The 97074-nt window shown below is 65.4% G+C and carries 100 protein-coding genes (1 of these 100 only partly in view); 17 read left to right on the top strand and 83 right to left on the bottom strand.

Translation table 11 applies throughout. From position 1 onward, the window contains the following. Nucleotides 1-519: 519 nt before the first annotated feature. Together E3T25_RS07255 and E3T25_RS07250 are read right to left on the bottom strand one after the other, a co-directional pair. Nucleotides 520-2250: a glycerol-3-phosphate dehydrogenase/oxidase gene (locus E3T25_RS07255; protein WP_104100917.1), complete on the bottom strand. Its 1731-nt coding sequence runs from the start codon at nucleotides 2248-2250 to the stop codon at nucleotides 520-522. A gap of 87 nt (nucleotides 2251-2337) precedes the next feature. Beyond that, nucleotides 2338-3456, bottom strand: a complete 1119-nt coding sequence (locus tag E3T25_RS07250) for a GuaB3 family IMP dehydrogenase-related protein (RefSeq protein ID WP_134373353.1) — start codon at nucleotides 3454-3456, stop codon at nucleotides 2338-2340. A 63-nt stretch (nucleotides 3457-3519) separates the two neighbouring features. On the opposite strand from E3T25_RS07250, the gene E3T25_RS07245 reads away from it, so the two are divergent. Then, nucleotides 3520-4662, top strand: coding sequence for a MalY/PatB family protein (locus E3T25_RS07245; RefSeq protein ID WP_134342992.1), 1143 nt, complete (start codon nucleotides 3520-3522; stop codon nucleotides 4660-4662). 16 nt (nucleotides 4663-4678) lie between these two features. On the opposite strand, the gene guaB is transcribed toward E3T25_RS07245, so the two are convergent. Beyond that, the gene (gene guaB / locus E3T25_RS07240) at nucleotides 4679-6181 is read right to left on the bottom strand and encodes an IMP dehydrogenase (RefSeq protein ID WP_134373351.1); all 1503 of its coding nucleotides are present in this window, start codon (nucleotides 6179-6181) and stop codon (nucleotides 4679-4681) included. A 277-nt stretch (nucleotides 6182-6458) separates the two neighbouring features. Here guaB and E3T25_RS07235 point away from each other — a divergent pair, with 277 nt between their 5' ends. Genes E3T25_RS07235 through E3T25_RS07220 form a run of 4 tightly spaced genes read left to right on the top strand, consistent with a single transcriptional unit; the run spans nucleotide 6459 to nucleotide 10402 of the window. Then, entirely contained in the window at nucleotides 6459-7736 is a 1278-nt protein-coding gene (locus tag E3T25_RS07235; protein WP_134373349.1) for a branched-chain amino acid ABC transporter permease, read from the top strand. Nucleotides 7737-7750: 14 nt separating this feature from the next. Next, nucleotides 7751-8731: a branched-chain amino acid ABC transporter permease gene (locus E3T25_RS07230; RefSeq protein ID WP_104101024.1), complete on the top strand. Its 981-nt coding sequence runs from the start codon at nucleotides 7751-7753 to the stop codon at nucleotides 8729-8731. Continuing rightward, complete coding sequence (locus tag E3T25_RS07225; RefSeq protein ID WP_104100922.1) at nucleotides 8721-9635, top strand: ABC transporter ATP-binding protein; 915 nt, start codon at nucleotides 8721-8723, stop codon at nucleotides 9633-9635. The genes E3T25_RS07230 and E3T25_RS07225 overlap by 11 nt, the downstream gene beginning before the upstream one ends. Next, nucleotides 9632-10402 (top strand): ABC transporter ATP-binding protein, encoded by a 771-nt coding sequence (locus tag E3T25_RS07220; protein WP_104171787.1) that lies wholly within the window; start codon nucleotides 9632-9634, stop codon nucleotides 10400-10402. Before E3T25_RS07225 ends, E3T25_RS07220 begins: the two co-directional genes overlap by 4 nt. A gap of 219 nt (nucleotides 10403-10621) precedes the next feature. On the opposite strand, the gene E3T25_RS07215 is transcribed toward E3T25_RS07220, so the two are convergent. The 4 genes from E3T25_RS07215 to groES form a co-directional block, all read right to left on the bottom strand. Next, nucleotides 10622-11917, bottom strand: a complete 1296-nt coding sequence (locus tag E3T25_RS07215; RefSeq protein WP_104100924.1) for an ABC transporter substrate-binding protein — start codon at nucleotides 11915-11917, stop codon at nucleotides 10622-10624. Nucleotides 11918-12042: 125 nt separating this feature from the next. Then, a complete protein-coding gene (locus tag E3T25_RS07210; protein WP_134373347.1) occupies nucleotides 12043-12774 on the bottom strand; it encodes an ABC transporter substrate-binding protein in 732 nt (243 codons plus the stop codon). 46 nt (nucleotides 12775-12820) lie between these two features. Next, the gene (gene rarD / locus E3T25_RS07205) at nucleotides 12821-13750 is read right to left on the bottom strand and encodes an EamA family transporter RarD (protein ID WP_104101025.1); all 930 of its coding nucleotides are present in this window, start codon (nucleotides 13748-13750) and stop codon (nucleotides 12821-12823) included. 101 nt (nucleotides 13751-13851) lie between these two features. Further along, nucleotides 13852-14148, bottom strand: coding sequence for a co-chaperone GroES (gene groES, locus E3T25_RS07200; protein ID WP_066597535.1), 297 nt, complete (start codon nucleotides 14146-14148; stop codon nucleotides 13852-13854). Nucleotides 14149-14275: 127 nt separating this feature from the next. Here groES and E3T25_RS07195 point away from each other — a divergent pair, with 127 nt between their 5' ends. Continuing rightward, the gene (locus E3T25_RS07195; RefSeq protein WP_104100926.1) at nucleotides 14276-15475 is read left to right on the top strand and encodes a class I SAM-dependent methyltransferase; all 1200 of its coding nucleotides are present in this window, start codon (nucleotides 14276-14278) and stop codon (nucleotides 15473-15475) included. Nucleotides 15476-15500: 25 nt separating this feature from the next. Here E3T25_RS07195 and E3T25_RS07190 read toward each other — a convergent pair whose 3' ends face one another. From E3T25_RS07190 to glmS, 10 genes are all read right to left on the bottom strand, one after another. Then, entirely contained in the window at nucleotides 15501-15911 is a 411-nt protein-coding gene (locus E3T25_RS07190) for a DUF4190 domain-containing protein (protein WP_134342976.1), read from the bottom strand. Nucleotides 15912-15930: 19 nt separating this feature from the next. Continuing rightward, nucleotides 15931-16494 (bottom strand): DUF4190 domain-containing protein, encoded by a 564-nt coding sequence (locus E3T25_RS07185; RefSeq protein ID WP_134373345.1) that lies wholly within the window; start codon nucleotides 16492-16494, stop codon nucleotides 15931-15933. Nucleotides 16495-16591: 97 nt separating this feature from the next. Beyond that, on the bottom strand, nucleotides 16592-16960 hold the full coding sequence (locus E3T25_RS16720; RefSeq protein ID WP_166785071.1) for a DUF4190 domain-containing protein: 369 nt from the start codon (nucleotides 16958-16960) through the stop codon (nucleotides 16592-16594). Between the two features lie 139 nt (nucleotides 16961-17099). Continuing rightward, entirely contained in the window at nucleotides 17100-18212 is a 1113-nt protein-coding gene (tsaD, locus tag E3T25_RS07175) for a tRNA (adenosine(37)-N6)-threonylcarbamoyltransferase complex transferase subunit TsaD (RefSeq protein ID WP_104100930.1), read from the bottom strand. Then, nucleotides 18209-18721 carry a ribosomal protein S18-alanine N-acetyltransferase gene (rimI, locus tag E3T25_RS07170; RefSeq protein ID WP_104100931.1) on the bottom strand — a complete coding sequence of 171 codons (513 nt, stop codon included), beginning with the start codon at nucleotides 18719-18721 and terminating at the stop codon, nucleotides 18209-18211. The genes tsaD and rimI overlap by 4 nt, the downstream gene beginning before the upstream one ends. Then, complete coding sequence (gene tsaB / locus E3T25_RS07165; protein ID WP_134373341.1) at nucleotides 18721-19353, bottom strand: tRNA (adenosine(37)-N6)-threonylcarbamoyltransferase complex dimerization subunit type 1 TsaB; 633 nt, start codon at nucleotides 19351-19353, stop codon at nucleotides 18721-18723. The genes rimI and tsaB overlap by 1 nt, the downstream gene beginning before the upstream one ends. A 139-nt stretch (nucleotides 19354-19492) precedes the next feature. After that, nucleotides 19493-20014 carry a tRNA (adenosine(37)-N6)-threonylcarbamoyltransferase complex ATPase subunit type 1 TsaE gene (gene tsaE / locus E3T25_RS07160; protein WP_104100933.1) on the bottom strand — a complete coding sequence of 174 codons (522 nt, stop codon included), beginning with the start codon at nucleotides 20012-20014 and terminating at the stop codon, nucleotides 19493-19495. After that, a complete protein-coding gene (gene alr, locus E3T25_RS07155) occupies nucleotides 20014-21192 on the bottom strand; it encodes an alanine racemase (RefSeq protein WP_134373339.1) in 1179 nt (392 codons plus the stop codon). Before alr ends, tsaE begins: the two co-directional genes overlap by 1 nt. Continuing rightward, complete coding sequence (locus E3T25_RS07150; RefSeq protein WP_104100935.1) at nucleotides 21189-21545, bottom strand: holo-ACP synthase; 357 nt, start codon at nucleotides 21543-21545, stop codon at nucleotides 21189-21191. Before E3T25_RS07150 ends, alr begins: the two co-directional genes overlap by 4 nt. A 59-nt stretch (nucleotides 21546-21604) precedes the next feature. Continuing rightward, nucleotides 21605-23455: a glutamine--fructose-6-phosphate transaminase (isomerizing) gene (gene glmS / locus E3T25_RS07145; RefSeq protein ID WP_104100936.1), complete on the bottom strand. Its 1851-nt coding sequence runs from the start codon at nucleotides 23453-23455 to the stop codon at nucleotides 21605-21607. Nucleotides 23456-23488: 33 nt separating this feature from the next. On the opposite strand from glmS, the gene coaA reads away from it, so the two are divergent. Then, nucleotides 23489-24445, top strand: a complete 957-nt coding sequence (gene coaA / locus E3T25_RS07140; RefSeq protein ID WP_104100937.1) for a type I pantothenate kinase — start codon at nucleotides 23489-23491, stop codon at nucleotides 24443-24445. Between the two features lie 313 nt (nucleotides 24446-24758). Here the strand turns inward: coaA and glmM are convergent, their stop codons facing one another. The 4 genes from glmM to E3T25_RS07115 form a co-directional block, all read right to left on the bottom strand. Then, a complete protein-coding gene (gene glmM, locus E3T25_RS07130) occupies nucleotides 24759-26120 on the bottom strand; it encodes a phosphoglucosamine mutase (protein ID WP_104100938.1) in 1362 nt (453 codons plus the stop codon). A 21-nt stretch (nucleotides 26121-26141) separates the two neighbouring features. Then, nucleotides 26142-26627 (bottom strand): 30S ribosomal protein S9, encoded by a 486-nt coding sequence (gene rpsI, locus E3T25_RS07125; protein WP_104100939.1) that lies wholly within the window; start codon nucleotides 26625-26627, stop codon nucleotides 26142-26144. 49 nt (nucleotides 26628-26676) lie between these two features. Then, nucleotides 26677-27123 carry a 50S ribosomal protein L13 gene (gene rplM, locus E3T25_RS07120; RefSeq protein WP_104100940.1) on the bottom strand — a complete coding sequence of 149 codons (447 nt, stop codon included), beginning with the start codon at nucleotides 27121-27123 and terminating at the stop codon, nucleotides 26677-26679. Nucleotides 27124-27292: 169 nt separating this feature from the next. Then, complete coding sequence (locus tag E3T25_RS07115; RefSeq protein WP_134373367.1) at nucleotides 27293-28126, bottom strand: tRNA pseudouridine synthase A; 834 nt, start codon at nucleotides 28124-28126, stop codon at nucleotides 27293-27295. Between the two features lie 196 nt (nucleotides 28127-28322). Between E3T25_RS07115 and E3T25_RS07110 the strand changes: the two genes are divergently transcribed. Then, the gene (locus tag E3T25_RS07110) at nucleotides 28323-30233 is read left to right on the top strand and encodes an acyltransferase family protein (protein ID WP_241980698.1); all 1911 of its coding nucleotides are present in this window, start codon (nucleotides 28323-28325) and stop codon (nucleotides 30231-30233) included. A gap of 46 nt (nucleotides 30234-30279) precedes the next feature. On the opposite strand, the gene E3T25_RS07105 is transcribed toward E3T25_RS07110, so the two are convergent. From E3T25_RS07105 to E3T25_RS07060, 10 genes are all read right to left on the bottom strand, one after another. Then, nucleotides 30280-31332 (bottom strand): GNAT family N-acetyltransferase, encoded by a 1053-nt coding sequence (locus tag E3T25_RS07105; protein WP_134373335.1) that lies wholly within the window; start codon nucleotides 31330-31332, stop codon nucleotides 30280-30282. Between the two features lie 132 nt (nucleotides 31333-31464). Then, nucleotides 31465-31980 carry a 50S ribosomal protein L17 gene (rplQ, locus tag E3T25_RS07100; protein WP_134373333.1) on the bottom strand — a complete coding sequence of 172 codons (516 nt, stop codon included), beginning with the start codon at nucleotides 31978-31980 and terminating at the stop codon, nucleotides 31465-31467. 46 nt (nucleotides 31981-32026) lie between these two features. Further along, the gene (locus tag E3T25_RS07095) at nucleotides 32027-33016 is read right to left on the bottom strand and encodes a DNA-directed RNA polymerase subunit alpha (RefSeq protein ID WP_104100945.1); all 990 of its coding nucleotides are present in this window, start codon (nucleotides 33014-33016) and stop codon (nucleotides 32027-32029) included. 184 nt (nucleotides 33017-33200) lie between these two features. After that, nucleotides 33201-33599, bottom strand: coding sequence for a 30S ribosomal protein S11 (gene rpsK / locus E3T25_RS07090; RefSeq protein ID WP_022883249.1), 399 nt, complete (start codon nucleotides 33597-33599; stop codon nucleotides 33201-33203). Between the two features lie 44 nt (nucleotides 33600-33643). Then, entirely contained in the window at nucleotides 33644-34018 is a 375-nt protein-coding gene (rpsM, locus tag E3T25_RS07085; RefSeq protein ID WP_104100946.1) for a 30S ribosomal protein S13, read from the bottom strand. Nucleotides 34019-34169: 151 nt separating this feature from the next. Continuing rightward, nucleotides 34170-34283 carry a 50S ribosomal protein L36 gene (gene rpmJ, locus E3T25_RS07080; RefSeq protein ID WP_035834639.1) on the bottom strand — a complete coding sequence of 38 codons (114 nt, stop codon included), beginning with the start codon at nucleotides 34281-34283 and terminating at the stop codon, nucleotides 34170-34172. Between the two features lie 66 nt (nucleotides 34284-34349). After that, nucleotides 34350-34571 (bottom strand): translation initiation factor IF-1, encoded by a 222-nt coding sequence (infA, locus tag E3T25_RS07075; RefSeq protein WP_055965022.1) that lies wholly within the window; start codon nucleotides 34569-34571, stop codon nucleotides 34350-34352. 155 nt (nucleotides 34572-34726) lie between these two features. Continuing rightward, nucleotides 34727-35878, bottom strand: a complete 1152-nt coding sequence (locus tag E3T25_RS07070; RefSeq protein WP_134373332.1) for a mannitol-1-phosphate 5-dehydrogenase — start codon at nucleotides 35876-35878, stop codon at nucleotides 34727-34729. Further along, nucleotides 35875-36315 carry a PTS mannitol transporter subunit IIA gene (locus E3T25_RS07065; RefSeq protein WP_134373330.1) on the bottom strand — a complete coding sequence of 147 codons (441 nt, stop codon included), beginning with the start codon at nucleotides 36313-36315 and terminating at the stop codon, nucleotides 35875-35877. Before E3T25_RS07065 ends, E3T25_RS07070 begins: the two co-directional genes overlap by 4 nt. Next, nucleotides 36312-37787: a PTS mannitol transporter subunit IIBC gene (locus tag E3T25_RS07060; protein ID WP_134342150.1), complete on the bottom strand. Its 1476-nt coding sequence runs from the start codon at nucleotides 37785-37787 to the stop codon at nucleotides 36312-36314. The genes E3T25_RS07065 and E3T25_RS07060 overlap by 4 nt, the downstream gene beginning before the upstream one ends. Nucleotides 37788-37968: 181 nt before the next feature. Here E3T25_RS07060 and E3T25_RS07055 point away from each other — a divergent pair, with 181 nt between their 5' ends. Further along, entirely contained in the window at nucleotides 37969-39891 is a 1923-nt protein-coding gene (locus E3T25_RS07055) for a BglG family transcription antiterminator (RefSeq protein ID WP_134373328.1), read from the top strand. A 13-nt stretch (nucleotides 39892-39904) separates the two neighbouring features. Here the strand turns inward: E3T25_RS07055 and E3T25_RS07050 are convergent, their stop codons facing one another. The 44 genes from E3T25_RS07050 to E3T25_RS16715 form a co-directional block, all read right to left on the bottom strand. After that, nucleotides 39905-40234, bottom strand: coding sequence for a PTS sugar transporter subunit IIB (locus tag E3T25_RS07050; protein ID WP_104171764.1), 330 nt, complete (start codon nucleotides 40232-40234; stop codon nucleotides 39905-39907). A 468-nt stretch (nucleotides 40235-40702) separates the two neighbouring features. Further along, nucleotides 40703-41533, bottom strand: coding sequence for a type I methionyl aminopeptidase (gene map, locus E3T25_RS07045; RefSeq protein ID WP_134342146.1), 831 nt, complete (start codon nucleotides 41531-41533; stop codon nucleotides 40703-40705). Between the two features lie 55 nt (nucleotides 41534-41588). Then, complete coding sequence (locus E3T25_RS07040) at nucleotides 41589-42248, bottom strand: adenylate kinase (RefSeq protein ID WP_134373326.1); 660 nt, start codon at nucleotides 42246-42248, stop codon at nucleotides 41589-41591. After that, entirely contained in the window at nucleotides 42245-43567 is a 1323-nt protein-coding gene (gene secY / locus E3T25_RS07035) for a preprotein translocase subunit SecY (RefSeq protein ID WP_104171762.1), read from the bottom strand. The genes E3T25_RS07040 and secY overlap by 4 nt, the downstream gene beginning before the upstream one ends. Nucleotides 43568-43665: 98 nt before the next feature. Further along, nucleotides 43666-44223: a 50S ribosomal protein L15 gene (rplO, locus tag E3T25_RS07030; RefSeq protein ID WP_134373324.1), complete on the bottom strand. Its 558-nt coding sequence runs from the start codon at nucleotides 44221-44223 to the stop codon at nucleotides 43666-43668. Beyond that, nucleotides 44223-44405, bottom strand: coding sequence for a 50S ribosomal protein L30 (rpmD, locus tag E3T25_RS07025; RefSeq protein ID WP_174235710.1), 183 nt, complete (start codon nucleotides 44403-44405; stop codon nucleotides 44223-44225). Before rpmD ends, rplO begins: the two co-directional genes overlap by 1 nt. Next, complete coding sequence (gene rpsE / locus E3T25_RS07020) at nucleotides 44405-45115, bottom strand: 30S ribosomal protein S5 (protein ID WP_369827970.1); 711 nt, start codon at nucleotides 45113-45115, stop codon at nucleotides 44405-44407. Before rpsE ends, rpmD begins: the two co-directional genes overlap by 1 nt. After that, nucleotides 45112-45483: a 50S ribosomal protein L18 gene (gene rplR / locus E3T25_RS07015; protein ID WP_134342143.1), complete on the bottom strand. Its 372-nt coding sequence runs from the start codon at nucleotides 45481-45483 to the stop codon at nucleotides 45112-45114. The genes rpsE and rplR overlap by 4 nt, the downstream gene beginning before the upstream one ends. Nucleotides 45484-45485: 2 nt before the next feature. After that, a complete protein-coding gene (gene rplF, locus E3T25_RS07010; RefSeq protein WP_104100956.1) occupies nucleotides 45486-46022 on the bottom strand; it encodes a 50S ribosomal protein L6 in 537 nt (178 codons plus the stop codon). Between the two features lie 6 nt (nucleotides 46023-46028). Beyond that, a complete protein-coding gene (gene rpsH, locus E3T25_RS07005; RefSeq protein WP_104100957.1) occupies nucleotides 46029-46427 on the bottom strand; it encodes a 30S ribosomal protein S8 in 399 nt (132 codons plus the stop codon). 118 nt (nucleotides 46428-46545) lie between these two features. Further along, entirely contained in the window at nucleotides 46546-47148 is a 603-nt protein-coding gene (gene rplE, locus E3T25_RS07000) for a 50S ribosomal protein L5 (RefSeq protein ID WP_104100958.1), read from the bottom strand. Then, the gene (gene rplX, locus E3T25_RS06995) at nucleotides 47148-47507 is read right to left on the bottom strand and encodes a 50S ribosomal protein L24 (RefSeq protein WP_104171759.1); all 360 of its coding nucleotides are present in this window, start codon (nucleotides 47505-47507) and stop codon (nucleotides 47148-47150) included. Before rplX ends, rplE begins: the two co-directional genes overlap by 1 nt. Nucleotides 47508-47510: 3 nt before the next feature. Next, nucleotides 47511-47879, bottom strand: a complete 369-nt coding sequence (gene rplN / locus E3T25_RS06990) for a 50S ribosomal protein L14 (RefSeq protein ID WP_104100960.1) — start codon at nucleotides 47877-47879, stop codon at nucleotides 47511-47513. A gap of 33 nt (nucleotides 47880-47912) precedes the next feature. Continuing rightward, the gene (gene rpsQ / locus E3T25_RS06985) at nucleotides 47913-48212 is read right to left on the bottom strand and encodes a 30S ribosomal protein S17 (protein ID WP_104100961.1); all 300 of its coding nucleotides are present in this window, start codon (nucleotides 48210-48212) and stop codon (nucleotides 47913-47915) included. 2 nt (nucleotides 48213-48214) lie between these two features. After that, a complete protein-coding gene (gene rpmC, locus E3T25_RS17745) occupies nucleotides 48215-48553 on the bottom strand; it encodes a 50S ribosomal protein L29 (protein WP_134342141.1) in 339 nt (112 codons plus the stop codon). After that, complete coding sequence (gene rplP, locus E3T25_RS06975; protein ID WP_104100963.1) at nucleotides 48553-48972, bottom strand: 50S ribosomal protein L16; 420 nt, start codon at nucleotides 48970-48972, stop codon at nucleotides 48553-48555. Before rplP ends, rpmC begins: the two co-directional genes overlap by 1 nt. A 2-nt stretch (nucleotides 48973-48974) precedes the next feature. Next, nucleotides 48975-49736 carry a 30S ribosomal protein S3 gene (gene rpsC, locus E3T25_RS06970; RefSeq protein ID WP_104100964.1) on the bottom strand — a complete coding sequence of 254 codons (762 nt, stop codon included), beginning with the start codon at nucleotides 49734-49736 and terminating at the stop codon, nucleotides 48975-48977. Next, entirely contained in the window at nucleotides 49736-50101 is a 366-nt protein-coding gene (gene rplV, locus E3T25_RS06965) for a 50S ribosomal protein L22 (RefSeq protein WP_104100965.1), read from the bottom strand. The genes rpsC and rplV overlap by 1 nt, the downstream gene beginning before the upstream one ends. Nucleotides 50102-50127: 26 nt before the next feature. Then, nucleotides 50128-50409 carry a 30S ribosomal protein S19 gene (gene rpsS / locus E3T25_RS06960; RefSeq protein ID WP_104100966.1) on the bottom strand — a complete coding sequence of 94 codons (282 nt, stop codon included), beginning with the start codon at nucleotides 50407-50409 and terminating at the stop codon, nucleotides 50128-50130. A 9-nt stretch (nucleotides 50410-50418) separates the two neighbouring features. Continuing rightward, complete coding sequence (rplB, locus tag E3T25_RS06955; protein ID WP_134373322.1) at nucleotides 50419-51258, bottom strand: 50S ribosomal protein L2; 840 nt, start codon at nucleotides 51256-51258, stop codon at nucleotides 50419-50421. Nucleotides 51259-51283: 25 nt separating this feature from the next. Further along, on the bottom strand, nucleotides 51284-51586 hold the full coding sequence (gene rplW, locus E3T25_RS06950; protein ID WP_104100968.1) for a 50S ribosomal protein L23: 303 nt from the start codon (nucleotides 51584-51586) through the stop codon (nucleotides 51284-51286). Beyond that, nucleotides 51586-52236, bottom strand: a complete 651-nt coding sequence (gene rplD / locus E3T25_RS06945) for a 50S ribosomal protein L4 (protein WP_134373320.1) — start codon at nucleotides 52234-52236, stop codon at nucleotides 51586-51588. The genes rplW and rplD overlap by 1 nt, the downstream gene beginning before the upstream one ends. 4 nt (nucleotides 52237-52240) lie before the next feature. Further along, nucleotides 52241-52900 carry a 50S ribosomal protein L3 gene (gene rplC, locus E3T25_RS06940; protein WP_134373318.1) on the bottom strand — a complete coding sequence of 220 codons (660 nt, stop codon included), beginning with the start codon at nucleotides 52898-52900 and terminating at the stop codon, nucleotides 52241-52243. A gap of 8 nt (nucleotides 52901-52908) precedes the next feature. Then, nucleotides 52909-53217, bottom strand: a complete 309-nt coding sequence (gene rpsJ / locus E3T25_RS06935; protein WP_035834607.1) for a 30S ribosomal protein S10 — start codon at nucleotides 53215-53217, stop codon at nucleotides 52909-52911. 531 nt (nucleotides 53218-53748) lie between these two features. After that, nucleotides 53749-54549, bottom strand: a complete 801-nt coding sequence (locus E3T25_RS06930; protein WP_134373316.1) for a hypothetical protein — start codon at nucleotides 54547-54549, stop codon at nucleotides 53749-53751. 21 nt (nucleotides 54550-54570) lie between these two features. Next, entirely contained in the window at nucleotides 54571-54801 is a 231-nt protein-coding gene (locus E3T25_RS06925) for an Rv0909 family putative TA system antitoxin (protein WP_134511889.1), read from the bottom strand. Nucleotides 54802-54935: 134 nt separating this feature from the next. Further along, nucleotides 54936-56129 (bottom strand): elongation factor Tu, encoded by a 1194-nt coding sequence (gene tuf, locus E3T25_RS06920; RefSeq protein WP_104100973.1) that lies wholly within the window; start codon nucleotides 56127-56129, stop codon nucleotides 54936-54938. 143 nt (nucleotides 56130-56272) lie between these two features. Then, nucleotides 56273-58387 (bottom strand): elongation factor G, encoded by a 2115-nt coding sequence (gene fusA, locus E3T25_RS06915; protein ID WP_104100974.1) that lies wholly within the window; start codon nucleotides 58385-58387, stop codon nucleotides 56273-56275. A gap of 105 nt (nucleotides 58388-58492) precedes the next feature. Beyond that, a complete protein-coding gene (gene rpsG / locus E3T25_RS06910; RefSeq protein ID WP_066597688.1) occupies nucleotides 58493-58963 on the bottom strand; it encodes a 30S ribosomal protein S7 in 471 nt (156 codons plus the stop codon). Continuing rightward, nucleotides 58963-59337, bottom strand: coding sequence for a 30S ribosomal protein S12 (gene rpsL, locus E3T25_RS06905; protein WP_055811472.1), 375 nt, complete (start codon nucleotides 59335-59337; stop codon nucleotides 58963-58965). Before rpsL ends, rpsG begins: the two co-directional genes overlap by 1 nt. Nucleotides 59338-59660: 323 nt before the next feature. Continuing rightward, nucleotides 59661-60317: a spermidine/putrescine ABC transporter substrate-binding protein gene (locus E3T25_RS06900; protein WP_134373314.1), complete on the bottom strand. Its 657-nt coding sequence runs from the start codon at nucleotides 60315-60317 to the stop codon at nucleotides 59661-59663. Nucleotides 60318-60378: 61 nt separating this feature from the next. Beyond that, entirely contained in the window at nucleotides 60379-60888 is a 510-nt protein-coding gene (locus tag E3T25_RS06895; protein WP_104194972.1) for a DUF6121 family protein, read from the bottom strand. 61 nt (nucleotides 60889-60949) lie between these two features. Next, nucleotides 60950-61906 carry a hypothetical protein gene (locus tag E3T25_RS06890; RefSeq protein WP_134373312.1) on the bottom strand — a complete coding sequence of 319 codons (957 nt, stop codon included), beginning with the start codon at nucleotides 61904-61906 and terminating at the stop codon, nucleotides 60950-60952. A gap of 109 nt (nucleotides 61907-62015) precedes the next feature. Continuing rightward, nucleotides 62016-62687, bottom strand: coding sequence for a hypothetical protein (locus E3T25_RS06885; RefSeq protein ID WP_134373310.1), 672 nt, complete (start codon nucleotides 62685-62687; stop codon nucleotides 62016-62018). A 44-nt stretch (nucleotides 62688-62731) separates the two neighbouring features. Further along, the gene (locus tag E3T25_RS06880) at nucleotides 62732-63400 is read right to left on the bottom strand and encodes a hypothetical protein (RefSeq protein WP_134373308.1); all 669 of its coding nucleotides are present in this window, start codon (nucleotides 63398-63400) and stop codon (nucleotides 62732-62734) included. After that, nucleotides 63397-64443, bottom strand: coding sequence for a type IV pilus assembly protein PilM (pilM, locus tag E3T25_RS06875; protein WP_134373306.1), 1047 nt, complete (start codon nucleotides 64441-64443; stop codon nucleotides 63397-63399). The genes E3T25_RS06880 and pilM overlap by 4 nt, the downstream gene beginning before the upstream one ends. A 22-nt stretch (nucleotides 64444-64465) precedes the next feature. Beyond that, nucleotides 64466-65359, bottom strand: a complete 894-nt coding sequence (locus E3T25_RS06870; RefSeq protein ID WP_134373304.1) for a prepilin peptidase — start codon at nucleotides 65357-65359, stop codon at nucleotides 64466-64468. Beyond that, nucleotides 65292-66677: a hypothetical protein gene (locus E3T25_RS06865; protein ID WP_134373302.1), complete on the bottom strand. Its 1386-nt coding sequence runs from the start codon at nucleotides 66675-66677 to the stop codon at nucleotides 65292-65294. The genes E3T25_RS06870 and E3T25_RS06865 overlap by 68 nt, the downstream gene beginning before the upstream one ends. Nucleotides 66678-67530: 853 nt before the next feature. Next, complete coding sequence (locus E3T25_RS06860) at nucleotides 67531-67962, bottom strand: type IV pilus modification PilV family protein (protein ID WP_241980709.1); 432 nt, start codon at nucleotides 67960-67962, stop codon at nucleotides 67531-67533. Nucleotides 67963-68081: 119 nt separating this feature from the next. Then, nucleotides 68082-68504, bottom strand: a complete 423-nt coding sequence (locus E3T25_RS06855) for a type II secretion system protein (RefSeq protein WP_134373298.1) — start codon at nucleotides 68502-68504, stop codon at nucleotides 68082-68084. Between the two features lie 138 nt (nucleotides 68505-68642). Then, nucleotides 68643-69872 (bottom strand): type II secretion system F family protein, encoded by a 1230-nt coding sequence (locus E3T25_RS06850; RefSeq protein WP_134373296.1) that lies wholly within the window; start codon nucleotides 69870-69872, stop codon nucleotides 68643-68645. Beyond that, the gene (locus E3T25_RS06845; RefSeq protein WP_134373294.1) at nucleotides 69873-71273 is read right to left on the bottom strand and encodes a type IV pilus twitching motility protein PilT; all 1401 of its coding nucleotides are present in this window, start codon (nucleotides 71271-71273) and stop codon (nucleotides 69873-69875) included. It lies immediately after the preceding gene. A 19-nt stretch (nucleotides 71274-71292) separates the two neighbouring features. Then, nucleotides 71293-72963 (bottom strand): GspE/PulE family protein, encoded by a 1671-nt coding sequence (locus E3T25_RS06840; protein WP_104100986.1) that lies wholly within the window; start codon nucleotides 72961-72963, stop codon nucleotides 71293-71295. Further along, nucleotides 72939-73637 (bottom strand): hypothetical protein, encoded by a 699-nt coding sequence (locus tag E3T25_RS16715; protein ID WP_166785364.1) that lies wholly within the window; start codon nucleotides 73635-73637, stop codon nucleotides 72939-72941. The genes E3T25_RS06840 and E3T25_RS16715 overlap by 25 nt, the downstream gene beginning before the upstream one ends. 359 nt (nucleotides 73638-73996) lie before the next feature. Here E3T25_RS16715 and E3T25_RS06830 point away from each other — a divergent pair, with 359 nt between their 5' ends. Beyond that, nucleotides 73997-75451: a DUF222 domain-containing protein gene (locus E3T25_RS06830; protein ID WP_134373288.1), complete on the top strand. Its 1455-nt coding sequence runs from the start codon at nucleotides 73997-73999 to the stop codon at nucleotides 75449-75451. A 304-nt stretch (nucleotides 75452-75755) separates the two neighbouring features. Beyond that, nucleotides 75756-78155, top strand: a complete 2400-nt coding sequence (locus E3T25_RS06825; protein ID WP_134373285.1) for a glycosyltransferase family 2 protein — start codon at nucleotides 75756-75758, stop codon at nucleotides 78153-78155. A gap of 72 nt (nucleotides 78156-78227) precedes the next feature. Here the strand turns inward: E3T25_RS06825 and E3T25_RS06820 are convergent, their stop codons facing one another. From E3T25_RS06820 to rpoB, 4 genes are all read right to left on the bottom strand, one after another. After that, nucleotides 78228-81122 (bottom strand): putative bifunctional diguanylate cyclase/phosphodiesterase, encoded by a 2895-nt coding sequence (locus tag E3T25_RS06820; RefSeq protein WP_134373282.1) that lies wholly within the window; start codon nucleotides 81120-81122, stop codon nucleotides 78228-78230. Nucleotides 81123-81206: 84 nt separating this feature from the next. After that, nucleotides 81207-81863, bottom strand: coding sequence for a hypothetical protein (locus E3T25_RS06815; RefSeq protein WP_134373279.1), 657 nt, complete (start codon nucleotides 81861-81863; stop codon nucleotides 81207-81209). Nucleotides 81864-82043: 180 nt separating this feature from the next. Further along, complete coding sequence (locus tag E3T25_RS06810) at nucleotides 82044-85955, bottom strand: DNA-directed RNA polymerase subunit beta' (protein WP_104100992.1); 3912 nt, start codon at nucleotides 85953-85955, stop codon at nucleotides 82044-82046. Nucleotides 85956-86000: 45 nt separating this feature from the next. Next, a complete protein-coding gene (gene rpoB, locus E3T25_RS06805) occupies nucleotides 86001-89495 on the bottom strand; it encodes a DNA-directed RNA polymerase subunit beta (RefSeq protein ID WP_134373276.1) in 3495 nt (1164 codons plus the stop codon). A 310-nt stretch (nucleotides 89496-89805) separates the two neighbouring features. Between rpoB and E3T25_RS06800 the strand changes: the two genes are divergently transcribed. The 4 genes from E3T25_RS06800 to E3T25_RS06785 all read left to right on the top strand — a co-directional run bounded on the left by E3T25_RS06800 (nucleotide 89806) and on the right by E3T25_RS06785 (nucleotide 93334). Beyond that, entirely contained in the window at nucleotides 89806-90675 is an 870-nt protein-coding gene (locus E3T25_RS06800) for a spermidine synthase (RefSeq protein ID WP_134373273.1), read from the top strand. A 264-nt stretch (nucleotides 90676-90939) separates the two neighbouring features. Then, entirely contained in the window at nucleotides 90940-91503 is a 564-nt protein-coding gene (locus tag E3T25_RS06795; protein WP_241980696.1) for a tetratricopeptide repeat protein, read from the top strand. A 167-nt stretch (nucleotides 91504-91670) separates the two neighbouring features. Continuing rightward, nucleotides 91671-92840: a PQQ-dependent sugar dehydrogenase gene (locus E3T25_RS06790; protein WP_241980694.1), complete on the top strand. Its 1170-nt coding sequence runs from the start codon at nucleotides 91671-91673 to the stop codon at nucleotides 92838-92840. Next, the gene (locus E3T25_RS06785; RefSeq protein ID WP_104100996.1) at nucleotides 92840-93334 is read left to right on the top strand and encodes a SprT-like domain-containing protein; all 495 of its coding nucleotides are present in this window, start codon (nucleotides 92840-92842) and stop codon (nucleotides 93332-93334) included. The genes E3T25_RS06790 and E3T25_RS06785 overlap by 1 nt, the downstream gene beginning before the upstream one ends. Before the next feature lie 67 nt (nucleotides 93335-93401). Here the strand turns inward: E3T25_RS06785 and E3T25_RS06780 are convergent, their stop codons facing one another. The 4 genes from E3T25_RS06780 to E3T25_RS06765 all read right to left on the bottom strand — a co-directional run bounded on the left by E3T25_RS06780 (nucleotide 93402) and on the right by E3T25_RS06765 (nucleotide 96194). Beyond that, entirely contained in the window at nucleotides 93402-93704 is a 303-nt protein-coding gene (locus tag E3T25_RS06780; RefSeq protein ID WP_104100997.1) for a DUF427 domain-containing protein, read from the bottom strand. Nucleotides 93705-93783: 79 nt separating this feature from the next. After that, complete coding sequence (locus tag E3T25_RS06775) at nucleotides 93784-94338, bottom strand: 2-phosphosulfolactate phosphatase (protein WP_134373270.1); 555 nt, start codon at nucleotides 94336-94338, stop codon at nucleotides 93784-93786. Nucleotides 94339-94359: 21 nt separating this feature from the next. Continuing rightward, on the bottom strand, nucleotides 94360-95625 hold the full coding sequence (locus E3T25_RS06770) for a hypothetical protein (protein WP_134373267.1): 1266 nt from the start codon (nucleotides 95623-95625) through the stop codon (nucleotides 94360-94362). Nucleotides 95626-95765: 140 nt separating this feature from the next. After that, nucleotides 95766-96194, bottom strand: a complete 429-nt coding sequence (locus E3T25_RS06765) for an EVE domain-containing protein (protein WP_241980692.1) — start codon at nucleotides 96192-96194, stop codon at nucleotides 95766-95768. A gap of 43 nt (nucleotides 96195-96237) precedes the next feature. Here E3T25_RS06765 and E3T25_RS06760 point away from each other — a divergent pair, with 43 nt between their 5' ends. After that, nucleotides 96238-96750: a hypothetical protein gene (locus E3T25_RS06760; protein ID WP_104101001.1), complete on the top strand. Its 513-nt coding sequence runs from the start codon at nucleotides 96238-96240 to the stop codon at nucleotides 96748-96750. Continuing rightward, a protein-coding gene (locus E3T25_RS06755) for a DUF1684 domain-containing protein (RefSeq protein ID WP_198412905.1) crosses the window boundary here: on the top strand, nucleotides 96747-97074 show its start. It continues 353 nt past the right edge of the window; 328 of the gene's 681 nt are visible here — the first part of the coding sequence; its start codon is at nucleotides 96747-96749; its stop codon lies off the right edge, out of view. Before E3T25_RS06760 ends, E3T25_RS06755 begins: the two co-directional genes overlap by 4 nt.

Genomic DNA, 97074 nt, shown 5'->3' with positions numbered 1-97074 from the left:
CGCCAGCCCCGCGGCCCCGCAGCCCCGCAGCCCGCCGCCCGCCGCCGCGCCGCCGCGCCGCCCACTGCTCTCACCAATTCGACGGAGATTTGGCTCTGAACGGCGCTGTCGGGCGCTTTCTGCACCGCACGGGCCAAAATCTCCGTCGAATTGGTACGGGCTGGGGCTGAGTGTCTGGCGGATGCCCGAACCACAAAGGCGCTGCGGCACATCCGCTCGGTGTTGCGGCTAACGCAGGAGATCCGTCCGGCCGGGCCCGGGCACCCGCACGAGTTCTGCTCTGGTCCGTGTCGGGCGGGCAGCCCAGGCGACGGATGTCCTGAGTTGGCCACACGCGTGCGCTCGGCCGGCCTAACCAATTCGACGGAGATTTGGCCCTGAACGGCGCTGTCGGGCATTTTTCAGGCCCCACAGGGCAGAATCTCCGTCGAATTCGTTCACGCACCGGCGGGGTGCGAGCGGACAAGCGGAGGCAGGGAGTGGACGCCGGGCGAGGGTGGCGGCAGGAGAGGCTCGCTCCTATTTCGTGGCGGCGATGTCCGGAGCCTCGAGCCGCACGCGGTCGGCGGACTCATCGTCGGGCTGCTGCTGCGACGCGCGTTCCGCCGCCACCCGCTTGAGGTAGGTGCCCACTTCGCGCGTCTCCCGGGCTTCGTCCCAGCCAAGCACCCCGGCCATCAGCCGCGCGGCCACGGGCGCCGCCGAGACGCCGCGGTCCCAGGCCTCGATCGAGATGCGAGTGCGGCGAGCCAGCACGTCCTCGAGGTGCAGGGCGCCCAGATGCGTGGCCGCGTACACGACCTCCGCCTCGATGTAGTCGTCGGCCCCCGGCAGCGGGTCCGCCAGTGACGGGGTCTTGCGGATCAGGTCGAGAAGCTCGTCGGTCAGGGTGCCGTAGCGGTTCAGCAGGTGCTCGACGCGGACGGTGTGCAGGCCGAACGCCCGCGCGATCCGGCCGCGCTTGTTCCAGGCGGCCTGGTAGCCCTCGGCGCCGAGCAGCGGGATCTCCGCCGTGGTGGAGGCCGGGACCCGTTCGTCGAAGGCGTCGACGGCCGCATCGATCGCATCCTTCGCCATCACCCGGTACGTGGTCCACTTTCCGCCCGCGATCACCACCAGGCCGGGCACGGAGTGTCCGACGAGGTGTTCGCGGGACAGCTTCGAGGTGCTCTCCGACTCCCCGGCCAGGAGCGGCCGCAGGCCGGCGTAGACTCCCTCGACGTCCTCCCGGGTCAGCGGCACCCGGAGCACGGCGTTCACGTGTTCGAGCAGGTAGTCGATGTCGGCGGCGGTGGCGGCCGGGTGCGCCTTGTCCAGATGCCAGTCCGTGTCGGTCGTGCCGATCAGCCAGTGTCGTCCCCAGGGGATCACGAACAGGACGCTCTTCTCGGTGCGCAGCAGCAGCCCCATGGCCGACTGGAACCGGTCCCGGGGCACGACCAGGTGGATGCCTTTCGACGCGCGCACCTTGAACGTGCCGCGTTCGCCGACCATGCGCTGCGTGTCGTCGGTCCAGACCCCGGTGGCGTTCACGACCTGCCGGGCCCGCACCTCGAACCGTTCATCGGTCTGCAGGTCGTGGGCGTGCACGCCGACCACCCGCTCACCCACCTTGATGAATCCTTCGACCCGCACCCGGCTGGCCGCGTGCGCCCCGTAGAACGACGCGGTGCGCACGAGCGAGGCCACGTAGAGCGCGTCGTCGACCTGCCCGTCGTAGTAGGTGATGCCGCCGACGATCGTGTCGGTGTTCAGGCTGGGCAGAAGCCCCTTCACCTGCCGCTTGGACAGGTGGCGGTGGTGCGGCACACCGGGGGCGCGCCCGCCGGTATATGAAAACAGGTCGTAGAGGAGCATGCCGGCGCCCACGTAGAAGCGCTCGGTGACGCGCTTCCTGAGCGGGTACAGGAACCGCACCGGCTTCACCAGGTGCGGGGCGATGCGCTGCAGGAGCAGGCCACGCTCCGTCAGAGCCTCGCGCACCAACCGGAAGTCGGCCTGTTCCAGGTAGCGGATGCCGCCGTGCACCAGCTTGGACGACCGGCTCGACGTTCCCGACGCCCAGTCCCTGGCCTCGAGGATTCCCACGCTCAGGCCGCGGGTGACCGCGTCCAGGGCGGCTCCGGTGCCGACGATGCCGCCGCCGACCACGAGGATGTCGAGCTCTTTGCCCTTCAGCCGTTCGAGGGCCGCAGCTCGTTCCTCCGGACCCAGTTTCGTGGATCGCGACGCCGAATTACCTGGTGCCATGTGCTCACTCCCATTCCGGATGGTGTGGTGCTTACCTGACGCTAATTCATACCGACGCTAGTTCACTCGGTGCGGCGCGACAACCGTCTAATTCCCCCGGTACGGGGCGACGACCACCTCGACGCGCTGGAATTCCTTCAGGTCGGAGTAACCGGTGGTCGCCATCGACCGGCGCAGCGCGCCGACGAGGTTCGCGGTGCCGTCGGCGATCGGCGTCGGGCCATACAGGATGGTCTCGAGCGGCGCCAGGGCGCCCACCTCGACCCGCTTGCCGCGGGGCAGCTTCGAGTGGTGCACCTCGGCACCCCAGTGGAAGCCGCCGCCGGGGGCATCCGTCGCCCGGGCCAGCGCGGTGCCGAGCATGACGGCGTCGGCGCCGCAGGCGATGGCCTTGACGATGTCGCCGGAGGTGTTGAGGCCGCCGTCAGCGATGACGTGCACGTAGCGTCCACCGGACTCGTCCATGTAGTCCCGACGGGCACCGGCGACATCGGCCACGGCCGTGGCCATGGGCGCGTGGATGCCGAGGGAGGCGCGCGTGGTCGAGGCCGCGCCGCCGCCGAAGCCGACGAGCACGCCGGCCGCACCCGTGCGCATGAGGTGCAGGGCCGCGGTGTAGGTCGCCGCCCCGCCCACGATCACGGGTACGTCGAGTTCGTAGATGAACTTCTTGAGGTTGAGGGGTTCCTGGTTCTGCGAGACGTGCTCGGCAGAAACGGTGGTTCCGCGGATGACGAACAGGTCGACGCCGGCGGCGACGACGGTCTCGTACAATTCCTGCGTGCGCTGCGGCGACAGGGCGCCGGCCACAGTCACGCCGGCCGCGCGGATCTCCGCGAGGCGGGCGGTGACGAGCTCAGGCTTGATCGGCTCGGAGTACATCTCCTGCATGCGCGCGGTGGCCCGGTCGGCGGGCAGCTCGCGGATCTCGGCGAGGAGCGGCTCGGGTTTGTCATAGCGGGTCCAGAGGCCCTCGAGGTCGAGCACGCCGACGCCGCCGAGCTGACCCATCATGATGGCCGTCTGCGGGGAGACCACGGAGTCCATCGGCGCCGCGAGGAACGGGATCGAGAATTGATACGCGTCGATGGTCCAGTCGACCGACACATCCTCCGGGTCGCGGGTGCGCCGGCTGGGCACAATCGCGATGTCGTCGAAGGCGTACACGCGGCGGGCGCGCTTGGAGCGGCCGATCTCGATTTCCATGATTTCAGTTTAGGTGCCGCGGCGCTCCTCGACGACGGATGCCGCGGGGTGCATCCTGAGGTGATGGACGTCACCGCCGACCCTCTGTCCTTCCTGCGCGAGCGCACCAGCATGAAATGGCGCAGTTTTCCCGCCGATGTGCTGCCGCTCTTCGTCGCCGAGTCCGACTTTCCGCTCGCCGAACCTATCCGGGACGCGTTGACAGCGGCGGTGCGGCGCAGCGACACCGGGTATGTCGCACCGGTCAACGGGCTTGGCGCGGCCTTCGCGGGGTTCGCCGGTCGCCGCTGGGGCTGGCAGGTCGACCCGGAGCAGGTGACCACGACGACAGATGTCAGCGTGGCCATCGTGGAGACCCTGCGAATGCTGATCAGGCCCGGCGACCGGGTTGTGATCACTCCCCCGGTCTACCCGCCGTTCTTCGACCTCGTGCCCGAGGCCGGCGGGGTGCCGCACGCCGTGCCACTCCTCGCCGGTCAGACCGGCTGGACCCTCGACCTGGACGGCCTCGAGCGCGCCTTCCGATCGGGCGTGCGCTGCGTGCTGCTCTGCAACCCGCACAACCCGATCGGGCATCCGCACACCGTCCAGGACCTTACGGCGCTGTCCGAGCTCGCCGCCCATTACGGCGTCACGGTCGTCAGCGACGAGGTCCACGCCCCGCTGACCTACACCGACGCCGCTTTCACGCCCTACCTCACGGTCTCCACCGAGGCCGCCGACCACGGCGTCTGCGTGACGAGCGCGAGCAAGGCCTGGAACCTGGCCGGCCTCAAATGCGCGCTTCTCGTCACCGCCGGCGAACGGATGCGCGCCGAGCTCGCCGCCCTGCCCCAGGAGGTGTCCTGGCGCACAAGCCAGTTCGGGCTGATCGCCGGCATCGCGGCGTTCCGCGACGGGGAGCCGTGGCTGGACGGGGTGATCGCGGCCCTCGACGACAATCGGCACGAGCTCGCCGCGCTGCTCGACGCGCAACTGCCCGGGGTCGGCTACCGGCAGCCAGGGGCCGGCTACCTGGCCTGGCTTGACCTGCGGAGCCTCGGCTGGGGTGACGACCCGGCGCTGGTCGCACTCGAGCAGGCCCGGGTCGCGCTCAGCCCCGGCCCGATGTTCGGCGAACCGGGCCGGGGCTTCGCGCGTCTCAACTTCGGGTGTTCACCTGAGGTGCTCGCGGAAGCGGTCTCCCGGCTGGCCGCGGCCGCCTAGTCGCCCTCGAGTACTGTCAGCGGCGGTAGTTGGGCGCCTCGACCACGATCTGCACGTCGTGCGGGTGCGACTCCTTGAGCCCGGCGGACGTGATCCGAACGAACTTACCTTTCTGTTTGAGCTCGTCGATCGTGCGCGCGCCCACGTAGAACATGGACTGGCGCAGGCCGCCGATCAGCTGGTAGGCCACGGCGGATACCGGTCCGCGATACGGGACCTGGCCCTCGATGCCTTCCGGGATGAGTTTGTCGTCGGAGGGGACATCCGACTGGAAGTAGCGGTCCTTGGAGTAGGAGGTCTTCGTGCCACGGCTCTGCAGCGCGCCGAGCGAGCCCATGCCGCGGTAGGTCTTGAACTGCTTGCCGTTGACGAAGACGAGCTCGCCGGGGCTCTCGTCACAGCCGGCGAGCAGGGAGCCGAGCATGACGGTGTCCGCGCCGGCGACCAGTGCCTTGGCGATGTCGCCGGAATACTGCAGCCCGCCGTCGGCGATGACCGGGATGCCGGTCTCCCGGGCCGCGAGCGACGCCTGGTAGACGGCGGTGATCTGCGGCACGCCGACGCCGGCGACGATGCGGGTGGTGCAGATCGAGCCGGGGCCGACCCCGACCTTGATCGCGTCGGCGCCGGCGTCGATGAGGGCCTGGGCGCCGGAGCGGGTGGCCACGTTGCCGCCAATCACGTCGACCTCCTCGAAGGCAGGGTCGGACTTCAGGCGACGGATGATCTCGAGCACCCCGGCGCTGTCGCCGTTGGCGGTGTCGACCACGAGCACGTCGACGCCTGCCTCGAGAAGTGCGGTGGCGCGCTGCCAGGCGTCGCCGAAGAAGCCGATAGCCGCGCCGACGCGCAGTCGTCCGGCATCGTCCTTGGTGGCGAAGGGGTATTCCTCGCTCTTGTCGAAGTCCTTGACCGTGATCAGGCCCGTCAGGCGGCCGTGGTCGTCCACGAGGGGAAGCTTCTCGATCTTGTGGGTGGCGAAGATGGCGACGGCGTCCATCGGGGCCATGCCGACCTTGCCCGTGATCAGCGGTGCCGTCGTCATCACCTCGCGCACCCGGGTCGTGTGCTTTTTGGTGGTGGAGACGAACCGCATGTCCCGGTTTGTGATGATGCCCACGAGCACGCCGTCGGCGTCGACGACGGGAAGACCGCTGATCCGGTACTGCCCGCAGAGGGCGTCGACCTCCGCAACGGTGGCGTCGGGCGAAGTTGTTACCGGATTGGTAATCATGCCGGATTCGCTGCGTTTGACGAGGTCGACCTGCTCGGCCTGGTCCGCGATCGAGAGGTTGCGGTGCAGCACGCCGAGGCCACCCTCACGGGCCATCGCGATGGCCATCCGGGTCTCGGTGACGGTGTCCATCGCGCTGGACAGCAGCGGCGTGGCCACGCTGATCCGGCGCGTCAACCGAGACATTGTCCCGGCTTCACTGGGAATGACGTCGGTGTGCCCCGGAAGAAGAAGGACGTCGTCGTACGTAAGCCCGGTGAAACCGAACGGATCTGGCTGATCCATGAAACCCCTTTTAACAATGCAGGAAAGTGGAGAAAACGCGGCCATCCAACTCGATTACCGGCTTCTCAATGTTAAGCGACGTTGCGCTCTGCGCATTCCTCAGCAGAGAATCTAGGGAGTGTCGGCCGTCGTCGGAACATATGCGACATAATCTTCACTTACTGTCAACAAAGATGTTGGTAGGTGAGACCCGGGGCACGCTCGGTCACAGACCCAACGGTGCCGCCATGGAGGTGCAGTGAATTCCCCTGAAGCTGTTCGCAGATTCTCACCCAGAATGCTGGTGATCTTTTTCGGCCTGCTCTTCGCAGCCCTGACTATGTCCACATTCGCCACCGTCTCGGCCAGTCCGGCTCATGCCGATGAGGTCGGAACCGATCAGTACGAGTTCGTACTCACCGGCAATGTGCAGTTCGACCAGAAACCGCTCGACAATGTGCTGATCACCGTCGAGGGGGCCGGCTATGAAGCATCCGTGGAAACGGGTGCCGACGGCAAGTGGAAGGTCGGCGTGCCCGAGAAGGCCGCCTACACCGTCACCCTCGATGAGGAGACCCTCCCCGAGGGCGTCGTCGTCGCCAAGGGCGGCAGCGTGATCGAGGCGGAATTCGCGCTCACGAAGGTGAAGTCGGTCAACTTCTTCCTCGGTGAGGGCACGCGCACGACGGTGAGCTTCTTTGACCAGTTCATCAATCGGTTCGTCAACGGGCTGAACTTCGGTCTGCTCCTGGCCCTCGCCGCGATCGGGCTGTCCCTGATCTTCGGCACCACCGGGCTGAGCAACTTCGCGCATGCGGAGATGATCACCTTCGGCGCGCTGATGTCCCTCCTCTTCTCGGTCACGCTCGGCCTGCCGATCTGGCTGGCGATCATCATCGCCGTCGCGCTGAGCGCGGGCTTCGGCTGGAGCCTGGACGCGGTGATCTGGAAGCCGCTGCGCCGCAAGGGCGTCGGTCTGATCCCACTGATGATCGTGAGCATCGGCCTCTCGCTCGCCCTGCGCTACCTGTTCCAGATCTTCGTCGGCGGCGGAACGAGCCAGCTTCCGGGATCCGGCCTCGCCGACATGCAGCTGGGTCCGATCCGGCTCTCGATGATCGACGTGGCCAGCATGGGCATCAGCATCGTGGTGCTGTTGGCCGTTTCCTACTTCCTGTTGCGCACCCGCATCGGCAAGGCCACCCGCGCGGTCTCCGACAATCCCAGCCTGGCCTCGGCCAGCGGGATCGACGTCGACGGCGTCATCCGGATCGTCTGGGTGCTCGGTGGGGCCCTCGCCGGCCTCAGCGGAATTCTGTGGGCCTACTTCCGACCGGGCGTCAGCTGGGATATGGGTTTCCAGATCCTGCTGCTCGTCTTCGCGGCCGTGACCCTCGGCGGTCTTGGCACCGCTTTCGGCGCCCTGATCGGTTCGATCATCGTCGGCCTGTTCGTCGAACTGTCGACGCTGTTGCTTCCCTCCGACCTTAAATACGTCGGTGCACTTGTCGTGTTGATCCTGGTGCTGCTGCTTCGGCCGCAAGGCATCCTGGGTCGCAAAGAGAGAATTGGCTAGAAGGGCATCCGATGATCGACTGGGGAGCAATCTTTAGCAACGCAGCCGTCGAGCTGATCAGCCCGACCACCGCCGCCTACGCCCTCGCGGCTCTCGGGCTGGCGATCCACTTCGGATACACCGGCCTCCTGAACTTCGGCCAGGCCGGCTTCATGGCCCTCGGAGCCTACGGGTTCGCCATCTCCACCCTCAGCTTCGGTTTCCCCGTCTGGGGTGCCGTGCTGGTGGGGGTCGGCGCATCCGTCGTTTTCGCCCTGGTCCTGGGCATCCCGACGCTCCGCCTGCGCGCGGACTACCTCGCGATCGTGACGATCGCGGCGGCCGAGATCGTGCGCCTCCTGTTCACGACGAACACGTTCCAGTCCATCACGGGTTCCGCGAACGGCCTGAGCGGCTACAAGGGCGGTTTCGCCGGCCTCAACCCGATCCCGGAGGGGCGCTACGGCTTCGGCCCCTTCGAGTACAACGAGTACGACTGGTGGCTGCGCATCGTGGCCTGGTCGATCGTGGCCCTCGCCTGCCTGTTCACCTGGCAGATCATGCGCAGCCCGTGGGGTCGCGTGATCAAGGGAATCCGTGAAGACGAGGATGCTGTGCGCGCGCTCGGCAAGAACGTCTACTCCTACAAGATGCAGTCTCTGATTCTCGGTGGCGTGTTCGGCACGATCGCCGGAATGATCTTTGTGCTTCCCCGTGCGGTGGTGCCCTCGAATTATCAGACGTCCCTGACGTTCTTCATCTACGCGATCCTCCTGCTCGGCGGCGCGTCGACGATTCTCGGGCCGGTCATCGGCTCGATGGTCTTCTGGGTTCTGCTCTCCTTCTTCTCCGGGTTCATCGCCCGAGCGGTGGAGGCAGGCTGGATCCCTTTCATCACCAGCATTCAGGCCGGCCAGCTGCGCTTCATCCTGGTCGGAGTGGCGATCATGCTTATAGTCATCTTCAGACCGCAAGGCATCTTCGGAAACAAGAAGGAGTTGGCCTTTGTCAAATAACACCGTTCCCAGCAACAAGCCGGTCAAGTCGACCGACCTGCACATCGGCGAGGCCGAACCGGGCTGCAAGAAGCGCGACCCGATCCTGGTTGCCGACGGCGTGAGTCGAACCTTCGGCGGTCTCAAGGCCGTCGACGTCGACCACGTCGAGATCCCGCGCGGCGCCATCACGGCGCTGATCGGGCCCAACGGAGCCGGCAAGACCACCCTGTTCAACCTGCTGACGGGCTTTGACAAGCCTGACACCGGGTCGTGGACCTTCGAAGGTCGCCCCCTGTCGGGGATGCCCGCGTTCAAGGTGGCCCGGATGGGCCAGGTGCGCACTTTCCAGCTCACCAAGGCGCTCGGCCTGCTGACCGTCATGGACAACATGCTGCTCGGCGCCAAGGGCCAGGCCGGCGAGAACCTGTTCCGGGCGATCTTCCCCTTCTTCTGGGCCAAACAGGAGGAGGCGAACAGGGTGCAGGCCCTCGATATCCTCGAACGGTTCAAGCTCGACACCAAGAAGGACGACTACGCCGCAAGCCTCTCCGGCGGGCAGCGCAAGCTGCTCGAGATGGCACGGGCGCTGATGAGCGAGCCGAGCCTGGTGATGCTCGACGAGCCGATGGCCGGGGTGAACCCGGCACTGACGCAGTCGCTACTGGACCACATCCTCAACCTGAAGGCGGAGGGCATGACGGTTCTGTTCGTCGAACACGACATGCATATGGTGCGCCACATCGCCGACTGGGTCATCGTGATGGCCGAAGGCCGCGTGGTCGCCGAGGGCGACCCGCACGAGGTGATGCGTAACCCCGCCGTGATCGACGCCTACCTGGGTCAGCACCACGACGAGGACCTCGGCGAGGATCCGGCCGCCGAAACAGAACGTGTGGAAGCCATTAAGGAGTTGCTCGATTGACGAACACCAGCCCTGCCGCCGCGCCGGCTTACACGCCCACCGGGCAGCCCGTCGTCGAGGTCAAGACGGTGACGGCCGGCTACCTGCCGGGCGTCAACATCCTCAACGCCTGCTCCCTGACCGCCTACGACGGCGAGCTGATCGGGATCATCGGCCCGAACGGCGCCGGCAAGTCCACGCTGCTCAAGTCGATCTTCGGCCAGGTCAAGGTCCGGGAGGGTGAGATCCTGCTTCGCGGCGAGAACATCACCAACCTCAAGGCGAACAAGCTCGTGGCCAAGGGCGTCGGTTTCGTGCCCCAGACGAACAACGTCTTCCCCACGCTCACGATCCAGGAAAACCTGGAGATGGGCATGTTCCTGAAGCCGAAAGGCCTGACCGAACGCCTCGAGTTCGTCACGGAGATCTTCCCGGAGCTCGGGAAGCGTCTGCAGCAGCGCGCCGGATCGCTGTCCGGCGGGGAACGCCAGATGGTGGCCATGTCGCGGGCGCTGATGATGGGCCCGCACGTACTGCTGCTCGACGAGCCGAGCGCAGGCCTCTCCCCCGTGCGCCAGGACGAGGCGTTCCTGCGTGTCAAGGAGATCAACAAGGCCGGCGTGACCACGATCATGGTGGAGCAGAATGCGCGCCGGTGCCTGCAGATCTGCGACCGCGGTTACGTGCTCGACCAGGGCCGTGACGCCTACACGGGCACCGGCCGCGAGCTGCTGAACGATCCCAAGGTGATCGGCCTCTACCTCGGCACCCTCGGCCAGGACGACTAGCCGGAGCCGCCAGCACCGACTGCACGCCCCGCACGACGAAGCGGCGCCCGAGATCTTCGGGCGCCGCTTCCGTGTGTCCGGTGCTCCGTGTCCGGTGACGCCGATCGTGTCCGGGAGAGGGGCGTCACCGGGTGACGGCCGTCACCGGGCGCACGAAGAAGGACCCCGACCGAAGTCGGGGCCCTTCCAGATCGAACGCCGGTCAGCGACGAATCGTGACTAGTTGATGCGCTTGTACGTGTTGTCTTCGAGGTACTCGTAGACGCCGATGGTTGCCTCGGTCGGGTCGCCGTTCTCATCGAACGTGACCGGGCCGGAGAAGCCCTCGTAGTCGACCTGGTCGCCGGCCGCGAGGGCTTTAGCCGCCGCGGTGAAGTCGGAGACCGTGGTGCCGTCGCCGGTTCCCCCAGAGACCTGGCGGAGGTGCTTGGAGATGGCCTCACCCGAGACGTCGTTGGCCGCGTAGGCGGCCAGCGCGACGAGCATGACGGCGTCGTAAGATTCTGCCGCGTAGCTGAAGTCGGTCAGGGTGGGGTCGATCTCCTTGAGACGATCGGTGAAGTCGCCGAGGGTTCCTACGTCGAGGCCGGGCAGCGTGCCCTTGGCACCGGTGATGATGCCGGCGTCGAAGTCCTTGCTGTAGTCGGACAGGTTGCCGTCCACGAAGTACAGGTTGCCACCGGGGAAGCCGGAGCCGACCAGTGCGGGGGTGATGACCTTGGCCTGGTCGAACGTGATCAGGGCGATCGCGTCGGGGTTGGCGGCGGTCACTTCGGAGATCTGAGCGGCGAAGTTGGAGTCACCCTCGTTGAACAGGGACGTGGCGACGACCTCGCCGCCCGCAGCCTCGAAGGCGGTCGTCGTGGACTCGGCCAGGCCGGTGCCGTAAGAGTCGTTGAGCACGATCAGGCCGAGGGTGCTGTTGCCGTCGTCGGCGATCTGGGTGCCCAGGACTTCACCCTGCAGCAGGTCGGACGGGGCGGTGCGCCAGTAGAGGTCCTTGTCGGCGTACTTCGTGAAGTCCGCCGAGGTGTTGGCCGGGGAGAACTGCACGACGCCCGCGCCGGTGATCTGGTCGATCACGGTCTTGGAGACGCCGGAGGATGCCGCGCCGATGATGGCGGAAACCTTCTGCGAGAGAAGGTCGGTCACCGAACCGGTCGCGGTGTCCGTCGTGGTGTCGCCGGAGTCACGGAAGATGGCCTCAACGGTCAATCCGAGGTTCGCGTCGTTGATGTCCTTGACGGCCAGGGCGACGCCGGCTTCTTCGGGCGGGCCGAGGAAGGCCAGGGCGCCACTCTGGGGAAGGATGGTGCCGACCTTCAGGGTCAGGTCACGGTCGCCGGCCGTGATGGCCTGGGCGTCTCCGCTCGCGGCGGGGGCTTCCGATGCAGCCGGCTCAGTGGTGTTGCTGCTGCAGCCGGTGAGCAGAAGTGCACTGACGCCGACCAAGGCGACTCCAGTGACGACTGCCCGAACTGAGCGGGAGGCCGAGGCCTTCGCGAATACGCTCATGTTGCTCCTTGGGACTAGGAATGAGAAATGACAGCGGTCGATTGACTGCCGTTCTGTCACATTATTGACAGGAATCGCGCGAAACAAGGCAACCGGGTTACATCCGTGTAACGCAGACCAAATCGTTACGATCGGCGGCCGGTGACGCCCTGATAAGCGATCTGTTGCGCATCGGCCAGCGCGGCCGCACATTCTCCCCAGGATGCGCAGGCGAACGCCCCGGTACTGACCTGGTCGAGAGCGGGCCTGATCGACGCCGCACCGTCGTCTCCGGCCCGTGCTGCGGCCAGGGCGCTCAAGACGACTCCGTCATAGGCTTCACCGCCGCCGGCAGTGTCGACCAGCCCTGGATCGAGGGTGCGCAGGCGCGCTGCGAAGCCGTCACTGGCGGCCAGCGGCGTGCCTCCGTTCGCGAAGTCGCCGAGCCACAGCAGTACCACCGGCGCCGCCGCGACGGCGGCCGCCAGATCGCCCGGCATCGGAACGGTGGCGTCCCACAGCACGACGTCGACGCCACGAGCCAACAAGTCGGTCAGCGACGTCGCCGGGTCGACGGCGGAGTCGCGGTGGATGATCTCGATCGGAGTCCCGAGAATTCGGCCCTGCTCGGTGATCTCCCGGGCGGCCAGTTCGGAGCCGGCCACCTGTGCCGCACCACTGGCCGCCGCCGGGCCCGTCATGGGGAACAGAGTTCCGAGGCGCACGGTCCCGTCACCGGACGGAGCCACCACGACGGACGCGGCGGCAGCGGGCTCGACTGAGGGCGGCGCGACCTCAGCCCTACATCCGGACAGCAGGAGCACGCAGGCCAGCGCCCCGACGAGGATGACGGGCAGGGAAGTCGACGCAGTGCGCATCCGGTGTCCTTTCACATACGAGGTGCGTCCCCGAGCGTAGCGGGGCTCAGACCGGTTCAAGGGACGCACGCCGGGGCGCGCGTCCGGTGAGGACCATGTCGGTCGTGAGAACGACCAGCGCCACCCAGACCAGTGCGAAACCGACCCAGCGCTCGGGCGGCATGGGCTCGAGCAGCACGAAGACGCCGACCAGGAACTGCAGGATCGGAGCGAAGTACTGGATCAGACCCATGTATGTCAGAGGCAGGCGCCGGGCCGCGGCGGCGAAGAACAACAGCGGCACAGCGGTCACAACACCTGCTGCCAGCAGCCCCACGGTATGCCAGATGGACACGCTTCCGAAGGTAAGACCGGAGACAGAGGCCACCACGATCAGCTGCACCACGGCGATGGGTGCGAGCCAGACCGTTTCGAGGGTGAGTCCGGCGACGGCATCGACGTCGCGGCCGACCCTTTTCTTGATCAATCCGTAGAATCCGAACGAGAACGCGAGGATGAGCGACACCCACGGCAGCGAGCCGTAGCCGACGGTGAGCACGACGACGGCCCCGAGGCTGATTCCCACGGCCACCCACTGCAGCAGGCGCAGCCTCTCGCGCAGCAGAATGACGCCGAGGAACACGGTCACGATCGGGTTGATGAAGTAGCCGAGGGCTGCCTCGACCACGTGGCCGCTGAGGGCGGCGAAGACGTAGGTCTGCCAGTTGACGAAGATCAGCAGGCCGGCCAGACCCATGGTGAACACGATGCGAGGCCTCCGCAGCAGCGCGAGGAAGGACTTCCACTTGCGCGTGACCGTGATCAGCAGTGCGCAGAACACCAGGGAGAAGAGAACCCGCCAGGCCACGATCTCGAAGGCACCACTGGGCGCGAGGAGCAGAAAGTAGAGCGGCAGCGTGCCCCAGAGGGCGTAGGCGAGGACCGCGTAGATCAGTCCCTTGCTCTGCTCCGACCGCGCCGGGCGGGCCGCGCGGATTTTCCCGGGTGGAAGAGCGTCTTGCGCCACAGCGGACCTTTCTTAACGACGAATCCCGGATGGCCAGGGCCATCCGGGATTCTACCGTTGCGTGGGTGTGGCTAGCGAACGACGACTGCGAGCACGTCGCGGGCCGACAGGACGAGGAGGTCCTCACCACCGAACTTGACTTCGGTTCCACCGTACTTGGAGTAGATCACCTTGTCGCCGACGGCGACGTCGAGTGGAATGCGGTTGCCGTTGTCGTCAATGCGGCCGGGGCCGACTGCGACAACTTCGCCCTCCTGGGGCTTTTCCTTGGCGGTGTCAGGAATGACCAGACCTGATGCGGTGGTCTGCTCTGCGTCGACCTGCTTGATGACGATGCGATCCTCGAGCGGCTTGATGGAGACCGACACGGTTGACCTCTTTCTTAGCTAAGACATAGTTAGCAGACTCACAGCGAGAGTGCCAAGACGAGTTTAGGGCGCATCTGGCACTCACGCAACGTGAGTGCCAGATGCGTCGTGTTGATAGGTTTACACGATGGAACGCTCAGAGCTCGTCGAGCTGTTATCGCCGGGCGGTTTGCGCCTGCTGGACTCGTTGCCGCCGTACGACGCGGCCGCCGACGTCGTGCGGGTGGTGAGCGAACTGCGCAAGGCCGGACACAGCCCCGAGCTGGTCACCGCGGTGCTCAGCCAGTCCCGGCTCCGAGCCAGGGCCGTGCCCAAGTTCGGCGAGTTCGCCGGCCGCATGCTGTTTACGGAGGCCGGCCTCGAGCAGGCCACCCGGCTGCGGGTGGCGGCGCTGCACGCCGGCCGCTTCGCGGGCGCGTCCCTGAACCGGGTCGTCGACCTCGGCTGCGGCATCGGAGGCGACGCCATGGCCCTGGCCGCCATGGACCTCACGGTGACGGGGGTGGACGCCGACGAGGTGACCGCGACCGTCGCCAGCTACAACCTGGCTCCGTTCGAGAACGCGAGCGTTCTGCACTCGTCCGCGGAAGACGTCGACCTGGCCGGCTTCGACGCCGCCTGGCTCGACCCGGCCCGGCGCACCGCCGGGCACTCCAACACCTCGCGCCTGACCCGGCCGGAGGACTACTCCCCGCACCTCGATTTTGTCTTCGGTCTCAGTGAGCGGATGCCCGTCGGCGTCAAGCTCGGGCCGGGCCACGACCGCGAGCTGATCCCCGCGGAAGCCGAGTCGCAGTGGGTCTCCGTGGACGGCAAGCTCGTGGAGATGGGGCTGTGGTTCGGAGCACTGGCGCGCGCCGGCATCCGTCGCTCCGCCCTGCTGCTCGGCCGGACCGGGATCCACGAACTGACCGCGCCCCACGACAGCACGGATGCCCCGGTGGGAGTGCTGGGCGACTACCTGTACGAGCCGGACGGCGCGATCATCCGTGCCCGTCTGATCGGGGACCTGGCCCGGTCGCTCGACGCGTCGATGCTGAGCGAGGGGATCGCGTATTTCACCTCCGAGACCCTGCAACGCACGCCCTTCGCCACCGCATTCCGGGTGCTCGAGGTGCTGCCGGTCGACGAGAAGAAGCTGCGGCTGGGCCTACAAGAACGCCGCATCGGCACTCTCGAGATCAAGAAACGCGGCGTGGACGTCGACCCGGCCACCCTGCGCACCCGACTGAAGCTCAAAGGCCCCGAGTCGGCGACGCTCGTGCTCACCCGGGCCGCCGGCCACCGGGTGGCTCTGCTGGTGGAGCGGATTCCGCCACTCGACTGAGGCCAGCGGCGAAGGACAGCATGGCTCAGCCGGGCACGACCGTCAGCACCTGTGTGACGATCAACACCCACCCGACCGCGAGGACCAGCCCGGCCAGCCCGGTCCACAGCCCGTAGGCCCACGCGGTGCCGGCACGGCGCTCGGTCACGCGGGCCATCACGGCCAGCACGACCGCGGCCAGGGAGAGCGCCGCACCCCAGACGCCGAAGACCGCGATCAGCAGCCCCAGCAGCCCGAAGACGAGCGATGCGATGGACAGCCCGCCCTGGCCTGCCTGCGCGGTCAGCTCGCTGTCGGTGTAGACGTACGGCACCCATTCGGTAGGGGCTGTGATGGTCGACGCGTAGTCCAGCTCCCCCGGAGCGGGCGCCGGAGGCCGGGTGAGGTCGACCCGGAAGTCATCGTTGCGGGACCAGTCCCGTTCCTCCCCAACCATCCCCGCTGCTATCTTCCGCTCAGTACGACGAGTTGGGGATGGTGGCGAAGAAGACAGACCAGATCACGATACTGACCAGTGCCAGACCGACGCCGATGAACCCCGTGATCAGCCCGGTCAGCCAGAAGCCCCTCGCCTGCGGCTCCTTCGACTTACCGAGGAAGCCCAGGACGACCGCGGCGGCGGGGATGAACAGTCCGAGGATGCCACCCACAATCGGGAGGAACACGATCGGCGAGCCGAGCACGCCGATAACGCCGGCGACCAGCGCCAAGATGCTGAAAATCGGCTGCTTCGCGGCGACCGCACCGAAGGGCGACGAATACGCGTCGCCATGGGCAGGCGCCTGGGTCACCGCCGGGGTGCCGTAGCCGGGCGGCGGGGTCGCGGCGCCGTAGGCGGGCGGGACGGAGGCCGGCGGGGTCGGGCCGTTGTACGCCGGCGGGGCGGCGGACGCCCCCTGCTCGTCGCGCGGGATATCGGGGACCTGCGGCACGTCAGGCACCTCCGGCACGCCGGGCACCTGGGGCACGTCAGGCACGCGGGGCACGTCAGAGTTGCTGGGGTTGTTGGAATCGCTCATGCGAATTCATTCCTTTCCGGACAACGGGGTGGCGTCGCTAATTGCATATCGGGTCACGGGTCATCGACGCGCGGAATTTCTGCCCGTGGCCACCGGGTCAGTAGGTATTGAGCAGGGTCGGGTCGTTCGCGATCGCGATCATCAACGGGATCAGCAGGACGACGGCCAGGAGCTGAGCCGCCAGGCCGGCGTAGCCGACAATGAGGCCGGCAATCGCGAGTCCCCGTCCCTTTTCTCCAGTCTTCCCGATCTGGCTCAGACTGATGTGGCCGGTGATGATGCCGACCAGGGAGATCCCGAGCACCGAGGTCACGAGCGACACAATGGACAGCACGTTGTACTTCTCGGACGGGCCCTGCGGCGCGTAGGACTGAGGGTAGCCCGGCTGGGCGTAGGCCGGAGCGGCCTGCGCCGCCGGCGGCTGGAACTTGGGCGGGTTAACCGGCGGCTCGTTGGGGTCGGTCATGTCGATTGCTCCTTCGGGAATGGTGCATCTGAGCTGCCAATCTGGCTCCCAGTCGGACAAGGTGTTGATCGCACGAACAAACGTCGCCTGCCGAAGCCAGAATACCCGTCCGGTGGCGAAATACCGGTGGGAGGGGGTTTCAGACCTGGATCTCGGAGACCGGAAGGGTGGAGTCCGCCCCGAACTCCAGTGACGAAGGCGCATGTCCGGCCATGATCAGCTGCGCCCCGAGGGCCGCGATCATGGCACCGTTGTCGGTGCAGAGCGACAGAGGCGGGATGCGCAGGGCGATGCCGGCGGCATCCGTGCGCTCCTGGGCCACCTGACGCAGCCGGGCGTTGGCGATCACGCCGCCCCCGAGCAGGAGCCTCGGCACACCGAGGTCGACGCAGGCCGCGACTGACTTGGTCAGGAGGATGTCGACGACCGCCTCTCGGAAACTGGCGGCCACGTCGGCCAGCGGCACCGACTCATCCGCGTCGCGTCTCTGCTCGACCCAGCGCGCGACCGAGGTCTTGAGCCCGGAGAACGAGAAGTCGTACCGGTGTTTCGCCATGTCCTTGGTCTGGCTGAGACCGCGGGGGAAACGGATGGCCGCGGGATTGCCTTCCCGCGCGGCCCGGTCGATCTGGGGTCCGCCCGGGTAGGGCAGGCCGAGCAGGCGGGCCACCTTGTCGAAGGCCTCGCCGGCCGCGTCGTCGATGGTCTCGCCGAGCAGTTCGACGTCGGAGACCAGATCGCGCACCAGCAGCAGTGAGGTGTGACCGCCGCTGACGAGGAGCGCAACGGTGGGGTATTCCAGCGGCTTCGTGGAGTCGTCTGCGCCGAGTCGAAGCACATCGGCCCCGACGTGACCGACGAGGTGGTTGACCGCGTAGATCGGTTTGCCGAGCGAGATGGCTAGTGCCTTGGCCGCGCCGACCCCGACCATGAGCGCGCCGGCCAGACCGGGGCCGCAGGTCACGGCCACCGCATCGATGTCCTTCAAACGGATGCCGGCCTCCAGCGCGGCCGCCCGGATCGCCGGAACGAGCTCCTCAAGGTGTGCGCGCGCGGCCACCTCCGGCACGACTCCGCCGTAGCGGGCGTGTTCGTCCATCGACGACGCGATCGTGTTGGAGAGCAGGGTGGTTCCGCGCACGATTCCGATTCCGGTCTCGTCGCAGGAGGTCTCGATGCCGAGCACGAGCGGGTTGGCGCGGTTCTGCGCGGTCATCGCGTTCAGGGTGGTCTGCGCGTTCAGGGCGGTCATTCGGTGGCCTCCAGTGCGGCCTCTGCCGGTGTCATCTGCATCTCGGCGTCAGGCACGTGCAGTCGCATCACGATCGCGTCGACGTTGTCGGGCTGGTAGTAGCCAGGGCGGATGCCCAACTCCTCGAAGCCGAGTCGGCGGTAGAGCTCCTGGGCCGGCGGGTTGTCGGCGCGCACCTCGAGGAACACCTCGCGCACGCCCCGCTTCCGGGCCTCGGCGATCAGGCTGAGCATCAGGGTTCGGCCGAGGCCGTGGCCGCGGGCCTCTTGGGTGACCGCGATGGTCTGAATGTCGCCCTCGCGCGCTCCCTGCAGGGCCTGCAGCCCGGCGTAGCCCTCGATCCGGTCGGGCTCATCGGGGGGGAAGGCCACCAGGTAGTAGCAGTTCGGGTTGACCACGTCCTGGGCCATCGCCTCGGCGGACCACGCGTCGTTGACGAAGATACGGGTCTCGAGCGCCATGATGGCGTCCACATCGGCGGCTCGGGCGCGCCGCAGCTGCCACATCATCAACTCACCCGTTTCGGGCCGTTGGACACGGTGACATCCGGCGAGCGCAGGTAGAGCGCCGTGTCGGCGGCGAACGGGCGCTGGTGGGCCCACATCAGCTCGGCAACCTGCCCCAGCTCCCCGGCGGACACGGCGACCGCGTCGAAGCGGGGCACCCCAGCGTGCGCCCAGCCGGGCTCCCGCAGCACGGCTGGCCGGGCCACACCAGGACCGTCGACCCGGATCGGGAGACCCACGGCATCCGCCCCGCTGTACACGGACCAGTTCACCTCGCGGCGACGGGCATCGGTGACGACGACGAGCGGGCCGGTGTGACCGGCCTGGTAGCGGCCGAAGGCGAGCGCATCGTGGCTGACGACGGGCACGAAGGGCACCCCGGCGCCCAGCGCGAAGACCCGCGCGGCGGCGATGCCCACACGGAGACCGGTGAAGGGGCCGGGACCCATGCCGCCGACCACCGCGGAGAGGCCGCTGATCGGCACGGCCGCGTCGCTGAGGCAGTCGGCGATCAGGCGGCCGACCACCTCGGCGTGGCGCATAGTGTCGTCGGTGGCGTGTTCGGCGATGACGCCTCGGGCGAGATCCACGACCGCGACGCTCGTTCCGGCGGAAGTATCGATGGCGAGAAGCACCTCACCAGCCTATTCGCTGTGTCCGATGCGCTGTGCCGCCGACGCGCTGTGCTGCCGATCCTGCTCCGCCAGGCCTGCTCGTCGGCCGCCCTGAACGAATTCGACGGAGATTTTGGGCTCTGGAGCCGGATCGGGCCCACTATGGGCCCGTAGGAGCAAAATCTCCGTCGAATTCGTTCGGCCAGCGGGGGCCGTGCGGGGTGACCGTGACCGTGCGCGGCTCGTCGAGGTCAAGCACCTCGGCCTCGTCGGCGACGACGGATGCGGCCGCCTGCGAGGCCCCGACGGGCCGTTCGATCTCGATATCGAGCCAGGAGTCGGCGATACCGTTGAGCATCCCGCGACCCCACTCGACCACGACGATCGACCGAACGAAATCGATGTCGAGGTCATCCAGCTCGAGGGCGCTTCCGAGCCGGTAGGCGTCGACGTGCACGAGCGGGGGTCCGCCGATCGTGCTGGGGTGGGTGCGGGCCAGCACGAAGGTGGGGCTGGTGACCGAGCCGCGCACCTGCAGACCCTCCCCCAGGCCGCGGGTGAAGGTCGTCTTTCCGGCGCCGAGGGGCCCGGTCAGCACGATCAGGTCGCCGGCCTGCAGCAGCCCCGCGACCGTGCGGCCGAACTCGTGCATGCTGTCGGCGTCGGGGATGACGGCGCGCATCAGCGCGAACCGCCGCCGGGCCGAACGCCGCCGCCGGGCCGCGTGCCGCCCGCCGCGCCGTCGACCGCGTTCCGGTAGCTGCGGGTAACCCGGCGGCCGATCCGGGTAACGATCTCGTAGTTGATGGTGCCGGCGGCGTCGGCCCAGTCGGTCGCGCTCGGCACACCGGTCTCCGGGTTGCCGAACAGTACGACCTCGTCGCCGACCGTCACGCGTTCCTGGCCGACGCTGACGACGAACTGATCCATCGCGATGCGCCCGACCAGCGGATGCGAGTGTCCAGAGATGTCGACCCACGCGGTTCCGGAGGCCTGGCGGGGCACGCCGTCCGCGTAGCCGAGTGGCACGAGGGCGAGGTAGCCGTCGACCGGTGCCCGCCACAGGTAGTCGTAGGACACCCCGGCCCCCGCAGCCACGCGGCGCACGGCGGCGACGCGCCCCCGCAGCGTCATCGCCGGGGTGAGGCCCAAATCCCGCGACGTCTGGTCCGCGAACGGCGACAGACCGTAGATGCCGATGCCCACCCGCACCATCGAGAAGCGGGCGGCCGGCACGCGCAGCGCCGCCGCGGTGGACGCCAGGTGGATCAGAGACGGGGCCAGCCCGGTGTCGGCGGCGAGAGCGACACCGCGTTCGAAGCGCTCGATCGCCTCGGCGTCGTCGACCGGGGACGCATTCGACAAGTGGCTGAAAATGCCGGTCACGGTCAGGCGGCCGGCCTGCTCGAGCTGGGCCGCCAGAGCGAACGTCTCGGCCCAGTCCGGTTCGTTCACGCCGTTGCGGTTGAGCCCGGTCTCGAGCTTGAGGTGCACGTCGGCCACGCGACCGAGAGCGGCGGCGGCCTCGGCGACCTGGCGCAGCTGCCGCGCCGAGGACAGCCCGAGGGTGATGCTCCGGGTGATGGCGACGGTGAAATCCGCATCCGGATCGTGCAGCCAGGCCAGGACGGGCGCGTCGATGCCGGCGGCCCGCAGCTCGAGCGCCTCGTCGACGTCGGCCACCCCGAGCCAGTCGGCGCCCGCGGCGAGCGCGGTGCGGGCGACCGGCACTGCCCCATGGCCGTAGGCGTTCGCCTTGACGACGGCCATCAGGTGCGGGGTGCCGGCCACTTGCCTGAGGTGCGCGACGTTGGCGTAGACCGCGCCCAGGTCGACGACGGCCTCGCGGTATCCGGTCATGCCCCGCCCTCCGCGACCACGAACGCACAGGCCACCCCGGCGTCGTGAGTCATGGTCAAGTGCACTGTGTCAATGCCGCGGGCCGTCAGTGCCGCCGCGGTAGCCCCGTGAAGCACGAATCCCGGGTTGCCGTGCGCGTCGGTCACGACGTCCATCTCCTGCCAGCTGGCACCGGCACTGTCGCCGAGCGCTTTGATCAGTGCCTCCTTGGCCGCGAAGCGCGCGGCCAAGGAGTGCATCGGCAACCCGCGCTCGGCTTCCGTGAAAAGCCGCGGAATAAGCCCAGGCGTGCGCAAGACCTGCCGTTCGAAGCGAGCGAGGTCGACGATGTCGACCCCGATGCCCCGGATCATCCGGTCAACCCTTGCACCCTGTGCTGCACCCTCCGGCTACTCCGACTCGAGGACTGGCGCTACTCGACCGTGACGGACTTCGCCAGGTTGCGCGGCTGGTCGACGTCGAGGCCCTTCACCGTGGCGAGTTCCATGGCGAAAATCTGCAGCGGCACGACCGCGAGGAGCGGTTCGAACAGCGGCGAGGCCAGCGGGATGCGGATGACGGTGTCCGCGAACGGCAGCACCGCGACATCCCCTTCTTCGGCGATCGCGATGATGCGCGCGCCGCGGGCTCGGATCTCCTGGATGTTCGAGACCACCTTGGGGTGCAGGTGCGCGGAGCCGCGTGGGCTCGGCACGACGACGAAGACCGGCTGGCCGGGCTCGATCAGCGCGATCGGGCCGTGCTTGAGCTCACCGGCGGCGAAGCCCTCCGCGTGGATGTACGCGAGCTCCTTGAGCTTGAGCGCACCCTCGAGCGCAATCGGGAAGCCCACGTGGCGGCCGAGGAAGAGCACGGCACGCGTGTCGGCCATCCAGGTGGCCAGCTCGTGCACGGTCGACTCCTGCAGCAGCGTGGTCGCCAGCTTGTCCGGGATGGCCTGGAGCTCGGCGATCTGCACGGCGCACTCGGCTTCGCTGAGGCTGCCGCGCACCCGGGCCAAATGCAGGCCGAAGAGGTAGAGGGCGGCGATCTGGGCAGTGAAGCCCTTGGTTGAGGCCACGGCGACCTCCGGGCCGGCGTGGGTGTAGATGACGGCGTCCGACTCGCGGGGGATGGTGGCACCCTGCGTGTTGCAGATCGAGATGGCCTTCGCGCCCGCTTCCCGGGCGAACTTGACCGCCATCAGCGTGTCCATGGTTTCGCCGGACTGGCTGATCGAGATGACCAGGGTCTCGGGGTTCAGCACCGGGTCGCGGTAACGGAACTCGTGGCTGAGTTCGATGTCGACCGGAACCCGGGTCCACTTCTCGATGGCGTACTTGGCGACGTAGCCGGCGTTCGCCGCGGTGCCGCAGGCGACGACCACGATGCGACGGATGCCGGCGAGCACGTCGTCTCCGAATTCGGTCAGCTCGGGAACGACGGCCTGGCCCTCATGGATGCGCCCGCGCAGGGTGTTGCGCACGGCATCCGGCTGCTCGGAGACCTCCTTGGCCATGAAGCTGGACCAGCCGCCCTTCTCGGACGCGGAGGCATCCCAGGCGATGTCGAACTCTTCCACTTCGACGGCGTTGCCGTCGAAGTCGGTCACGGTGACGAGGTCCGGCGTGATCGTGACGATCTGGTCCTGGCCGATGGCGACCGCGCGGCGGGTGTACTCGACGAAAGCGGCGACGTCGGAGCCGAGGAAGTTCTCTCCGTCGCCCAGGCCGATCACGAGCGGGGAGTTGCGGCGGGCGCCGACGACGATGCCGGGCTGGTCTTGGTGGACGGCGAGCAGGGTGAAGGCACCGTCGAGGCGGGAGACGACAGCGCGGAACGCTTCGCCCAGGTCGCCGACGCGCTGGTATTCCCGGCCAAGCAGGATCGCGGCGACCTCGGTGTCGGTCTCACTCTCGAAGGTGAATCCCTCGGCGAGGAGTTCGTCCTTGAGCACGGAGAAGTTTTCAATAATTCCGTTGTGAATAAGGGCCAGCTTGCCGTTGTCACCCAGGTGCGGGTGCGCATTCACGTCATTCGGCGCCCCGTGGGTGGCCCACCGAGTGTGTCCGATCCCGGTGTTCCCATTATTGATCGGGTTCGCCTCAAGCTCGGCGGCCAGAACGGCCAGCTTGCCCGCTCGCTTAGCGGTATTGAGAGCACCCTCGCTGTCGATGACAGCGATCCCCGCGGAGTCGTACCCCCGGTACTCGAGTCGCCGCAGACCTCCCATCAGGACCTGAACGCTCTTGTTATCTCCGACGTAACCAACGATTCCACACATGACTGCGATATTAGTCCGAGTAAGCTCGGTGAAATGTCCGATCCGGTTGCGAGTCCCTGGAACAACGGCCACAGCACTCCTTTCGTCGAACTGGACCGGGCTGACTGGGCCGCCCTCGCGCCAACCACCCGGCTTCCGCTGCGGGAGACGGAGATCGTGCAGTTGCGGGGGCTGGGTGAGCCGCTCGACCTCAGTGAGGTGACGGATGTCTACCTGCCGCTCAGCCGCCTGCTCAACCTCTACGCCGCCGGTGCACGGCAGCTGCACCGCGCCACGAGCGACTTCCTCGGGGAGCGCGCCCAGCGCACGCCGTTCGTGATCGGGGTCGCCGGATCGGTCGCGGTGGGCAAGTCCACCATCGGCCGCTTGCTGAGGGAGCTGCTGGCCCGCTGGGAGGACACCCCGCGGGTCGAGTTGGTGACCACCGACGGTTTCCTGCTGCCCAACGCCGAACTCACCCGCCGGGGCCTGATGGACCGAAAAGGGTTCCCCGAGTCCTACGACCGGCGGGCCCTGCTACGCTTCGTGGCCGCGGTCAAGAGCGGTGCCGCCGAAGTGCGGTCGCCGTTCTACTCACACCTCAGCTATGACATCGTGCCCGACGCCCAGATCGTGGTGCGGCAGCCGGACATCCTGATCGTCGAGGGTCTCAACGTGCTGCAGCCGCCCGGACCGGGCCACGGCCTCGCCGTCAGCGACCTCTTCGACTTCACCGTATACGTGGACGCCCGCACGCAGGACATCGCTCGCTGGTACGAGGAGCGCTTTCTCAAGCTGCAGCGCGGCGCATTCAGTAATCCGAAGTCGTACTTCCACCGGTACGCGAGTATGACCGAGGCCGAGGCGCGGAGCCGGGCCCGGGAAATCTGGACCGAGATCAACGAACCGAACCTGCTGCGCAACATCCGTCCGACCCGATCTCGGGCGACCCTCGTGCTGCGCAAGGATCCGAACCACTCCGTCTCCAAGGTGCTGCTGCGCAAGGTGTGACCCGCCGTGTGTCACCGCACAGTGCGCTCCGCCGGGTGTCACCGCACAGGCACCCTCGACGTGCGGGCACCCTCGACGTCCGGGCACCCTCGACGTCCGGGCACTCCGGCCGTGAACCAATTCGACCGAGATTTTGGCGAAAAGCCGGTTTCTCTGGCTGTTTCGGAACGATTCGGCCACAATCTCCGTCGAATTCGTCAGGGGCGCGGGGCGGAGCGGGCGCGCGGGGCGCAGCCGAAAACGAGGGCGCGGGGCCCGCGGCCGAGAACGAGGGTGCGGCCGCGGGTGCGGGTGCGGCCGCGGCGAGAACTCTCTAGAGGGCGAGCTGCAGGCGCACGATGTCGGCCAGCTCGTTCGCGAGCCGGTCGGCGGTGCCCTGATCAGCCGCTTCGACCATGACGCGCACCATGGGCTCGGTGCCCGACGGTCGCAGCAGCACCCGTCCGGTGTCCCCGAGCTCGGCCTCAGCGGCACGGATAGCCTCCGCGATGACCTCGTTCGATTTCAGCCCGTGATGGTCGATGCCGCGCACGTTGACCAGGATCTGCGGGTAGACCGTCATCACCGAGGCGAGCTCTGCGAGGGTCTTGCCGGTGCGTGCCATCTCGGCGACCAGGTGCAGCCCGGTCAGGATGCCGTCACCGGTCGTGGCGAACTTGGTCATGATCACATGACCGGATTGTTCGCCGCCGAGGGACAGCCCGTCGACGTTGAGCTCTTCGAGCACGTACCGATCGCCGACCTTGGCCTCAATCATGCGGATGTCGTTGGCCGCCATGGCCTTACGCAAACCGAGATTGCTCATCACCGTGGCCACGAGCGTGCGGTCCTTCAGAACCCCGCGCTCGGCCATGGAGACAGCGAGGATCGCCATGATCTGGTCACCGTCGATGATGTTGCCGTCGCGGTCGACGGCCAGGCACCGGTCCGCGTCGCCGTCGTGGGCGATTCCGACGTCGGCACCGGCCTCGAGGACGGCACGGGAGAGATTGTCGAGGTGGGTGGAGCCCACCCCGTCGTTGATGTTGTTGCCGTCGGGGTCGGCTCCGATGACCGTGAGCGTGGCACCGGCATCCGTGAAGACCTGCGGCGATACGCCGGCGGCGGCGCCGTGCGCGCAGTCGAGCACGACGTGGATGCCATCCAGGCGGTGCGGCAGCGTTCCGAGCAGGTGCACGACATAGCGGTCCTCGGCGTCCGCGAAGCGGCTGATGCGACCGACGTCTCCGCCGATCGGCGTGAGCATGTCGAGCGACAGGTGCTCTTCGATGCGGTCCTCAACGTCGTCGGGAAGTTTGGTTCCCCCGAAGGCAAAGAACTTGATGCCGTTGTCGGGAGCGGGGTTGTGCGAGGCGGAAATCATCACGCCGAAGTCTGCGCCGATATCGGCGATCAAGAAAGCCGCGGCGGGCGTCGGAATGACGCCCGCGTCGAGCACGTCCACACCGGAGCTCGCCAGTCCGGCCGCGACCGCGGCCGAAATGAATTCACCGGAGATCCGAGGATCCCGGGCGAGCACCGCAACGGGCCGACGGCCCTCTGCGCGACGCAACTCCGCGCGGCGGCCCTGAGTGAGGACCGCCGCACTGGCCTGGGCGAGGGCCAGAGCCAGGCCAGCCGTGAGATCACGGTTGGCCAGACCCCGGACGCCGTCCGTGCCAAATAGTCGAGGCATTTTTCTACGGTGCCAATCGACTTAACGCTTGGAGAACTGAGGAGCCTTACGGGCCTTCTTGAGTCCGGCCTTCTTACGCTCCTTGACGCGAGCGTCACGGTTGAGGAAGCCGGCCTTCTTGAGGATGGCGCGGTTGTTCTCTTCGTCGATCTGGTTCAACGAACGCGCGATACCGAGACGCAGGGCACCGGCCTGGCCGGAGGGGCCACCACCGGTGATGCGGGCGATGACGTCGTAGCTGCCGATGAGGTCGAGCACCTTGAACGGGTCGTTGATGAGCTGCTGGTGCAGCTTGTTCGGGAAGTAGTCCCCGAATTCGCGGCCGTTGACGGTGATCGTGCCGGAGCCGGGGACGATGCGCACGCGGGCGATGGCCTGCTTGCGACGTCCGACGGCTGCGCCGGGGACATTGAGGATGGCGCGGGGCGCCTTGGTTACAGTCTCGGTCGGAGTCTCGGTCGAGTAGCTCTCCGGAGCCTGGTCAATCTGATCTGCGATTTTCGCCACGATGGTGTGAATCCTTTTTTCTTAGAATCGAAAAGTCTGGGGGCCGGCGCTACTGAGCGACCTGGGCGAGGGTGTACGGCTTCGGCTGCTGCGCGGCGTGCGGGTGCTCCGGGCCGGCGTAGACCTTGAGCTTGGCCAGCTGGGCGCGGCCGAGCGTGTTCTTCGGCAGCATGCCACGGATGGCCTTCTCGACCGCGCGGGTCGGGTGCTTCTCGAGCATCTCCGAGTAGTTGGTGGCCGTGAGGCCGCCCGGGTAACCGGAGTGGCGGTACGCCATCTTCAGGTCGAGCTTCTTGCCGGTAAGGGCAATCTTCTCGGCGTTGATGATGATGACGAAGTCGCCCATATCCATGTGGGGAGAGAACGTTGCCTTGTGCTTCCCGCGAAGGAGAATGGCGGCGTGGCTGGCAAGACGACCGAGCACGATATCTGTGGCGTCGATGACGACCCAGTCGTGCTGGACTTCGCTTGCCTTGGGAGTGTAAGTGCGCGTCACTATTGAGCTGCTTTCTTGTTCGAACGGAGGTGTTCGTGAATCCCGCTCCGGGTGTGTTCCCAGAGAGGGAACACGATCGATGGAGGGCTCACGTTCGTGTGTCTGGCTGCAACGCACAGACACCAAGGAATAACACTAACGCCGTCGGCCCGGCAGCGCAATTCAACCATTACTCGGTGTCGTCGATGAGCTCCCGGCGCGCGCGCGTTTCGCGGGCCCGCACGGCGAGCAGTTCGTCGGCCGGATAGCCGACCTGAAGCAGCGTGAGACCCTGGGCGGGCATCACCTTGAACTCGCTGGTGCGGGCCCGCTCGATCCGGAGGTCGACGAGGCGGTCCCCGGACAGCCGCCCCTCCCCCACCGCGACGCAGGCCCCGACCAGCGCGCGCACCATGCTGTGGCAGAAGGCGTCAGCCTGAACGGATGCGACGAGCACACCATCCGGATCGCGGTACCAGCGGAACTCCTGCAGGGTGCGGATCGTGGTGGCCCCGGGCCGCGGCTTGCAGTAGGTGGCGAAGTCGTGCAGGCCGATCAGCGTCGCGGCAGCCGCGTCCATAGCGTCCACGTCGAGAGCGAAGCCGTGCCAGGTGGTGCGGAACCGCTGCAGCGGGTCGTGCCCGACGACGGAGTCGGCGATCCGGTACTCGTAGCGCCGGTAAAGCGCGGAGAACCGGGCGTCGAACCCGGGCGGGGCGAGCACGGAGGATGTGATCACGATTTCGGGCTGGGTGACGAGGATGCCGCTGAGCCGCCGCTGCACCATGACCGCCAGGGGCGTCGGGGGCCGCCCCTTGCCGCGGGAGATGCGCACGAGGCCGTCGGCCTGGTCGGGGTTCAGATCGAAGTGGGCGACCTGCCCGGTCGCGTGCACACCGGCATCCGTTCTCCCGGCCACGGTCAGGATCGGGGTCGGCGGGTGGCTGTGCAGGATGCCGGCCAGCCCGGCCTCGATCTGACCCTGCACGGTGCGGAGGCCCGGCTGCGTCGCCCAGCCGCTCATGCCGGTGCCGTCATAGGCGATGTCGAGCCTGATCCGGGTGGTGCCCGCTGCTTGGGTCTCGTCGGGCGCCGGGGGAAGAATCACGGAGGTAAGTGTACGGTCCGGTCCGGGTTATCGTAGAACCCGGACTTCGGTCCCCACCTGTCATGAAAATCTGCCGCCCCCGCCCTCTGACGCTCATCCGGACTCCGTGAACGTGCCCACCAAACGCCTGGCCGGTCTCGACGGCCTGCGTGGCATCGCCGTCGTTCTGGTCGTGGTGTTCCACTTCTTCCCCGCGGTTCTTCCCGGCGGATTCATCGGGGTCGACGTCTTCTTCGTGATCAGCGGGTTCCTGATCACGGGCCTCCTCATCACCGAACGGGACGAAACCTCGCGGATCGCGCTCGGTCGATTCTGGAAACGGCGGGCGCTGCGCCTGGTGCCGCCACTGGTCCCGCTGGTGCTGATCCTGTGCACTGCCGCCTGGCTGATCGGCGGCGACGTGCTGGTGGGCCTCGGCTGGCAGCTGCTCGGCGCGATCACCTTCGGCTACAACTGGGTATCGATCGCCGGGTCGGCGAGTTACTTCAGCGCCACGGCGCCGGAACTGTTCCGCAACCTGTGGTCGCTGGCGGTGGAGGAGCAGTTCTACCTGGTCTGGCCGTTCGCTCTCCTCGGCCTGCTGCTGGTGAGGAGCGGCCGGCTTCGCCTGGCACTCGTCGCCGGCCTGGCCCTGGCCTCTGCCGTCTGGATGGGGCTACTGTACGACCCCGCCGACCCCACCCGGGTGTACTACGGCTCGGACACGCACAGCTTCGGGCTCTTCACCGGTGCCGCGCTCGCGCTGCTGCTGCGCCGTTCGGGCCTCCCGGGCGGCACGGCACCCCGCCTCGCCGCCCTGCGCGACCGCTGGCGGCCGTGGCTGGGTCGGCTCGCCCTGGCCGGGGTTCTGGCGGCGGCGTTCGCCCTGCCCGACACCGGCCTGGCGACCTATCGAGGCGGACTGATGCTGGTGAGCCTGCTGACCGCGGTCGTGATCTGGGCGGCCGTGCGCGGGCCAGGCTTCGGCCAGGCGCTGGATACCGCGCCGCTGCGCTACCTGGGTGAACGCTCCTACGGCATCTATCTGTGGCACTGGCCGGTGCTCGTGCTCGCCCAGGGGGCGTGGCCGGCGGCCGCCGCGTCGCCGACCGTGCTGACGAGCATCGGAGTCGGGGTGCTGGCGGGCGCGCTGACGCTGCTGGCGGCCGGTGGATCGTACCGCTGGCTGGAACTTCCCGTGCGCACGAAGGGGGTGCGCGGCAGCATCCGTCGCCTGCGGCAGAGCACGAGCGGTGCGCGCACGATCCGCATGCCCGGCAGGCTCGTCTGGTTCGGCCTGTTCGGCGCCGCCGCGCTGTTTCTGGCGACCGGCACGACCGCGGCGCTGCTCACCGCTCCCGCCCAGACGAGCGCCCAGAGCGAGATCGAACGCGGCCAGAAGGCACTGGATGCTGCGCAGCGGCAGGCCGTGCAGAACGCACGGCGCGCGTCCCGGCCGGCCGTCAGCGCCATTGAACGCGCGGCGCCCGGGGACCTGATCACGGCCGTGGGCGACTCGGTGATGCTCGCCTCGGTCCCCGAGCTGCAGGCCGGCTTCCCGGGGATCGCGATCGATGCCACCGTCTCACGGGGCATGGGGGCTGCCCCCGACATCCTGGCCACCCAAGCCGAGGCCGGCACGCTCCGGCCGGTGGTCGTCGTGGGCCTCGGCACCAACGGGCCGATCCGTTCGAGTCAGCTGGCGGCCATCCGCGCGGTAATCGGCCCGGACCGGGAGCTGATCCTGATCACCGCCTTCGCCGAACGTGACTGGACGGCCGGGGTCAACGCCAGCCTGGCCGAGTACGCTGCCCGGCACCGCACGGTCGAGCTGGCCGATTGGAGCACGGCGATCGCCTCGCACACGGATGTGCTCGCAAACGACAACATCCATCCCGGTCCGGCCGGCGGTCGGATCTATGCCGACGTCATCCGGGCCGCTCTGGAACGGCTGGCCGAGCCGCCGCCGCAGCCGGGCCTCGAGGCGTATCGCCTGCCCGACCCTGCCGGGTCACCCTCTTTCCGGCCGCCGCTGCTGCCGTGACCAAGGCCGGGTCGGCCGGGTCGGCGGGTGCGGGTCCCGGGTGGGACTAGAGCTCAATGGTGAAGGCAAGACTGCGGGTGGTGGGCGTGAAACCCATGCCGAGGTACAGGTTCAGCGCGCCGGTCGGACTTTCGGAGTCGACGACCAGGGTCGCCCGGGCCAGACCCTCGGTGCGTGCGGCATGCAAATGCAGGCCCAGCAGGGTCCGCGCGATGTGTTTGCCCCGCCATCCGTCGATGACGCCGACGAGGTCGACGTGGCTGCCGGTGTAGCCCTGGTTCAGCCAGTCGTCCTCGTTGACCGTGGCCAGGGTGAAGCCCACGACCTTCGGGGTGCCGTCGGGGCCGGCTGCGAGGGCCAGGTATGAGAGGTCGGGGCGGAATTTGCGACTCGTCACGAAGGAGTCCCAAGCATCGTCGCTCATCGGCTGGCTGGCCCAGTGATCCCGGAACGACGAGTCGCGCGCTTCGTGAACGACCGCAGAGAGCTCCGAGGTAAACCGGATGACGCGGATGTCAACCGGGAGGTCGATCTCGGGGATCAGCTCGTCGAGGCGCCGCTCGAGGGACTGGAAGTACCGGGCGCATTCCATGCCGAGGCGCCGGAACAGACGGGTGCTGCGGTACGCGGTCTCCTCGGTGTAGGCGAGGATCCAGCGTGGAACCGAGGGATCGTCGGTGGCGAGCTGCTGCTCGGCCCGGCCCAGCTGCCACGCGAGCAGCTCGCGGCCGATTCCGCGTCCGCGGTAGTCGGGGTGCACCCCGCCGACCAGGATCGCGCGGGCCAGCGTCTCGCCCGGCGGCGCCATCACCATCCCCATCGCCACGAGGGTGCCGTCGGCGGCGAACCCGATCAGGGAATCCCGCTCCGGATGGAAGTACGACAGACCGAAGTCCCGCTCGATTCCCTCCCGCGTCGTCAGGTGGTACGGATGGTCCGCCTTGCCGACCGCGCGGGTGAACTGCCACAGGTCGTCGGCGTCCGACACCGTTGCCGGACGCCACCGGGCGATCTCAGGGTGGGCGGGCCCCGGCGCGTCGAGCGGCGGGGCTGCACGCCGACGCGGGCCCTGATTCTGGGTTCCGCTCAGGCGTTCCATGGCCAATATTGTAGCCGGGGCCCCGCGAGGGTGCTAGCCCGTCGCCGGGGCACAGAGAGAGGGGCCCGACCGAAGTCGGGCCCCTCTCAATTCAACACAGCGATTCAGCTGAGCCGATACAGCGCAGAGTGCTTACTTGGATTCCTCAGCGGCAGCGACATCATCCTCGACGACGTCAGCTTCGACAGCAGCATCCTCGACGACGACTTCGGCCGGAGCCTCGGCAACGGGTGCTGCCGCGGCGGGCTTGGAAGCAGCCTTGGCGAAGGAGCGCTTGACCTTCGGGGTGACGGGCTCGAGAACGAGCTCCATCTGTACCATCGAAGCGTTGTCGCCCTTGCGGAAACCGAGCTTCGTAATGCGGGTGTAACCGCCCTCGCGAAGGGCGACCTGAGGTGCGATCTCGGTGAAGAGCTCGTGCACGACGGTCTTGTCGCCGATAGTGGCAAGCACGCGACGACGGGCGTGCAGGTCACCCTTCTTTGCGAAGGTGATCAGTCGCTCGGCGACCGGACGCAGGCGCTTGGCGCGCGTCTCGGTCGTCTTGATGGACTTGTGGGTGAATAGGGATGCGGCCAGGTTGGCGAGCATGAGGCGCTCGTGGGCCGGTCCGCCTCCGAGGCGGGCTCCCTTAGTGGGGGTAGGCATTGGTTATCTCCAGTATCAAAGTCGAAAGTCAGTCTGAACGACTGCTTTAGATGGTTTCTTCGTCGTAGCCGCTGTAGAAGTGGGCGCCGTCGAATCCGGGCACCGAGTCCTTCAGGGACAGGCCGAGCTCAACGAGCTTGTCCTTGACCTCATCCACCGACTTCTGTCCGAAGTTGCGGATGTTCATCAGCTGGGTCTCCGAGAGGGCGACCAGTTCGCTGACGTTGTTGATGCCCTCGCGCTTGAGGCAGTTGTACGAGCGAACCGACAGATCGAGGTCTTCGATCGGAATCGACAGCTCGGTCGACAGCACGACATCGACCGGCGCGGGGCCGATTTCGATGCCCTCGGCGGCGGTGTTCAGCTCACGGGCCAGACCGAACAACTCGGTCAGCGTACGACCGGCGGATGCGATGGCGTCGCGAGGCGAAATGGCCGACTTGGTCTCCACGTCAACGACGAGGCGGTCGAAGTCGGTGCGCTCACCGGCACGAGTTGCCTCGACACGGTAGGTCACCTTGAGCACGGGCGAGTAGATCGAGTCAACCGGAATCTGGCCGGCCTCAGAGTACTCGTTGCGGTTCTGGGTGGCCGACACGTAGCCGCGGCCGCGTTCGATGGTCAGTTCGAGTTCGAACTTGGCCTTGTCGTTCAGCGTGGCGATGACCAGCTCGGGGTTGTGCACCTCGACACCGGCCGGAGCCGAGATGTCGGCGGCCGTGACCTGGCCGGCACCCTGCTTGCGCAGGTACGCGGTGATGGGCTCGTCGTGCTCGCTGGAGATGACGAGGCCCTTGATGTTGAGGATGATCTCGGTGACGTCTTCCTTGACACCGGGAACGGTGCTGAACTCGTGCAGCACACCGTCGATCCGGATGCTGGTGACAGCGGCTCCAGGGATCGATGACAGGAGGGTGCGGCGCATCGAGTTGCCGAGGGTGTAACCGAAACCAGGCTCAAGAGGTTCGATGACGAACCTGGATCGGAACTCCGAGATGTTCTCTTCGGTGAGCGTGGGGCGCTGTGCAATGAGCACTGTTGATTCCTTTCGGCTAAGTGTCCGCTATATGACACTTGCGTGGCGAGGTTTTGAGTTGTGTGTCTCTCGACAAGCCCGACAATCGAGCACATCGTCGAACGAGGGAGGGGTGATGCCCCACGACCCGCCACAGCCGGGCCCGTCTTGTGACGGGCCCGGCCGATGGCGAGATGCCGGTTGGTTAGACGCGACGACGCTTGGGCGGACGGCATCCGTTGTGCGCCTGGGGGGTGACGTCGTTGATCGAACCGACCTCGAGGCCGGCGGCCTGGAGCGAACGGATCGCGGTCTCGCGGCCCGATCCCGGTCCCTTGACGAAGACGTCAACCTTCTTCATGCCGTGCTCCTGCGCCTGGCGGGCAGCCGACTCGGCAGCCAGCTGCGCGGCGAACGGGGTTGACTTGCGCGAACCCTTGAAGCCGACTCCACCCGAGGACGCCCAGCTGATGACCGCACCGGTGGTGTCAGTGATCGAGACGATGGTGTTGTTGAAGGTGCTCTTGATGTGGGCCTGGCCCACAGCGACGTTCTTCTTTTCTTTCTTGCGCGGCTTCCGAACGGCCGACTTTGGTGCTGCCATGAATTTCTCCTGAATCCTAAAGGCGAGACGGGCCAGGCCGAGGCCTAGCGCGCCTTCTTCTTGCCGGCTACGGTGCGCTTCGGGCCCTTGCGGGTGCGAGCGTTGGTCTTGGTGCGCTGGCCACGAACGGGCAGGCCCTTGCGGTGGCGGATGCCCTCGTAGCTGCCGATCTCGACCTTGCGGCGGATGTCAGCGGCAACCTCACGGCGGAGGTCACCCTCAACCTTGAAGGTTCCTTCGATGTAGTCACGGAGGGCGACGAGCTGCTCGTCACTCAGGTCCTTGACTCGGATGTTTCCATCGATTTCAGTGTCGGCGAGGGTCTTGAGTGCCCTCGTGCGGCCAACACCAAAGATGTAAGTCAGTGCAACTTCCACGCGCTTATCGCGAGGAATATCAACGCCGGCTAGACGTGCCATTGTGGCTTCTCCTGTATATGAGTGGAGGTCTGTGACAGTGCCTGTTCATCGGCCTCCAACCGATGGTGTCCCCCCGAAGGGTTCCCGGCACTGCTATTTTCTGTATTCAGTTGCATCTCGACCGACTCGACCGTGATCGAGCCTGTCGAGATCAGCCCTGACGCTGCTTGTGACGAGGGTTCTCGCAGATGACCATCACGTTGCCATTACGGCGGATGACCTTGCACTTGTCGCAGATCTTCTTGACGCTGGGCTTGACCTTCATGGTGTGTCCTTGTATTCGCTGTCTTCGTACCCCAGGAACGCCTCGGGCCGTTACTTACAGCACTCTCTACTTGTAGCGGTAAACGATCCGGCCGCGAGTCAGGTCGTACGGGCTCAGCTCCACGATCACACGATCCTCCGGGAGAATACGGATGTAGTGCTGACGCATCTTGCCTGAAATGTGGGCAAGAACTTTGTGGCCGTTGCTCAACTCGACGCGAAACATCGCGTTGGGAAGAGCTTCGACTACCGCGCCCTCGATTTCGATGACACCGTCTTTTTTGGCCATAACTCACTATCGCTAGGGTATTGATTGCTGGTCGTGCGTGGATTGTGGTGCACTGATACGCCGCATACGTGCGCACAAGACACCAAGGATTTACTCTATGGTACGGAGTTGCCTTTTGGCAATTCTTCCCTATAATCCCTCGCGGGATTCTCCGCTCAGAAGGCCTTCTGCACCGCGGCCACGACCAGGACCACGTCGGCGAACAGCGGATGCGCGGCGTCCAGGCCGCACACCGACGCGGTGAACGATTCGGCTGTCTCGTCGCGCAGCATCCGTTGCAGCAGGGCGCTCTGCTCATCGTCGGCGACGTCGAACCGGAGTGCGGCTTCGACGGCTGCGAGCAGCGCGACCGGGCGAGTGCCGTGTTCGGCGATCTCGGCGGCAGGGCCGATGAACCGTTCGTGGCGGCTGAGCTTGCGCAGCGGCTGGCGGCCGACGCGCTCTACCGTGTCGGGCAGGGACGGGTTGGCGAAGCGCACCAGGATCTTCTCCCGGTAGGCGCGCTGGGCGTCCACGTCGAGGCCGTGCTTGGCCACGAGCAGGGCCGAGGTTTCCTCGAGTACCGCTCGGACGCCGTCCAGCACCGCCGGCACCAGGAGCGCGTCGGAGATCTTGGAAGCCCCGGCGACACCGCCGAGGTAGGCGACGGTCGCGTGTCCGGTGTTCACCGTGAACAGCTTGCGCTCGATATACGGTGCGAGATTGTCGACGAAAGTCGCACCCGGGATGACCGGCACGGCGCCGTTGAAGGCGCCCTGCTCGATGACCCACTCGTAGAAGGCCTCGACGGTTACGTCGATGCCGTCGCTCTCGGCCTGGCCGGGCACGATGCGGTCGACTGCCGTGTTGGCGAAGACGACGCGCTCGGCCACAGCCGCTCGCTCCGGCTCCGGCACGTTGGCCCAGATCTGTTCGGCGAGGACATCCGTGGCGTTGATGGCGTTCTCGCACGCCATCACGGCCAGGGGCGGCAACTCGGCCGACCGCCGCCCCAGTCCGGCCGCGATGACCGGTGCCACGAAGCGGAGGACGGTGGGGCCGACCGCGGTGGTGACGATATCGGCCGTCGCGATCTCGTCGATCAGTGCGGCCTCATCCGTGGCGCTGTTGATGGCCCGGAAAGTGTCGACCACGCGGGTGGTCGACACTTCCCCTGCCTCGTGCACGGCGTAGCTGCCGGCGGCCTGCAAAGCGTCGATCAGGGAGACATTCACATCGGCGAAGACAACCTCGTATCCGGCATCGTGAAGCAGGAGGCCGACAAATCCGCGGCCGATGTTCCCTGCACCGAAGTGAATGGCCTTCATTCTGCGTTTACCTCCTCGAGGAGCATGAAGATGTCCTCTGCTGTGACGGCGTCAATCAATTTCTGCACTTCGTCCTCGTCCGAGAAGACGATCGCGATCTTCTGCAGGATTTCGAGGTGCTCATTGTTGAGCCCCGCGATCCCGACGGCGAAACGCACCTGCTGGCCGTTCCAATCGATCGGTTCGGCGTAACGCACGAGCGACAGGGCCGACCGGACGATCGACTCCTTGGCGTCGTTGGTTCCGTGCGGGATCGCCAGGAAATTTCCCATGTAGGTCGACACGCTGGCTTCGCGGTCGAACATCGAGTCGACGTAGTCTTCGCGCACGGCGCCTGCGGTGACGAGCAGGGCGCCGGCCTCACGGATTGCGTCGAGCTTCGTGGTGGCCGACCCCGCGGCCACGACGTTGCCCGGTTCCAGAATGCGGTCGGTCATCGCGCTACCTCCTCGGCCGCCTGGCCCTGAATCAGGGCGACGACGTCATCGTATTTCGGGCTGTTCATGAAATTCTCGACCGAGACATGCGTCGAGTCGGGAGACTTCGACTGGGCCCGGGCGGTCAGGTCCTGGTGCGTGATGACCAGGTCGGCCGTGCCGTCGAGGTTCGCGATCGCCTGGTTGGTCACGGTGATGCCGTCGAGACCGGCCTTCTTGATCTTGTTACGCAGCACCGAAGCGCCCATGGCGCTGGAGCCCATTCCGGCGTCGCACGCGAAGATGATGTTCTTGACACGGCGAGCGGCGGTGGCCGAAGTGCCGGAGGCTCCGAGGCCGCCGAGGATGGTGCTGGCCTTGCCCTTGTTTGCTTCGGTCTTGGCGATGGCCTCGGCCATGTCACCGGTATCGCCGGCGGTCAGGTCGCGCTTGCGGCTGGCACGGAGGATGACGGCTGCGATCAGGAATGACACCGTGGCTGCGCCGATGACGGAGAGGATGACGCCGACGTAGCTGCCCGGGGCGGTCTGGATCAGGATAGCGATGATGCTGCCGGGTGAGGCTGGGGCGCGCAGGCCGGTTGCGAAGGCCACGTTGATGGCGACACCGGTCATGCCGCCGCCGACTGCGGCGAGGAGCAGTGCCGGCTTCATCAGCACGTACGGGAAGTAGATCTCGTGGATGCCGCCGAAGAAGTGGATGATGATGGCGCCCGGTGCGCTGGCCCGTGCGATGCCGACTCCGAAGAAGGAGAAGGCGAGCAGGATACCCAAGCCGGGGCCGGGGTTCGCCTCGAGCAGGAACAGCACCGACTGGCCGTTTTCAGCAACCTGCTGCACACCGATCGGCGTGAGCACGCCATGGTTGATGGCGTTGTTGAGGAACAGGATCTTGCCGGGCTCGATGAAGATGCTGGCGATGGGCAGCAGACTGTTGGAGACGAGCCAGTCGACGATCATCTCGAGGAAATTGCTGATCCCGGTCACGAGCGGGGCGATTCCGAAGAACGCACCCAGCGCGAGGATCATTCCGAGGATGCCGGACGCGAAGTTGTCGACCAGCATCTCGAACCCGGGCTTGATCTTGCCGGCCCAGAGGCTGTCAAGCTTCTTCAGGAGGTACGCGGATCCCGGGCCGACGATCATGGCGCCGATGAACATCGGGATCTCGCTGCCCACGATGACACCCATGGTCGCGATCGAGGCGATGACCGCACCACGCGTTCCGTAGACCATCCGGCCACCGGTGTTGGCGATCAGGAGCGGCAGCAAGTACACGATCATCGGTCCGACGAGCGTTTCCAAGGTCGCGTTCGGGGTCCAACCGGTCGGAATGAAGAATGCGGTGATCAATCCCCACGCGATGAATGCAGGGATGTTGGGCATGACCATTCCGCTGAGGAAGGTTCCGAAGCGCTGAACGTGCACACGGGTTCCTCCGCTCTTGGTCTTGGTAGCTGACGTCGTCGTCATTTCTCTGCCTTTCGTAGGGATGCGATGAGGAGTTGCCCCGTCACGTTGCGACTTATTCAAGTCTGACCAAGGTGGTCGTGCGGGGCCACCAGAGACTTTTCCGCACCCCCGGAAATCTCGTGGCAGAGATCCGGCCAGGAGTGGCGTGGGAGACTTGCTTTTTACTTGGGAGTTTCATGCGATGAGCGACAAACAGACACGGATGCTGGATTTTCTGTCGCAGACACCGGCCTGGGTTACCGCCGGCGAGCTTGCCGACCTCCTGGGCGTCACGCCCCGAACCGTGCGCAGCTACGTCACGAACCTGAAACTGGCAGCCGGGCCGCTCGAGATCATCGAGTCGGGGCCGGCCGGGTACCGGCTGGACCTCGAGGCGTTCGCCGTGTTCCGCGCCAGGGGGCGCATTCACTCGGACGAAGCCGAGACCCCGACGGATCGCCTTTACGCTTTGGTGCGCCGGCTCACGGAGTCCCACGAGGGGCTCGACGTCTACGCTCTGTCCGCCGAGCTGTTCGTCAGCGACTCCACGATCGACTCTGACCTGACCAAGGTGCGGCAGCTACTGCCCGCCACCGGGCTCACGCTCACCCGCCACGGCAGCGTGGTCACGCTCGCCGGCTCCGAGACCGACCGGCGGAGGCTGCTCAGCCGGCTGTTCCGCGAGGAGAGTTCGCGCGGTCTGCTCGAACTCGAGGCGATCCAGCGCGAGTTCGCCTCCGAGAGCCTCGGAGAGTTCAAGACGGATCTGATCGCGATGCTCGACTCGCAGGGGTATTTCGTCAACGAGTACGGCACCAACGACGTTCTACTCCATGTCGCCATCGCCATCGACCGGGTCACGAGGCGCACCTTCCCCGTGGTGGCCGAGACCGCGGCATCCGTCGGCTCCCCCGACGCGATGACCCTCGCCCTCTCCGGGCTGATCGTGCGCCACTTCCACGTCGAACTGGGTGTCGGTGACCTCGACTACATCGCACTCCTGCTCAAGACCCGGGTGATCACACCCGGGCAGGACCAGCCGGCGCAGGTTCTGATCGAGAGCTTCGTCCGCCCCGAAGATCTCGACGCCGTGCGCCGGATCGTCGGCCAGGCCGGGGACGAGTTCCTGCTGGACCTCGCGGAGGAGAACTTCATCGTGAGGCTCACGCTGCACGTGCGCAACCTGATCAACCGGGCGACAGACCGCTCGTACTCGCACAACCCGCTCACCAGGTCGATCAAGACGTCCTACCCGATGATCTATGAGGTCGCCGTCTACATCGCCAGCCAGTTGCAGCGGCAGGAGCAGATCGTGATCAACGACGATGAGATCGCCTACATCGCGATGCACGTCGGTGCCCACCTTCAGCAGCAGTCCCGGCGCGAGGACCTGGTCACGTGCGCTCTGATCTGCCCGAACTATTACGACATGCACGTGCTGCTGCGCGAACGGATCGAGCGGGTCCTCGGTGACGAGCTCGAAGTTGTGTCGGTGGTAACCCGCAGCGACGTCGACTGGAAGGCCCTGGATGCGAAACTCGTGCTCTCCACCATCGAACCGCAGTCGCCGGCCGAGGCCGTCATCGTGATCCAGCCGTTCCTGACCGAGGCCGACATCGACCGCGTGCGGAAGGCCGCCAGCCGCATCCGCCGTCTTCGGCGTCGCGCCGCTCTCAAGGACGAGCTGCTGCAATTCTTCGACGAGTCCCTGTTCGCGCACAACTTCCACGCCGCTGACGAGACCGCGATGATCCGCGCTCTCGGCGAACGGATGATCGCACACGGCGATATCGACGAGAGCTACATCGACGGCGCGATCGAGCGCGAGCTCATGTCGTCGACGGCGTTCACGGACAACGTGGCGGTGCCGCACTCGATGTCGATGACGGCAATCCGTACCTCGATCGCCGTCGTGATCAACGACACACCCATGGCGTGGGGCGAGAACCGCGTCAACGTGGTGGCGATGGTCGCTTTCAGCGCCGCCGGGCGCAAGAGCTTCCAGACCGTCTTCGACCAGTTCGTGGAGGTCTTCTCAGACCGGGCCGACGTGCAGCGGCTGGTCAAGCGGTCGGTGGACTTCGCATCCTTCATCGACGAGCTCGTGCACCTGATGGACCAGTAGGCCACCGGTCGGGCTACTTCTTCGTTTCAGCCCAGTCACGCGTCTTGTACGCATAGATCGCGGCATCGAGCGCTTCGTCGCCGTTCTGCGAGGCGAAGACGGTCTCCTCCAGCAGGGCGATGCCGACCCCGGCGTGCACGGCCTGGAGGCGGATCTTCTCAAACCTGGGTGCCAGGTGGGGACCCACTAGAAGCACGTCGACCGGGCCGAGGGAGGCCGGCAGATCCGATTCGCTCCCCGCGAAGACGTGGACATCCAGGCCGCGGGCCGCGGCGGTGTGCCGAACCCGATGTGCAACAAAGGCACTGGAGGCGCCAGCACCGCAGACGATGAGAATCTTCATGGAATCGCTCTTTCCCTGAGCCGCGACGGACGGTTTGCCCTCTCCTCCATCCTCCCGCCTCCGGAGTCCCGGAGAGACCAGATCCCCGCCCCCGAGCGCGGCTGGTTCGGGCCGTGTGTGGCTCCGGGAGCGGGTTCCGATTGCCGCGGGTGAGGGGCGATCGCGGGTGGCGGGTGAGTGGCGATTGGTCCATTTCTCGGACAGGCGAGAAGTTGACCGCAGCGCGGGGTGGATGCGCGCTGCAACCGCCGTCTCGTACGAGTCCGGAGCCCGGGGTCGACTCACCCCGAACGAATTCGACGGAGATTCTGCCCAAAACACCGCTTTCGGGCACGAAAACGGGTGTTTGACCCAAAATCTCCGTCGAATTGGTTTGGCATCGGGCACGGCATTTCGCGTGCGGAACGGCGTCCACGCAGTGCGGTGAGATCCGACGTTCCGTGTGCGGCTGGTTCGGGCCGTGTGCGGCTACGGGAGCGGAACGGGCGTGATGCCGAGCGGGGCCAGCCCCGCAGCGCCGCCGTCGGCGGCGGTGAGCACCCAGATGCCGTCCTTGTGCACGGCCACGCTGTGCTCCCAGTGCGCGGCGGCCAGGCCGTCGCTGGTGGCGACGGTCCAGTCGTCGTCGCGCACGAACGTCTCGATGGACCCCATGACGACCATGGGCTCGATCGCGATCACGAGACCGGGCTTCACGTCCGGACCCTTCTGGCGAACGCGATAGTTGAACACAGGCGGGGCCTCGTGCATGGACCGGCCGATGCCGTGACCGACATAGTCGGTGAGGATTCCGTAGTCCCCCTGAGACTCGACGTAGTCCTCGATGGCATCGCCGACCTCGTTGAGGTGACGCGCCACCGCGAGCCGGGCGATCCCGTGCCACAGCGACTGCTCCGTGACGTGCGACAGTTTCTCGCGCTCGGCGACGACCTCGGGCCGGGCCGGGTCCGGAATCACGAAGGAGAAGGCCGCGTCGCCGTTCCAGCCGTCGATGATGGCACCGCTGTCGATCGACACGATGTCGCCGGCGGCGAGCACGCGAGCCCCCGGGATGCCGTGCACGACATCCTCGTTGACGGACGCGCAGACCGTGTGGTGGTAGCCCTGCTCCAGCTTGAAGTTCGGCAGGCCGCCTCGAGCCACGATGGCCGCCTCGGCGGCCGCGTCGAGCTCGAGGGTGGTCGCACCGACCCGGATGGCCGCCCGGGCCGCGTCCAGGGATGCGGCCGTGGCCAGTCCGGGCGCGATCATCAACCGCATCTGCGCCGGCGACTTGTAGATGGATCGTCGAAGGCTCATCGTGAAGATCTCTGCAAACTGCTGAGGACGCGCACGCCGGGCGTGCACGACCGGGTTAGGAGGCGCTGGCTGCGTCTCCGCTGGTGACGGGCACGCTAGTGACGGGCACGCTAGTGACGGGCACGCTGGTGACGGGCACGGAGAGTCCGCGCCCGGTCAGCGCCGCAAGGATGCGCCCGGTCACTTCGTCGACGGCGCCGAGGCCGTCGACCGTGACCACGAGACCGCGGGAGGAGTAAACGTCGATCAGAGGAGATGTCTGCTCCTCGTAGACGGAAAGGCGGTGCCGGATGACGTCAGCGGTGTCATCCGCACGCCCCTGCTCGGCGGCACGCTTGAGGAGTCGGGCGACGACCTCTTCGGTGTCGGCGACGATCAGCACGACGGCGTCGAGTCCGTCACCGTTGGCCTCCAGCAACCGGTCCAGTTCCAGAACCTGCTCCTGCGTGCGCGGGTAGCCGTCCAGCAGGAATCCCCCGGAAGCGTCGGGCTGCTGCAACCGATCGGACACGATCGCGTTGGTGAGGGAATCGGGCACGTACGCGCCGGCATCCATGAACGCCTTGACTTGAAGACCCAGCTCGGTGTCGTTCTTCACGTTGAAGCGGAAGATGTCACCGGTGGAGATGGCCGGAACGTCGAAGGCCTCGGACAGGCGCTCGGCCTGAGTTCCCTTGCCCGCGCCGGGCGGGCCGATCAGCAGCAAACGGGTCATCGGAGAAGCCCTTCGTAGTGGCGCTGCTGGAGTTGCGCGTCGATCTGTTTGACCGTCTCGAGTCCGACACCGACCACGATCAGGATGCTGGCGCCACCGAACGGGAAGTTCTGGTCGGCTCCGATCGCGGAGAACGCGATCAGCGGCAGCAGAGCGATCAGGCCCAGGTACAGGGCACCGGGCAGCGTCACCCGGGTGAGAACGAAGTCCAGGTACTCGGCGGTCGGACGACCGGCACGGATGCCCGGGATGAATCCGCCGTACTTCTTCATGTTGTCGGCGACCTCTTCGGGGTTGAAGGTGATCGCGACATAGAAGTAGGTGAATCCGACGATGAGGAGGAAGTACAGCGCCATGTAGAGCGGATCGTTGCCCTGCGTGAGGTTGTTGGTGACCCAGGTGACCCACGCTGCCGGCGCCTGTCCGGCCGCCGGCTGGTTGAACTGCGCGATCAGGGCCGGAAGGTACAGCAGTGACGACGCGAAAATGACGGGCACGACGCCGGCCATGTTCACCTTGATCGGGATGTACGTGTTGTTCCCGCCGTAGGTGCGGCGTCCGACCATCCGTTTAGCGTACTGCACCGGGATGCGACGCTGGGACTGCTCGACGAAGACCACCGCGGCGACCACGACCAGACCGACCGCGATCACGATCATGAGGATGTCGAGGCCCTTCTGCTGCCCGATGGAGGCGAGCGATCCCGGAAAGAGGGCTGCGATCGAGGTGAAGATCAACAGTGACATGCCGTTGCCGATGCCGCGCTCGGTGATGAGCTCACCCATCCACATGATCAGGCCAGTACCGGCGGTCATGGTGATGACCATGAGCATGATGGCGTACCAGGCGTCGTTGGTGAGCAGCTGCGAGCACTCGGCGCTGGCGGACGTGCCGTAGAGCGCTCCGCTGCGGGCCACCGTGATCAGCGTCGTCGACTGAAGGATCGCGAGGGCGATGGTGAGGTACCGAGTGTACTGGGTGAGCGTGCCCTGTCCGGACGCGCCTTCCTTGTGCAGTGTCTCAAAATGTGGGATGACCACGCGCAGGAGCTGCACGATGATCGAGGCCGTGATGTACGGCATGATGCCGAGCGCGAAGACCGACAGTTGCAGCAGCGCGCCGCCGCTGAAGAGGTTGACGAGCTCATAGAGGCCGCTGGCGTCCTGGTTCGCCGCCAGACACGATTGAACGTTTCCGAAGTCGACGAAGGGGGCAGGGATGAACGAGCCCAGTCGGAACAGGGCAACGATACCCAAGCTGAACCCGATTTTCCTGCGCAGGTCGGGTGTGCGGAATATCCGCGCGATGGCGCTGAACACAATGCCTCCAGTTAATAACGTGAAAAACGAGCTTGTCGAGACCAGCATCGAAAGATTTCGATTGGTGGCCTCGACAAGCTCGCTCAGCGTCTACGGACTTACTTGATTGAGCCACCCGCAGCGACGATCTTCTGCTCTGCTGAGCCGGAGACCTTATCCACTGCAATGTTCAGCTTAACCGCAATGTCACCATTGCCGAGAACCTTGACCTTCTCGTTGTCGCGAACGGCACCCTTGGCGACCAGGTCGGCGATGGTTACATCGCCGCCGTTCGGGTAAAGCTCGGCGAGCTTCTCGAGGTTGACGACCTGGTACTCGACGCGGAACGGGTTCTTGAACCCGCGCAGCTTCGGAGTACGCATGTGCAGCGGCATCTGGCCACCCTCAAACCCGATGCGCACGTTGTAGCGCGCCTTCGTACCCTTGGTTCCACGGCCGGCGGTCTTACCCTTGGATCCTTCACCACGACCGACACGCATGCGCGACTTCTTGGCTCCGGGGGCGGGGCGAAGGTGGTGAACCTTCAGAACCTGCTCGCGCTTCTCGGTCGGAGCAGCCTTCACTGCGACCTTGGCGGAGGCAGCCTTTTTGAGGGCTGCCTTCTGTGCAGTGGCGGGCTTGGCGGCTGCCGTGGCAGCTTCCTTCTCGTCAGCCATTAGTCAATCTCCTCGACCTTTACGAGGTGAGCAACGGTGTTGACGTAGCCACGGTTCTGCGAGTTGTCCTCGCGAATCGTGACTGCGCCAATGCGCTTGAGACCCAGGCTGCGAAGCGTGTCGCGCTGGTTCTGCTTCTCACTAATTTTGGACTTGATCTGTGTCACTTTGAGGCGAGCCATCAGGCACCTGCCTTTGCTGCCGCTGCAGCTGCTGCTGCGGCGGCGTCGGCACGCAGGAAGCGCGCCGGAGCGACGTCTTCGTACGCGAGGCCACGACGAGCCGCAACTGCACGCGGCTCTTCGAGCTGGTGCAGGGCCTCGACCGTGGCGTGAACGATGTTGATGGTGTTCGACGAACCGAGCGACTTGCTGAGGACATCGTGGATGCCCGCGCACTCGAGAACGGCGCGCACCGGGCCACCGGCGATAACGCCGGTACCGGCGGCGGCGGGACGCAGCAGGACGACGCCGGCTGCGGCTTCACCCTGCACGGGGTGCGGGATCGTCAGACCGACGCGGGGAACGCGGAAGAAGTTCTTCTTCGCTTCTTCGACGCCCTTGGAAATGGCGGTCGGCACCTCGCGGGCCTTGCCGTATCCGACGCCGACGAGGCCGTTTCCGTCACCGACGACGACGAGAGCGGTGAAGCTGAAGCGACGACCACCCTTCACCACCTTGGAAACGCGGTTGATGGTGACGACGCGCTCCAGGAACTGGCTCTTGTCGGCATCGCGGCTTCCGCGGTCCTTGTTCGGGTTGCGCTCACGACCGCCACGACGAGCCTCACGAGGCTCGTTCTGGGCAGGTGCCGTTGAGGCAGCGGTTTCGACGGGTGCCTCTGCGGCCACCACGGTCTCCTTGGTTGCTGTGCTAGCGGTTTCAGTGCTCACAGGTTCAATCCACCCTCTCGAGCTCCATCGGCGATCGCAGCGACGCGTCCTGCGTACTTGCTTCCGCCACGGTCAAATACGACAGCGTCGATGCCGGCGGCCTTCGCACGCTCGGCGACGAGTTCGCCGACCTTGCGGGCCTTGGCGGTCTTGTCACCATCGAAGGTGCGCAGACCGTCTTCGAGCGTGGACGCCGAAGCAAGGGTGAAACCCTTGCTGTCATCGACGACCTGCACGAACACGTGGCGAGCCGAACGGGTCACGACGAGACGCGGACGAAGCGCGGTCCCCTCGATCTTTTTGCGAAGACGTGCATGCCTGCGTCCGCGGGCAGCGGCCTTGCTCTTACCTCTAGTTCCGAGACCCATGGTTATTTACCACTCTTTCCGGCCTTGCGGCGAACAATCTCGCCGGCGTAACGCACACCCTTGCCCTTGTAGGGCTCCGGCTTGCGAATCTTACGGATGTTGGCGGCGACCTCGCCGACAGCCTGCTTGTCGATGCCACCGACCGTGAGGCGGTTGACGCTCTCCACGGTGAGGGTGATGCCGGCAGGTGCCTCGACGAGGACCGGGTGCGAGAAGCCGAGGGCGAACTCGATCGAGCTGCCCTTCTGGGCGACGCGGTAACCGGTACCGACGATCTCGAGAGACTTGGTGTAACCCACCGTCACCCCGATGATCTGGTTTGCGATCAGCGTGCGAGTCAGTCCGTGCAGCGAACGCGAGTTGCGCTCGTCGTTCGGGCGTGTGACGACGACGTGGCCGTCCTCGATCTTGACCTCGATGGGGTTCGCGACGGTGAGCGCGAGCTCGCCCTTCGGACCCTTGACGTTAACGCGCTGGCCTTCAGTGGCGACCGTGACATCCGCGGGAATCGGGATGGGAAGTCTTCCAATACGTGACATTGTCGGCTACCACACGTAGGCGAGAACTTCTCCGCCTACGCCCTTCTTCTCAGCCTGGCGGTCGGTGAGCAGACCGCTGGAGGTGGACAGGATGGCAACGCCGAGACCACCGAGAACGGTGGGGATTTCGGTCGACTTCGCGTACACGCGCAGGCCGGGCTTGGAAACCCGCTTGATGCCGACGATGGAACGCTCGCGGTTCGGACCGAACTTGAGGTTGAGCGTGAGGGTCTTGCCGACCACTGCATCCTTGACATCCCACGCCGAGATGTAACCCTGGGCCTTGAGAATGTCTGCGATGTTCGCTTTGAGCTTGCTGTGCGGCATGGACACGGTGTCGTGGAACGCCGAGTTAGCGTTGCGCAGTCTGGTCAGCATGTCTGCGACCGGATCTGTCATTGTCATTTGTGGTGCCTTTCTCGCCTGGTTTCGTTCATCCGTTACACGGGTGACGACCTTGGTCGTGGTGGGGCTGGACGGTTGTCCAGCCCCGGATTTGTACTACAAGAGCCAAAGAGCTACTTTACTTGGTGTTTTCGGCCGTCTTGAACGGGAAGCCCAGCGCCTTGAGCAGCGCGCGGCCTTCTTCGTTGTTCTTGGCCGTCGTCACAACCGTGATATCCATACCGCGGATACGGTCGATCCGGTCCTGGTCGATCTCGTGGAACATGACCTGCTCGGTGAGACCGAAGGTGTAGTTACCGCTGCCATCGAACTGCTTGTCGCTCAGACCACGGAAGTCGCGGATGCGCGGAAGCGCCAGGCTCAGGAGCCGGTCGAGGAACTCCCACATGCGGTCGCCACGAAGTGTGACGTGCGTGCCGATGGGCTGTCCTTCACGCAGTTTGAACTGCGCGATCGACTTACGGGCCTTGGTGACCTGCGGCTTCTGACCGGTGATCTTGGTGAGGTCGGAGACGGCGCCATCCATGATCTTGCCGTCGCGTGCTGCCTCGCCGACACCCATGTTCACAACGATCTTGACCAGGTTCGGAATCTGGTGAACGTTGGTGAAGCCGAGGTCCTTGCTGAGCTGGGCCATGATCTCATCGCGGTACTTCTGCTTGAGACGCGGCAGGGCGGCCTCAACGGGCGCTTCTGCTGCTGCAACTGAAGTGTCGGTCATCAGAGGTCCTTCCCTGACTTCTTGGCGTAACGGATGCGGACCGTCTTGGTGACGCCGTCCTTCGTTACTTCTTCGAGGCGGAATCCGACGCGAGTCGGCTTCTTGGTCTCCGGGTCGACGAGGGCCACGTTGGACACGTGAATCGGCGCCTCCATGGTCTCGATGCCGCCGGTCTTGGTGCCGCGCTGGGTCTGGCCCACGCGAACGTGCTTGGTGACGAAGTTGATGCCCTCAACGAGGACCCTGTTCTTCTCCACCAGGATGGCAATGACCTTGCCCTGCTTGCCACGGTCTCCGCCGCGGGCCTGGGTGCGGCCGGTGATGACCTCTACGAGGTCACCCTTTTTGAGTCTGGCCATGATTTAGATAACCTCCGGTGCCAGCGAGATGATCTTCATGAACTTCTTGTCGCGAAGCTCGCGACCGACCGGTCCGAAGATTCGGGTGCCGCGGGGGTCACCTTCGTTCTTCAAAATCACTGCGGCGTTCTCATCGAACTTGATGTACGAACCGTCTGAACGACGGGTCTGCTTTTTGACGCGAACGACGACGGCCTTGACGACGTCGCCCTTCTTGACGTTGCCGCCCGGGATCGCGTCCTTGACCGTGGCGACGATGGTGTCGCCGAGGCCTGCGTAGCGACGGCCGGAGCCGCCGAGCACGCGAATGGTCAACAGCTCCTTGGCACCCGTGTTGTCGGCAACCTTGAGTCGTGATTCTTGCTGAAGCACTTTTTATACCCTTCTATCAAGTAAGCGCGAGGCTTACTTGGCCTTCTCGAGGATCTCGACCAGGCGCCAGCGCTTGGAAGCGCTGAGCGGACGGGTCTCACTGATCAGGACCAGGTCGCCGACGCCGGCGATGTTCGCCTCGTCGTGAGCCTTCAGCTTGGACGTACGGCGGATGACCTTGCCGTACAAGGGGTGCTTCACGCGGTCTTCGACCTCGACAACGATGGTCTTGTCCATCTTGTCGCTGGTCACGTAACCACGCAGCGTCTTGCGGTAGCCGCGAACGAGAGCCTCAGCCTCGGCAGCGACGACCTTTTCGTCAGTCTTCGCCATGACTAGGCCTCCTTCGTCTGGGCGGCGTCGGCCGCAGCGGAGTCGTCAACGGACTCCACTGCAGGCTTGGCCTTCTTGGTCTTCTTCTCAGCCTTGGCCGGAGCCTCGACTGGTGCGGGAGTCGGACGAATGCCCAACTCGCGCTCACGGAGAACCGTGTAGATGCGAGCGATGTCGCGCTTGACCGCGCGGAGGCGGCCGTGGCTCTCGAGCTGGCCGGTGGCCGACTGGAAGCGAAGGTTGAAGAGTTCTTCCTTCGCCTTCTTCAGCTCATCGAACAACCGCTCGTTTTCAAAAGTGTCGAGCTCGACTGAGGCGAGCTCCTTGGATCCGATCGCCATTATGCGTCGCCCTCCTCGCGCTTGATGATGCGTGCCTTCAAGGGCAGTTTGTGGATAGCGCGGGTCAGCGCTTCCTTTGCGACGATGTCAGTGACACCGCTGAGTTCGAAAAGCACGCGACCGGGCTTGACGTTGGCAACCCACCACTCGACGGAACCCTTACCGGAACCCATGCGGGTTTCGGCCGGCTTCTTGGTGAGCGGGCGGTCCGGGTAGATGTTGATCCAGACCTTGCCGCCGCGCTTCATGTGACGGGTGATCGCGATACGAGCGGACTCGATCTGACGGTTGGTCACATAGGCGGGCGTGAGGGCCTGGATGCCGTACTCACCGAACGACAGCTCGGTACCACCGGTTGCGTGGCCGGTACGGCCCGGGTGGTGCTGCTTGCGGTGCTTGACTCTGCGTGGAATCAACATGGTTATGCCTCAACTCCTGCTGCAACCGGTGCCGCTGCCTCTGCGCGGGGCGCACGACGCGGTCGGTCGTCACGACGCTCGGGGCGGGTCGACTTAGCGTTGGCCTGCTCGCGAGCGAGTTCCTTGTTGGTGATGTCGCCCTTGTAGATCCAGACCTTCACACCGATGCGGCCGAAGGTGGTCTTGGCTTCGTAGAACCCGTAGTCGATGTTCGCGCGCAGAGTGTGCAGGGGCACACGGCCTTCGCGGTAGAACTCCGAACGGCTCATTTCGGCGCCACCCAGGCGACCGGAGACCTGGATGCGAACACCCTTGGCACCGGCGCGCTGGGCACCCTGCAGGCCCTTACGCATCGCGCGGCGGAATGCCACGCGAGCGGAGAGCTGCTCGGCGATGCCCTGAGCGACCAGCTGAGCGTCGACCTCGGGGTTCTTCACCTCGAGGATGTTCAGCTGGATCTGCTTGGCGGTGAGCTTCTCGAGGTCGGAGCGAATGCGCTCAGCCTCCGCGCCGCGGCGACCGATCACAATGCCCGGACGGGCGGTGTGGATGTCGACGCGAACGCGGTCACGAGTGCGCTCGATCTCGATGCGGGACACGCCGGCGCGGTCGAGACTGGTGCTCAACAGGCGGCGGATCTTGACGTCTTCAGCGACGAAGTCGCTGTAACGCTGGCCCGGCTTCGTGCTGTCAGAGAACCAACGCGACACGTGGTCGGTCGTGATTCCCAGACGGAAGCCATAGGGGTTTACTTTCTGACCCATTACTTCGTACCCTCCTCAGGAGTGGCGAGCACAACCGTGATGTGGCTCGTGCGCTTCTTGATCTGGAATGCGCGACCCTGTGCACGGGCCTGGAAACGCTTGAGGGTCGTACCCTCGTCTACGAACGCCTGGCTGACGAACAGGTCCTGCTCGTCGAGGAAGGTGTTGGCTGCATCAGCCTTGACTCGCGCGTTGGCGATTGCCGAGGCAACCAGCTTGTACACCGGGTCGCTCGCGCCCTGCGGCGCAAACTTCAGAATTCCCAGGGCCTCGAAGGCCTGCTTGCCGCGGATCAGGTTGACAACGCGACGAGCCTTCTGGGGGGTAACGCGGATGTGACGCACGCGTGCGATCGACTCCACCATTTCTTATCCTCCTTCACGTCCCCGCGTTAGCGGCGACGGCCCTTCTTGTCGTCCTTCACGTGTCCACGGAAGGTGCGGGTGGGCGCAAACTCGCCGAGCTTATGCCCGACCATGCTCTCGGTGACGAACACCGGGATGTGCTTGCGTCCGTCGTGCACGGCGATGGTGTGCCCGAGCATGCCGGGGATGATCATCGAACGGCGCGACCAGGTCTTGATTACGTTCTTGCTGCTGGCTTCGTTCGCCTTGACAACCTTGCGAAGCAGGTGGTCGTCAACGAACGGGCCTTTCTTGAGACTGCGTGGCATCGTCTACTCCTACTTACGCTTCTTGCCGACGGTACGGCGACGAACGATGAGCTTGTCGCTTTCCTTGTTCGGGTGGCGGGTACGCCCTTCTTTCTGGCCCCAAGGGCTGACGGGGTGACGTCCACCGGACGTCTTACCCTCACCACCACCGTGCGGGTGGTCGACCGGGTTCATGGCGACACCACGAACGGTCGGGCGAACGCCTTTCCAGCGCATCCGGCCGGCCTTGCCCCAGTTGATGTTCGACTGCTCGGCGTTGCCGACCTCGCCGATCGTGGCGCGGCAGCGGGCGTCGACGTTGCGGATTTCTCCGGACGGCAGGCGCAGCTGGGCGTAGATGCCATCCTTCGCAACGAGGCGAACGGATGATCCGGCGGAGCGGGCCATCTTGGCGCCACCGCCCGGACGCAGTTCGACCGCGTGGATGATGGTACCGGTCGGGATGTTCTTCAGCGGCAGGTTGTTGCCGGGCTTGATGTCAGCACCGGCGCCCGACTCCACGATGTCGCCCTGGTTCAGCTTGTTCGGGGCGATGATGTAGCGCTTGGAGCCGTCCGTGAAGTGCAGGAGCGCGATGCGCGCCGTGCGGTTGGGGTCGTACTCGATGTGAGCAACCTTGGCGTTGACGCCGTCCTTGTCGTTACGACGGAAGTCGATCAGACGGTACTGGCGCTTGTGTCCACCACCGATGTGACGGGTGGTGATGCGACCCTGGTTGTTACGGCCACCGGTCTTGGACAGGGGGCGAAGCAGGGACTTCTCCGGCGTGGAGCGGGTGATCTCTGCGAAGTCTGCAACAGATGAACCGCGACGACCGGGAGTCGTGGGCTTGAACTTACGAATAGCCATTTCTTATTCCTCTAGTCCGCGCCGCTTAGCCGACGGCCGTGAAGATGTCAATGGAACCGGACTTGAGCGTGACGATGGCACGCTTGGTGTCCTTGCGCTTGCCCTGACCGAACTTCGTGCGACGCGTCTTGCCGATGCGGTTCATGGTGTTGATCGAAGCGACCTCCACCTTGAAGATCTTTTCGATCGCGAGCTTGATTTCGGTCTTGTTCGAGCGCGGGTCCACGATGAAGGTGTACTTGCCTTCGTCGATCAGGCCATAGCTCTTCTCAGAGACGACCGGAGCGATGATGACGTCGCGGGGATCCTTGTTGATCGGGGTAGCCATTATGCGGACACCTCTTCCTTCTTGGTCTTGCTCGCCACGAACGCGTCGAACGCGCCCTTGGTGAAGACGATGTCGTCGCTGACGAGAACGTCATAGGCATTCAGCTGGTCCCACGGCAGAACGTGCACCGTCGGCAGGTTGCGGATGCTGCGCAGCGTCAGTTCGTCGGTGCGCTCCAGGACGACCAGCACGTGCTTGCTGCTGGCGATCTGGCTGAGCAGCTCGATGGCGCCCTTGGTGCTGGGCGTCTCGGCGCTGAAGAGTGCGGTCACGACGTGCAGGCGGTCGCCACGGGCGCGGTCAGAAAGGGATCCGCGCAGTGCTGCCGCGATCATCTTCTTGGGGGTGCGCTGTTCGTAGTTACGCGGGGTCGGTCCGTGAACGATTCCACCACCGGTCATCTGAGGGGCGCGGATCGAGCCCTGACGAGCGCGACCGGTTCCCTTCTGCTTGAACGGCTTGCGGCCGGAACCGGAAACCTCGCCACGACGCTTGGTCTTGTGAGTTCCCTGACGTGCGGCAGCGAGCTGCGCGACGACGACCTGGTGGATCAACGGGATGTTGGTCTGAACGTCAAAGATTTCGGCGGGCAACTCAACGGAGCCGGCCTTCTTACCCTTGGCGTCGATGAGATCGAGTGAGGTAGTCATACGACTAGGCTCCCTTCACTGCATTGCGGACGAATACGAGGCGGCCCTTGGCGCCGGGAACGGCACCCTTGACCAGCAGGAGGCCCTTCTCGGCATCCACGGCGTGAACCTTGAGGTTCAGCACGGTGACGCGCTCGCCACCCATACGACCGGCCATGCGCATGCCCTTGAAGACACGGCTCGGGGTCGAGGAAGCACCGATGGAACCGGGCTTGCGGTGGTTGCGGTGCGAACCGTGAGAGGAGGAAACACCCTTGAAGTTGTGACGCTTCATAACACCGGCGAAACCCTTGCCCTTGCTGGTGCCCATGACGTCGACCTTGGTACCGGCAGCGAACACACCGTCAACGGTGAGTTCCTGGCCCAGGGCATAGTCAGCGGCATCCGCAGTGCGGAGCTCGGTGAGGTGGCGGCGAGGCGTGACGCCTGCCTTTTCGAAGTGTCCGGCGGAAGGCTTGTTGACCTTGCGCGGATCGATGGCCCCGGCAGCGATCTGGACGCCGGCGTAACCGTCGATGTCTTTGCTGCGGATCTGGGTGACAACGTTGGGCGAGATTTCGATGACGGTGACGGGAACGAGCTTGTTGTTCTCATCCCACACCTGCGTCATGCCGAGCTTCTTGCCGAGGAGACCCTTGGTGGTCTTGGTATCTGAGTAAGACATCGCGGGCCCTAGAGCTTGATCTCGATGTTGACGTCGGCCGGCAGGTCGAGACGCATGAGCGAGTCGACAGCCTTCGGGGTCGGGTCAATGATGTCGATCAGACGCTTGTGGGTGCGCATTTCAAAGTGCTCCCGGCTGTCCTTGTACTTGTGAGGGGAACGGATGACACACACCACGTTCTTCTCGGTCGGAAGCGGCACGGGGCCGACGACAGTCGCACCCGCGCGGGTCACTGTGTCGACGATCTTGCGCGCCGAGATGTCGATGACCTCGTGGTCATACGACTTAAGTCGAATGCGGATTTTCTGTCCCGCCATGTCGAACTCGCTTTCTTGTCAAGGCTTCGTACATCCCGAGGGGCTGCATTGGACGCCGTAGTAGCACTGCTGCTGTCGCACCACTGTTAATCTGTCAATTTCGGCAAGGCCGCGGAGCGGTCATGCCGAGCCAACCCGCTTCTCCACACTCGCGCGTGGGGGAAGGCATGGATTTACCCAGCTGTCCCGGCCGTTGGTTTGAGCTATGTTCTGCTACCCGCGGCCTAACTGTGCACCTGGCGCCTTTTACGGCGAACGGCACAAGCTATGCACTGCCTGGCAGTGATCCCGACACCGCGTGCAGCGCGGCAGTCGAAAATGTTGAACTAGAAGAGTCTGCCACAGGGTTGGGTCATTGTGCAACCCGGGCGTGTCGCGGGCGGCGTGTCGCCACATCCGCGTCGTTCCGCGGCTCGGCCGGCTCTCGCCCCGGGCGCGTCGCCGCCATTCACGCCTCGCGCGAGTGCTGCGCCGCTCCGCGCGGGGCACGCCACCAGCGCAGCGGCGCAACACCCGCGCACCACCGGCACCTCACCGAAACTGGAGTCGCGGGCGCCCGAACGGCAGCCCCAACTGCAGCAGCCGAGTGCGCAGCCGACTCTGACTCATCCCGACCGGGAAGTCCCACCGGGTGAAGGCGTGCACCTGGCGCCGCACGCCATCCTCACGGCGTTTCTCGTCGTAGACCACCTCGGCGGTGGTGCGGCCGCCTCGCATCACGGGGTCGAAGTATTTGCCCTTGCCGTCGGCCTCCCCCACCGAGTTCTCGTCGATCCAGTAGAAGTCCGTGAAGACGGTCTTGCCTTCGACGACGAACGGATGCTGCAGCACCGGCTCCGGAAATCCGTTCAGCGCCACGTTGACGCGGCTTCCGGACACGTTGGGTGAACCGGACAGCGTCGAAGAGAAGTCGATCACGGCCCGCGCCCGCACGGACCCGCGGAAGGGAAGCAACCCTTCCCAGGTCTCAAGCAGCCTGGCTCTGGTGGTCAGAGGCAGAATGCGCCCCCTGCGATCCACCGCAATGGAGCGGTCGGCCATGGCGACCGCGGACTTCAGATCCAGAGTGACGGCGAGGCCGACGACCGTGCGTTCGACGCTGGTGACCAGGAGTCCGTTCACCACGGCGATATCCCGCGTGTCGAGTCCCAATGCATGCTTGCGGATACCCGGCGTCGAGCGTCCGCCGCGGGTGCGTTCGGTGAGGGAGTGGACCTCGGGCGGCCAGCCGGCGAGAGTGGGGAGTCCCCACAGGACAGCCGCGGACCCGTTCGCAGGTGGCATGCCACGCGCGAAGCGGCGCACGACCCGCGCCACGGTGCGCTCGGTCACCGAAGTGAGCTCGACCAGCGGTTACCTGCCGTCGGGGCCAGTGCCTCGAGCGTCGCGGTCGGTCGGACCGTCCCCGCGACCGAGGTGTTTGTCCGCCGCCGCTCGGGCATCCTTGATCTTGTCGGCGTGCTTGTTGCCGGTGACCTTGTTCGCGGCGGCGGCGCCCCCGTCGAGGATCTTGTCGGCGATCTTCTCGCCCTTCTCTGTTTTGAGGAACTCCTGCGCTTTGCGGCTGATGTCGTTGAAATTCACGGGGTGCTCCGATCTGGGGCTGTTGAGGTTCATGTCAAGGCTAGTTCCTGGGCGATTCGGGATCAACTGGCCCCGCAAGTCGGGCACGAAAAAAGGGCCGGCCCCGAAGGACCGACCCCATTTTCTGAAGGGGACTACTTGACGATCTTGGTCACCGTTCCGGCGCCGACGGTGCGGCCACCTTCACGAATGGCGAAGCCGAGGCCCTCTTCCATGGCGATCGGCTGGATCAGCGCGACGTTCATGTCGGTGGTGTCGCCGGGCATGACCATCTCGGTGCCCTCAGGCAGCGTGATGACGCCGGTGACGTCCGTGGTGCGGAAGTAGAACTGCGGGCGGTAGTTCGCGTAGAACGGGTTGTGACGCCCACCCTCATCCTTGGACAGGATGTACGCGGTGCCCTCGAAGTCGGTGTGCGGCGTGACCGAACCCGGCTTGACGACAACCTGGCCGCGCTCGACGTCTTCGCGCTTGGTGCCACGAAGAAGAAGGCCACAGTTCTCGCCGGCCCATGCCTCGTCGAGCTGCTTGTGGAACATCTCGATACCCGTGACCGTGGTCTTGATGGTCGGGCGGATGCCGACAACCTCGACCTCGGAGTTGATCTTGAGGGTTCCTCGCTCGGCGCGGCCGGTGACGACGGTTCCACGACCGGTGATCGTGAAGACGTCCTCGATCGGCATCAGGAAGGGCTTGTCCTTGTCGCGGACGGGCTCCGGGAAGTAGTCGTCGACAGCCTTCATGAGCTCAAGGATGTTGCCGACCCACTTCTCGTCGCCTTCAAGCGCCTTGAGTGCGGAAACGCGCACGACGGGAGCATTGTCGCCGTCGAAGCCCTGGGCGGAGAGGAGTTCGCGAACCTCGAGCTCAACGAGCTCGAGGATCTCTTCGTCGTCAACCATGTCGGACTTGTTCAGTGCCACGAGCAGGGACGGCACGCCGACCTGCTTCGCGAGCAGGACGTGCTCACGGGTCTGAGCCATCGGGCCGTCAGTAGCGGCAACCACAAGGATCGCCCCGTCCATCTGAGCAGCACCGGTGATCATGTTCTTGATGTAGTCAGCGTGGCCCGGTGCGTCTACGTGCGCATAGTGACGCTTTTCGGTCTCGTACTCAACGTGCGAGATGTTGATCGTGATACCGCGCTGGCGTTCTTCCGGAGCAGAGTCGATCGACGCAAAGTCGCGCTGAACGTTCGTCTTGGACGGGTACGTGTCGGCAAGGACCTTGGAGATCGCTGCAGTCAGCGTGGTCTTTCCGTGGTCAACGTGACCGATCGTTCCGATGTTTACGTGCGGCTTGGTCCGCTCGAACTTGGCCTTGGCCACTGTGGGTCCTCCTCAGGACTCATGGCTCCATCGACCGCTGGTTTGCGGCCGGTGAAACTGCTGGATTTGTGTACTTATGCTACTCGGGCCGGGAGGCCGAAGCGATTTGGGCCCGAAGGCCCGGAGAGACCGGAAGCCTCAGGCTATTCGCCCTTGTTCTTCTGGATGATCTCTTCGGCCACGGCCCGGGGGACCTCCGCGTAACTCTCGAAGGTCATCGAGTACACCGCGCGGCCCGAGGTCTTCGACCTCAGGTCACCGATATATCCGAACATCTCCGACAGCGGCACGTTGGCGCGAATTACCTTCACGCCCTGAGCGTCCTCCATGGTCTGGATCTGTCCACGACGCGAGTTGAGGTCGCCGATGACGTCGCCCATGTACTCCTCGGGCGTACGAACCTCGACGGCCATCAGCGGCTCGAGCAGAACAGGGTCAGCCTTACGAACGGCTTCCTTGAAGCCCATCGAACCGGCAATCTTGAACGCCATCTCCGAGGAGTCGACATCGTGCGCGGCGCCGTCAAGCAGGCTTGCCTTGACGCCCACCATCGGATAACCGGCCAGGACGCCAACGTGCAGCGCATCCTGGATTCCTGCGTCCACCGAGGGTATGTACTCCCGGGGGATGCGGCCACCCGTGACCTTGTTGACGAACTCGTAGCTCTTCTCGGCAGTGATCTCGAGCGGCTCGATCGCGATCTGAATCTTCGCGAACTGCCCGGATCCACCGGTCTGCTTCTTGTGCGTGTAGTCGTGACGCTCGACCGCCCTGCGGATGGTCTCGCGGTAGGCGACCTGAGGCTTGCCGACGTTGGCTTCGACGTTGAATTCACGTCGCATCCGGTCGACCAGGATGTCCAGGTGAAGTTCACCCATTCCCTTGATGACCGTCTGACCAGTTTCCTGGTTCTGCTCGGTGCGGAAGGTCGGGTCTTCTTCGGCCAATTTCTGGATCGCAAGACCCAGCTTCTCCTGGTCCTGCTTCGTCTTCGGCTCGATCGCAACCTCGATGACCGGGTCAGGGAACGTCATCGACTCGAGCACGACCTGCGCGTTCGGGTCGCACAGGGTGTCGCCTGTGGTGGTGTCCTTGAGGCCGATGACCGCGTAGATGTGACCGGCGGTCACGAAGGCCACCGGGTTTTCCTTGTTGGCGTGCATCTGGAAGATCTTGCCGATGCGCTCCTTCTTGCCCTTGGTCGAGTTGACGACCTGGGCGCCGGAGTCAAGGTGACCGGAGTACACGCGAACGTAGGTCAGACGACCGAAGAACGGGTGAACGGCGACCTTGAACGCGAGGGCCGTGAACGGCTCCGTCGCGTCGGGGTGACGCATGATGACCTTTTCCTCGTCGCGCGCGTCGTGGGCCTCGATGGCCGGCACGTCGAGCGGGGTGGGGAGGTAGTCGACGACTGCGTCAAGCATCGGCTGAACGCCGCGGTTCTTGAACGCGGAACCGCAGAGGACCGGATAGATCTCGCTGGAGACCGTGAGCCCCCGAATCGCGTGCTTGATCTCGGAGACGGTGAGCTCTTCGCCGGAGAAGTACTTCTCCATGAGGTCGTCGTCGGTCTCGGCGACGGTTTCAAGGAGCAGCTTGCGGTATTCCGCGGCCTGCTCGGCAAGGTCGGCCGGGATCTCTTCGATGGCGTACTTGGAGCCCATCTCGACGTCACCCTTGGAGTCGCCGCGCCAGGTCAGTGCACGCATTTCGACGAGGTCGACAACACCCTCGAAGGTGTTCTCGGCGCCGATGGGCAGCTGGATGACGAGCGGCTTCGCGCCAAGGCGCTTGACAATGGTGTCGACCGTGTAGAAGAAGTCGGCGCCGAGCTTGTCCATCTTGTTGACGAAGCAAATGCGGGGCACGTCGTACTTGTCGGCCTGGCGCCAGACGGTCTCCGACTGGGGCTCAACGCCCTCCTTGCCGTCGAACACTGCGACGGCGCCGTCGAGGACTCGGAGCGAACGCTCCACCTCAACGGTGAAGTCGACGTGGCCGGGGGTGTCGATGATGTTGATCTGGTTTGAGGCCCAGAAACAGGTCGTCGCGGCAGACGTGATGGTGATGCCACGTTCCTGCTCCTGCGCCATCCAGTCCATGGTCGAGGCGCCGTCGTGCGTCTCGCCGATCTTGTGATTGACACCCGTGTAGTACAGGATGCGCTCAGTGACGGTGGTCTTGCCAGCATCAATGTGAGCCATGATGCCGATGTTGCGGACCTTACTCAGGTCGGTGAGCACGTCAAGTGCCACGGGGGTCCTCCGGAAGTTTGCTTGTGAATCTTGGGGCGAAACAGGGCATCCGGTCGCCGGGCCCATCGAGATCTGCTCTCGACAAGCCCGGATTCCGGAGCGCGACTACCAGCGGTAGTGAGCGAAGGCCTTGTTCGCCTCGGCCATCTTGTGCGTGTCCTCGCGGCGCTTCACAGCGGCGCCGAGGCCGTTGGATGCGTCGAGAATTTCGTTGGTGAGACGCTCGGTCATCGTCTTCTCGCGACGAGCCTTGGCGTAGCTGGTCAACCAGCGCAGAGCCAGGGTGTTGGCGCGGTGCGGCTTGACTTCGACGGGCACCTGGTAGGTGGAACCACCGACGCGGCGCGAACGCACCTCAAGGGTCGGGCGCACGTTGTCGAGTGCCTTCTTCAAGGTGACGACGGCATCCGCACCGTTCTTGGCAACGACGCCTTCGAGTGCATCGTAAACGATGCGCTCGGCGAGGCCCTTTTTGCCGTCGAGGAGGATCTTGTTGACGAGCTGGGAGACGATGGGGGCGCCGTATACCGGGTCAGCGATAACGGGACGCTTGGGCGCTGGGCCTTTACGAGGCATTACTTCTTCTCCATCTTGGCGCCGTAGCGGCTGCGAGCCTGCTTGCGGTTCTTGACGGCCTGGGTGTCCAGTGCGCCGCGAACGATCTTGTATCGAACACCGGGGAGGTCCTTCACACGACCACCGCGGACGAGCACCATCGAGTGCTCCTGCAGGTTGTGACCCTCGCCGGGAATGTAGGCGGTGACCTCGGTACCGTTCGACAGCTTGACGCGGGCGACCTTGCGGAGGGCCGAGTTCGGCTTCTTCGGCGTGGTCGTGTAAACACGGGTGCACACGCCGCGCTGCTGGGGGTTGGACTTCAGGGCGGGCGCCTTGGTCTTGGTGACCTTGGGGCTGCGGCCCTTTCGTACCAACTGCTGAATGGTGGGCACTAATTACTCCTTGTTTGTGCTGCACGGTGACAGCTCATTGATGGTTAGCATTCGAATCGCTCCGTTTCCGGCCCGATCGAGTTCATCTGGACCCACCGAAACACGCGGAATGAGTTTCGCGGGCTGTAGTGGGTATGCCGTGGGGGCTGCTCGGAGAGCACACCCTGTGTGAGTGCCACATCAAGGCGCCTAAGGTGCGGCACGACAAGATCGCGGTGGCATGACTCAAGCGCACGACAAAGCGCACACCTCGAAAGGATATCCCGGGGGTGACCGCTGGGTCAAATGGATCACGCGGCCCCAGGGGTTCGTTCAGGTGTTGTTCACGGGCCGCGCGGCCAGAGCGGGGAATCGAGCGCGGTGTCGAGGTCGGCGAGGAGAGCGAGCACCCAGGGTTCGGCGAATTCGGTGACGGCGCTACGCATCCGTTCACGGTGCCGGGACAGTTCGGCGCAGACCCGACCGCCGACCAGTGCCGCGTGTTCGTCGGCGCGTGTGACCTCGGCGCGGATGGCCGCCTTCTCCTCGACGGTCAAGGGAAGCGGGTCAACGGGCAGGGCCACGGATGCCTCGGGCCGGGCGAGTTCGGCGAAGGTGAAGAGGTAGGGGGCGTCGGGCATGGCCGGCGGGTCGAGGTCGAGGCCGGTGTAGGCCGGGTCCAGACCCTCAGCGGGGCGGTAGGTCAACGCGGCCTGCTTGCGCTCCTCGTTCAGGCGGATCTCCCGGAGCAGCAGGGGGAGGTGCGTCTCGGTGAACTCGTCGACCTCGGCGTCGATCAGGTGCTTCAGGCGCATGGCGAGGGCGTGCTGCACGGCGTGCGGGACATCCGTGGCGAGGCCGGCAGCGGCGATGACCGGCGACCCGAAGCAGGTGCGGCACAGGCGTGAACGGCCGCGATGCGTGCCCGGGCGCCAGCGCGGCAACCAGTTGAGCCAGTCGTCAACCTGTTGGCTGACCCGCAACTCGATGGAACCGCCCATGAAAGATAAGGGTACCCGATCGGAGTGCTCCGCAGTCAGCGACTTTCAGGCCGGCGGTGTTTCAGTCTTCGCCTTGCTCCCACGGCCATTTCGGGGGGCCGCGTTCGGGCATCCGTGAGGCGAGGACCAGCGAGTAGAGCAGGGTGACGATGAAGGAGAGGATGCCGGTGGTCACCGCGAACGGGCCCAGCAGCACGGAGGCTGCGAACCCGACGCTATCGCCCGGGAGCCCGGCGGTGTCGGCCGGCACCCCGGTGCCGAGCGCGTAGAGGACCCCGCCCACCAGAACGAAGACGACAAGCGCGGCGACCCCGGTGCCGAGGGAGTACCCGACGGCGATCCGCTGGTTCTCCGGTCTGGTGCGCAGCCCGAGCAGCAGCATCAGGGTGAACACCAGCACCACGGCGGCGGCGGTCATGAACGGGCCGACGAGAGGTCCGGCGTTGGGGTCACTGATGACATCCGTGTCGGTCAGCAGGCTGATCATTCCGAAGGCGGCGACGAGGAGCGCGGCAAGGAGCACTGCCGCGAAGACGGCGACGACCGTCGCGTACTTCTGGTAATTTCGCATCGCTCCCCCTTGATGGCGTACCTGCTGGGGCCCGGCACGCTGAGCGCCGGGCGTCGACCGACTAGTTGCTGCGGATGCCCTGCGGTCCGGCGGCGAGGACGCGGTCGTATTCGGCCTTCGCTGCAGCGTTGCGTTCGGTGACGGCACGGCCGTTGCGGGCGATCCAGGCGCCGGCCCAGATCGGCACCTCGCGGGCGACGACCGCAGCGGCGATGGCCCCCGGGTTCAGCCACTGCTGGCTGATGAAGCGCGCCGCCTGGTCGGGCGTGAAGTTCCAGGCCTGCACGCTCAGCAGCGCCGCCCCGATGTAGGAGAAGTAGACGACCACGGCCACCAGGAAGCCGAAGAGCACGTAGGCCCACCAGCCGCCGCGGTTCACGATAAGCACCAGAAGGGCGAACGCGACGAAGAAGAAGATGACCGGCACGTAGAAGATGGGCAGCACGATGAAGTCGGTGAACTTCGAGGCCGTGTCCGCAATGGACAAGCTGCCGATGCCGGACAGCACGAACGCGACCACGGCGTAGAGGGCGGCGAAGATGACGGTGGAGAGCAGGGCGATCAGCACGCCGGGGCCGCGGTTGCTCTTGTAGCGGGGAGCGGTCGGCGCCTGGATGTAGACGGGGGGCTGCGCCGTGGTGTTCGTGGGGGCATAGGCCTCGGCGGGCGGGGCCTCTGATGGGTTCTCGCCGGGCTCGATGCGCCGGGTCTCGGCGGTGGTGTTCACCGGGGCGATGTTCACGGAGGCGGCGGGCACGTAGGTGGGCGTCGCGGGCTCGCGGGAGGTCGCGGGGGTGTCATAGGAGATCGGCTCGCCGACGGGGGTGGCCGGGTAGTGCGCCGGTGTCTCAGTGGCAGCATCGGTCGCGTCGCCGGACTCGGCCGGAGCGGAGTGGGAGCCGGTGCCGGTGTAGTCGGGGGCATCCGTGCGCTCTTCATGGCCGGCGTAGTCGACCGGTTCAGGCTCGTTGTCGTGGTTGCGATTGCGGTTGCCCTCAGGGGACGATGTGTCGCTCATGGTGCGCTCCTTGTGGTTGGCCGTGACGATCAGCCATAACTTTAGCAATGTGTGCCCCCCAGCTGAGGGAGGCTCGACCGGACGGGGCGCTGTGTCGAGTCAAGTCGAGCTAGCCTGCGGGGGTTGCTGCGACGGAAGCCGGATTGAGCAAGACGTAGACAAAAGCAGAAATTTTGGCGGTCGAGATGTCCGGCGATACGGTCGTCGTCTCAATTGACGTCACCAGTGCGAGGCGGTCGCCCTTCTGGAGACCGTCGAGGTAATCCAGAAGCTTGGAGTAGTTGCCCTCGATGGAGACCGTGATCGGCACAGCCACGAAGTTTTCCCCTGTGATGCCTGCAGGGGCCACCGGGAGGGTAGGAGCTGCGGCGGCAGCGGCCGGAGCAGCCGCAGCTGCAGCCGTGTCCTCACTGACGGTTGCCGCTTCTTCCTCTGCAACGGGAGCTTCGGTGGCCACAGGAGCAACCGGCGCCTCGGGTGCATACCGCTCGGCATCGCCGACGGAGAAAGCCGTCAGCCTGACCTCGTTTTGGCTACTCAAGGCATCGAGCTGGCTCAGGAAGGCTGGGATCTCTGCCCCATCGGGGACGGCCTTCCGAACAGACGCCAGGTCATTCTTGAGTGCGCCAATGCCCTCAAATTGCTTCTTGAGCGCCGAGAGACGCTCGTCAGCGTCCGCATTCTGTTGTTCGACGAGGAGGCGATCTGCGTTCGCAGCACTCGCCGTCTTCAAATTCGGGGAAATGCCCACCATCCAGCCGAGGAGGATGGTGACCCCCATTAGTGCTATTACGCCGAGCACCCAGAGTCGGTTCCGATCCACGGTTACTTCTCCTCAGCGTCGGCGAAGCGTTGTGAGAACGCTTCCTCGTTGATGTGCAGGACCAGATTCACTTGGTAGGTACCCAGATCGGTCTGTGTGATCGTGCCCGGAGTTCCATCTTCATAGCCGGGCAGGTCCTTCAGCCCTGTGAGCCACGCAGGGGCTTCGGGCAGATTCGTGCTGGTGAGGTCGAGTATGAGTGTTGCCACTCGGGCGCCCTGCAACGGCACAGTCGCCTGGTCATATAGCGACAGCGGCGATGCAGAGTTCACCGTTACGGCGTCGATGGTCACGTCCGTGGGCAGAATGGTCCGCACGCTTTCGAGGTACTCCTTCCAGTCGATCTCGGTGGATGCGCCCAGCCGGCGTGCTGAGATCGCCAGGTCGACCTCGTTCTGAACGTTGCGCGCCTCGACGTACTTCGACTGCTCGGCCAGGAGTTCGATTGTGCGGTCCTGCGCTAGAACCAGATTGTCCTGACTTTGCATCACGAGCCATGAAGAGCCGGCCACGCCCGCCAAAGCAAGGAGGACCACAAGAACGACGGAGGCACCGAGGTTTCGCCGCAGGGCTTTGCCTCGTCGTCCTGCGGCCACTTCGGGAGGAAGAAGGTCTACGCGCGGCTCTGCTCCCAGCACCAGCTCGTCGGTGACGGATGAACGGCGGCTCATGCCTGGCTCCCCAACGCGAGACCCAGCGCGACAGAAAATGCACCGCGCGACTGTTGCAGGGCTTGCGCGGTGACACCTTTGCCCAGTGCAACCGCCGCGCTCGGGTCGGCCGAGAAGACCGGCATCCGTGTCATTTCGCCCAATGCCTTGGCAAATCCATTCAGCTGGGCACCGCCACCGGTCAGCACGATGCGGGTCACCGGCAGGTTCTGCCTGGTGTTGACGAAGTAGTTGACGGTGTTGCGCAGGCTCGTGAGCAACTCTGTTGTCACCTCGGAAATGATTGTGTCGGCCATCTGGTTGTCAGTCACCGACGCGGAGTGCAGGCCCTGCGTTCGCTTCAACGCTTCTGCCTCCTCCGCCGTGATTCCCAGGCGAAGGACGAGCGCCTGTGTCAGGTCGCCTCCACCGGCCGGTATGAGGCGCACGAACTGCGGGACGCCCGCCCGTGTCACGACTACCGTCGTCGTCGCGACGCCGACGTCGATCTGCACCACGGCATCTTCGGATTTGGCCCCGCGATAGATGACTCGACTCAAGGCGAACGGGATGAGGTCGACTTCAACCGGGTTCAACCCAGCCAGCTGCACGGCCTTCACGTTGCTCTGAACCGCTTCCTTGATTGCGGCGATCAGCAATCCATTGATTTCCGGACCATTCTCACCCTCGGTCTCGGAGATCGGGTAAAAGTCGAGCAGAGCGTCGGCTACCGGCACGGAAAGCATGTCCTGCACCTGGAAGGGCAGCGATTCGCGGATGCGTTTGATCGACATTTTAGGGACGGTCAGGTCGCGGGCGAGCACCCGATGGTTTCCCATGCCGAGCACGACGTTCTTGCTTTTGAAGCCACCGGACGACCACAGGCTCTTGATCGCTGCCGCCACCGTATTGGGTTCGACGACCTCGCCGCGATTGACTGCCCCCTCCGGCAGCCCGACCTCGTGGTAGCGCACCAAAGTCGCGTTGTCGTTGCCCGCATTGCTCACCTCGACGGCTCTCAGACCGGCCGTGCCGATGTCGATTCCTACGATGTTCGCCGTCATTGCGTCTCCTTCGAGGGCCGTGTCATGATGCCAAACCAAAGAGTGAGAGATATCCATTGGCTATCTGTTCACCATAGAAGATTCCGAGCCAGGCGCCCGCCAACATCCAGGGGCCGAAGGGGATGCCGCTCTTGCGGTTCGCCTTGCGTGAGATCACCAGAAGAAGCGCGAAAAAACCACCAAGTAGGAAGGCGGCGAAGCCGCCCACTGCGAGTTCTCCCCAGCCGAGCCAGCCCAGGTGCAGGCCGAGTACGCCGGCGAGTTTCACGTCGCCCAGCCCCATGCCGGCCGGGTAAGCCAGTGCGAGCAGCAGGTAGACGCCGAAAAGGGCCGCCGCACCGACCAGGGCGCCGAGAATTCGACCCGTCTCACCAGCAAGCAGCGCCGCCGCCGCCAACAGCATGGCGGCGACAGGGTATGCCGGCAGCACGATGCGGTTCGGGAGAGTGTGGGTGTCGAGGTCGATCATCGCGAGCGAAACGCTCACGCCCGCCAGATACAGGAACGCCACCAGCGTGACAAGTACCCCTGCCATCGCTAGCCCGGTGGTCGAGCCTGTCGAGACCCCCGACAGCACCCACACGGCCACGCAGGCGAAGAAGACCGCCGTTCCGAGCTCAACAAGCGGATATCGCGCCGAGATGCGCACCTTGCAATCCCGGCATCGTCCGCCCAGTACCAGCCACGACAGTACGGGAACGTTATCCCAGGGGCGAATGCGCCTCCCACAGCCACCGCAGGCACTCGAAGGTGACACAATCGACCGCCCCGCAGGAACTCGGAAAATCACCACGTTCAAGAACGAACCGATCAGGGAGCCGAACAGTCCAGTGCCCGCGACGAACAGGCTAATCACTCGTTTCCCGGTCGCGCAGGCTGATCCGTTCGCCGAGGTGCGCGGGAACCGGAGGAACATAGGGGTTTCCCGAAAGGTCGACTCCGGGCACGCCGACGGGAACGAAGGTGAGTTTGGCCTGCTGGCCGAACTCGACCTCGCCGCCGTAGATCTGCCCTCGCCAGCCGTCGCGGTCGCTGTAGAACTTGCAGGGCGTGTATGCCATGACGGATACCTCTGGCGCGATGTCAGTCTCACTGCTCATTGTGATGTTCCCAGACGGCGCGACACAGGTCGGGAGTCCGTCCGCACTGTTGCTGTCCGGGACGTAGAGCCACAGTTTCCGTGCGGTCGTGTCGCTGGAAAGAACCTTGAGTTTGGTGAAGGCGAAACTATTGGCGGCCAGGGCAACGTGTGTCTGCAGCGTGAGAGTCTTGACGTTAGAGTCGGTCGAGATGCCCGCTGCACCGCACTTGGTCAGCGTGTTGACGACGGTTGGTACGGTGAGGGCGGACAAGTCCGTCCACGCGGGCTCAACGCCGCTGATCACGCACGGGCCGTTCCAGACGAGTTCCTGGAATCCCTGTGCTGCCCAGGTTGTCGAGGAGAACGGTGCTGGGTATGGGATCTCGCTCCAGTTGGGGACGGCTGGAACAGGAGGAGGGACCAATCCGGTGACATTCTGGGTTTTGGCACCGACGATGGTGCCGAGATTGGAGATTGTTCCACTGGACTGCACGAAGCCGTTGACTTTGGAATTGTTCGCCACCCTAGCGACGCTCGTTGCGCTTCCGGCAACGGTGACATTCCCCTTGACCGTGGAACCGGGGCTGCTCGTTACGCTCACGTTCCCGCTGGACAGCAGGCTCCCGTTCACTGTGGCACCATTCGCGACGGAAATGACATTTGATCCTGCGGCGACTCCCTGACCTGCGGCGATGACGTCGCCTTGAACGAGACTCGCGCCACCCTCCAAGGTGACGTACTTGGCAACGTGGATCGTGCCCGAGACGGTGCAATTGTCGAGTGACGCAAAGCCGTTACCGAGAATGAGGTTCCCGGCGATCTTGGCTCCGTTCGTGCAGATCGCGTTGCCGTTTTTGATCTGAACGTCAGCCGCAACGGTGTTGACGGCGGAGTCGAGGGTGAAGTTCTTGAGCACACCCGAGATGGTGTGGGCGTAGACCGCGGAGCCGATGGTGGGAATTGTTACCTGGGTGGGAATGTAGGTGTAAACCGCTTCGAGCACGCTGTCGTCACCCGAAGATGCACCCGAGACCCCGTTCGCCTGCGCGAATCCGGTTGAGATGATTTTCACCTTTGTGGAGGCGCTGGTAGGGCAGCCGGTGACCCAGCCAGTTCCCGGGTCGATCTGAACCTTGGTGTCGTACTTCGGCACAGCTCCCGATGCGGAGCTGTACAAACCGCTGCGTGCACTGCAACTTTCTGGCCCTGTCGAGGTCTGAAGGCCGACCATCGTAACGTCGATGCCTGCCTCGGCGGCGGCGCGGGACTGGACTGACGCTCGCGCGGAGCTCGTGGCACCTAGTCCGTTCAGCGTCGCCGCTGTCACCGTGAGAGCGATGATCGCTGTAACGGCCATGACGCCGATGACAGCCAATAGAGTGCTGCCCTGCTCATCGGACGGTGACGGTCGAGAGGTGAAAGACGAACGACTCATAAGCATGTCGGCACACTCTCCACAGCATCAGGCACGGGTTGACGACTCAATGCAGACGTCTTAATGAGCACGGAGTTGCCTCCGTCGTCTCTCACTTGCATTGCGAGGTCGAGCTGTCGGCCCGTGAGGGTGAAAACGGTCGCTCCAGAGATCGGCTGAATACCAGTACTCAGAAGCGTCCACGTCGCAACGTCAGTCGGGGTCGGCGTGGGGATAGTCGTTCCTGAAGTCGTGTATCGCACTTCACCGTTGCCGAAGTACCAAGCCTGACAGCGCCAGATGGGATCGATACCCGCGCCAACGGTTCGCGCCTTCAGAAGTTGCGTGCCTGCGGAGGGGACGATCAATTGCATGGAACTTGCGTTTCGAATTCCCTGCGTGACGGACTTTGAGACCAATTGGCCGGTGCTACTGGCTTGAGAGGATTTCCGCACAGTGCCTTGTGCGGAAAGCGAGCTGATTAAGAGGCTTCCAACAATAAAGAGCACTACGACTGAGAGCATTGAATAGATGATCAATTCGATGAGGCTAACGCCTTTATCACCACTGAGAGGGAGGCCGCGCACAGCACTCATGGGGTGGCCGACTTGACGTAGACCAGAGTTGTCGCCTCGGCCATCACCTTGACGTCGCCTGCTTTGGTAACCCAAGCCCTAACACTGATCACCCCAGGATAGGTTCCGGGACAAGGGCCCACCAGACGGTGCGGCTGAAAAACTGTACCTCCGGACAAACCCGAGGTAGCGACGGACGCGTCATCGAACGCACCTACTTCGGCGCAGTTCGGAGCCACCGCACGAATCGCGTCGAGTTGCTGACTCACTAGCTGACTAGCTGAGGCAATGGTCGAACTCAGAACCGTGGTTTTCATTGCCGTGATCAGAAGAGGCAGAAATGCAATGGTCAACAGCGAGAGTAGGAACATCGAAATCACGATTTCAATCAAACCGAAGCCGCGCTCGTGCCGGTCGTTGTGCCCAGCCTGCGAGGCCTGAATTGTCATCACGGTCGAGGTCCGGTCTGCCAGGTGCTGCCAAGGAAAGTTTCTATGGAGGGACCGAATGGGGACCCGCGGTATCCGCGGGGCTCCATTCGGTCTCTCACAGGATTAGCTGCGAATTGTTAGCAGTTGCCTTTGACGACCCCTGCGTTGTGGGTGACCTTGAACTTGGTGGAGCTGGAACTTTTGCTGACGCCGTCAATGCAGAACGGAGTTCCTGACCCGGTGGGAGCGGTGGTGATGGTGACGGATTCTGTGTTGTCGCTCTTCGCGTAGCCGTATGGAGCCAGGAGGGCCAGTGTCGGCGCGGCCGTAGCCCCGTCCGTGTAGTAGGAGACGATGGCAATTTTGGCGGTCGCGAGGTCGGACTTGACACCAGCATCCTTGGCTGAATCCTGCTGGCCGAGGAAGATCGGGATGGCGATCGCGGCCAGGATGCCGATGATGATGACGACGACGAGAAGCTCAATGAGCGTGAAGCCCTTTTCCTTCTGGCCGAGTTCTGAACGCTTGTGGGCAAGCGCTTCCGAGATGCTGCGGATCATGTGGAAGTCCTTTTCTGGATGGGTGCTGGGAAAGGCGATTGCGTTTGCCTGATTTGAGCTTATGGGCCAGCCAACGTTGTACTATCCCACGTTCAGGGGTAGGGGGCCGATTTCATGCCCCCAATGCGGGGGGGGGGGCTACTTGATGTATTCGAAGATGCTGAACATGGGCATGTAGAGGGCAACGATCATCCCGCCGATGACAACACCGATGAACGCAATCATCAGGGGTTCGATCAGCGCAGTGAGTTGCTCGGCGGTCGCTTGGACTTCCTGGTCATAGAAGTCGGCGATCTTGCCCAGCATCTGTTCCAGGGCGCCGGCGTCCTCGCCGACCGCGATCATCTGGGTCACCATGGCTGGAAAGACCGGCTCCAGGCTGAGCGGTCCCGCGATTGACTTACCTTGACGCACCGATTCCTGCACCTTATGCAGGGCAGACTCGACGACCCAATTTCCGGAGGTTTCACCCACGATGCTCAGCGACTGGAGAATGGGCACACCGGCACCAATCATGGTTGAGAAGTTGCGACTGAAACGCGCAATTGCGAGCTTCGTCAAGAGTTGACCGAAGACGGGGAGTTTGAGTTTGACCGGGTCGACGGCTTTGCGCACGCGCTCGGTGTTCTTGTTCTTCTTCCACCAAATACTGAACGCAATTGCCACGAGGATGAGAACAGGTAGCAGCCATACCATTGCTTTCGAAAGCACGACCAATACCATCGTGGGCGCGGGGAGCTGCCCGCCGAAACCAGCGAACATCTTCTCGAAGACTGGAACGATGAAGGTAAGCATGCCGATCACAGCGACGACAGCCATGATGAGCACAATGGTCGGATAGGCCAGGGCTGACTTGATGGTGTCGCGCAGCTTCACCTCGGATTCGAAGTTCCCAGCCACTGAATTGAGCGATTTTTCGAGGAATCCACCCGTCTCACCTGCCCGGACCAGGTTGATCATGATGGGCGGAAACACGATGGAGTGCTTCTCCATGGCCTCAGACAGGGAAACGCCTGTCTCCACATCGGTACGGATTTTCCCCAAGATCTTGGCGAGTTCCTTGTTTTCGGTCTGCTCGGAGAGAATATTCAGGGTTCGTAGGAGCGAGAGGCCAGCCGAGGTCATCGTCGCCATTTGGCGGCTCATGATCGCCAAATCTTTAAGTCCGATACTCTTACTGAACCCGGGAATCCGGATCTCCGTACTGAGTCCGGTTCCGTCCGCGGCCTCACTGACCGAGATCGGTGACAGCCCCATGATGCTCAGGCGTGCCATCGCGGCACTCTCAGAGGCTGCGTCCAGTCGCCCCTTTACAGCTTTACCAGCGGCGTTGCGCGCCTTGTAGGCATAAGCCTGAGTTGTTGCCATTTAGTGTCCTCTGGATGAGTACGAGTCGCCGAAGTCGATTCCGCTAGCCGACATTCCCCGGCCAGTGGTTTCGGTGGGGTCCACGCGACGAATCAGCTGGTTCAGCCCCTCGAGGTCCTGAGCCTTCTCTTCGGCCGATGCGCGGGTGATGAGACCCGCGTCGACGAGTTCGGCGAGGTGCTGGTCCATGGTGTGCATGCCCAGAGCACGTCCGGCCTGCATCGCGGAGGCGACCTGGTAGGTCTTGCCCTCGCGGATCAGGTTGGCGACCGCGGAGGTTGTAACCAGAACCTCGGTCGCGACAACGCGGCCGCCACCGATTTTCTTGACGAGGGTCTGGCAGACCACACCCTGCAGGGTGGCGGCTAGCTGTGCACGCACCTGACCCTGCTGATGCGGCGGGAACACGTCGATCACGCGGTCGATGGTCTGGGCGGCCGACTGCGTGTGCAGGGTGGCGAAGACGAGGTGGCCGGTTTCGGCGGCGGTGAGGGCCACGGAGATGGTCTCCAGGTCGCGCAGCTCGCCGATCAGAATCACGTCGGGGTCCTGGCGCAGCACGTGCTTGAGCGCGGAGGCGAAGCTTTTCGTGTCGTGGCCGACCTCGCGCTGGTTGACCAGCGACTTCTGATGCTTGTGCAGAAACTCGATCGGGTCTTCGACCGTGACGATGTGGTCGGCACGGGTGCGGTTGACCAGGTCGATTAGTGCCGCCAGGGTGGTGGACTTGCCCGAACCAGTGGGGCCGGTCACCAGAACCAGGCCGCGAGGAAGCTTGGCGAACTGGCCGACGGTCTCGGGAATTCCGAGGTCTTTCAGGGGCTTGATCTCGCGCGGGATCAGGCGGAACGCCCCACCGATCGAGTTGCGCTGGTAGTAGTAGTTCACGCGAAAGCGCGCGCCGCCAGCCGTATAGGCGAAGTCGAGTTCGAGCTCCTCCTCGAACTGCGCGCGCTGCTTCGCCGAGAGGATGCTGTAGAGCGCAGAGGTGACCTTGTCACCCATCCACTTGCTCGCGCCCTCAATCGGCCGCAGGCCGCCATCGACGCGAATGCTCGGCGGCGCTCCGACGGTGATGTGCAGATCGGAGGCGTTCAGGTCGAGAACCTCGGCCAGGGCGTTCAGCAGGTCAAGGTCGGAGACCTCGTTGTCGCCGGTGCGGTTGGCGCGGGCGCGGCGCCCGGTCGTCTCGACCGTGCCGGTGTCCACCGGGAGGACCGTTGTCGGCGGCTGTGCGGCATCCGTAACATCGACGAACTCGAACTCCGCCGAGTCAGGAGCGGCCGGCGCGACATCGTGCTCCGTCTGTTCGGCGCCTCGACGCTCGGGATCGCCGAGGCTCCAGCTGCCCCCGGCAGCCCCAGGAGGCGTGACAGGAATTTCATAGATGGGCTGACTCATGCAGATATCCCCTTTTGCACTATGCGACCACTCGCAAGATTTCTTCGATCGATGTCAAACCCATTTGGGCCTTGGCCCAGCCATCCTCGCGGAGGGTGATCATGCCCTGTTCGCGCGCCACCCGGCCGATTTCGGCGCTCGATGCTCGGGCCACGGCGAGCCGCTCGATCTCCTCGGTCACGGTCATCACCTCGTGCACGGCGATGCGCCCCCGGTAACCGGTCTTCGAACACTGCGTGCAGCCGACCGCCTCGAAGATCGTGGGCAGCGGGCGCTCCGGGTCGAACGCGAAGCGGAGGCGCGTCAGGTAGTCGACGGTCAGCACGGATGGCGTCTTGCACTTGTCGCAGAGGCGCCGCGCCAGGCGTTGGGCGACCACGCAGTCCAGGGCGGAACCCACCAGGAAGGGCTCGATACCCATTTCCGTCAGCCGGGTGATGGCGCTCGGCGCGTCGTTGGTGTGCAGGGTGGAGAGCACGAGGTGGCCGGTCAGCGAGGCCTCGATGGCGATCTGTGCGGTCTCGTGGTCGCGGATCTCACCCAGCAGAACGACATCCGGGTCGCTTCGCAGGATGGAACGCAGCGCACTCGCGAAGGTGAGACCTGCCTTCGGGTTCACCTGCACCTGGTTGATGCCGGCCATGCGGTATTCGACCGGGTCTTCGACCGTGATCACGTTGATCTCGGGGCGGGCGACCGCACCCAGGGTCGTGTAGAGCGTGGTGGACTTGCCCGAACCGGTCGGACCGGTGATCAGGATCATGCCGTAAGGCTTGGAGTAGGAGGTCTTGTAGGCCTCGAAGTTGTGCTCGAGCAGGGCCAGCGCGCGCACGTCGAGGGTCGTGTTCGAGTTATCGAGAATTCGCATGACGACCTTCTCGCCCCACACTGTGGGGAGAGTCGCAACGCGCAGGTCGATCTGACGGCCGGCATGGCGCACGGTCATGCGGCCGTCCTGGGGTTTGCGCCGCTCGGCGATGTCGATATCGCTCATGATTTTGAGCCTGGAGATAACACCGTTCTGGATGCTCTTGGGTGCGGTCTGCATCTCGTGCAGCACGCCGTCGATGCGGTAGCGCACCCGCAGGCTGTGCTCGCCGGGTTCGATGTGGATGTCCGAGGCCAGGTCCTGGATGGCCTGGCTGACCAACAGGTTCACGAACCGCACGATCGGGGCATCGTCGTCGATGGAGTCCGAGACTCCGAAAGAGGAGCTCTCGGTGGCGGCGTTCTCTTCCTCGAGTGTGGAGGTGAGGTCGCTGAGCTCGTCGTCGGCGCGGTGGTAGCGGGTGATGGCGGCGAGTAGATCGCTGCGCTCGGCGACAACCTGGGTGACGCGCATCCGTGATGCTTCGCGCACGTCGTCGACAGCGAAGACATTGCCGGGGTCGACCATTGCGAGGATGAGGCGGCCGTTGTCGACGGCGATCGGGAGCACTTCGTGGCGTTTGCAGACGGCCACCGGAACGAGAGCCACGGCGAGGCGATCGACCGGGTAGTCGATCAGCTCGACGAAGGGCAGGTTGGCCTGCTGGGCCCGAGCCTTGGCGAACTGAACCTCGGTGATGACGCCCTTGGCGACGAGGGCGCGGACGGCGCTCTCATCGGCGGGGTCGCCGGCCATGAGGTGGTCGAGCTCCTCGATCGGCAGCAGACCGTGCAGGATCAAGATTTCGGTGAGGCTGGCCACGCGATCCTCTCGAACAGGCTCGGTAAGTAAGTAACGGACAACGCTATCTCGGGGGCAGGGAATCCGGCCAGACCCACAATGAGGGGGACACGGTTCGAAAAAATGCCTCTGTTCAGTGATCCTAACGGGGCGGGGCTTCGACCCGACATAGACACGGCATCGACCCGGCTTCGACCCGGTTGCGGCCCGCGGGGCGGCAGGCGGAATGCGGCCGCTGCTGGGCGATGCCCGGGCCGGTCTCGGCCTGCTCGAAACGGTCTAGACACCCACCAAAGGTTTTCGATGATGTTCTGTGTGTAGCCCAGCGGGCCGGCATTCGTGTACTTCGTGGTGAGCCGGATGCCGCCCCTCAGAAAGTGGGACTCACCGAAAGCGCCGTCTGCCGTGTTCGTCTGGATGACGCAGCGGCGGCCCTCCGACTGGGTGAAGCACTCCAGTCCGTTTGCGACGAGCCGGGCCTCCACCGCGGCGCTCTGTTCCGGGGTCACCCAGACCACGGTGGTGATAATCCCGGTGTCGGATCCCCCATATGGGCTCGCCCAGACGCAGGTCAGGTGGTCGAGAGCGTCGATCTGGACGCGCAGCTCGGCATCGTCGGTGCCGTGGGACACGTCGGCATCCGGGTCCTGGCTCCAGACGGGGTTCAGGGTCAGGTCGCCGAGCGCCTCGACCATGGCCGGGCTGTAGAGCTGCGTGCACGCGGTTGGACGTGGGACGCCCGGCGCCGCGGTCTGCCCGGGTGCAGGTTGCGTCGGCTTGCGGATTGCGTCGGCTTGAGGGTTGCCGGGGGCGTGGTGGTGGTCGGAGAATCTGTAGCGGTGGGTGCGTTGGTCGGGGCGGGCGTCACGGTGGCGGTTCCGGTGGTCTCGCCTGCGCCCGGGAAACCTTCACCGCCCCGGGGTCTCCATTGAGGCAACCGGCGGTCTTGGACGGCTTCGGAGCGGCCGGAGTTGCTCAGAGATAAATTCGATTATTCTCTCAAATTATGTGAGTAACTCTCGACACTGGGTGCGAGTTGAGGTATTCTCGTAACATGACCAACCTCGCGGAAGACCTCAGGCAGGCGGCCGATGCCGTGGCCCTGCTGGGCTCGTCATGCGCTGACTTCGCGGCCCTTCCTGATGCCGAGGTGTTGGCCGGTCAGAAGCGAATCGCTTCGATCCGCCGTCTCGTCGATACCTATGCCGCCTGGATGGCGGCGACCATCGCCGAACGTTCCCGACCGGAGCTCGGGCACTCGGGTTTGGCGGCGCAGCAGGGGTACCTCTCCCCGGAGGCCCTGATTCAGAACTCGACCGGCTCGTCGAAGGGTGACGCGTACAAGCTGGTGGCGGTCGGCACGATGATGGCTGATGCCGAGGCGGCCGACAGGCTCGTCGAGGCGGCGCTGTCCTCGCCCGACAGGGATGCCGCCGAGGTCGCCGAATTCGAGGCGAAGGTGCCGTGGCAGGCGCCGATCGCCCGGGCCGTCACCGCCGGCACGCTCTCGGTTGACGCTGCCGAGGCGATCCGGGCCGGGCTCGGCCAGGTCGATGCGGCAGTTACCGCGGAGAAGCTCGGGGTGGCCCTGGCGGCGCTCCTCACCGAGGCGTCGTCACTGAATGCCGATCAGGTGTTCAAGCAGGCGAGACGGATGCGCGACCGGCTTGACGAGGCCGGCATTGCCGCCCGCGAGAAGCAGGCCTACGACGACCGCTACCTGCGGGTCTACCGGCTGGGCAACGGCACCGTACGCCTGAACGGGCTGTTTGCCCCCGAAGACGGCGAGTTCGTGCTCTCCACCTTCGACTCGATCACGGGCCCCCGCCGCGGCGGGGTTCGATTCGTGGACGCAGAGCGGGCAGCCTGGGCAAAGAAGATGCAAGACGACCTCCGCACGACCGAACAGATCGCCGCGGACTCCCTCGTGCAGCTGCTGAAGATCGCCGGCGAGGCCGACCCGGGCCGGGTCTTCGGCGGACGCCGACCCTCGGTGCGCGTGATCGTGACCGAAAAGGCGCTGAAGCCGGAAGCAGCCGCGCAGGAAGCAGAGGCGCGGCAGCCGGCCGCACCGGCCGCTCACGGGCAGATCGAGGGCAACCCGGTCCCCATCTCGCAGGAGACCATCGACCGACTCCTCTGCGACACCGGAACCCGCGGCATCAAGTTCGACGCGGACGGCCAAATCATCAATGTCGGCCGCGACGAACGGCTCTTCACCGAGCACCAGCGCGCCGCAATGGCAGTCCGTGACGGTGGATGCCTCTGGGTCGGCTGCGACAGGCCACCGGCGTGGACTGAGGCCCATCACGTCAACGAATGGTTGAAGGAAAACGGGTACACCGATTTGGCCGACGGAGTGCTGCTGTGCCATCCGCACCATTTGCTACTGCACAACCAGCACTGGACGATCATTCGCACCGGAACGCAGCGCTGGCTGAGGCCACCGGTCGAGTTCGATCCAGAGCAGACGCTGGTGGCGTTGCCGAGCAAGAGATCGGGGCTGTAGTCCAGTCACACTTCTCGACGACGGACAATGCGTCAACGTCCGCCTCGCGCAGCGCCTCTTCACCGAGAAGCAACGCGCGGGAATCGTGGCCCGCTACGTCGGATGCCGCTGGCCCGGCTACGAACGCCCACCCGCCTGGACCGAAGCCCACCACCTCGACCAATGGCTCGCAGACGCCGGCGGTCCTGCCCGGCAAGAACGCCCTCCTGCAATCATCAAAACCCCCGGGAAACCGAAAATTCTGATGCTCACCGAATCTGAACCAGCACTGCTAGGTTTTCCCTAGGAACGACCAGGGGGCTGCATGATGATTGAAAATTGGTACTGGATGCTTGTCTATCCGGCCTTGATACTGGTCGTGATGGAAACGCTTTGGATCGGTTCACGCCGGCGCCCCGGCTTCGGGCACAAGAGTGCCATCGTGATCACCATTGTCGTGCGAATCATCTACCTCACGTGGCGCGTGTTGTTCACCATCCCGTCCGACGCCTGGTGGAACACTGCGACCGGCATTCTGCTGTTGACGGTCGAAGTACTCGGATTCGCACAATCGCTGGCGGTGTATGTCACCCTCTGGACCCCATACGCCGGGCGCACTGTGCCGTTGCCGCCAGCAGACGAGCTCCCGCGGGTCGACGTGTTCATTGCCACCTACAACGAGCCCGTGTCAATGCTCCGGATGACCATCGCCGGCGCCGTGGGCATGCGCTATCCGACCGACGGCGTTCGCGTTTTCGTCTGCGATGACGGCGCGCGTGAGGAAGTGCGCCAACTTGCCGAAGAGTACGGGGCCATCCATCTCATCCGGCCTGACCACGCTCACGCCAAAGCCGGCAACCTCAACAATGCGCTTGGGCGGAGCGACGGGGACCTGATCGTGACCCTGGACGCGGACATGGTTCCCCGGCCGGACTTCCTGGAGCGCACCGTCGGTCGTTTTCAGGACCCCGAGCTGGGCTTCGTCCAGGCGCCCCAGGCGTTCTACAACGAGGACCCGTTCCAGTACAACCTGTTCTCCGGTCAGGCTTTGCCGAACGAGCAGGACTTCTTCATGCGTACCCTGCAGGCCGGCAAATCGCGCTTCAATGCGGTGATGTACGTGGGGAGCAACACGATGTTCCGCCGCTCGGCTTTGGAAAGCGTGGGAGGATTTGCAGTGGGTGTGATCACGGAGGATCTCGCCACGGGCCTCCTGATCCAGGGGGCCAAGTACCGGACCGAATTCGTGCCGGACATCATTGCGGCCGGGCTGGCCCCGGAGAACCTGGCCGACATGCTCAAGCAGCGTGACCGCTGGTGCCGCGGCAACATCCAGACGGCCCGCAAGTGGAACCCACTGACCCTGCCCGGACTCACACTCATGCAGAGGTGGCTCTATTCCGATGCGGTCGTCTACTGGTACTTCGGGGTTTTCAAGCTGATCTACATCATTACCCCGCTGCTCTTCCTCCTCTTCGGGGTGGTCGCCCTGGACACGAGCGTGGAGGCCCTGCTTATCTTCTGGCTGCCCACCTATCTCTGCGTGATGCTGTGTTTCGCCATCATCGTCGGACGTCGCCGGAGCCATTCCTGGAGCAACATCTACGAATTGGCTCTGACCCCCGCCATCGCGCTCTCCGCGGCAGCTGAGACGCTGGGCCTGCGAGTCAAAGCCTTCAACGTCACCCCCAAGGGCGTTGGCCTGAAAGAACAGGTCTTCCACTGGCGAATCGCGCTCCCCCACCTGGTGCTTCTGACCCTGGCGGCCGTCGGCCTGGTGCGAGGAATCTTCCTCAGCCCGGAACTCGCCAACACGAGCGCGCTGTACATCAACGTCTTCTGGTGCCTGTACTTCGTGGTCGGCCTGGTGCTGGCCGTCACTCTGTGCGTTGAGCGTCCACGCCTCCGGTCAGCCGAGCGCACGCCGATGAGTACACCGGTGACCGCGGCCTTCCAGAATTTTGGCGCTCACCCGGGTGAACTCGTCGACCTGAGCCTGATGGGGGCGCGCATATCCATTCCCTGGTCGGAGCGGCTCGACCCGAAGGGCTTCGCCTCCAAGGCATCGTCGGTCACCGCTCTTCAGATCCCTGAGGTCGGCGAACTGCCCGGAATAGGCAGCTGGATCGTGAACTCCTCGGACGGTGTGACGATCGGCTTCCGTTTCGATCCGCTCACCCCAGAGCAGACCGTGGACCTGGTACAGGTGATCACCGAATCACCGAGCTGGGTCCGGGGAGACGAGGAGGAGAAGGCCTACCTCGCCACTGCCGGCTGGCGTGCAGTACGTGGGGCCACAACGCCCACGCTTCCCTGGCGGCGCGCCCAGGTTCGGATGGCTACCAACTCGTCGGCTGTTTTGCATCCCGTCACCCTCTTCGAGCGCGGCCCAGCTCTCGAACTCGCCCGGGAACGTGAGGCCGCGTTCGCCGTCGACCGCGTGCCCACCGCCGCGGCGGGAGGGCTGGCACTCGACGTCGTCGATCATCCGAAAGCGGAATCCCTGGATCGGGATCCCGGGGCGCTCACGGCAGCGGTCGAGGACATCGGCTTCGGCGGGTGCCGCCTATCGCTCCGCCACCGTCTGGAACCGGGAGCGCTCGTCATCGTCGAGATCCCCGGAAGCCTGGCACAACCGGAGGTGGCCGAGGTGCGGTGGGTGAAACGACGCTGGGTGGGCTACGAGGCCGGCCTTCAATTCGACCGGGCGAACCCGACGGGATAAGGCCGAGCAGTGGCACTCTCATAGGGCGGCTGCGACATCACCCTCCGCCCCGGGCACCGCAGAGCGCCAGGGCTAGTGGGCGAACTGCACTTCGGGATGCACGGACGGCGTGGGCTTGGAGAAAAGATAGCCCTGGCCGAAGCGGCAGCCCATGGATCTCAGCAGGTCCCGCTGGCTCGTCGTCTCGATGCCCTCGGCGACGACATCCAGGTTCAGGGAATCGGCCAGACGCAGGATTCCCTCCACGATCGCGCGATCGTGATCGGAGCTCTCGACGTCGCGAATGAACGTCAGGTCGATCTTGAGCAGGTCAACCGTGAACGCGCGCAGGTGCGTGAAAGATGAATACCCCGTGCCGAAGTCGTCGATGGCCAACCGCACGCCCAGGCTCCGCAGCTCCTGGAAGGTCCGGGCCGCGGAATCGATGGCGTCGAGCACCGCGCTCTCGGTCAGCTCCAGCCAGAGCTGTTCCGGCGGCAGACCCGACTCGGCGAGGGCCCGCTTGACGACGTCACCGAAGTCATCCTGCACGAATTGCCGCGCGGACACGTTGACGCTGACCGCCACTCCCTGAGGCAGCCCCCTGGCCGCCCGGCACGCCTGGCCGAGCACCGTCGATCCGATTCCCTTGATCAGACCCACTTCCTCGGCGAGAGCAATGAAGTCACCCGGCATCACGAGCCCGCGCTCGGGCCTCCGCCAGCGTGCCAAAGCCTCGGTCGCCACCACCTTGTGGTCCTGCAGATCCACGATCGGCTGATACCAGGATTCGATCTGGCCCAGTTCCACCGCGTCGCGCAGGGCCAACTCGCTGTCGAGCCGCTGATGGATGCGGTACCGCAGGTCGTCGTCGAAGACCTCGTAGCGGGCGCGCCCGCGGTCCTTCGCCAGGTACATGGCCTGATCCGCATTGCGCAGGAGCAGTTCGGCATCGTCGTGCCCGAGGCCGAAAGCAATCCCGATGCTGGCGTCGACGGATGCCGACTGGTCGCCGATCGTGATCGGCCGCGCGATGGCCGCCTGGATCGAATCGGCAATCCGGTGCACATCCTCGCTGCCACCGACATCCGGGCAGATCACGACGAACTCGTCGCCTCCGATCCGGGACACCGTGTCGCCGGCCCGGATGCTTTGCCGGAGGCGGATGGCAACCTCGTTCAGCACTGTGTCACCGGCGTGGTGCCCAAGGCTGTCATTGACGAACTTGAACCGGTCGAGGTCGATGAATAGCACCGCAACGCCGCGACCCTGGCGCGACGCCTGCAGAAGCGCCTGCTTCAACCGGTCGAGCAGGAGCAGACGGTTGGGCAGGTTCGTCAGCGGGTCGTGGAATGCCAGGTGCTCAACCCGCGCCTCGGCCAGGCGTCGGGCGGTGATGTCCTCCAGCTGGTACAGCAGTCCCCCGGCCTGGTCGCCCTCGAAGATCTCGGCGATGCTGACCTTGACCCAGGTTTCCTGATTGCCTTCGTGACGCATCCGCCGGTCGATGCGTTGTCGGGTCGACGGACCTTCCAGGCCAGCGCTCTCCGACTCCTCATCGTCAGCGTCCTCAGCCGGCATGAAGATCGTCTCGATATGGGCGCTGACAAGCGGGTTCTGGTGACCCGCCAGTTCCAGGAGCCGCCTGTTGGCGGCCACTACCTGTCCGTCGAGCGTCACGATGGCCGTTCCCAACGGCGAGGAAGCGAAGGCAGCCTCGAACCGGGCCGCGGCGGCCGTGGCCGCGTTCTCGGCCTCACGCTGCGCGGTGACATCGGTGACGCTGGCCAGGTGCCCGATGATGCCCTTCTCATCACGCATCGGAGCGGTGTTCACCTGCACCCAGTTGATGTGGCCCTCAGGGGTGCGAAACCGCAGGGTGGTTTCGAAGGGCTCGCCGGCTGCGGCGCTCGCTTCCCAACCGAGGAGCACCCGTTCCGCGTCATCCGGATGGAGCGCGGTGGCCCAGCCGTCGCGGCGCGACTGACTCTTCGTGAGGCCGCTGAGTGCCAGCCACTGGTCGTTGGCGGACACGAGCCCGCCCGCGGCATCCATCTGCACGATTCCAACGGGTGCGATCTTGATGAGGGTGTGCAGCGTGTCGGCCGTCTCCGCGAGCTGGCGGGTTCGGTTCTCGACCGTCACCTCCAACGTATGGTTGGCCTCAGCGAGAGCCTGCATCGCGGCATCACGCTGACGATCGAGGTCACGCAGCCGGCGGGCAGCGACCCACGCCAGCGCGCAGCTGAGCACTGTCATGCCGAGGATCAGGATGGCGACGCCGAAGGCCGTGTCGTACCAGCCCTGGCGCTGTCCCCACAGCCGCAGCCAACCGAGGATGAACGGTCCCAGAACTAGGAATGGAATGACCTGGCGGAGGAGCCGACCCGCACTGCCACCGTCTCGGAAGAGGCCGATCAGACCGGCATCGGGGCGCTGAATCAACAGGGCCGTGGCGAGGATTCCGACGCCCAAGGCCGTCTGCCAGGCCATACTCGTGTAGCCGCCCAGCGAATACAGCGAGGAGACGCCATAGGCATAACCCAGGATCGCGACCAGGCTGACGCCCAGAGCCGCGAATGCGAAGCCGAGCATCACGGCGGATCGAGCGGCCCGGCTGGCGATGACGGACGCACCGAGCAGGACCAGCGCCACCGACGTGGACGGCGCCATCCGCTCCGACCGCCCGCCGAAGTCGATTCCCGGCAGGAGCACATCGATGCCGAGTGATCGGCCGACGACGAACTCCGCGATCGTGAGGGCGCCGATCATCAGTGCCAGCAGACCCAGGGTCACGGTCAGCCTGCGACGATCGACGGCCAGCACGGCAACCGCCACCAGCACGAGCCCCAGGGCTGCCGTCGGCTTCATCGCCAGCAGGTCGCGGAGCACGGGCGGCAGGGCGTCGACTCCGACGTACCAACTGACCAGCACCAGGAGACCCATGGCACCGACTAGCGCTCCACCGAGCTGCCCGACCAACCGCATACTGTTCCTCTGCTCCCGAAAAGCAGGTCTGCCGGTCGTTGCTTCTACCCTACTTTGTGCGCGGATTGCGGATCTCCCGGGTGACTACTCGTCGGCCCACACGTTGGCGATGATGTCGTGCGTGTAGCCGTCCGGTCCGGTATTGACATATCTGGTGGCCAGCCAGATGTCGTCGCGAAGAAAGTGCGACTCACCGACGAGTTCACCATCCTCGGTTGTCTCGATGAGGCAACGCATTCCGCCGAGTTCCTCGTAGCAGTTCATACCTACGGCGGTCAGCCGGCTTTGAATCTTGGTCGACTGTTCCGGGGTCACCCACACCAGCTCCGTGGTCAGTCCCAGGCCGGACCCGCCGTTGGCGTTCGCCCACACGCAGGTGAGGCGCTCCCCGGTAGCGTCGATCAGGGCGATCAACTCCGGGTCCCCGGACCCGCGGTTGACGTCCGAGTTCTCCTCAGCGACCCAGGCCGGGTTGAGCACCAGGTCATCGAAAGCGGCCACGATCGCCGGGCTGTAGAGCTCATCACAGGTCGACGGATGCGGCCCATCCGTCGTGGCCGTCGGAGCAGGCACACTGGCGAGGGCCAGGGGGGCAGGGGACGAGTGCGGCTGCGGCCGCCCGACCGCCTCTCCCTCCGGCGCGCCCGCGCCGCCCCGCCAGACAATGAGCAGGACAATGAGGGCGATGACCAGCATGGAGCCGACGGCGCCGAGGAGCACCCACATCCGTCGACGCGTCATTGCCGAAGCGGACACCGGACCTGCACCCATGCGATACCCCCAAAAAGATTCTGGACAAGCCTATCGCGGGTCTCGACAGGCTCGGGTCTCGACAGGCTCGACCAGCGGGGGCGAACGGGCATAACCACGGATGGCCCCCTGCCGAGGCAGGAGGCCGTCCGTGGAACCTATCGCTAGTGACTAGTTGTAGGTGCCGGGGGTGAAGTCATCCGACGAAAAGCTGTCGAAGTCGACGAAGCTCAGGTCACCCTCGTTGAACGCTGCATCATCGGTGAAGATGCGGTTCGGGTAACGCTCAGCCTTGGCTTCATCCGTTGCCTCGACGGTGACGTCGCGGTAGCGGGGAAGACCGGTGCCGGCCGGGATCAACTTACCGATGATCACGTTCTCCTTGAGGCCCATCAGCGGGTCGCTCTTGCCTTCCATGGCCGCCTGGGTCAGAACCCGGGTGGTCTCCTGGAAGGAAGCGGCCGACAGCCAGGATTCGGTCGCCAACGAAGCCTTGGTGATACCCATGACTTCTTGACGAGCCGACGCCGTCTTCTTGCCCTCGGTGAGCGCGGTGCGGTTGAGGTCGTTGTACTTCAACCGGTCAACGAGCTCGCCGGGGAGCAGGCCGGTGTCGCCGTGCTCGACGACGGTCACCTTGCGCAGCATCTGGCGAACGATGACCTCGATGTGCTTGTCGTGAATCGGCACACCCTGCGACCGGTAGACATCCTGCACGCCACCGACGATGTGCTTCTGCACGGCGCGAACACCCTTGACGCGAAGAACTTCCTTCGGGTCGACGGCGCCGATGATGATCTGCGTGCCGAGCTCGACATGCTGGCCATCCTCGACGAGGAGAGTGGAGCGCTTGAGCACCGGGTAGGCAATCGGCTCATCGCCGTTGTCGGGGGTAAGGATGACCTTCCGGCTGCGGTCGGTGTCCTCGATGGTGATGCGACCGGCGGTGTCGACGATCGGCGACGCACCCTTGGGGGTTCGGGCCTCAAACAGTTCCTGCACACGAGGCAGACCCTGGGTGATGTCGTCGGCGGATGCCGATCCACCGGTGTGGAAGGTACGCATCGTGAGCTGGGTACCCGGTTCACCGATGGACTGTGCGGCGATGATACCGACGGCCTCACCGATGTCGACGAGTAGCCCGGTGGCGAGCGAGCGGCCGTAGCAGACCGCACACACTCCGACGGCCGACTCACAGGTCAGCACCGAGCGCACCTTGATGGTCTCGACACCGGCCTCGACCAGCTTGTCGATGAGCACGTCACCCACGTCGTCGCCGGCGTCAGCCACGATCTCACCCTTGGCGTTGACCGCCGGGGTGGCCAGGCTGCGAGCGTAGACCGCGTTCTCCACGTTGGGGTGGCGGACGAGATCGCCCATCGGGTTGACCTCGGCGATCGGCAGTTCCAGACCCTTGGTCGTGCCACAGTCGTCTTCGCGGATGATGACATCCTGCGAGACGTCCACGAGACGACGCGTGAGGTACCCGGAGTCGGCGGTACGCAGAGCCGTGTCGGCCAGACCCTTACGAGCACCGTGAGTAGCAATGAAGTACTCGGCGACGGACAGGCCTTCGCGGTAGCTCGAGATGATCGGGCGAGGAATGATCTCACCCTTCGGGTTGTTGACCAGGCCTCGCATACCAGCGATGTTCCGCACCTGCAGCCAGTTACCACGGGCACCGGAGGTGACCATGCGGTTGATGGTGTTGTCGGCCGGGAAGTTCTCCTGCATGGCCGCGGCGACGTCTTCGGTTGCCTTGGTCCAGATCTGGATGAGCTCCTGGCGACGCTCGAGGTCGGTCGTGAGACCCTTCTCGAACTGCGACTGCACCTTGGCGGCCTGCTTCTCATAGCCAGCAACGATCTGCGGCTTGTTCGGCGGGGTCAGGATGTCGCTGAGCGCCACGGTCACACCGGACCGGGTGGCCCAGTAGAAACCGGCGTCCTTGACGCGGTCAAGCGTCGCGGCGACTTCCACCTTCGGGTACCGTTCGGCGAGGTCGTTGACGATCGCCGAGAGGCTGCCCTTGTCGGCGACCTTTTCGAAGTACGGGTAGTCAACCGGCATGGCCTCGTTGAAGATCGCGCGGCCGAGCGTGGTGGTCACCAACACGGTTCCGACGGCCTGGCCGTTGACGAGTTCGACGCCTTCGGGCTGCGTGCCCTCCTCGAAGTACTTGTCGGCCAAACGGATGCGCACCTTGGCGTTCAGGTCGAGGCCCTGGTTCGCGTCCTTCTTCTGGTCGAAAGCGAGAATCGCTTCCGCGATCGAGGAGAACGCCCGGCCCTCGCCGATGACGCCTTCCTTGAGCGTGGTCAGGTGGTGCAGACCGATGATCATGTCCTGGGTGGGCAGGGTCACCGGGCGACCGTCAGACGGCTTCAGGATGTTGTTCGAGGCGAGCATCAGGATGCGCGCTTCGGCCTGGGCTTCCATCGACAGCGGCAGGTGGACAGCCATCTGGTCACCGTCGAAGTCGGCGTTGAACGCGGCACAGACGAGAGGGTGCAACTGGATCGCCTTACCCTCCACGAGCTGAGGCTCGAACGCCTGGATGCCGAGGCGGTGGAGCGTCGGTGCCCGGTTCAGCAGCACGGGGCGCTCGCGGATGATCTCCTCGAGCACGTCCCAGACCTGCGGGCGTGAACGCTCGACCATGCGCTTGGCGGCCTTGATGTTCTGAGCGTGGCTCAGGTCGATCAGGCGCTTGATCACGAACGGCTTGAACAGCTCGAGTGCCATCTGCTTGGGCAGACCACACTGGTGCAGCTTGAGCTGCGGGCCGACGACGATGACCGAACGGCCGGAGTAGTCGACGCGCTTGCCGAGCAGGTTCTGACGGAAACGACCCTGCTTGCCCTTGAGCATGTCGCTCAGTGACTTGAGGGCGCGGTTTCCGGTACCCGTGACGGGGCGGCCACGACGACCGTTGTCGAAGAGTGCGTCAACGGCCTCCTGCAGCATCCGCTTCTCGTTGTTCACAATGATCTCGGGGGCACCGAGGTCAAGCAGACGACGCAGGCGGTTGTTGCGGTTGATCACGCGACGGTAGAGGTCGTTGAGGTCGGAGGTCGCGAAGCGGCCACCGTCGAGCTGCACCATCGGGCGCAGTTCGGGCGGGATCACGGGGACGACGTCGAGCACCATCGCGGCCGGCGAGTTGCCGGTGATGATGAACGCGTTGACCACGCGGAGGCGCTTGATCGCACGGATCTTCTTCTGGCCCTTGCCCTCGGCGATCTGCAGGTGCAGGTTTTCGCTCTCGGTGACCAGGTCGAAGGCCAGCAGGCGCTTCTTGATGGCTTCGGCGCCCATGTAGGCCTCGAAGTACATGCCGAAACGGTCCTGCAGCTCGTGGAAGACGGAGTCTTCGGGCTTCAGGTCGCCGACCTTGAGGGTGCGGAAGTCTTCCCAAACGCGCTCGAGGTGAGCGATCTGCTCGTCGAGAGACTTGCGGACCTGGCTCATCTCCTTTTCGGCGGCGTCCTTGGTGCGCTTCTTCTGGTCGCTCTTGGCACCTTCGGCCTCCAGTGCCGCGAGGTCGGTTTCCAGGCGCTGCAGACGGTCAGCGATGCGGGAATCGCGCTGGCCCTCGATGGTCTTGATCTCGAGGCGGAGCTCGTTCTCAAGGCCGGGCATGTCCTGGTGGCGGCCGTCTTCGTCAACCGTGATGACCATGTACGCGGCGAAGTAGATGACCTTTTCGAGGTCCTTCGGAGCCATGTCCAGCAGGTAGCCGAGACGCGAGGGGACACCCTTGAAGTACCAGATGTGGGTGACCGGGGCGGCGAGCTCGATGTGGCCCATGCGCTCACGGCGCACCGACGACTTCGTGACCTCGACGCCGCAGCGCTCGCAGACGATGCCTTTGAAGCGCACTCGCTTGTACTTGCCGCATGAGCATTCCCAGTCCCTGGACGGGCCGAAGATCTGCTCGCCGAACAGGCCGTCTTTTTCCGGCTTGAGCGTGCGGTAGTTGATTGTTTCGGGCTTCTTGACCTCACCGTGAGACCAGCGACGGATGTCGTCGGCGGTCGCAAGGCCAATGCGAAGCTCGTCAAATGTGGTTACGTCGAGCAATTTCTCTCCTTGGAAAGTATTCGAAGTGTTCGTCATCGGCCGGGCCTAGATGTCGTCGATCGAAGACGACTCAAACCGGGTGGAAATGTTGATGCCGAGTTCTTCCGCAGCGCGGAACACCTCGTCATCCGTGTCGCGCAGGCTGACGGCGGTACCGTCGCTCGACAGCACCTCGACGTTCAGGCACAGCGACTGCATTTCCTTGATCAGAACCTTGAAGCTCTCGGGGATACCCGGCTCCTGAATGTTCTCGCCCTTGACGATGGCCTCGTAGACCTTCACCCGGCCGAGGATGTCATCGCTCTTGATGGTCAGGAGTTCCTGCAGGGCATAAGCGGCTCCGTATGCTTCGAGCGCCCACACCTCCATCTCACCGAAACGCTGTCCGCCGAACTGCGCCTTACCACCCAGCGGCTGCTGCGTGATCATGGAGTAGGGGCCGGTGGAACGGGCGTGGATCTTGTCATCGACAAGGTGGTGCAGCTTCAGGATGTACATGTAGCCCACGGAAACCGGGTTGGGGAACGGCTCGCCGGAGCGGCCGTCGAACAACTGGGTCTTACCGGTGCGGTCGATCAGGCGGTCGCCGTCACGAGTCGGGGTCGTCGAGTCGAGAAGACCCTCGATCTCGACCTCGAGCGCGCCGTCGAATACCGGGGTCGCGACCTTGGTGTTCGGAGCTGCGCTGTGCGCGGCCTCGGGCAGACGGCCGGCCCACTTGGGCTTGCCTTCCACCTGCCAGCCCTGCTTGGCGATCCAGCCCAGGTGGGTTTCCAGAACCTGACCGAAGTTCATTCGGCCCGGGATGCCCAGCGGGTTGAGGATGATGTCGACCGGGGTTCCGTCGGCGAGGAACGGCATGTCCTCGATCGGCAGGATGCGGGAGATGACACCCTTGTTGCCGTGACGGCCGGCGAGCTTGTCACCCTCGGTGATCTTGCGCTTCTGCGCGATGAAGACCGCGACGCGCTGGTTGACGCCCGAGCCGAGCTCGTCGTCGCCGTCCTGCGAGTCGAAGACTTTGACACCGATGATGGTGCCGCGTTCACCGTGGGGAACCTTGAGGCTCGTGTCGCGAACTTCGCGGCTCTTCTCGTTGAAGATGGCACGCAGCAGGCGCTCCTCGGCGGACAGCTCGGTCTCGCCCTTGGGCGTGACCTTGCCGACGAGGATGTCGCCGGGGCGAACCTCGGCACCGATCCGGATGATGCCGCGTTCGTCGAGGTCGGCGAGCAGATCAGGCGACACGTTGGGCAGGTCGCGGGTGATCTCTTCCTTGCCCAGCTTGGTGTCGCGAGCGTCAACCTCGTATTCCTCGATGTGAATCGACGAGAGGGTGTCGTCCTTGACCAGGTTCTGGCTCAGGATGATCGCGTCCTCGAAGTTGTAGCCTTCCCATGGCATGAACGCGACGAGCAGGTTCTTGCCTAGAGCGAGTTCTCCGTTTTCGGTGGCGGGGCCATCGGCGATGACTTCGCCGACTTCGATCCGCTCGCCGGCCTGCACGATGACACGGTGGTTGTAGCTCGTGCCCTGGTTGGAGCGCGCGAACTTGCGCAGGTAGTACTCCTGCGTGCCGCCCTCGTCGAGCTGAATGGTGACGACTTCGGCCGAAACCTCCATCACCACGCCGGCCTTGTCGGCGGTGAGCACGTCACCGGCGTCGATGGCCGCAAAGACCTCCATGCCGGTACCGACGAGCGGGCTCTCGCTCATCAGGAGCGGGACGGCCTGACGCTGCATGTTGGCACCCATGAGGGCGCGGTTCGCATCGTCGTGCTCGAGGAACGGGATGAGCGAGGTGGCGACGGACACCATCTGGCGAGGCGAAACATCCATGTAGCCAATGTCTTCCGCGGGGAAGAGGTCGACCTCTCCACCCTTTTTGCGGGCGAGAACACGGGCGTCGGCGAAGTGCCAGTCCTTGGTGAGCGGGGCGTTCGCCTGGGCGACGATGAACTCGTCTTCTTCGCTGGCGGTGAGGTAGTCGATCTGGTCGTTCATGACCTTGCCATCGACGACGCGGCGGTACGGGGTCTCAATGAAACCGAAGGCGTTGATCCGCGCGAACGAGGCGAGCGAACCGATCAGGCCGATGTTCGGGCCTTCCGGGGTTTCGATGGGGCACATGCGGCCGTAGTGCGAGGGGTGAACGTCTCGCACCTCGACGCCGGCACGGTCACGGGACAGACCACCCGGACCCAGCGCGGACAGGCGACGCTTGTGCGTCAGTCCGGCGAGCGGGTTGTTCTGGTCCATGAACTGCGACAGCTGGCTGGTACCGAAGAACTCCTTGATCGCGGCGACGACGGGGCGCACGTTGATCAGGGTCTGCGGGGTGATCGCTTCGATGTCCTGCGTGGTCATGCGCTCGCGAACGACGCGCTCCATGCGGGACAGGCCGGTGCGCACCTGGTTCTGGATGAGCTCGCCGACGGCACGGATGCGACGGTTGCCGAAGTGGTCGATGTCGTCGATGTCGATGCGGATGTCGGTCTGCTTGCCGTCGCGGACGCCGGCGATCGTGGTCTGGTTGTCGTGCAGCGCAACCAGGTACTTGATCGTGGCCAGGATGTCCTTGAGTGTCAGCACGGAGTCGCTGAGCGGCGCTTCGAGTCCGAGCTTGCGGTTGATCTTGTAACGACCGACCTTGGCCAGGTCGTAGCGCTTGGAGTTGAAGAAGAAGTTGTCGAGGAGCGCACGCGCGGCCTCGGCGGCAACCTGCTCGCCCGGACGCAGCTTGCGGTAGATGTCCTTGAGGGCTTCTTCCTTGGTGAGGATGTTGTCCTTCTCCAGGGTGAGTTCGATCGACGCGAAGCCCTTGAACTCCTCGAGGATCTCTTCGCTCGTGAGGCCGAGGGCCTTGAGGAAGACGGTGACGGACTGCTTGCGCTTGCGGTCGATGCGAACGCCGACCTGGTCGCGCTTGTCGATCTCGAATTCGAGCCAGGCACCGCGGCTCGGGATGACGCGAGCGGAGTAGATGTCCTTGTCGGACGTCTTCTCCTGCTGGCGGTCGAAGTAGACGCCCGGGGAGCGGACCAGCTGTGAGACGACGACACGCTCGGTGCCGTTGATCACGAAGGTGCCCTTGGGGGTCATCAGCGGGAAGTCACCCATGAACACGGTCTGGGTCTTGATCTCACCGGTGAGGTGGTTCATGAACTCAGCGTTCACATAGAGAGGTGCGGAGTAGGTCTTACCCTTTTCCTTGCACTCGTCAATGGTGTACTTCTCCGGCTCGAGTTCCGGGTTGGTGAACGACAGCTGCATCGTTTCGCCGAGGTCCTCGATGGGTGAGATCTCTTCGAAGATCTCGTCGAGCCCGGTGCGAGTCGGCAGGTCCTGTCGACCGGCCGCCTGGCCTTCTGCGACACGCTGTTTCCAGTTGTCGTTACCGACGAGCCAATCGAAGCTCTCGGTCTGCAAAGCAAGCAGATCCGGAACAGTCAGATTGTCGGTGATCTTCGCGAACGAAAGACGGCCAGCGGCGCGTCCGTTCTTGGGTGAGTTGGTGGTTGCGTTGCGCGCAGCAGCCAAGGAAATAACCTCCGTGGACCCCGTCAGGTCTAGTCACTGTTAGTAAGGAATACCGAGTACGAACTCCTCAGACCCTCGCGTTCTGAAATTCCGGTGTTCTGAAATCCTGGAACGAGGTATGCGTCAAGGTGGCTTGAGCACGCAAAGCCGACCGCAATATGAAGGCAGAGTTTAGTCTGGGAGCGCAAAGAACAACTATATGCCGGTTAGTTCACCATGTCCACTCAATTCTTGACGTGCCATAAATTCTCAGGTATAACCCGGTTTCGGGCCGCCCCGGTGCAGACTGCGGAGGGCGCAGACTTGAGGGATGAGCAGGCCTGTAGCGCAACATCCGTCGATCACCTTGAAATTGAGCGGCCACCACGCCGTCATCGAGCCCGACCGATTCACCCCGGGCAGCTTCAACCTGATCGTGGACGGCACGCCGCAGTCGAACGTGAACCTGGACGATCCGGGCGAGCTGTTCTTCGAATACGTGCAGCGGATCGGTCACGTGATCGACCTGATCGGCGAGGTGGGCGAGCCGATCACCGCCGTGCACCTCGGCGCCGGCGCGCTGACCCTCCCCCGATACGTGGAGGCGACCCGGCCGGGCTCCCGCCAGCAGGTCGTGGAGTTGGAGAGCGACCTGATCGATTTCGTTCGCGGCGAGCTGCCCTGGGACAAGCGGGCGCAGCTGCGCGTGCGGCACGGTGATGCCCGCGAGGTTCTGGCCAAGCTGCCGGCCGGGCTGCACGGCGCGGTGGACCTCGTCGTCGTCGACATCTTCTCCGGGGCCCGCACCCCGGCCCACGTGACCAGCCGCGAGTTCTACGAGTTGGCCGCTCCCCTTCTGTCGCCGCGCGGGGTGCTCGTCGTGAACGTCGCCGACGGGCCCGGTCTGCCGTTCGCCCGCTCACAGGCCGCGACGCTGTCAGCCGTCTTCGGACACGTGCTCGCCCTCGCGGAGACCCAGGTGCTCAAGGGGCGCCGGTTCGGCAATATCGTCTTCGTCGCCGCGCACACCCCCATCGACATGAGCTGGGTGTCGCGGCTGCTGGCGGGCGGGCCGCATCCGTCGAAAGTGGTCGAGGGTGCTGAGCTCACGCACTTCATGGCGACCGCGATGGTGACGACGGATGTGACGGCCACCCCGTCCCCGCTGCCCGGCCGCACGGTGTTCCAACTCGGCAGCTGAGCCGCGGTTACGCCGGGGGTCACGGGTTGGGCGTCGCGCGCCGGGTGATGTGTGGCCAACTCAGGAGATCCGGGGCCAAGGTGCTGCGGGCATCCGTGTTCATGCGGCTTTATGTGCTCACGCGCTGGGATCTCCTGAGTTAGCCACGTGTGCGGCTCGCGGCGGGGGAACGAGGGCGACGGATGCCGGTGGATCAGGCCGGATCGGGGACCAGCCCGGCCCGGCCCGGCTACGCTGGTTGGGACCACGTTTACTCCGCGGCATGTGCCGCCTTCGCCTCAGGACCACACCCTGCCCATCATCATTGGCTACGACGCCGTCACCCTGCGTGAGAAAGTCGACCTCTCTGCTGCTGAGTTGCGCCTCGAAGAACTCGGCGAGCTTCGCAGCCTGTCCGCCCTCAACGAGAAGGTCGTGCTATTGCGGCTGACCGGCCGGATCGACGAGGCCTGGGACATGGCGAACACTGCGCTGCGCCAGTCCCGCTTCACCGGGTCGCGGGAAGAACTCGCGTTCAGTCGCATCCGTCGCGCCCAGGTACAGCAGTACCGAGGCAAGCTCGACGAGGCGGTGACCGAGCTGACCCATTGTGTGCTCGAGTCCGAGACGCACGAGTGGGGCGCCGTTGCGGCGTTCGCCCGGGAAAGCCGCGGCAAGGTTCACTTCGAACAGGGCGACCTCGACGCCGCCCTGGCAGACTTCACGGCCTCGGTGACGCTGCGGGAGCAGGCCGGCGCCACACCCGCCCTCCTCGAGAGCGCGCTCGTCGCCGTTGCGGTGGTCGAGTCCTTCATTGCCGAGCGGCGACAGACCCGCTTACAGCAGTAGCGCGTCGGCGCCGCGGGGTGCCGGCCGGCCTTCGATTGACCGGCCGGCTGCATCCGGACATCGATTTGCAGGATTTACGCACGGAACGGGCCACTCAACCCGAAGCAGAAATTCGGGGCATGCTGGACACAGCGCCGGCGAGCGTGCCGGTGCGAAGGAGGTGGAAGATGAGCGGGCGGATGCCACCACGCAGCGGCGCGGCCGGGGTGCTGGCCCTGGGCGCGCTCCTGCTGCTCAGCGCGTGCACGGCGACCGCGCCCGGGCCCGCGGCAGAGACCTCGACCCCCGCCCGGCCGGTTCCGTCCGACACCGTTGCACCCGGGCCGACCGGCACCGCCGGGCCATCGGTGCGGCCGGTCGACACCCCGGTCGTGATCGCATCCGGGCTGGATGCCCCCTGGTCGATCCTGCGACTGCCGAACGACGGCACCCTGATCAGCGAACGCGACACGACCCTCATGCGCGAACTCCTGCCCGACGGCAGCCTGCGCGACGCCGGCCGGGTCGCCGAGGCGAGCCCGGGCGGTGAAGGCGGGCTGCTCGGCCTCGCCGCACTGGCCGACCCGGCCGCACCGGGCGGAACCGGGTGGGTCTACGCCTACTTCACGTCCGCCGACGACAACAAGATCGTACGGATGCCGCTGCTCGGCACGGTCGGAAGCCACACCCTCGGCGCATCCGAACCGGTGCAGGGCGGCATCCCGAAGGCCGGTAACCACAACGGCGGTCGGCTCGGTTTCGGCCCGGACGGCCTGCTCTACGCCACGGTCGGCGACGCCGGGAACCCCGAGAACGCCCAGGACCTGGGTTCCCTCGGCGGCAAGATCCTGCGGATGACGCCGACCGGCGCCGTGCCGGACGACAACCCGTTCGGCACGCTCGTCTACTCCTACGGCCACCGCAACCCGCAGGGGATCGCTTGGGACTCCAGCGGCCGACTCTGGGCCAGCGAGTTCGGACAGAACACCTGGGACGAGCTCAACCTCATCACCCCGGGCGGCAACTATGGCTGGCCGATCGTCGAGGGCCGGGGACAGAGCGCAGACTCCGGCTACCTCGACCCGGAGCAGCAGTGGCCCACCAGTGAGGCCAGCCCGAGCGGGCTCGCCATCGTGAACGACACCATCTTCATGGCAACCCTGCGCGGCGAGCGGCTGTGGCGCATCGATCCCTCCACAGGCGAGGTCGATGACTGGTTCGGGAACAGCTTCGGGCGGCTGCGCGATGTAGTGTCTGGGCCCGATGGCACACTGTGGTTCGTGAGCAATAATACGGATGGCCGCGGCACCCCTTCCGCTGGCGACGACCGGCTTTACCAGGTGGCGGTCGCACCCTGATGGCCGACCTCGACCGGGTTCGGCACTGGGCGGAAGCGTTGATCACGCTGCACCTCGATCCCAGCTGGACCTTCGCCTTCGACAACGCGAAGAAGCGAGCGGGGCTTTGCAACTTCACCGTGCGGCGCATCACCGTGTCCCGCTACCTGGCGGCGCGCTACGAAGACGATGACGTGCACCAGATCCTGCTGCACGAGGTCGCGCACGCTCTGGCCGGACCGCGCGCCGGCCACGGGCCGAAGTGGAAGGTGATCGCGCGGAACCTCGGCTATGACGGCAAGAGCACGCACGACGGGGACATCGCCGACGAGCTCGCGCCGTGGGTCGGCACCTGCCCGGCCGGCCACGCGCACTACCGTTACCGACAACCCACCCGGGCGTTCGCCTGCGGGTTGTGCGTGCGCGGATTCGACAAGCGGTTCCTGATCCGGTGGACACGGCGCGAGATCACGGCCGCCGCCCGGCGACAGGCTGCGGGGGCGGCGAAGCCCTAGCGCTGCCCTGTGGTCTCGACAGGCTCGACCACCGATTACCCGGGCCGTCCGTCCGGCCAGGAGCGGTCTACTCGGAGACCTGGACCTCTTTCCAGAAGGCGACGTAGTTGCTATAGTCCTGGCCGACCCGGTCGAAGGAGGCCGAGGGCGGAGTCGGGTAACTGAAGGCGCGATCCTGCAGCAGAGTCTCACCGTCCTTGACGCTGAAGTACTGGCACGCGCCCTTCCAGGAGCAGGTGTACTGCGTGGGGCTCTCGACGAGGAACTCGGAGTTCACGCTCGCCGGTGGGAAGTACCAGTTGCCCTCGATCTTGAGAAGATCTGCCTGCGGTGCTTCGGCGATGACGGTGCCGTTGAGTACTGCCTTCATGGGAGTTGCTCCTTCAGTGAGATTCAAACGGTGAGGGTGAAACGAGGGGTTCGGCCCAGAGACCGCTTCAGGAACAACCTCAGCCCGGAAAGGCGAATTCCCGCAATCGGGAGATTCCCGGGGAGCGCGCCGGGGCATCCGTCGCCTGCACCTCGGCCGACCGCCCCTCGGCGACGAGCGCCTGGGCGGTTTCGGACGCGGTGACCAGGTGCCGCACGGCCCGCGCGAGACCCGCGAATCCCGCGGCGGTCGCGGCCGCCTCCGGCGAGCAGTGGTCGATGCCGCGGGCGGCGAGGGCGTCGATCACGGCGCCGGCGGCGAGGAAGTCCTCCACCGCGAACCGGGGGGTGCCGCCCTGGCGTTGCTCGCCCACGGCGATCACGGCCACGGAGAACCGGTCTCCCTTCTCCGCCTGGCGGGCGAGCACCCAATCAGCCACGCTCTCGCGATTGGCGAGGTTCGCGGCGATGACCTGGTGCTCGTGCAGGGCAGTCGGGAGAACGATCTCGGAGCCGGGCGACGGCAAAGCGTCGGCCAGGATGACCACGTCGGCCTCGGCGGCCAGAGCCTGGAACCCGGCCAGGCCGACATCGAAACGGACCTGGTACTTCTGTTGGGGCGCGTCTTTGTTCACTCCCCAAGGGTAGCGGCGGCGCTACCGGTCGTCGAAGCGGGCGAGCGCGTCGGCATCCGTGGCATGGGTCATCGAGCTGCGCGCGGTGTCCAGTGCGGACACCGGGTCGGCCTCCGAAGCCGCCAGGCTCAGCTTGCGTTCGGCCTCCGCGAGGCGGGTGCGCGCCACAGCGCCCACGCGGCCGGGATGCGCGGTGATGAAGTCGCGGGTCACGGTGATCTGGCTGCGCGCGGCCAACAGAGCGCCGGTCAGCGCGCCGCGGGCGTTGTCGAGCCGCAACTGGTGGTTGCGGGCCTCGGAACGGATCAGGTCGAGACCGTCCATTGCCGTGCGCAGTCGGGACTGGTCAGCGGCAGGGTCGCTCAAGCGCGACGGCTGCCGCAGCTCGCCGACCACCCGGTCGGCCTCCGCAATAACGCGGTTCAGTTCGCCGCGGGCCGTGGTCTCCTCGTGGGTGTCGCGCAGCGCGCGCACCTCGGCCAGCTCGGCGTCCGCCGCGTCGAGCGCTCGAGCCAGGGAGGCGAATCCGACGTGCAACTGGTCTTCGCCCTGTTCGATCGCGTCGAGCAGGGTGCCGGCGCGGTGCAGGGCCTGCTCGGCCGCGAGCAACTGGTCACCCACGGGGTCGGTGGCTTCGCGGGAGAGACGGGCGGCCGCGGTATCCGCTGCCCGGCGGGCGTCATCGACGGCCTCTTCGGCGCGGGCGACGTTGCCGCTGATCGGGGCCAGGGCGTGCGCGGCATACGTGCGGCTGAGCCGGGAGAGGCTGGCGGTGCCGGCCGCGACGCGGTCGGCGACCCGGTCGAGGCGACGACGCAACTTCTCAAGCAGCAGCGGGGCATCCCGTTCGACGCCGCGCCGGGAGTCGAAAGTGCGGGTCTGCGCGCTGAGGCGCTTGACGGCCTCGTCGGCGAGCACGATGATCTCCTCGGTCCAGCGGCGACGCTCACCCTCGGAGTCGGGCACGCTGTCGTCGAGCTTCTGCTGCAGCAGGAACGCGTCACGCACCTGCCGCCGGGAGGCGTCGAGCGCGGCGGCGAAGTCGCTGGTGGCGTTCTCCCCGAACTGGGCGACCGCGAAACCGAGCTCGTCGGTGGCGACCTCGATCAGGTCATCCGCACGCACGAGGGCGATTGCGGCGGCTCGGGTGCGCTCCGCGGCCAGAGCGAGGTCGACGCGCGCGCGCGCCCGGACCCGGCGCCGCATGATCATCACGATCACCACGACGACCGCTGCCGCCCCACCGAAAACGACGGCCGAGGGCACCCACCAGAACTCGCCAGTCATGCCTTCAGTGTACCGAAAGGATGCGCCTCACCCCGGCGCCGCACCCGGTGGCACGTCCTCGAAAATCGCCGATCCCACCCACAATCGCCGCGGAGACGGGTCGCCTCGGCAGCATCTGCGAAGAACGGCTGGTACCAGCGCTACTCCCGGCGCATCTGCCGCCGGATCACCTCGAAGTCGTGCCGGGAGATCTCGAGCAGCCCCCGGCGCAGCTGGTAGCCCCAGTCGGGGTTGCTGCGGGTGAACTCGAGCACCGACAGGAGCGGGCGAATGGAGGCGGCCACGACATCCGTTTCGTAATCGATGTGACGTCGCCACGGGCGGTACGAGCTCGGGGCGGCGGACTCGCCTTGATGCACGATTCCGGGGGCGATGCGACCGATCGCGGTGAACTCGCGCAGCGTGTCGCCGTCGATGTTCGTCTTCGGGGAATAGTAGACCACCCCGTCGGACTCGCCCATCTGCTCGAGCGCCACCCGGGCCCCGTGGCTGGCCTGCATAAGCCCCACCGCGACGGCGCGCAGCACGTGTTCGCGTGAGGCAACGCCCAGCCAGTATCGAATTGCCACCCTCTTAGTTGTACTGCATGCCCCAGCACCACAGACTGGGGTCATGCGTGTTCTTCTGAAAGAGATCCTCGACTGCTCCCCCGATGCCGCCTGGCGCGCCCTGCGGAGTCCTGCCGTGTTCCGCGAGGTAAGTTCGCCCGTGGTGAGCGTCGAATCGCTCGAGATGGATGGGTTCCCCACCATCTGGGAGCCGGGTGAGCATCCGGTCAGCTTGACTGCGCTCGGCCTGGTGCCGATGGGCGACCAAGTGATTCGCCTGACCATGGCGACCACCCGGAAGGATGGCGTGCGCATCCTGCGTGACACCGGCCGCGGGGTATCGGGGCCGCTCGCCTCGGTCACCCTCTGGGACCACCGGATGGCCGTGTCTCCCGACCCGGCCGGCACCGGCAAGACGCTTTTTCGAGACCAGCTGATCTTCCGCACCGGCGCGCTCACCCTGGCCAGCTGGCCCGTTTTCTGGGCGCTCTGGCAGTGGCGGCTGCACCAGCTCAAGCGCCTCGCGCCGAACTGGAGCCTCGACCTCGGCGTCGATGAGTCCGGCGCGAGCTCGTGAGCACCACCCTCGGCGCCCTGCAGGTGGCCGACTGGCGTCGGCGCGTGTTCGGGCTGTACGGCGGCGTGCGCCAGCTCAGCGCGCACGACCCGGCCGCCGGCCACGAACTGTGGCGGAGCGGCAGGGACGACCTGTTCGGCGGGCATTCGGCGTCGCCGTTGATGCCCGACGACCGGGCCGGCTTCACCGGGCTGCCGGTCGCCGCCTACGACCCCGACTGGCGGTTCGAGGCCGAGGTGCACCGCGCGGAACATCCGATGCGCATCTCGGTTGACACCGGCACCGACGGGAAGGTGCAGTTCGACCTTGTCGGCACCGTGCGTT

Source organism: Cryobacterium sandaracinum (assembly GCF_004403415.1).
GTDB classification, from domain to species: Bacteria; Actinomycetota; Actinomycetes; order Actinomycetales; family Microbacteriaceae; genus Cryobacterium; species Cryobacterium sandaracinum.
The sequence above is the reverse complement of the archived record's forward strand: the minus strand, read 5'-3'. Positions and strand labels throughout refer to the sequence as shown.

Bases quoted from the DNA above. Each gene is read 5' to 3' on its own strand.
- E3T25_RS07255 (WP_104100917.1), bottom strand. From the start codon at position 2,250: ATGGCACCAGGTAATTCGGCGTCGCGATCCACGAAACTGGGTCCGGAG.
- E3T25_RS07250 (WP_134373353.1), bottom strand. From the start codon at position 3,456: ATGGAAATCGAGATCGGCCGCTCCAAGCGCGCCCGCCGCGTGTACGCC.
- E3T25_RS07245 (WP_134342992.1), top strand. From the start codon at position 3,520: ATGGACGTCACCGCCGACCCTCTGTCCTTCCTGCGCGAGCGCACCAGC.
- guaB (WP_134373351.1), bottom strand. From the start codon at position 6,181: ATGGATCAGCCAGATCCGTTCGGTTTCACCGGGCTTACGTACGACGAC.
- E3T25_RS07235 (WP_134373349.1), top strand. From the start codon at position 6,459: ATGCTGGTGATCTTTTTCGGCCTGCTCTTCGCAGCCCTGACTATGTCC.
- E3T25_RS07215 (WP_104100924.1), bottom strand. From the start codon at position 11,917: ATGAGCGTATTCGCGAAGGCCTCGGCCTCCCGCTCAGTTCGGGCAGTC.
- E3T25_RS07210 (WP_134373347.1), bottom strand. From the start codon at position 12,774: ATGCGCACTGCGTCGACTTCCCTGCCCGTCATCCTCGTCGGGGCGCTG.
- E3T25_RS07195 (WP_104100926.1), top strand. From the start codon at position 14,276: ATGGAACGCTCAGAGCTCGTCGAGCTGTTATCGCCGGGCGGTTTGCGC.
- E3T25_RS07190 (WP_134342976.1), bottom strand. From the start codon at position 15,911: ATGGTTGGGGAGGAACGGGACTGGTCCCGCAACGATGACTTCCGGGTC.
- E3T25_RS07185 (WP_134373345.1), bottom strand. From the start codon at position 16,494: ATGAGCGATTCCAACAACCCCAGCAACTCTGACGTGCCCCGCGTGCCT.
- E3T25_RS16720 (WP_166785071.1), bottom strand. From the start codon at position 16,960: ATGACCGACCCCAACGAGCCGCCGGTTAACCCGCCCAAGTTCCAGCCG.
- tsaD (WP_104100930.1), bottom strand. From the start codon at position 18,212: ATGACCGCCCTGAACGCGCAGACCACCCTGAACGCGATGACCGCGCAG.
- rimI (WP_104100931.1), bottom strand. From the start codon at position 18,721: ATGATGTGGCAGCTGCGGCGCGCCCGAGCCGCCGATGTGGACGCCATC.
- tsaE (WP_104100933.1), bottom strand. From the start codon at position 20,014: ATGCGCGCCGTCATCCCCGACGCCGACAGCATGCACGAGTTCGGCCGC.
- alr (WP_134373339.1), bottom strand. From the start codon at position 21,192: ATGACCGGATACCGCGAGGCCGTCGTCGACCTGGGCGCGGTCTACGCC.
- E3T25_RS07150 (WP_104100935.1), bottom strand. From the start codon at position 21,545: ATGATCCGGGGCATCGGGGTCGACATCGTCGACCTCGCTCGCTTCGAA.
- glmS (WP_104100936.1), bottom strand. From the start codon at position 23,455: ATGTGTGGAATCGTTGGTTACGTCGGAGATAACAAGAGCGTTCAGGTC.
- coaA (WP_104100937.1), top strand. From the start codon at position 23,489: ATGTCCGATCCGGTTGCGAGTCCCTGGAACAACGGCCACAGCACTCCT.
- glmM (WP_104100938.1), bottom strand. From the start codon at position 26,120: ATGCCTCGACTATTTGGCACGGACGGCGTCCGGGGTCTGGCCAACCGT.
- E3T25_RS07115 (WP_134373367.1), bottom strand. From the start codon at position 28,126: ATGAGCGGCTGGGCGACGCAGCCGGGCCTCCGCACCGTGCAGGGTCAG.
- E3T25_RS07105 (WP_134373335.1), bottom strand. From the start codon at position 31,332: ATGGAACGCCTGAGCGGAACCCAGAATCAGGGCCCGCGTCGGCGTGCA.
- rplQ (WP_134373333.1), bottom strand. From the start codon at position 31,980: ATGCCTACCCCCACTAAGGGAGCCCGCCTCGGAGGCGGACCGGCCCAC.
- rpsK (WP_022883249.1), bottom strand. From the start codon at position 33,599: ATGGCAGCACCAAAGTCGGCCGTTCGGAAGCCGCGCAAGAAAGAAAAG.
- rpsM (WP_104100946.1), bottom strand. From the start codon at position 34,018: ATGGCACGTCTAGCCGGCGTTGATATTCCTCGCGATAAGCGCGTGGAA.
- rpmJ (WP_035834639.1), bottom strand. From the start codon at position 34,283: ATGAAGGTCAAGCCCAGCGTCAAGAAGATCTGCGACAAGTGCAAGGTC.
- infA (WP_055965022.1), bottom strand. From the start codon at position 34,571: ATGGCCAAAAAAGACGGTGTCATCGAAATCGAGGGCGCGGTAGTCGAA.
- E3T25_RS07070 (WP_134373332.1), bottom strand. From the start codon at position 35,878: ATGAAGGCCATTCACTTCGGTGCAGGGAACATCGGCCGCGGATTTGTC.
- E3T25_RS07065 (WP_134373330.1), bottom strand. From the start codon at position 36,315: ATGACCGACCGCATTCTGGAACCGGGCAACGTCGTGGCCGCGGGGTCG.
- E3T25_RS07060 (WP_134342150.1), bottom strand. From the start codon at position 37,787: ATGACGACGACGTCAGCTACCAAGACCAAGAGCGGAGGAACCCGTGTG.
- E3T25_RS07055 (WP_134373328.1), top strand. From the start codon at position 37,969: ATGAGCGACAAACAGACACGGATGCTGGATTTTCTGTCGCAGACACCG.
- E3T25_RS07050 (WP_104171764.1), bottom strand. From the start codon at position 40,234: ATGAAGATTCTCATCGTCTGCGGTGCTGGCGCCTCCAGTGCCTTTGTT.
- map (WP_134342146.1), bottom strand. From the start codon at position 41,533: ATGAGCCTTCGACGATCCATCTACAAGTCGCCGGCGCAGATGCGGTTG.
- E3T25_RS07040 (WP_134373326.1), bottom strand. From the start codon at position 42,248: ATGACCCGTTTGCTGCTGATCGGCCCGCCCGGCGCGGGCAAGGGAACT.
- rplO (WP_134373324.1), bottom strand. From the start codon at position 44,223: ATGGCTGACGAGAAGGAAGCTGCCACGGCAGCCGCCAAGCCCGCCACT.
- rpmD (WP_174235710.1), bottom strand. From the start codon at position 44,405: ATGGCTCGCCTCAAAGTGACACAGATCAAGTCCAAAATTAGTGAGAAG.
- rplR (WP_134342143.1), bottom strand. From the start codon at position 45,483: ATGGGTCTCGGAACTAGAGGTAAGAGCAAGGCCGCTGCCCGCGGACGC.
- rplF (WP_104100956.1), bottom strand. From the start codon at position 46,022: ATGTCACGTATTGGAAGACTTCCCATCCCGATTCCCGCGGATGTCACG.
- rpsH (WP_104100957.1), bottom strand. From the start codon at position 46,427: ATGACAATGACAGATCCGGTCGCAGACATGCTGACCAGACTGCGCAAC.
- rplE (WP_104100958.1), bottom strand. From the start codon at position 47,148: ATGACCGACACTTCAGTTGCAGCAGCAGAAGCGCCCGTTGAGGCCGCC.
- rplX (WP_104171759.1), bottom strand. From the start codon at position 47,507: ATGGCCAGACTCAAAAAGGGTGACCTCGTAGAGGTCATCACCGGCCGC.
- rpsQ (WP_104100961.1), bottom strand. From the start codon at position 48,212: ATGGCGAAGACTGACGAAAAGGTCGTCGCTGCCGAGGCTGAGGCTCTC.
- rpmC (WP_134342141.1), bottom strand. From the start codon at position 48,553: ATGGCGATCGGATCCAAGGAGCTCGCCTCAGTCGAGCTCGACACTTTT.
- rplP (WP_104100963.1), bottom strand. From the start codon at position 48,972: ATGTTGATTCCACGCAGAGTCAAGCACCGCAAGCAGCACCACCCGGGC.
- rpsC (WP_104100964.1), bottom strand. From the start codon at position 49,736: ATGGGTCAGAAAGTAAACCCCTATGGCTTCCGTCTGGGAATCACGACC.
- rplV (WP_104100965.1), bottom strand. From the start codon at position 50,101: ATGGTGGAGTCGATCGCACGCGTGCGTCACATCCGCGTTACCCCCCAG.
- rpsS (WP_104100966.1), bottom strand. From the start codon at position 50,409: ATGCCACGCAGTCTCAAGAAAGGCCCGTTCGTTGACGACCACCTGCTT.
- rplB (WP_134373322.1), bottom strand. From the start codon at position 51,258: ATGGCTATTCGTAAGTTCAAGCCCACGACTCCCGGTCGTCGCGGTTCA.
- rplW (WP_104100968.1), bottom strand. From the start codon at position 51,586: ATGGCTACCCCGATCAACAAGGATCCCCGCGACGTCATCATCGCTCCG.
- rplD (WP_134373320.1), bottom strand. From the start codon at position 52,236: ATGACTACCTCACTCGATCTCATCGACGCCAAGGGTAAGAAGGCCGGC.
- rplC (WP_134373318.1), bottom strand. From the start codon at position 52,900: ATGTCTTACTCAGATACCAAGACCACCAAGGGTCTCCTCGGCAAGAAG.
- rpsJ (WP_035834607.1), bottom strand. From the start codon at position 53,217: ATGGCGGGACAGAAAATCCGCATTCGACTTAAGTCGTATGACCACGAG.
- rpsG (WP_066597688.1), bottom strand. From the start codon at position 58,963: ATGCCTCGTAAAGGCCCAGCGCCCAAGCGTCCCGTTATCGCTGACCCG.
- E3T25_RS06900 (WP_134373314.1), bottom strand. From the start codon at position 60,317: ATGGGCGGTTCCATCGAGTTGCGGGTCAGCCAACAGGTTGACGACTGG.
- E3T25_RS06895 (WP_104194972.1), bottom strand. From the start codon at position 60,888: ATGCGAAATTACCAGAAGTACGCGACGGTCGTCGCCGTCTTCGCGGCA.
- E3T25_RS06890 (WP_134373312.1), bottom strand. From the start codon at position 61,906: ATGAGCGACACATCGTCCCCTGAGGGCAACCGCAATCGCAACCACGAC.
- E3T25_RS06885 (WP_134373310.1), bottom strand. From the start codon at position 62,687: ATGGGGGTCACCATCCTCCTCGGCTGGATGGTGGGCATTTCCCCGAAT.
- E3T25_RS06880 (WP_134373308.1), bottom strand. From the start codon at position 63,400: ATGAGCCGCCGTTCATCCGTCACCGACGAGCTGGTGCTGGGAGCAGAG.
- pilM (WP_134373306.1), bottom strand. From the start codon at position 64,443: ATGACGGCGAACATCGTAGGAATCGACATCGGCACGGCCGGTCTGAGA.
- E3T25_RS06870 (WP_134373304.1), bottom strand. From the start codon at position 65,359: ATGTTCCTCCGGTTCCCGCGCACCTCGGCGAACGGATCAGCCTGCGCG.
- E3T25_RS06860 (WP_241980709.1), bottom strand. From the start codon at position 67,962: ATGACAATTCAGGCCTCGCAGGCTGGGCACAACGACCGGCACGAGCGC.
- E3T25_RS06855 (WP_134373298.1), bottom strand. From the start codon at position 68,504: ATGATCCGCAGCATCTCGGAAGCGCTTGCCCACAAGCGTTCAGAACTC.
- E3T25_RS06850 (WP_134373296.1), bottom strand. From the start codon at position 69,872: ATGGCAACAACTCAGGCTTATGCCTACAAGGCGCGCAACGCCGCTGGT.
- E3T25_RS06845 (WP_134373294.1), bottom strand. From the start codon at position 71,273: ATGAGTCAGCCCATCTATGAAATTCCTGTCACGCCTCCTGGGGCTGCC.
- E3T25_RS16715 (WP_166785364.1), bottom strand. From the start codon at position 73,637: ATGGTCGAGGCGCTCGGCGACCTGACCCTGAACCCCGTCTGGAGCCAG.
- E3T25_RS06830 (WP_134373288.1), top strand. From the start codon at position 73,997: ATGACCAACCTCGCGGAAGACCTCAGGCAGGCGGCCGATGCCGTGGCC.
- E3T25_RS06825 (WP_134373285.1), top strand. From the start codon at position 75,756: ATGATGATTGAAAATTGGTACTGGATGCTTGTCTATCCGGCCTTGATA.
- E3T25_RS06820 (WP_134373282.1), bottom strand. From the start codon at position 81,122: ATGCGGTTGGTCGGGCAGCTCGGTGGAGCGCTAGTCGGTGCCATGGGT.
- E3T25_RS06815 (WP_134373279.1), bottom strand. From the start codon at position 81,863: ATGACGCGTCGACGGATGTGGGTGCTCCTCGGCGCCGTCGGCTCCATG.
- E3T25_RS06800 (WP_134373273.1), top strand. From the start codon at position 89,806: ATGAGCAGGCCTGTAGCGCAACATCCGTCGATCACCTTGAAATTGAGC.
- E3T25_RS06790 (WP_241980694.1), top strand. From the start codon at position 91,671: ATGAGCGGGCGGATGCCACCACGCAGCGGCGCGGCCGGGGTGCTGGCC.
- E3T25_RS06785 (WP_104100996.1), top strand. From the start codon at position 92,840: ATGGCCGACCTCGACCGGGTTCGGCACTGGGCGGAAGCGTTGATCACG.
- E3T25_RS06780 (WP_104100997.1), bottom strand. From the start codon at position 93,704: ATGAAGGCAGTACTCAACGGCACCGTCATCGCCGAAGCACCGCAGGCA.
- E3T25_RS06770 (WP_134373267.1), bottom strand. From the start codon at position 95,625: ATGACTGGCGAGTTCTGGTGGGTGCCCTCGGCCGTCGTTTTCGGTGGG.
- E3T25_RS06760 (WP_104101001.1), top strand. From the start codon at position 96,238: ATGCGTGTTCTTCTGAAAGAGATCCTCGACTGCTCCCCCGATGCCGCC.